Origin of the sequence: Pelagimonas sp. KU-00592-HH, assembly GCF_040369695.1 — a bacterium.
Classification (GTDB): domain Bacteria; phylum Pseudomonadota; class Alphaproteobacteria; order Rhodobacterales; family Rhodobacteraceae; genus Shimia.
In genome coordinates this window covers 340,761-453,645 of sequence record NZ_BAABWM010000003.1, presented here as the reverse complement: position 1 = coordinate 453,645, position 112,885 = coordinate 340,761, and the positions used below count along the sequence as shown (strand labels likewise).

The following is a 112,885-nucleotide window of genomic DNA, read 5'->3' as shown; positions in this document are numbered from 1 at the left end:
TATCAAGGTCTTGGGAGGCAAGGGTAAATCCGGCTCCAAGCGTATCCAGAGAGCCCAGAACCCGCAGCCGCTTTTCGGCCGCCGGCGTCAGCTTCATACGCGGCTTGGTGGTCAGATAGGCATAGGCGCGGGTCTTCGAGCGGCCGACACGCCCCCGGATCTGATAGAGTTGCGATAGGCCGAACATGTCGGCACGGTGTACGACCATGGTGTTGGCCGTCGGAATATCCAGACCGGATTCCACAATCGTCGTCGCCAGCAGAACGTCGTATTTACCATCGTAAAAGGCATTCATGCGATCATCCAGTTCACCAGCCGCCATCTGGCCGTGCGCCGTGATAAAGCTGATTTCCGGCACCTGTTCACGTAGGAAGGCTTCGATGTCGGGCAAATCGCTGATACGTGGCACCACATAGAAGCTCTGACCGCCGCGGTAATGTTCCCTTAACAGGGCCTCGCGTATGGTCACCGCATCGAATTCGCTGACATAGGTGCGAATGGCAAGGCGATCCACCGGCGGTGTGCCAATGATCGAAAGATCACGCACGCCCGACAGGCTTAGTTGCAGTGTACGCGGAATCGGCGTCGCCGTCAGGGTCAGCACATGCACGTCTGACCGCATCTGCTTGAGGCGCTCCTTGTGCGCCACGCCAAAATGTTGCTCTTCGTCGATGATCAACAGGCCAAGGTTCTTGAAACTCACGCCTTTTGCCAAAAGCGCGTGGGTGCCGATCACGATGTCCACCGTCCCTCGCGACAGGCCCTCGCGGGTTTTCTCGGCTTCCTTGTTGCTGACAAACCGCGACAGGCCGCGCACCTCAAGCGGGAACCCACGGAACCGGTCGGCAAAGCTCTTGTAGTGCTGCCGCGCCAAAAGCGTGGTCGGCGCAATCACCGCAACCTGCATCCCCGACATGGCCGCCACGAAGGCCGCTCGCATCGCCACCTCGGTCTTACCGAACCCCACGTCACCACAGACAAGGCGATCCATCGGCAACCCGGCCCCCAGATCGCCCACCACGTCGCCAATCGCGCGCAGTTGGTCCTCCGTCTCCTGATAGGGGAAGCGCGCGGAAAACTCTTCCCAGGCATGGTGCTGCGCCTCAAGAACCGGCGCCTTGCGCAACGCACGCTCGGCCGCCACGCGGATCAGCTTGTCCGCCATCTCGCGGATACGTTCCTTTAGCTTGGCTTTCTTGGCCTGCCACGCGCCACCACCAAGGCGATCCAGAAGCCCTTCGTCGTGGCCGTATTTCGACAGCAGTTCAATGTTCTCAACCGGCAGGTAAAGCTTTGAACTCTCGGCATATTCGAGGCTCAGACACTCATGCGCTGCACCGGCCGCCGTGATCACTTCCAACCCGTGATAACGCCCGATCCCGTGATCGACGTGCACCACCAGATCGCCCGGCGAAAGCGATTGGGTCTCCGTCAAAAAGTTCTCGGCCCGCCGCTTCTTGCGCGGTGCACGGATCAGGCGATCCCCCAGAACATCCTGTTCCGAAATCACGGTCATTCCCGGCGCTTCGAACCCGTGTTCCAGGGCCCATACGGCAAGATACAACCCCGTCTTGCTGATCCGCGTTGCATCCGTGACCGGAATCGCCTCGGCCAGCCCCTCGTCCTCGATCAACCCGCTCAAGCGCTCTCGCGCGCCCTCGGAATACGAGGCCACAAGCACAGGGCCATCTTGCATCTTGGCTTTGATATGATCGGCCAAGGCCCCGAAAAGGCTTAGGTTTTCCTGCTGACGTTCGGGAGAAAAATTGCGTCCAATCCGGCCACCCGCATCAATCGCCCCCGGTCCCGATGCCTGTTGCAACGGCTTGAACTTGAGAACACGACGCGCCCCAACAGCCGCGTCCCACGCGGCATCATCCATATAGAGCAGCGCCGGAGGCACCGGCTTGTAAACCGTGTCGATCCGGCTTTTCTGTTGCAGCGCGTGATGGCGGGTTTCGTATTGGTCCTGAACCGTGTCCCAACGTGCAAGACGCACCGCATCCACTTGATCATCAAGGGAAATCGTCGCATCCGGAAGGTAATCGAACAGGGTTTCAAGGCGCTCGTGAAAGAACGGCAGCCAGTGTTCGACACCCTGGTGTTTTTTGCCCGCACTGATCGCCTCGTAAAGCGGATCATCGGTTCCGGCTGCACCAAATTCGATACGATAGTTCTGCCGGAACCGCGTGATCGCCGCCTCGTCGAGAATGACCTCTGAGACCGGGGCCAGTTCGACCATGTCGAGCTTTTCCGTCGTCCGCTGGCTCACCGGATCAAACCGCCGCGCACCGTCAAGAACATCACCAAACAGGTCAAGCCGCACAGGGCCGCTGTCACCCGGCGGGAAGATGTCGATGATGCCCCCCCGGATGGCATAGTCGCCCGGCTCCATCACCGTCGGCGCCTGAGTAAAGCCCATGCGCACAAGGAAGGCACGCAACGCGCCCTCGTCGATCTGATAGTTCACCTGCGCCTTGAAAGCCGCCTCTCGCAGCACCTCACGCGCCGGCACCCGCTGCGTCGCTGCATTGAGCGTGGTCAGCAGGACGAACTGCTTGGGCATGCCATGCACAAGCCCCGCCAGCGTCGCCATCCGGGTCGCGGAAATGTCGGCATTGGGCGAGACCCTATCATAGGGCAGGCAATCCCAACCCGGAAAGGTGATCACCGGCATGTCAGGTTGAAAGAACGCCAGCGCCGATTGCAGCGCCGCAAGCCGTTTGTCATCCCGTGCAACGTGGCAGACAGGACCGCCGGTCTTGGCCACTTCCTTGAGGATCAACTGTGCATCAAAGCCTTCGGGCGCACCGCCTACGGTGATGTGGTTCTTTCCAGCCATCTTGCAATCCTCAACCCAGCGGAGACGAGGAGAAGTTCTGGTACATCCCCCAGATAGACGTGATGAAAATCGAAATCATACCAATGACTTGCACAAAGATCCTATGGCGGTTGAGACGTTTGTACAAAAGCGCGCCACTGGCCTCTTCGTCCTGGATCTTGGTCGCCGTCGACAGGCTCATCAGCCCCACGAGAGACATCGGGAACATCAACAGGAACACGGCCTGCGCGAACTCGATCCCGAACCCGAAACCGACCACCGCAAGGATCGCGAGGACGAAACAGCCAAAGCTCAGAAGCCAGAGCCCGGACACCCGGCCGATATAGAGAATTCGGTTGGTATTGATGCGCACGAGATCTTCGAGATCCACTTCCGACTGGCCGCCAACGCGCTTGGCCCGCAGCACCATGTCATAGGGCACGCCAAGCACCCAGTGGCTCGCCGAGGACCACATGACAGCCAACGCAATCCAGAACCAGAGGTTCGAGAAACTGCGCATATCGATGAGTTCAAAGACGGTTTGGTGCCAGTTCAATTCTGCTGCCCTCGTGTTGATCCCCCACATAACCCGCTGCCGCGGCAATTCCTAGCCTTGAGATAGACGAAAAACCGTGGCACTCGGGTAGGAAGACAAATGAGGACACCATGAGCCACTCGCCAGCCGCCTTTCCGACCGCCCGCCTGCGCCGCACTCGTCAATCCGCCGCGATCCGGGGCCTTGTCCGCGAACACACCCTGACGGTTGATGATCTGATCTGGCCGGTCTTCGTGCGTGACGGCGAAGGCGTGGAAGAGCCCATCCCCTCGATGCCAGGCGTCGTGCGCCGTTCGGTCGACAAGATCGTCGAAGCCGCGCGAGAAGCGGCCGACCTTGGCATTCCCGCGATCTGCCTGTTTCCCTATACGGACCCCTCGCTCAAAACCGAGGACTGCGCCGAGGCGTGGAACCCCGACAACCTGTCGAACCGTGCCATCCGCGCGGTCAAGGAAGCGGTGCCCGAGATCGCGATCATGACAGACGTGGCTTTGGACCCCTACAACATCAACGGCCACGACGGCTATGTGCGCGACGGTGAGATCATCAACGACGAAACCGTTGAGGCGCTTGTGAAAATGGCCCTGGCGCAGGCCGAAGCGGGGGCCGACATCATTGGTCCCTCCGACATGATGGATGGCCGCATTGGTGCCATCCGCACCGCGCTTGAGGCGCACGGCCATTCGCGCGTGATGATCCTGTCGTATGCCGCGAAATACGCCAGCGCATTCTATGGCCCGTTCCGCGATGCGGTTGGCGCATCCGGTGCCCTGAAAGGCGACAAGAAGACCTACCAGATGGACCCGGGCAACACCGACGAGGCCCTGCGCCTTGTCTGCCGCGATCTTGATGAGGGTGCGGATATGGTCATGGTCAAACCGGGCATGCCCTATCTCGATATCTGCCGCCGCGTGAAGGACGAATTCGGCGTGCCGACCTTTGCCTATCAGGTGTCGGGCGAATACGCGATGATCATGGGCGCGGCCCAGAACGGCTGGATCGATGGCGACAAGGCGATGGTCGAAAGTCTGCTGGGCTTCAAGCGGGCGGGTTGCGATGGCATCCTGACCTATTTTGCCCCGGCCGTCGCGCGGAAACTCGCCGGAAAATAACCTGTGCAGTAACTTGCCGATCACGGGACAGTGCTAGTGACAGATTTGCGCATTGTCCCTATAATAACGCGCAAATGACTGCCACAACGGCGGCAAAACACAGCAGTATACAGGCGGACCCATGACATTGATCACCCGACGCAGCTTTACCTTGGCCGGATTGGCCGGAATGGGCCTAACGGCCGCATGCGGTAACGGCATTGGCGGCAACGGAGCGCAGGAAATCGACGCCCGCGTCGACAACACGCTCAACTATCTCTATTCGAACTACCCCAACGCAGTGGACCTGGCCGAGAAATCGACCGGTGTACTGGTGATGCCAGTTGTCACCGAGGCTGGCCTCGGGTTTGGCGGCGGCTACGGCCGCGGCGCATTGCGGGTCGACGACATCACTGTTGACTACTACTCGGCAACCAAGGGCAGCTTCGGCCTGCAGATCGGGGCGCAGCAATATGCCCACGTCCTGTTCTTCATGACACAAGGCGCATTGGCCGAATTCCGCCGCTCGAACGGATGGGCCGCGGGCGCGGACCTCAAGTATGCCGCCGTCGATGAAGGCGGCACCCTCAAGGCCGATACAACGACCACGCTTGCACCCGTGATCGCTGTGGTCTTCGGCCACGCAGGCCTGCACATCGGCGCAACCCTTGAAGGCGTCAAATACACGCGTATCATTCCCTGATTTCAGCGTGCACGTTGAACACAACATCGTGTTTACCGAGCGCCAGTCAGCCCGATTGGCGCTCGATCTTTATCTGCCGCACCACGAAACCAAAGCACTTGTTGTCTATGCCTATGGCGGTGGGTTCACGCGAGGCACGCGTCGCTCTGATTTCATCTCTCAGCTTGCAAAGCGAATAACCGGCGAAGGCTATACGCTCGCGGCCATCGACTATCGCCTTAACACCTCCCCTGAGAGCATTGAAAAAGAACAGCAAAAGATCATCTCCCAAAACATGGAACGCGGCCTTGGTGCCGGTGTGTCTTTGGCCAGACGTTTGATGGGTTTTCGTTGCGAGGCCGCTCGGCAGGACATCGGAGAGGCCTTGGCGTTCCTGAAACGCAACAGGCTCCAATGGGGCATTCACAATGAGCGGATCGGGCTGATCGGCACCTCTGCCGGAGGTATTGCCGGGATGGCTCTGGCATACGCCCCGCGCCACCTCCCCAATCTTCCATCCCCCGACGCGGTTTTCGTTCTCGGGGGCACTTTGATCCATCCGTGGCGATTGCGGTCAGATGGCCCCCATTGCGTGTTCCTTCATAGCACGTTTGATCGGATCATCGCACCGAAGACCCTGCACCTCGTGAAAAAGCGCGCCGAACAGACCGGCGCGCCCATAGAAGTGCTGTTTTGCAGTCGCAAAGGTCACAATGCCCCAAACCAGGCGCTCTTCGAAGACTCTGACGAGACTGGAGCAAGCTATTGGGGTCACATGATCGCGCTGTTTGAGACAGAGCTTAATCCATCGCTCGCAAACGTTTGAAAAGGCTGGACGTATCCCAGCGGCCGCCCCCCATTTTCTGAACGTCCTTGTAGAACTGGTCCACCAGCGCCGTCAGTGGCAGGCTGGCGTCGGTCCGGTTCGCAGTGTTCAGACAAATGCCAAGATCCTTGCGCATCCAGTCAACAGCGAAACCATAGTCGAAATGATCGTCCAGCATGGTTTCGTGGCGGTTCACCATTTGCCAACTGCCAGCCGCACCCTGGCTGATCACTTCCACCACGGCGCGCCCGTCTAGGCCCGCTTTCTCGGCAAAATGCAACGCCTCGGCCAGGCCCTGAACAACGCCGGCGATGGCGATCTGGTTGCTCATCTTGGTCAATTGGCCGGCACCGCTTTCACCGATACGGCGGCAGATCTTGGAATAGACATCCATAACCGGCTCAGCAGCGTCATAGGCTGCCTGATCGCCACCACACATGATCGACAGAACCGCGTTTTCGGCCCCTGCCTGCCCACCGGATATCGGCGCATCAACAAAGGCAATTCCCGCTTCTTTTCCAAAAGCATAGAGCTCTTTTGTAACGTCATCCGAAACCGTCGTATGGTCCACAAAGACTGCACCTTCGGCCATACCTGCGAAGGCGCCATCATCACCAAGGCAAACGCTGCGCAGGTCATCATCGTTGCCCACGCAGGCCATGACAAAGGCAGCACCCTCAGCGGCTTCTCTCGGCGTGAGACCCATTGCGCCACCATGTTCGGCCACCCAGGCCTCTGCCTTTGCCGCGGTCCGGTTGTAAACAGTCACCTCGTGACCGGCTTTCTGAAGATGTCCGGCCATCGGGTATCCCATCACCCCAAGGCCTAGAAACGCCACTTTCGCCATGTGCTTTTCCCTCGCTCTCATTCGTCGTAGTGTTTGTCCTGTCCCCAGAGGCAGATGGCAAGACTTAATCCGGGATTCGGTATGGGCGTTTTCTTTCAGTGGCTGCTGCGCATTGCAGGCGGCTTGGTATTTTTGGCGGCAGCCGTGGTCATGCTGGCCTATTTCCTCGCGTCCCGGTCTTTGCCGGAATACGATAAAACACTGGAGATTGGCGGAATTTCCGCGCCGGTGGAAATCGTGCGCGATAATGCCAATGTTCCGCACATCTTCTCGGAAACCGACCGCGACGCCTTTTTTGCGCTTGGCTATGCCCATGCCCAGGATCGCCTCTGGCAGATGATGATCCTGCGTCGCACGGCGCAGGGGCGGCTGTCTGAACTGTTCGGACGTGCCACCCTGAACACAGATACGCTGATCCGCCGGCTCGATATTTACCCCCTATCGGTACAATCGGTATCCGCCCAGGACGCGCGCACCCTTGCTGTGCTGCGGGCCTATTCTGCTGGCGTGAACGCGCGGATTGACGAGATAAACCGCGACTCTCTTGGCCGTGGCGCGCCCGAGATGTTCCTTTTCCCAAGCGCGATTGCCCCCTGGCAACCTGCTGATTCCATTGCCATTCAAAAGGTCATGGCCCTGCAACTGGCCGGGCACCTGCGGGACGAGGTGTTGCGCGCACGCACGTCATTGTTGCTGCCTGAAGAAGAACGACTGCGCGACATTCTGCCGGATGCACCGGGAACCGGTGTTGCCGCCCTGCCCGATTTTGCAAGTCTCGTTCCCGGCGCGCCGCGCTATGCAGCCTCGACCGAACAGCCGATGCACCCGCTGTCGCCGTTCAAACCACGGGGCCTGGCAGGGGCATCCAACGCATGGGCCGCCGCGCCGAACCGATCCGCGACCGGCGGCACCCTCATGGCCAATGACCCGCACCTTGGCCTGACTGCACCGGCCATCTGGTATCTCGCGCGATTGGAACTGCAATCTGGCGGCGTGATCGGCGGCACCATTCCCGGCCTGCCAACCATCCTTTCCGGTCGCTCCGAAGGTCTAGGTTGGGGGCTGACCTCGGCCTACATGGACGATCAGGACGTTTTCATCGAGGAACTGAACCCCGAGAACCCCGAGGAATACAGAACGCCAGACGGGTTCAAACCCTTCGTGACCCGCAAGTCCATCATCACGATTGCCGATGAAGCCCCTGTGACACTTACATTGCGCTGGACGGACAACGGGCCTGTCCTGCCCGGAAGCTTCTATGATCTTGGCACCATCACGCCATCGGGCCATGTCGCCGCGCTGGGCTGGACCGCGCTATCTGCGCAGGACACGTCACTGAGCGCCGCCGTCGGGATCATGTATGCAAAGTCGGTCCGCGAAGCTATTGATGCAACCGAGCCCTATATCTCGCCGGCTCAGAACCTGACCCTCGCGGATCGGGAAACCATCGCGATGAAAACCATCGGCGCCATGCCCCGTCGACATGCAAACCACCAAAGCAAAGGGCGCATGCCCTCGCTTGGCTGGATTGCGCAGAACCGCTGGCAGGGACGCCTGCCCTATAGCTCCAACCCTGAGTTCTATGCTCCGGTTGGCGGGATCGTTGGCAATACCAACAACAAGACAGTCGAGCGCCCGTTTCCCCTGCATGTGTCGTATGAATGGGGCGACAGCCAGCGCATCCAACGCTGGCAGCGCCTGATGCAGGGCCGCCAAGTGCACACCCGTGACAGTTTCGTGGAAACGCAGCTGGATACCGTCAGCTTTTCTGCCCGATCCCTGTTGCCGCTTGTTGGCGCGAACCTGTGGTTTACCGGCGACGCGGCCCCCGACGGCACACCGGAACGCCAACGGCAGCGCGCTCTGGCGCTTCTGGCCGAGTGGAACGGCGAAATGAACGAACACCTGCCGGAACCCCTTATCTATGCGGCATGGATGCGTGCCCTTCAAACCCGGTTGATCCAGGATGATCTGGGGCCCCTCGCCGAGGAATTCACCCATGTGGAACCCCTGTTCATCGAACGGGTCTTCCGCAATGTCGAAAACGCCTCGGTCTGGTGCGACGTGATCCAGAGTGCTCCGGTTGAAACCTGCACCGACATGGCGCGTCTGGCGCTGGACGATGCGCTTCTGTGGATCGCAGAGCGCTATGGCGACCAACTGGAAAGCCTACGCTGGGGAGATGCCCACCAGGCAACCCATGATCACCCCGTTCTTGGTGAAATCCCGGTTCTGCGCCATTTTGTGAACATCCGTCAATCCACCAGCGGTGGTGACAACACATTGCAACGAGGCCGCACCAGTGGCTCTGGCGACGATCCGTTCCAGAATGTCCACGCCGCGGCCTATCGGGGTGTCTATGACTTTGCCGACCCCGACAGTTCACTGTTCATCATCTCGACAGGCCAGTCCGGACACTTCCTGTCGCGCTACTATGATGACATGGCGCAACTCTGGCGGCGGGGTGAATACGTTCCGATGTCTTTGGATGCCGACCTTGCACGCGCGGCGGCCGTTGGAGTCACGACTCTGGTTCCCAAACCCTAGTTAGTGCACCTGCGGTAAATGCGCCCTAGCCTGCGTTTCATCAGGTTTTTCACCCTGTTTGCTGGATTCATAGGTGCGCAACGCGTAAATAGAACATGCAAACGGCTGGGGCATCTTGCCACCGTCGAATGTCTTGCAACCAAAATCACTTTGGTATACGACGGCATACAGAAATCCAAAGCCCGGTTCGTCACCCCATTTACGTCCCGGTGCTCTAGCCAAACCCAACTTAAAACTTCGGGATCGTCATGAGCTTGTACACAGATTACCTCAATGAAATCGACGCTCGTAAAGAGCAAGGCCTGAACCCCAAGCCCATCGATGATGGCGCGCTTGTGGGTGAACTGATTGAACAGATCAAGGACACCGGCAACGAGCATCGCGAAGCTTCGCTGAACTTCTTCATCTACAACACCCTTCCTGGCACCACGAGCGCCGCAGGTGTCAAGGCCGAGTTCCTGAAAGAAGTCGCACTGGGCCAAGTCTCGGTTGACGAGATCTCGGTAGATTTTGCCTTCGAACTGCTGTCGCACATGAAAGGTGGCCCCTCGGTCAAGGTTCTTCTCGACCTGGCGCTGGGAGATGACGCGGCCATTGCTGCGCAGGCTGCCGACGTGCTGAAAACGCAGGTCTTCCTGTACGAAGCAGACACCGCGCGCCTTGAAGAGGCGTTCAAAGCCGGCAACGCCGTCGCCAAGGACCTTCTGGAAAGCTACGCGAAGGCAGAGTTCTTCACCAAACTTCCCGAAGTTGAAGAAGAAATCAAAGTCGTCACCTATATCGCAGGCATTGGCGATATCTCGACCGACCTCCTTTCGCCCGGCGCAGAGGCCCACTCGCGTGCGGACCGTGAACTTCACGGCAAATGCATGATCAGCCCGGAAGCACAGGTAGAAATCCAGGAACTGCAAAAGCAACACCCGGATGCACGCGTCATGCTCATCGCGGAAAAGGGCACCATGGGTGTCGGCTCGTCGCGGATGTCCGGCGTAAACAACGTGGCACTTTGGACCGGTAAGAAGGCATCGCCCTATGTGCCCTTCATCAACATCGCACCGGTTGTGGCCGGCACCAACGGCATCTCGCCGATCTTCCTGACCACCGTTGGCGTGACCGGCGGCATCGGCATCGACCTGGACAACTGGGTCAAGAAGACCGACGCCGACGGCAATGTGGTTCTGGACGAAGATGGCGAAGCGGTTCTGGAAGAGGCCTATTCGGTTGCCACCGGCACCGTGCTGACCATCAACAGCAAAACCAAAACCCTGCATGACGCCGACGGCAACGTGCTGAAAGACGTCTCTGCCGCCTTCACCCCGCAAAAGGTGGAGTTCATGAAGGCCGGTGGCTCTTACGCCGTGGTCTTCGGCAAGAAGCTGCAGACATTTGCAGCAGCCGCGCTGGGCCAGGAGCTGAAATCGGCCTATGCCCCCTCCAAAGAGGTTTCGGTCGAAGGCCAGGGCCTGACCGCGGTCGAAAAGATCTTCAACCGCAACGCGCTGGGCACCACCCCGGGCGTAACCCTGCACGCCGGTTCGGATGTCCGCGTCAAGGTCAACGTGGTTGGCTCGCAGGACACTACCGGCCCGATGACCGCGCAGGAACTCGAGGCGATGGCCGCCACCGTGATCTCGCCGTCGGTTGACGTGGGCTATCAGTCGGGCTGTCACACCGCATCTGTTTGGGACAAAAAGGCTCAGGCCAACATCCCGAAACTGATGCAGTTCATGAACGACTTCGGCCTGATCACCGCGCGTGACCCGAAGGGCGTCTATCACTCGATGACCGACGTGATCCACAAGGTGCTGAACGACATCACCGTGGATGACTGGGACATCATCGTTGGCGGCGACAGCCACACCCGTATGTCCAAGGGCGTTGCCTTCGGCGCGGACTCGGGCACCGTTGCCCTGGCGCTGGCAACCGGTGAAGCGGCTATGCCGATCCCGGAATCGGTCAAGGTAACCTTCAAAGGCCAGATGGCCGATCACATGGACTTCCGCGACGTGGTGCACGCCACCCAGGCACAGATGCTGGAACAGCACGGCGACAACGTCTTCCAGGGCCGCGTGATCGAAGTCCACATCGGCACCCTGCTGGCGGACCAGGCGTTCACCTTCACTGACTGGACCGCCGAAATGAAGGCCAAGGCGTCGGTCTGTATCTCGAACGACGAGACCCTGATCGGTTCGCTGGAACTGGCCAAGTCGCGCATCCAGGTGATGATCGACAAGGGCATGGAAAACGCGGCTGGCACCCTGCAAGGACTGCTGGACAAAGCCGACAAGCGTATTGCCGAGATCAAGTCGGGTGAAAAACCCGCCCTGACCCCGGATGACAACGCCAAGTACTTTGCCGAGGTGGTTGTGGATCTGGATCAGATCGTCGAGCCGATGATCGCTGACCCGGACGTCAACAACGAAGACGTGTCCAAGCGCTATACCCACGACACAATCCGCCCCGTGTCCTACTACAACGCGGACAAGAAGGTGGATCTCGGCTTTGTCGGGTCGTGCATGGTGCACAAAGGCGACATGAAGATCGTGGCCCAGATGCTCAAGAACCTCGAAAAGTCGATGGGCAAGGTCGAGTTCAAGGCACCGCTCGTGGTGGCCGCGCCGACCTACAACATCATTGATGAGCTGAAGGAAGAAGGCGATTGGGAAATCCTCGAGAAATACTCGGGCTTCACTTTCGACGACATGTTCCCGAAGACCCAGGCGCGCACCGAGTACGAGAACATTCTCTACCTCGAGCGTCCCGGCTGTAACCTCTGCATGGGTAACCAGGAAAAAGCCGCCAAGGGCGACACCGTTCTGGCCACCTCGACCCGCCTGTTCCAAGGCCGCGTCGTGGGCGACCTTCCCGAGAAGAAGGGTGAATCGCTTCTGGCCTCGACCCCGGTTGTGGTTCTGTCGGCCATCCTTGGCCGCACCCCGACCCTGGAAGAGTATAAAGCCGCGGTTGAAGGCATCGACCTGACCAAGTTTGCCCCGCCGCTGGCAATCCCGGCGACGACCAAGTCGGCACACTTCTAAGAACAGGAAACGGGGCGATTGGGATCGCCCCGTTTTTCTTTCCGAATGTGAAAAGGGCCTCATCAATCGTGATGAGGCCCTTTTGATTTAGATCGGTGTCTGGAAGCTCAGAGTGTTTCGAACTTGCGGGCTTGCCGCGCTGTCCATTTCACTCGCAGATGAAACCCGTTTGCATCTTGGGTTTCTTCCTCGACCACCCCTTCCTTGAACAGCCAAGCCCTTTGCTTACCTTGGGAAAAGTCGAGATCAACGGTTTCCTCGCTGCGCTCTGCATCCAGCGATGCGGCGATTGCCGTGAAAAGATCGTCGAGACCTTCGCCGGTGATTGCAGAGACCGCAAAGATGGTGTCATCCCGCCCGGCGCGCGTGCGCATGGCGTCCTGACGGTCTTCATCCAGAAGGTCGACCTTGTTCCAGACTTCGATCATCGGGGTTCCAGAGCCGACACCCAGTGAGTTCAGAATGTCATGCACGTCTTCCGCCTGAATATCAGTCTCGGGATGCGCAATGTCTCGGACGTGAAGGATCAGGTCCGCCGCTAGAACCTCTTCCAAGGTCGCGCGGAACGCGGCAACAAGTTCGGTTGGCAAATCCGAGATGAACCCCACCGTATCCGATAGAATGACCTCCGGCCCGCTCGGCAGCTCCACGGCCCTCATCGTAGGGTCAAGCGTTGCAAACAGCATGTCCTTGGCCATCACGTCGGCCCCGGTGACACGGTTGAACAACGTCGATTTCCCGGCGTTGGTATAGCCAACCAAAGCTACAATCGGGAACGGAACCTTGGCCCGCGCCTTGCGGTGCAGTTCGCGAGTTTTGACAACCTTGCTCAACTGCCGACGCAGGCGCACCAGTTGATCGTCGATCGCACGGCGGTCGGCCTCGATCTGGGTCTCCCCCGGACCGCCAACAAAGCCAAGACCACCCCTTTGGCGCTCAAGGTGGGTCCAGGCCCGCACAAGGCGCGTCCGCTGATAGCTCAGCGCGGCCATCTCGACCTGAAGCACACCTTCGCGAGTGCGGGCCCGGTCCGAGAAGATTTCAAGGATCAGACCTGTCCGATCTAGAAGCTTGACTTTCCAGGCTTTTTCAAGATTTCGCTGCTGAACCGGCGACACAGGGCCATCGATCAGGACAAGCTCAACCTCGTTGTCGTGGAACAGTTGCTTCAGCTCTTCGATCTTGCCCGAGCCGAACAACATACCCGGATGCGGCCGTGCAAGCCGCACGGTATTCGAGCCGACAACATCAAGTTCAGGAAGGGCCGCCGCAAGCGAAACGGCCTCTTCCAAAGCGAAAGAGGCCTCGCGCCGTTGATCGGCACCAGTGATATCGGGATGCAGGACCCATGCTCGGGTTACCCGCGCGTCATGCTCCATCAAGAGGCGTCTTCACCCTCGTAGAGGCTGATCGGCTGAGCCGGCATAATGGTCGAGATCGCATGTTTGTAGACAAGCTGGCTCTGGCCGTCGCGGCGCAGAAGCACACAGAAGTTATCAAACCACGTGATAACGCCCTGAAGCTTGACCCCGTTGATCAGGAAGATTGTTACCGGAACCTTGGTTTTCCGGACGTGGTTCAGAAATGCGTCTTGGAGGTTTTGTCGATCCGAAGCCATCGCGCGTTTGCCTTTGTTCTTGTTGGGTGCCACGGGTGCAGTTGATTGAAGGGAGTATGGAGTGGGCTTTGGAGACTTTCCACCCCCAAATACACATTTTGGAAGAATCGTCGCGGGTTAGCGCATCATTTGTGCCACAATTCCGGCGAGAGAAGCGCGATAATCACGAGGGTTTCCAGCCGCCCAAGTATCATTGCCCCGGCAAGGATCAGTTTGACCCCACTGCCAAAGGCGGCAATCTGCACAGGGGTTTCCGACGCCACCGTGGCCAAGGGCCCGGTTGTTGTCAGCGTCGCAATGGCCAAAGTCAGCGCATCTTCAAAGCCAACACCGGCCGCGGCCAGCGAAATGGTGATCAATGCCAGCGACATGGCAAACAGCATGAAGAAAACCCAGGCAATCTGCGCGCCCTTGCGGCGAATCCTGCGAGAATCCGAACGCCGCCCCACAATCATCGAGGGATGGACCAGCCGCTGCATCTCGCCAAGGCCCTGACGATACAGCACATAAACCCGCAACAACTTGACCCCGCCAGCGGTGGTTGCAACACCGCCGCCGACAATCGCCAGTCCCATCAAAATCATGCCCGGGGTCGACAGGCCCGACCAATTCCGCGCGGTTTCCCACTCCGCGCTTTCAAATCCGGTTGTGGTCAGGAAGCTCAGCACGGTGAAAACACTGCCCCAGGCTGCCCGAAGCGCCACATCTAGGTTTTGCAGATCATCGAACTCGAAGGCACCCAACCAGTGACGCAGGAAAAGAAAGCCGGGAACCGCGAGTATGATCAGCAATCCGATGCGAAATTCGTGATCCTGAAACAAGGAGTCGCGCCGCACGGCACCGGTGTCTGCGGAAAAGGTGACACGCGACAGGGCAAACAGCATGAACAGCAAGAGCACCAGTTCGCCGCCAATCCCCGATTTCGCCGCCGTCACGCCGCCAACCGACGAGATACCGCTGGTCGACAGCACGGCCATCGCGTGCATCAACCCGGTCAATGTCTCCTCGCCCATCACGATGAGCATCACCCAAAGCGCCAGCGTCAAACCCGCGTAGACAGGGATCAGCGCCATCGCGCCGCGTTGCCATCTCCGCATCGAGTCGACGACCGCCGATTGCCCCTGCTGGCTCTCGTCATAGCCGGGATCGGGGCGCGCAGTGACTTCAAAGCCGCCAAGGCTCAGCGGGGAAAACACGGCGGCAGCGGCGATCCACATCATCGCCCCACCCAGCCAGGCCACCATGCCGCGCCAGAGATGGAGCGATCCGGAAAGTCGCCCCGGATTGTCATAAAGCGTTGCGCCCGTTGTCGTGAAGCAGGACACCATTTCAAAGTAGGCATTCAGGAAGCTGGTCGTTGCCAGCCCCTCCCAGAACGGCACCGCAAGGATCACCGGGAGACAGGTAAAAGCCAGAAACAGCGCCACCAGATGGTCCACCGCTCGCGGCGGACGCCCTGTGTCCGAAATCGCAAGCGCGATTAAGCCGAATACGAAGATCGTGAGCGTACCGCTGTAGAAGAAGCTGCGTGCCTCGTGCAGATCATGCAGCCGCGCTGCATAGATCGCGGGAACATACATCGCCACGCCAGACATCCCCACGAAAAGCAGGAACAGCGGAAGTCTGGAGAGGCGAGACAGCATGAGATCAGAAGAAATCGATGGAAACTTGCATCAGGCGTTCGACTTCGGGAACATCCGCCGCCATTGAGAACAGCGCGATCACGTCCCCCTCATCAATTCGTGTCCCACCCTTGGGTTTGATGATTTCATCGCCCTTCTGCACCGCCCCCACGAGCACGCCTTCCGGAAACTCGATGTCGCGGATCTGCTTGCCGGCGATGGGGGACGTCGACAGGACTTCGGCCTCGATGATCTCGGCCTCGGCATCGCCAATCGAATAGACATCCCGCACGCGGCCATGGCGAATGTGCCGCAAGATCGAACTCACGGTCGTGGCCCGCGGGTTGATGTAGGCATCAATGCCAAGCGGCCCCATCAACGGGACCAGCGTCGGGTCATTGATCAGGGCAATCGCCATCTGGCACCCCCGTGACTTGGCCCGCACCGCCGTCAGCAGATTGACCTTGTCGTCATCCGTCACCGCCAGAACGGCGTCAGCGCGATCAACGCCCGCTTCGGACAAAAGACCGGCGTCCAGACCGTCCCCGTGGAGAACAATTGTCCGCTCCAAAGCCTCGGCGGCCACTTCCGCAACTTTCCGGCTGCGTTCAATCACCTTGGCGCGGATGCGGTCTGTGCTGGCCTCAAGTTTCTGCGCAACGGTCAAACCGACGTTGCCACCACCGACAAGCAAAACACGCTCTTGTTTTTTCTGTGTTTTACCAAAGACTTCCAGGGTTCTCACAACGTCTTCGGCAAAGGTAAAGACATAGATCTCATCGCCCACGAACAGCTGGTCCGCCGGTTCGGGCGCGAACAATGTGCCTTCCCGTCTAACCCCGACAACCACCGCACGCAGGGTCGAAAACAGATCGGTCAGCTGGCGCAGCGGGGTGTTCACCACTGGGCAATCCTCGTCCAGCGTCACCCCGAACATCTGCACACGTCCATCAAGGAAGGTTTCGGTATCAAAGGCCGCGGGCGCGGAAAGGCGTTTCAAAGCCGCCTCGGCCACCTCCATTTCCGGACTGATCACAACATCGATCGGCATGTGATCGCGCCGATAGAGATCAGAATAGATCGCATCCAGATAGGATTGGCTGCGCAGGCGCGCGATCTTGCGGGGAATGGCAAAGACCGAATGGGCCACCTGGCAGGTCACCATGTTGACCTCGTCCGAGTAGGTCGCGGCAATGATCATGTCCGCGTCGCGCGCTCCCGCCTTGTCGAGGACGTCCGGATAGCTTGCGAACCCGGCAATGCCCTGAACATCAAGCGTATCCGTGGCACGGCGCACAAGATCGGGATTGTTATCGACGACGGTGACGTCGTTTTTCTCGGAAGACAAATGCCGGGCGATTTGCCAACCAACCTGCCCAGCCCCGCAGATAATGACCTTCATTGGATACCTCTTTGGGTTTCAGAGTTCTGGATGCCAGATGCCGGGCCGGAGGTCAAATACTACCATTGACGCTGCCCTGCCCCTTGCGGTTTCATGAACCCAGGAGGGGTGATAATGAAACCCTATGTTCTTGGCATTTCAATTCTTGTTGCAGTGGCCGGATGCACCAGTTTCGGCACCTATTACAAACCCGGCACGACGCTGGAAAAGATCGACAGGGCCACGCTGTCCTGCCGCTCCCGGGCCGAGAGAGAGGTGCCGCCCCGGATCATCATTGATCGCTATCCCGTCTACGGCCCGCCCCGCACGCCCGGAGGTCCGCGTGTCATCCTCTATTGGGAAACCAACTATATTGAATTGAACGAAGGTCTGCGTGATCGCGTCCGTGCGCAATGCATGAGCGACGCGGGCTATGAACGCGTTACAATCCCCTACTGCACGGAAGAACAACTCGCGGGTAAGACCTTCAAACCATTGGCGAAAACGCCAAAGCTCGACGAGTCCATTTGCGCTGTCCGTCGCGACGGCAAGCGCATCCTGATCGATCTCGACAAGCCGCTTTAAGGTCAGCTCGCCTCGTCTTCCTGAACCCGCGCAACCCGCGCACCGGTTTTGGCCGAGGTCACAACACCCAGTGACTTGAGCTTGCGGTGCAGCGCGCTGCGTTCCATGCCGACAAAATTCGCGGTCCGGCTGATGTTGCCGCCAAACCGATTGATCTGTGTCAGCAGGTACTCTCGCTCAAATGCCTCGCGGGCCTCGCGCAGCGGCAAGGTCGCAAGCGCACCGGAGAGGACGACGCGGCCTTCTTCCTCGTCCGCCGGGCCGTCTCCGGGCAGTTCCTTGGCCTCGATCGGGCCGTTACCGTCTCCGAGGATAAGCACGCGCTCGATCAGGTTCTTGAGCTGACGTACGTTTCCGGGCCAGGACATGGTCTGCATCAGAGCGACGGCCTCTTCCGAAATCTCCCGCAGCGGCAGGCCCTGCGAGGCGTTCAGCTCGCGAATAAAGTGCTCGGCAAGGAGTGGAATATCTTCACGACGGTCCTCAAGCGACGGCACCGCAATCGGCACGACGTTCAGACGGTGGTAGAGTTCCTGACGGAAGTTTCCTGCCTCGATTTCTGCATCCAGATCGCGATTGGTCGAGGAAATCACTCGCAAGTCAACACGGATTTTCTCATGCCCGCCAACACGTTGAAACTGTTGTTCAACCAGGACCCGCAGGATCTTGGACTGGGTGGCTTCGGGCATGTCGGCAACTTCGTCAAAGTAGACGACCCCGCCATTCGCCTGCTCAAGAAGACCGGTTTCCACACCACGTTCCGCGCTTTCGCTCCCGAACAGCATTTCATCGATGCGATCCGGATCCATCCCATCGCAGCTGATCACGACAAATGGCGCGTTGGCGCGGTTTGAGTTGGCGTGGATATAGCGTGCGGCGACTTCCTTGCCGACGCCGGCCGGACCGGACAGCATCACCCGCCCGTTCGATTTGGTGACCTTGTCCAGCTGACCGATCAGCATCCGGAACGCGGCGCTGTCTCCCAGAACCTCGCTGGGCTTTGCGTCCTGCTTCTTCAGTTCCTGGTTCTCACGACGCAGCCGCGAGGTCTCCATCGCGCGTCGAATAACAACTAGCAACTGATCGATATTAAAGGGTTTTTCGATAAAGTCGTAGGCACCCTGTTTGATCGCGGCAACGGCGATTTCGATGTTGCCGTGGCCAGAGATGATCACGACCGGAACGTCGGGGTGGTCGCGTTTGACGACCTTGAGGATGTCGATCCCGTCCATGTGGCTGTCTTTCAGCCAGATATCGAGGATCATCAGGGCGGGCTGCTCGGCCTGCACCTCTTTCATTGCGTCGTCGGAATTGCCTGCGAGACGGGTCGTGAAGCCCTCGTCCTCGAGAATATCCGAAATCAACTCGCGAATGTCGCGCTCGTCGTCGACAATAAGAATGTCACCCATTTACTCACCCACCTCTTCTTGCATCTCCCCGGCCGCCCTCTGCGGGGCGGACAAAGGCAATCGGATTACAGCCATCGCGCCGGGGCGGTCGTTGCCGCCGAACACCGGAGCGTCTTCAAGAACAAGGCTACCGCCATGTTCTTCAATGATTTTCTTGACAATCGGCAGGCCCAGCCCGGTGCCCTTGTCACGCGTGGTGACATAAGGTTCGAACAGGCGGGCGCGGTCTTCGGGAAGACCGATGCCATTGTCACAAATGCGGATTTCCACACGTCCGTCCTGCACGTCGCAGGCCACCCGAATTTCCGGCGAAAACCCGTCCGGGGCGCCTTTTTCGATGCGGGTTTCAATCGCCTCACCGGCATTCTTGATCAGGTTGGTCAGGGCCTGTGAAATCATGGTTTCATCAAGATCAGCACAGACCGGGCCTTCTGTGATGTCACGCACAAACTTGACTGTTGGCTGGCCTGCCTCCTGCAAAAGAACACATCGGTCCAGCGTCGGTATTACGTCGGTATTGCGACGGTCCGGTTCCGGCATGCGGGCGAACTTGGAAAACTCGTCGACAATGCGCCTCAGATCATTGGTCTGGCGCACGATGACTTCGGTCATCTGCTCCAGCTTCTCGCTGTCGTCGCCGACACGCGAGGCAAACTTGCGCTTGATACGTTCCGCAGACAGCTGGATCGGCGTGAGCGGGTTCTTGATCTCGTGGGCGATCCTGCGGGCCACATCCCCCCAGGCCGCCATCCGCTGTGCCGTCACCAGATCGGTGACATCGTCGAAGGCCACAACATAGCCCTCAAGGCCGCCATCTTCGTTGCGGCGGGTCGACATGCGCACCAGCAGGTTCTCAAGCCGTCCGGAGCGTACAACGCGCACCTCATCCTGCGCCACTTCGGCAGGGCCTTCGGACAATGTTGCGAACATCGGCCCGAACTCGGGAACCGCGACGGCGATTGCCATGCTCTGATGATCGCCCGACCAGTCCAGCAGACGTTCGGCGGAGCGGTTCACGAAAGCCACCTTGCCCTCGGCATCAAGGCCAACCACGCCAGAGGTCACCGAGCTCAAAACCGAGTCGAACATCCGACGGCGCTGTTCAATCTGCCGCGTGTTTTCAAGCAGCGTGTCGCGTTGGCCTTTCAACTGACGGGTCATCTGGTTGAAGTAGCGCCCCAACATGGCGATCTCGTCGTCGCCGTCTTCCTCGACCACCTGAACGTTAAGATCCCCTGCCCCGACGCGCTGAGCCGCGCCCGTCAGGCGCCCGACCGGGCGTGCTAGACGTTCTGCAAACCATAGCCCCATCCAGATCGCGGCAGCAATCAGGATCACGGCAAAGCCAAGGTAGACCAGCGAAAACTCGAACAGGACGCGGCCGCGTTCGCTTTCCAGCTGGTTATAGAGTTTTGCGGTTTCCCGGGTTTCATCGAGCAGCGAGAAGATAGAGCCATCCACCTCGCGACTGATATATAGCAAACGGTCCACGAAGGCGTCCAACCGCACCAGCGCCCGAAGTTCGTTGGTTTCCCAGTCGCGGATGATCACGCTGCCCTGTTGCGTGGCCTCGCCGATCTGTTCCGGCGTTGGCCGTTCGAAATCAAAAAGGTACGAGCTTTCGCCCCGCGCCCGGATCTCACCGGTGCCATCAATCACATAGGCCTCTTTCACGCCGCGCTGAATCTGGTTCTGCCCACTGGACAAAAGCACCCGAATGTCGCCGGTTGAGAGGAAAAAGGTCGAACGTCTCTGTCCGTTCAGGAACCGCGCCAGGGCCATCGCGTCGAATTCGAGGTCACGCACGTGTTCCTCTTCATAGGCTTGTGCGGCGGCTACCGAGTTTCCGACAACGCTGCTGACACGGTCCGAGAACCAGCCTTCAAGACCGATGTTCACTGTCAAACCCGCGAACACCGCGACTGATACAGTCGGGACAAGCGCAAGCAGGGCAAAGGCTCCCGTCAGACGCATGTGCAGGCGCGAGCCGGCCGATTGCGCCCGTCGGGAGGCATAGATGCGAGCTATTCGTTGGGCAACCAACGCCGCCACTGCAATCACGTAGACAAGGTCAAGCAGGAGAACCAGCCGCAATGCCCCGGAGGTTGAGCGCTGGTTCATTGGCCCGAGGATCAGGAAGGTCGCAAGGGCGAGGCATGGGCCAAGAAAGACCAATGCCCAGGTGGCAAAATTCCGCACACGCCGCTGCCTTCGCAAGCGGTTCAGTTTCGCCCAGTGACCATTTTTTGCCAGGGTATCCACCCGACAACCTCAATCGATTCTTCGCCGGCGCACCGGCATACCGCCATGATTTTTGGGCCAAGCCGCAGAAAACTGCGGCAGAAAGGCCACGCTATTGTGGCAGTTTTACATCAACTTGCGGCGCCGTGTCACCTGAATATCCAGATCGGTGATCTTTTTGCGCAGCGTATTTCGGTTGATGCCAAGCAGATCGGCGCATTTGGCCTGATTGCCGCCGGTGGCGTCCAATGCAATTTCAATCAGAGGCAGTTCGATCTCGCGCAGGATGCGGGCATAAAGACCGGCGGGCGGCAGCATATTGCCATGCAGATCAAAGTAGCGACGCAGGTGACGGCCCACGGACGCCGACAGTTTTTCTGTGTCTTCCCCGCCAAGGTTCGGGCCCACCTGCGGCTGCGCCCCGAGAACGCCTTCTGCTTCGGCCAAGGTGATTTCATCGGTCCGCGCGGTCAGGACTAGACGTTTCACCGCGTTTTCAAGCTGACGCACGTTGCCCGGCCAACTGTAGGCGCGCAGCATTTCCATCGCGTCCTTGGAGAACAGGCGCATGGGCGCGCCATCGCGTTCCGAGCGGTTCAGGAAGTGTTCGACCAACAAGGGAATATCGTCGACACGCTCACGCAGCGACGGCACGTGGATGGTGGCCCCGTTCAGACGGTAGTACAGGTCCTGGCGCACCTTGCCCTTTTCCATCGCGTCTTCCAGATTGATCTGCGACGTCGCCATGAACCGCGGGGAATGTTCACCAGGGTTGTCGATCATGCGCACGATGCGGGCCTGAATTTCGTCGTCGAAATCACCGATTTCGTCAAAAACAACCGTGCCACCCTTGGCCTTGGCAAGAACTTTGCTTGGCCCTTCCAGATCGTTCAGGTCAGCGGCAGTCACCGCGACAAAAGGCAATGTGCGACGGTCCGAGAAATCGTGAATTTCGCGCGCGATCAACGACTTGCCAGTGCCACTTTCACCAGAAATCAGAACCGGAAGATCGGTATTCATCACCCGCGCCACGAGGCGGTAAAGCGCCTGCATCGCCGGGGTGCGCCCCACCAGGGGCAGTTCGTCGGGGCGTTCGTCGTCGGCTTGCGGCACGCTGGGGGCGCGGCGTTTCTGCTCAAGCGCCTTACCGGTGCGTTTCATCAGGTCCGGCAGATCGAAGGGCTTCGGCAGGTAGTCATAGGCCTCGGCCTCTGCGGCCTGGATTGCCGTCATGATGGTGTTCTGCGCCGAGATCACGATGACGGGCAGACCGGGACGATCCTCCGAGATCTTGGGCAGCATCTCGAGACCATTGCCATCGGGCATCATCACGTCCGTGATCACCACGTCGCCCTTGCCTTCGGCGACCCAGCGCATCAGCGTGGTCAGCGAGGAGGTGGCATGCACCTTACAGCCAGCGCGGGTCAGCGCCTGTGTCAATACGGTGCGGATTGTGCGGTCGTCATCAGCGACAAGTACGGTGCCATCCATCAGGTGGTCTCCTTACGTTTCTTGTTCGTGTCGCGGGGCATGCGCGGCAGGGAAATGCGGAACACCGTGCGCCCGGGCACGCTGTCTACGGTGATCAGGCCGTCGTGGTCCGAGATGATCTTGCTCACGAGGGCAAGGCCAAGCCCGGTCCCGTTCTCACGGCCGGACACGAAGGGATCGAACACGTCGCCCTTGATGTCCTGTGGCAGGCCCGGGCCGTCGTCGATCACTTCGATCTGTAGCGGCAGGGCCTGGCCTGTGCCATCGGAGCGGCGCAGGCGGAAGGAGTGTTCATAGTAGGTGCGCAGGCGGATCGTGCCGGCATCACCAGCGGCCTCCGACGCGTTCTTCAACAGGTTCAATACGACTTGCAGAAGCTGGTCCGCATCCCCTTGCGCCAGGGGCAGCGATGGATCGTAGTCTTCGATCACTGTCATATGCGCCCCGAAACCAACCACGGCAGAGCGACGCGCCTTGTCGAGGACATCGTGAATGTTAACCGGTTCCCGCTGCGGTGGCGAGAGATTGCCGAACTGCTCGACCTGTTCCAGCAGTTTCACGATGCGGCGGCTTTCCTCGACGATAAGATCGGTCAACTCGAGATCATCGGGGCTCAGGTTCATCGACAGAAGTTGCGCGGCACCGGTGATTCCGGCGAGCGGGTTCTTGATCTCGTGCGCCAGCATCTCGGCCATGCCGATGGCCGACTTGGCCGAGGATTTCACGCCGTTGGATCGTGTCATGCGCCCCGCAAGTTCGCGCGACGAGATCAGGAAGATCATCTTTTCGCTGGCGTTCGAGACCGGAGCGATCTTGAGATTGCACTGCATCGGCGGACCATCGCCAGTGCCGATGTCGACATCGTTCACGAACAGCGGTGTGCTGAATCTGCGGGCGCGCTCAAACGCCTCTTCCAAGGGCGCATCCACCATCAACTTGTCCCAGATCGGCACACCACGGATGGATTTGACGGACGTGTTGAGAAAGTTCTCAGCCGCCGGGTTGATATCTTCCACCCGATCGCTTCCATCCACGAGGATCGCCGGAATTGGCAGGGAGTTCCAAATCGCGAGATCATTCATCACGCCACATCCTTCTTGTCCCCAGCGCCAAGCGCGTCAGGCAATAGTGCGAGAACCTGTTTCGGATCGCGGGCCGTCTGCACCAGTCGGCGCAAGTCTTTCGGAGTGGCCGCATCGTCCATGTACCAACCAAGGTGTTTGCGAGCGACGCGCAGCCCAAGGTCTTCGCCATAGAAGGACAGCATGGTTTCGTAGTGATCCGAGACCATGTCAACGAGCGCCCAGCCCTGCGGGATGTCCGGTGCCTCGCCGCCAAACAGGTCAGCGGCCATCTGCGCAAGCACCCAGGGCCGTCCCTGTGCGCCGCGACCCACCATGATGCCATCGGCTCCGGACTGGCGCAGAGCCTCGCGGGCAGAGGTCGTGTCGACGATGTCACCATTGGCAATCACCGGTACGTTCACAGCCTCCTTGATCGCGGCAATCGCGGCCCAGTTTGCCGATCCCTTGTAGAACTGGCAGCGGGTGCGGCCGTGGATCGTGACCATCTGAATGCCGGCATCTTCGGCACGACGCGCCAGTTCGGCGGCATTCAGCATGTTGTCATCCCACCCCAGCCGGGTTTTGAGCGTCACCGGGATGTTCACGGCCTCTACAACCGCCTCGATCAGGCCAAGCGCGTGATCGAGATCTTTCATGAGGGCAGAGCCGGAGGCCCCTGCCCCGCTGGTGCTTGTGACCTTCTTGGCCGGACATCCCATGTTGATATCGATCAGCGCCGCGCCATTGGCTTCGACCTGCCGCGCGGCCTCGGCCATCCAATAGGCCTCACGGCCTGCGATCTGAACCGAGGTGTTAGCCTTGCCGAACCCGAGTTCGGCCTTTTCCCTTACACCGGGCTTGGATTGCACCATCTCCTGACTTGCCACCATTTCAGACACGACAAGCCCCGCCCCAAAGGACGACACCAGATCGCGGTATGGCAAATCGGTAATTCCGGCGAGTGGCGCCAGAAAAACAGGAGGGTTCAGAGTGAGGTGTGCGACTTGAACGGTCACATGCTTAATCCTTGTGCATTAAATTCGAGCTAGCCGACTCAGGGCGCTAACACAATGATCGACTGGTGAAATATGTAGCGCAAAAATTCAAATGATTAAAATATAGGCACACCCACAGGGCCGATTGCCTCTCTCTCGCGCAAGTTCTAGACAAAGGACATGACGCATTCTCATGGAAAAACAGCCGCCGTGATCGTGGCCGCAGGGCGTGGAACCCGTGCTGGCGCGGGCGCTCCAAAGCAGTGGCGCCCCCTGTCCGGACGCCGTGTTGCCGACTGGACCATCGCCGCATTCACGCAGCATCCCGACATCGATCTCGTGATCGCGGTCACCCATCCGGATGACGATCACGAAGCCGAAACACTGGGCGTCGACTTTGTGCATGGCGGCGCTACCCGCGATGCCTCGGTCCGTGCGGGGCTTGAAGCGCTGGAAGGCCGCGGTGTGACCCGCGTTCTGATCCATGACGTGGCACGCGCGGGGATCACGGGCCAGACCATCAGCGACGTGATTCATGCGCTGGACACGGCGCAGGGCGCCGCCCCTGCCCTTGCCGTAACGGATGCCCTTTGGCGCGGTGCTGACGGCATTGTCGCGGGCACCCAGGATCGCACGGGCCTGTTTCGCGCCCAGACACCGCAGGGCTTTCACTTCGACGCCATCCTAGCCGCGCATCGCGCGCATCCGGGTGGCGCGGCCGATGATGTCGAGGTCGCCAGACAGGCAGGTCTGGACGTGGCCATCGTTCCGGGCGATGAAGCAAACCTGAAGATCACCACCCCGGGCGATTTCGCCCGCATGGAAGAGGTATTGAGGGACAACATGGATATCAGGCTGGGCAATGGGTTCGACGTACATGCCTTTGGTGAAGGCAGTTTTGTCACCCTCTGCGGCGTGGAAATTCCGCATGAACGGGGCCTCAAGGGCCATTCCGATGCCGACGTCGGCATGCACGCGGTGACGGATGCCATCTATGGCGCACTGGCCGAGGGCGATATCGGGCGTCACTTTCCGCCCAGCGATATGCAGTGGAAAGGTGCGGACAGCGCGATCTTCCTTGATCACGCTGTCAAACTGGCCGCCGACAAGGGGTTCACGATTTCCAACATCGACTGCACCCTGATCTGTGAACGCCCCAAGATCGGCCCGCACGCCGCAGCAATGATGCAGTGTATGGGCGAGATCATGGGGCTGGATGCGGACCGCGTGAGCATCAAGGCGACAACAAGCGAACGTCTCGGCTTTACCGGGCGCGAAGAAGGGATCGCGGCGCTTGCCACCGCGACACTGGTGAAGACATGAGCCAATTGATTGCAACCGTCTTTGGTGTGGGCCACCTGCGCCCCGCTCCGGGCACATGGGGCTCTTTCGTAGCCGTCCTGATGGCGCTTGGCCTGCATTACATCGGCGGCTTTCCCCTGTTGGCGGTGGCCTCGGTGCTGGTCTTTTTCATCGGCTGGTGGGCGACAGCAGAAGCCACGCGCGGCAAGGACGACCATGACCCGAGCGAGATTGTCATCGACGAGGTCGCGGGCCAGTGGATCGGCCTTCTCGTGGTCAGCTTCGGGGCCTGGCATGCGGGTCTTGATCCGCTTCTGCTCTATCCGGGATGGATCGCGGGCTTTGTTCTGTTCCGCCTGTTCGACATCACCAAGCCCGGCCCCATCGGATGGGCCGACCGCCGCGGAGACGCGCTGGGTGTGATGCTGGATGACGTGATTGCTGGTGTGTTCGCCGCCATCGGCACCGGCATCCTCGCGTGGCTCAGCCACGGGGTTCTGGGACTATGACGCCCTCGGATCTTCTGGACCTGTGCAAGGCCAAGGGCCTGCGCATCGCCACCGCCGAAAGCTGTACCGGCGGCATGGTCGCGGTGGCGCTGACCGATGTTGCGGGGTCGTCCGCCGTGTTCGAACGTGGCTTTGTCACCTATACCAACACCGCGAAGACCGAAATGCTGGGCGTGCGCGAGGCGACGCTGGCGGCGGTGGGCGCTGTGTCAGAAGAGGTCGCCCGCGAGATGGCGCTGGGGGCGCTGGTCAACAGCGACGCAGACATCGCGGTCTCGATCACCGGCATCGCCGGGCCGGGCGGATCAGAGTTCAAACCCGAAGGCCGCGTCTGCTTTGGCATCGCCGACAAGACCGGCTGCACGACCGAAACCATCGAGTTCGGCGCACTTGGGCGCACCGAGGTCCGTATGGCGGCACGGAATCATGCACTGCAATTGTTGTGGAGAAAAGCGGGTGGTCCAAAGGATTGAGGAAGAACTGCTCCTGCTTGCCCGAAAACGGCAAGCCAGCCAATGGCCGGGGTATCGCAATATTCACGAGTTCCACAACGGGGCTTATGAGGCGGACTACATTTCACCTTGGTCAAAATCTGCCCACAACCTCGAAAGCGGCATTGTCATTCTCGGACAGGACTGGGCATCCGAAGATTTCCTGCAAGGTCCATTCAACGAAGCCGTTGCCCGCTTTGGGTATGACCCCAAGCTTCCGACCAACATCAACCTGTCGAGGCTATTGAACGACCACCTTCAGCTACGGTTTTCGGATACTTGGGCAACCAACCTTTTTCCGTTTGTCAAATCTGGAGGTATGTCCGCACAAATTCCGGCGGCGGACTATCGGAGAGCCGCAGTCGAGTTCCTGATGCCAGCTCTAAAAATCGCGAAACCGAAGCACGTCATTTGCTTGGGGGCTGGCGTAAGGCGGCATTTTGGAAGTGTGGCCGGCTTGGGTAAGATGCCGCCAATGGACATCGCTATTTCGAAACCGCTCGAACTTGACGGAGTGCTCGTCCATACGGTTGCACATACCGGCGCTTTGGGAACGAACAATCGCGGCAAACAGCGCGTGGAAGAAGATTGGAAACATCTCGCAGACAGAGTTCTTTAGGGAACTGTTGCGGAATCGCCTCCCCCTCCCCCTGAAAAGCCGCTTCCGCAAGATGACGCCAAAATAACCGACGCCCGCCGATTTCTGCGCATTTTTTGTGCAGATTGCAAAATGCCCACGATAAAGGCATCTTTTCGCATCCCCCTCGTTTCTTTCCGCCCGTTTCTTCCGCTTTGTGACGCCCAAACAAGCAACAAACGGAAAGGAAGGGACAATGAACGGAGCGGATACCGCCTGGATCATCGTGGCAACTGCCCTGGTCCTGTTCATGACATTGCCCGGTCTGGCGCTGTTCTACGGTGGCCTTGTACGCGCGCGCAACGTCCTCAGCGTCTTCATGCAAACCTACGCCATCGCCTGTCTGATGAGCGTCCTGTGGCTGGCCGTCGGCTATTCCATCGCCTTCGGATCTGGCGAGGGTGGTCTCTGGGGCGGTCTGGGCAAGGCCTTCCTTGCGGGCGTTGACGCGGACAGCCTGTCCGGCACCCTGCCCGAGGTTCTGTTCTTTGCCTTCCAGATGACCTTTGCGATCATCACCCCTGCCCTGATCGTCGGTGCCTATGTCGAACGTATCGGCTTTGGCTTTGTCTTGCTGTTCTCGGGTCTGTGGATGCTCTTGTGCTATGCGCCGGTGGTTCACTGGATCTGGGGTGGCGGCATGCTGGCCGATGGCGGTCTGTTTGGCGAAGTTGGCGTCAAGGACTTTGCCGGTGGTATCGTGGTGCACGAAACCGCAGGTATCGCGGCCCTCGTTATCGCTGTCTTCCTTGGCCCGCGCAAGAACCGCACCACCCCGCCGCACGCGCCGTGGATGGTGATGATCGGTGCCGCGATGCTCTGGGTTGGCTGGTTCGGCTTCAACGGCGGCTCGCAGCTTGCCGCTGACGGTGGCGCCGCCATGGCCCTGACCGTGACCCACATCTCTGCGGCCACAGCCTCGCTGACCTGGGCGCTTTGGGAAAAGATCAAATACGGCAAGGCCTCGCTGGTTGGCCTGGTGACCGGTACCATCGCGGGCCTCGCCTCAATCACCCCGGCCTCTGGTTTTGTCGGCCCGATCGAAGCCCTGATCATCGGTGCGGTTGCCGGTGTCCTGTGTCAGGAAGCCGTGAATGTCGTGCGCAACATGCTCAAGATCGACGACACGCTGGACGTTTTCGCTGTTCACGGTGTTGGCGGCATCTTCGGCACCATCATGATCGCCGTCTTCGGTGCAGGTTCCTGGGCGGCACAGCTGGGCGGCCTGGCCGTCGTCGGCATCTTCACGCTGGTGGTTTCGGTTGTCCTCGTGAAGGTCGTGGGCCTGATCACACCGCTGCGCGTCGACGCTGAAACCGAGGTCAACGGCCTTGACCTGAGCGTCCATGGTGAACGCGCCTACGACATGAATTCATAAGTTCCAAAATCCACTCAGGAACGTGAAAGGGCGGCCTTGAATGGGCCGCCCTTTTTGCTTTGCCTCAGCCAGCGATGAAGCTGCCTATCTCTCTAGGATTGGCCCCGACTTCGATGATATCCCAAAGCGCCTGTGCCTTCCCGGGGCCGATCAGAGCCGCCGCCTTACCTTTCAACCGCGCTTCGCGATCTGACATGGCCATGGGCGCATTCAGGTCGTGCTCTGCGGTGAGAACGGTTCCATCCTTCAGGGTGAGGCGCAACTGTGCTTCGGTTTCCGAAACGCTCTCGTCCGGCGTGACCTCAACCCGCTGGCGCAGGGCCACCAGCGCGGGATCGGCGCAAAGGGTATCGGAATAGCTGTCGAGGGCTGCCGTGGAATGGCCAGTCAGCGACATCGCCGCAACCATCCGGTACGAGAACTTGGCCCCAAGGCCGGTGATCGGGTCCGGCTGATTGCAGACGTTCATCCAGCGCGGGTGCGTGGTGATCGCAACCCTTTCAACATCCTCTGGCGCCGGCCGGTTCATGCCCGCCAGAGCTTCGAGGGTGGCGTGCAGACCGTGGCAGCAGGCATGGAACTTGTGGCTGATGCTGTCGAACAGCCAGTCCTCGCCCAACCCGTCCAGCGCGCCTTCAAGAGCCTGTCCGGCGTGGGTTGGCCCAAACCCCTGCGCGGCTTCCAGCGCCATTGGATTGGGCTCGAACCCCTTGGCGACCAACAAGGCCGCCTCAACCCCGTTCGCCGCCGCAAGGCCAGCGTTATAGGGTTTGCCCATCGTCCCGAACTGCGACTTCAGACCAGAGGCCCGCGTCGCCGCCAGGCCTAGCGTGGCGGCCACCTTGGCGGCATCGAACCCCAGCAGATGCGCCGCCGCCGCTGCCGCGCCAAAGGCCCCTGCGGTTCCGGTCTGGTGAAACCCTGTCTGATAGTGGTCACGCCCAAGCCAGACCCCGACGCGGATCGAGGTTTCGACACCGATCAGGGCGGATCGCAGAAAATCCTCTCCTGATGCCCCCAGCTTTTCCGCCAAGGCCAGCGCCGCCGGAAGCACGGCAACTGACGGGTGACCGATATGGGCAAAATGTGTGTCGTCATAATCAAGCGCGTGGGATGTCGCGCCATTCACTAGCGCCGCCGCCCGTGCCGGCACCTTGCCGGATGCGCCGAACATATGGCCCTGCGCCGCGCCGCCTTCCTCAGACACCATGTCCCTTGTGATCCGAGAAACAGGTTCACCGGCTCCGGCCATGCCACAGGCAACCCAGTCAAGAAGCGACAAGGCCATCATGTGCCGCGTGGCATGGGGTGCCGCGGGCGGGTTGGCGATGAAATCGGCAAGGGATTGGGTGATCATGGATGGCCTCCGGTCGGTCAGAGGCCACCTTAGCGTGTCAGGCAGGACCGTAAAGGGCCGCCGCGCGTTGTTCGAAGGCCCGCACGATCCGGTGCATGGCCTCGTTGAAGACAACCCCGATCACGCCCTGAAGGATCGCGCTCTTGAATTCGAAATCAACGTAGAAAGACACGTCACAGCCGCCTTCGACATCTTTGAAATCCCATGTCGACTTGAGGTATTTGAACGGCCCGTCGAGGTATTCGGTAATGATGCTCTTTTCGGTGTCCTTGAGGGTGACGCGGCTTCCGAAACGCTCGCGGAAGACTTTGAAAGAGATCACCAGATCGGCCAGCATCACCTTGGCGTCGCCTTCATCCGTGACACTGCGGATGCGCGACGCGGCGCACCACGGCAGGAATTTCGGATAGGAGGCCACATCCCCCACCAGATCATACATCTGCTGGGCGGTATAAGGCAGCGTGCGGGTTTCAGAGTGGGTCGGCATGTCGCCCCATTTTCACGTGACAGTGGCGGCTCATTTCGTATGCTCGGGCCGGAAAATCAAGGGGGTCTTATGTCAGAGCGTCCATATGTCATCGACCAGATGATCTCGGCCAAGTCGATTGCAGCGCGGATTGAAGAGCTGTGCGGGGAAATTGCCCAGGAATACAAGGAGACCGACAAACTTGTGGTTGTTGGGCTTTTGCGCGGGTCATTCGTGTTCATCGCCGATCTGGTGCGCGAGCTGGACCTGCCGGTCGAGGTGGATTTCCTCGAGGCCTCGTCTTACGGCAACGCAATGGAATCAAGCCGCGAGGTGCGAATCCTCAAGGACCTGCGCGGCGAGATCGAAGGCCGCGATGTGCTGGTGGTGGAAGACATCGTCGATACCGGTCACACGCTGACCCATGTGCTGCACCTGCTGAAGTCGCGCAATCCTGCCAAGTTGCGCACCATTGCGCTTTTGGATAAACCGTCGCGGCGCGAGGCGGACATCAAGGCCGACTGGATCGGGTTCTCGATCCCGGATGAATTTGTGGTCGGCTATGGGATCGATTTTGCCCAACGCAACCGGAACCTGCCCTTTATCGGCAAAGTGCGCTTTACCGAATGAACCTGCGCCACCTCATGCGCATGGCCCGATGGGCACGCAACCCACCTTCGGAAAAGCGGGTTATCCTCGTGTTCGTGGTGATTGCGCTGTGTCTGGCGCTGGTGGCGGTCGAGAAATGGATCGGCTGGCCCGCCTGGGCCACCGTCAACAAGATGGGGCGCTAAACGCGCCCCTGCCGGTTCAGGCCTGACCCAACTTTTCGTTGCGCGCCTCGCGCAGTTTCGCGAAATCGTCGCCCGCGTGGTAGGACGAGCGCGTCAGCGGCGTGGAAGAGACCATCAAGAACCCCTTGCCAAAAGCTGCGGTTTCATAGGCCTTGAATTCCTCGGGCGTCACAAAGCGATCAACCCGGTGGTGTTTTGGGGTCGGCTGAAGGTACTGGCCGATGGTCAGGAAATCGATGTCGGCGGCGCGCATGTCGTCCATGACCTGCCCAACCGATTGCTTGTCCTCGCCCAGGCCAACCATGATACCCGACTTGGTAAAGATCGACGGGTCCATTTCCTTGACGCGCTGCAAGAGGCGAAGGGAATGGAAATAACGCGCACCGGGGCGCACGGTGGGATAGAGGCCCGGAACCGTTTCAAGGTTGTGGTTGAACACGTCCGGTTTGGCCTCGACCACGATTTCGAGAACCGAAGGATCACACTTGAGGAAATCCGGCGTCAGGATTTCGATGGTGGTCTTGGGGCTACGGTGGCGAATGGCGCGGATGGTCTGGGCAAAGTGATCTGCACCCCCATCCTTGAGGTCATCGCGGTCCACCGAGGTGATCACCACGTGGTTGAGATCAAGTTTTTGAACCGCATGGGCCACGCGGCCCGGCTCGAACTGGTCCAGCTCGTCCGGCTTTCCGGTTGCGATATTGCAGAAGGTGCAGCCGCGGGTACAAATCTCGCCCATGATCATCATGGTGGCGTGACCCTGGCTCCAACATTCGCCGGCGTTTGGACAGGCCGCCTCTTCACAGACAGTGGCCAGCTTGTTGTCCCGCATGATCCGGCGCGTTGCGTTATACCCTTCGCCGGTTGGTGCCTTGACCCGAATCCACTTGGGTTTCTTGGGCTGGGCGTTATCCGGACGATGCGCTTTTTCAGGATGGCGCTGTTCGGGGATTTTCAGATCACGCACGGGCTTTCCCTTCGGTCAACATTGCTTCCGTTTCCTTTAGCATAGCCTGACCGTACAGGAAGGGCCAGAGACGCATAGCCGCTATGACCGCGCCTCTGGCAGGGTGTCAGAGAATGAAGTCGCTGGCCCCAAGCAACGAGAAATCCAGCCCCTTGATAATGATCGACCCATCCCCTCCGAGCATCGAAAGGTCGATCAGGGTGAAGTCGGATTTGAGATCGGTGGCTGCGGCAAGCAGATCGGCAGGAAAGCTGGAAATTTCGATGCCGAAGTTGCTGAGGTCGATCCGGTCCTGACCGTTGGTGAAGTCGGCGATGAGATCATTGCCTGCGTTGCGGTTGAACACGAAGATGTCGGCGCCAGCCCCACCGCTCAGCACGTCATCGCCGCGTCCGCCGGCAAGCAGGTCGGCACCGCCTCCGCCATAGAGCGTGTCATCTCCCATGCCGCCGTAGATGTCGTCGGCCTGCCCTCCTCCCAGCAAACGATCCTGTCCTTTACCGCCATTGAGCAGGTCGGTGCCGATACCACCGTTCAGAGTATCCTCGCCGCCTTTGCCAAAAAGACTATCGCTTCCCTCTGCCCCCATCAGATCATCATTGGACTTGCCGCCATACAGGGTATCGTTGCCCTTGCCGCCATCGACTTTTCCATCCACCGAACCAAGGCCGCCACGGTAGATGTCGTTGCCCGACACCAGAAACACGTTCCCCGAAATGTTCCCGGCATTGCGAATGAGATCGGCACCGTCCCCGGTGCGCACGTCCCCGATCATGTCACCAAGGTTTCGCAGGACAATATCTTCGCTCGAAATCCCGTAAAACGCCCAGTCGTTACCAATGACCGTGCCGGTGTTTTTCACCTCCAGCCCAAGTCCCGATACATGGTTTATCGCCGTTGTCCCGGCCTCGATCGTACCGGAGTTGGCGAGGTAATTGTCGTCACCCGACAGTTGAACGCCACTGCTTTCCCCAAGGATTTTCCCGGCATTGACCAATTCGAACCCACTGGCATCGCTCTGAACGCCGGTCACACCTGCCAGAATGTCCCCTGTGTTGAGGACACTGACATTCTTTCCGTAATTACTGATCCCCTTGGATGCCGAAGAAATTGTGCCTTCGTTTGCAATGTTGGAGTTGTCCGAAGACCCGCCCAGTCCGAGACCGGCATTCGAACCTGTCACAAACCCGCGGTTCATCACGTCGGCGGTCTGGGAAATTCTGACCCCCTCGTACCCCTCGATCGTGCCGGTGTTCGTCAGGCGAGACCCATCGCCACCCAGACTGACACCATAGAAGCTAGTGGAATAGACGCTGCCTTGCACGCTGATATCGGAATCTTCCGCATAAACCGAGATGCCCGTGAGCTCTGATGTCACGCTGCCGTCTTGGGTGACAATGACAGTGTTATCCACGGCAAGGCTTGGGTCGGTGATGTCGCCCAATTCGATCCCATAGTATCGTGAAGACACGATAAGACCCTCAACGATGATAATGCGGCCATCATTGCCTGATGCGGCATTGATCGCAGGGAGCCCTGTCGTCGACACGATGACGTTCGCCGTGCGCGCAACCACAAGCGTGTCATACGAGATATGGTAGTTGATTGAAAATGTATTGCTGGAAGACGAAACGATTGTAGGCATAAGAATTCCTTAAGAAAACGTGGTTTACAAAAAGTTAATTTGAACCGGCTCTTGGTGAGCGGCCTGCGTAAATATGCATCTTCTTAACTGTTTAATGAGCCCGCTGTCCACCGCTCGCACAACGACCATGCGGAAAGTCGTCACCTCGGCCGCAAGGCGGATTGCACCGAAATTAGAATCGTTTTAAACACCCCGCGATTGCAATCTTCTCATGAGGAATCCCCCGATGCATACAGGCGTAAAAGTCCCCGCAGTGACCTTCAAAACCCGTGTTCGCGACGAAGCCGTTGGCGGCCCCAACCCCTTCCGTTGGCAGGACATGACCTCGGACGATTACTTTGCTGGCAAGCGCGTTATCCTGTTCTCGCTGCCGGGCGCCTTCACCCCCACCTGCTCGACCTACCAGCTGCCGGGTTTTGAAAAAATGGCCGGCGAATTCGCTGAGCTGGGCATCGACGAAATCTACTGCATGTCGGTCAACGACAGCTTCGTGATGAACAAATGGGCCGAGTCGCAGGACCTCGAAAACGTCAAGGTCATCCCGGACGGTTCGGGCGAATTCACCCGCAAGATCGGCATGCTGGTCGCCAAGGACAACCTGGGCTTTGGTGCACGTTCGTGGCGCTATGCCGCCATCGTCAACAACGGCGTTGTTGAAGCATGGTTCGAAGAGCCGGGTCTGGAAGACAACCACGGTGAAGACCCCTATGGTGTCTCCTCGCCGGAAAACCTGATGGACCACCTGAAAGCGGCCAAGGTCGACGTCGCATAAGTCTTGCGACATCCGGAAAGTTTGAACGGTCCGTGCCTCATGCACGGACCGTTTCTTTTTGCAGCAACGCAAAGCGGAGAATGTGTTGGGCGGCGCAACAGATGTGCGCCGCCCCTTCGCTCGCTGTTGGCTCAAAACTTCAAGCGATAAACCCAAGGAGGGTCCTACCCGATCATATGCCCTGCCTGCCCTGCTTGTGAACGATAATATTCACTCAACCGCGTAAGCGCGATGCGCAGAACGATCTTGCCGGAGCGCGCAGACCAGCCCAAACGCTTCTCGGTGCTTTCCAGACCCTCAAGAAAACAGCAGCATCTGAGTGTCACATCCGCAAGCCCTGTCCCCAGCTCTTGCAGCGCCCCGACAACACGCTGACTTGCCTGCCCCGGTATGGTTGCGGTGCGTGTAGGCTCTGCCTGTTTCAGGGTCTCGTGATCGGTCAGGATCTGGTACCAGTCCAGCGCGGTTTCGGCATCGAGTTGCGCCAGTTCGAAATCCTCGCGCAGGCGCTCACCTGCCGCCACCTGTGCGTCATTCAGGAAGGGAGAGCCATCCCGATCCCGCCGTCTTGCAAGGGCGGCCAGCGGCGAGTCCGCGGCGGAGAAACGCTGCGCGATCACCTCCCCCATCGCAAGGTCCGGTGCACCATCAAAGACGGCCTGCGCCTCGGCGAACCCAACGGCCTTGCTTTCGGCATCCGCCATCATCCGGTTCAAGGCAGATCGCCCGCAAGCGGTTATGATATAACGGGAAATTCGCCCCGGAGACGGGCATGTGATCCATTCTTTCAGGGCCAGCGCCTCGACAATGTCGCGCGCGACAACGGCCGTTCGTGTCTGGGCCTCGCCGGTTTCACGAACCACCACCGCTTTGTCCATGTCGGCCGCCACGGCCAACACGGCCCCCGTTTCGCAAAGACGGCGCAACACGCGCTGGGCCTCGGCATCGAAGGTCGTGGAATTCGGAAGGAAAGTGTCTTTATCGGCATGGTGCATGGTCTGGATCTCCTCGCGGGCTGAACTCTCAACGCGGAAGTGCAAACCGTTTGCCAGACGCACCAGCATGGCATCCACCAAGGGATCGTCCCGGCGGCATTCCAGACGCCTGATCTGCCTTGAAATCGTAGAGGGATGCGCGGCCGAGCGGCGCGCCAGGGACCGGATGGAGACACCCGTTTCAGTATGCTCCAGATACCGGAGAACATCCTGCGGTATCCACTGAGGCAGCCGATCCAATGTCCTTCTAGACTGCATGTATGACAGCCTCGAAAAGGTCAGAATGACACCCACAGTTACCCAAGAGTTATCCCCATACCTATCCACAAAATTAAAAACGATTCCTTACCTGGAAGTTAACGGTTGTCCGCTAAGACCAGCATTGTTTCGATTTTATGAACAGTGTCGAAATCTTGAGTTCGCGGGAATCAAATTCACGCAACACCCGCTTAAGTTGTGTTTTCGTGATTGCCTTCGTCAGAAAAAACTCGTTGTTGGAGGCACACAATCATGAAAGATATCCTTGGTCATCTCAACACGCTGAAACGCCCCCGTCTGCTTATCCGGGCCGCTCGCGCCGGCGTAGACGGCTACAGCCGCACCGAGCATCTGCAACGCCATTTCGGCTATGGCAAGCTGCCGCGCAATGCAGTCGCCCTTATGTCATTGATGGAGAAAGAAGCGCAACTGAATGACCAACGCCGCAAGGGGGATGCGGGGTATTCGCTTGTGTCACATGTGGACACACTCATTGCGATGATGGGAGAGGCACAATTGATGCGCGCCTCTCGCCAAAGAGTATAGGGCAGAAGCGCCTCAGGTCATCGAATCCGGCATGGACGCCTTTTTCTTGGCCACGTATTCGTTCAGGGCCTCTTCGATACCAGCGTCCATTTCCGGCTTCTGGTAGTCTGCGAGAAGTTTCTCGACACGGCTGGTCGCCAGTTGGCGGGTGTCGCGCGCGCCTTCTTCTTCCCAGGTCTCGAACGGTTTGTAGTCCAGCAGGTCCGACTTCCAGAACGCGGTCTTGAAGTTGGCCTGGGTGTGGTCACAACCGAGATAGTGGCCACCTGGACCAACTTCGCGGATCGCGCCCATGGCCTGCGCGTCCTCGTCATAGGGAACACCCTTGGCCAGACCGTGCAGCGCGCCCAGTTGGTCGGCGTCCATGACAAACTTCTCAAAGTCAGCCACAAGACCACCTTCCAGCCAGCCGCAAGAGTGCAGCATGAAGTTCACACCCGACATCAGACCCATGTTGAGCGAGTTGGCGGTTTCATAAGCCGCCTGCGCGTCGGGCAGTTTCGAGCCACAGAACGAACCGGCCGAACGGAACGGCAGGTTCAGACGACGGGCCAACTGACCGGCACCATAGGTGACGAGCGAGGCTTCGGGGGTGCCGAAGGTCGGCGCACCAGAGCCCATGTCGATCGACGAAACGAAGGCGCCAAAGATCGCGGGCGCACCGGGGCGCACCACCTGGCTATAGGCCACACCGGCCAGAACTTCGGCCAGAACCTGCGTCAGGGTACCAGCAACCGAAACCGGTGCCATCGCGCCGCCCACGATGAAGGGCGAAATGATGCACGCCTGGTTGTTCTGGGCATAGACTTCGAGCGAGCCCATCATCACGTCGTCGAAGGTCATCGGCGAGTTGATGTTGGTCAGCGAGGTCATCACGGTGTTGTTCTGAACAAAGTCTTCGCCGAACAGGATGCCCGCCATGTCGACCGAATCCTGCGCACGGCTTGGTTCGGTGACCGAGCCCATGAACGGCTTGTCGCTCAGGGTCATGTGCGCCATCAGCATGTCGAGGTGACGCTTGTTCACCGGGATATCGGTCGGTTCACACACCGTACCGCCCGAGTGGTGCAGCCATTTCGACATGTAAGCCAGCTTCACGAACTTGTTGAAGTCGTCCATGGTCGCGTAACGACGGCCACCGGCGGCATCGCGCACGAAGGGCGGGCCATAGACCGGCGCCAGAACCAGGTTACGGCCACCGATTTCCACCGATTTGGCGGGGTTGCGGGCGTGCTGGGTGAATTGCGACGGGGCGGTCTTGATCAGCTCGCGGGCAAGGCCGCGCGGGATGTGGACGCGTTCGCCCTTGACGTCGGCACCGGCGTTTTTCCAGCGTTCAAGCGCCGCCGGATTGTCAACAAAGTTGACACCGATTTCTTCGAGTACGGTTTCAGCGTTGTACTCGATGGTCTCGATCGCTTCTTCGTTCAGAACCTCGAAGTTCGGAATATTGCGTTCGATGTATTTTGCGGTCTCAAAGGAGACAGCGCCGCGTTCGGCGCGGCGGGCTGCGCCTCCACCACCACGGCTCCGACGACGTGCTCGCGCTTCAGTCATGTGCTTTCCTCACCAAAAAGCGTTTCTTTCCCCTACCGTGATACAAGTGACGGCCCCAAAGCCAGAGAAAGATAACGGCCATTGAAGTTGAAAAGCGACATTCAGGGGGTATTCGAGCGACCTTGGCGCGGTTTCCCCCTGCCCCGGCTACTCTTCGACCGATGATTCCCACGCAATCGCCACAACGCCGGGGGCCAGCATCAGGGGCGCAATCAGGCTGTTCATTTCGTCTTCGTTCTTCTCGACGACGGAAATGCTAACCGAGAGCCTTTCGGTGCCGCTGCGCACGCTGTCACATTTCTCGAAGCCGGTGATCTGAACGCCCTGCCCTGACAAAAGCTGCAGCGCCTGCGCCCTCAGATCGCTTTCCTTCTCGGCCTCGCAATCCATGATCACGCGGTATTCCAGAAGCAAGGGAATGCCCGCCCGCGTCTTGCGTTTCAGCCATTTCACCAGCGGACGCAGGCCGAGGTTCACAAACACCACCAGCCCCGTCGCCAGAACAGCAAAAGCCGGATAGCCCGCCCCGGCAATCAGCCCAACCGCTGCCGAACACCACAGGGTTGCGGCCGTATTGAGGCCATGCACCGTAAAGCCATGCCGGAAAATGATGCCCGCGCCAAGGAAACCGATGCCAGAGACCACCTGCGCGGCAACCCGTGTCGGGCTCACCTCGTCGGGAAACAACTGCGAGAAGACAACGTAAGTGGCGGCACCCAGCGCAACCAGGGCATTTGTCCGCAATCCGGCCATGCGCTGACGCACCTGCCGTTCCGATCCGATCAACGCTCCGCAAAACAGTGCAAGCGCCAGATTGAGCGCCGCGCCTTCGATCCCGATAACCAATTCCTGCTCTCCCTGCCATGATCCGTGGCTGATAAATCCGCGACGCTAATGGCGCGGAACAAGTCTTGGCAACAAAAACATGTCTCTCCGCCTCTGTGACGCTCTTCATCTCTTGCGAAAATCACCGCACTGGCCTATGCGGCACTCATGTCAGACAAATCCCATGCCCGCCTCCTGATCATCGACTTCGGCAGCCAGGTCACGCAGCTGATTGCGCGCCGCCTGCGCGAGCTGAACGTCTATTGCGAAATCCACCCCTATCAGAACGTCACCATGGACGTTGTCCGCGAGATGGCGCCCAAGGCGATCATCTTCTCGGGTGGTCCCGACAGCGTGACCCGCGAAGGCAGCCCGCGCGCGCCGCAGGAAATCTTCGACTACGGTGTTCCGATCCTTGGCATCTGCTACGGCCAGCAGGTCATGATGCACCAACTCGGCGGCAAGGTCGAAAGCGGCCACGGCACCGCGGAATTCGGGCGTGCCTATGTGACCCCGAAAAACGAGCTCGACATTCTCAAGGGCTGGTTCGAAGACGGCGACGAACAGGTCTGGATGAGCCACGGCGACCACGTCAGCGAAATCGCCCCGGGCTTTGAGGTCTATGGCACCTCGCCCAACGCACCTTACGCGATCACCGCCGATACCAAGCGCCATTTCTATGCGGTTCAGTTCCACCCCGAGGTGCACCACACCCCGAACGGTGCGAAACTCTACGAGAACTTCATCAAGCTTGCGGGCTTTACCGGCGACTGGACCATGGGCGCCTACCGCGAGGAAGCCATCAAGACGATCCGCGAACAAGTGGGCGACTCCCACGTGATCTGCGGTCTGTCGGGCGGCGTAGACTCGTCGGTCACCGCGATCCTGCTGCACGAAGCGATCGGCGACCAGTTGACCTGCGTCTTCGTGGACCACGGCCTTTTGCGCAAGGGCGAGGCCGAAGAAGTGGTCTCGATGTTCCGCGACAACTATAACATCAAGCTGATCCACGCCGATGAGACCGAATTGTTCCTTGGCGAGTTGGAAGGCCAGTCCGATCCGGAAACCAAGCGCAAGACCATCGGCAAGCTGTTCATCGACGTGTTCCAGAAACACGCCAACACCATCGACGGCGCCGAATTCCTTGCCCAGGGCACGCTGTATCCTGACGTGATTGAATCGGTCTCCTTCTCCGGCGGCCCTTCGGTGACGATCAAATCGCACCACAACGTCGGCGGCCTTCCCGAGAAAATGGGTCTGAAGCTGGTCGAACCGCTGCGCGAGCTGTTCAAGGACGAAGTTCGCGCCTTGGGTCGCGAGCTGGGCCTGCCGCAGTCGTTCATCGGCCGCCACCCCTTCCCCGGACCGGGCCTTGCCATTCGCTGCCCCGGCGAGATCACCCGCGAAAAGCTGGACATCCTGCGCGAAGCCGATGCGGTCTATATCGACCAGATCCGCAAGCACGGTCTTTACGACGAGATCTGGCAGGCCTTCGTGGCAATCCTGCCGGTGCGCACCGTTGGCGTCATGGGCGATGGCCGCACATACGACTATGCCTGCGCTCTGCGCGCCGTGACCTCGGTCGACGGCATGACCGCGGATTACTATCCTTTCACCCACGAGTTCCTTGGCGAAACCGCCACGCGGATCATCAACGAGGTCAAGGGCATCAACCGCTGCACCTATGACATCACCTCGAAGCCTCCGGGCACCATCGAGTGGGAATAACGATTGAAAGCGCCTCCTGAACAGAGGCGCTTTTCTTTTTTTTCGGAACCCTGAAATTCTTCTCGAAGAATTTCAGACTGAAGAATTTTCTAGAAAATTCTGCAGCCTTGCCCCAAGAATGCAGCAGTCGTCAGGGAGCGGGTGATGTTCAGGAAAGTGGTATTGGGCGCAACCCTCGCCGCAGGGGCTGCAGGGGCGGACGTTCCCCTGACCTGCGAGGGCGTGGGACCGGATTGGGATCTCACGCTCGCCGAAGACAGCGCAAGCTTCACCTTCCAGCGCAGCGATCGTTTCGATGTGCCACAATCCAGCGTCGCCGAAGGGCATGACTGGCCACGCGCCTATACGCTGATTGCCGAATTCGACACGGCGATCCTGCTTGTCGACAAGGCAACATGCACCCTTGGCGCTGATACATGGCCCTTCACCGCCCATGTCCTGACGCAGCGCGGGCAAACCCCGATCCTGCTGACCGGGTGCTGCGTGGTGGCGGAATGAGCAATACGCTGAAAGCCGCGCTGTGGATGATCGGCGCGATCCTGTCCTTTTCGTCGATGGCGATTGCCGGGCGGGCGGTTGCCTTCGAACTCGATACCTTCGAGATCATGATGTACCGCAGTTTTGTCGGTGTCATCGTGGTGATTACCGTGACCTTCCTTGCAGGAACGCAAAACCAGATCACCCGCAGATCGCTGGGGCTGCACCTCACCCGCAACGCGGCGCATTTTGCAGGCCAGAACCTGTGGTTCTATGCGCTGACACTTATCCCGCTGGCGCAGGTCTTCGCGCTCGAATTCACCTCGCCGCTCTGGGTGATCGTCCTGTCGCCGCTGGTGCTGGGTGAGCGTCTAACGCGCATGCGCCTACTGGCCGCCCTGATCGGTTTCATCGGCATCCTGATCGTTGCCCGCCCCGGGGCAACACCGATCAACGCGGGCCTTGTCACCGCGGCTCTTTCGGCCATCGGCTTTGCCTTTTCCATCATGCTGACCAAGCGGCTGACCCGCACCGAAACCATCACCTGCATCCTGTTCTACCTCACAACCATGCAGGCCGTTTTCGGTATCGTCTTTGCTGGCTGGGACATGGACATCGCCCTGCCTTCGGCCCACAGCGTGCCCTGGCTCATCCTCATCGGCTTTGCCGGCCTGATCGCGCATTTCTGCCTGACATCAGCCCTCACCCTCGCCCCGGCAACCGTTGTTGTCCCCATCGATTTTGCCCGCCTGCCCGCCATCGCCGTGGTTGGAATGCTGTTTTACGCAGAACCGCTGGACATCTACGTTCTGATTGGGGCCGTGCTGATTTTTGGCGGCAACTACATAAACATCCTTAGTGAACTTCCGTCGCCAAACCGCAAAAGTTAACAAAACTGTTGCACGTTCGCTACAGATCGACCGCTGCTCGCTACCCCGAGTGAGCTTTACGCAAGGTGACAAATTGACGGAAACGTCAGCGTCTTGTTTTCCTTTTCCGAAATGGGAGGACTCTATGAAAAAAATAAACCTGGGACAGGTCGCAACCACAACCTGCGCACTCGCGCTTCTGGCTGGGCAGGGCTTTGCGGGCGGCCTTGATCGCTCCGGACAACCGATTGGGTTGATTTTTGAAGAAGGCAATTATGTAGAGTTGTCTTTCGGTCACAGCAACCCTTCAGTCATGGGCAATGATCTGGCTATCTTTAACCCGGCGCAAACGCCGTCGGGAAACGTTGCTCAAAGCTTCAATCAAATAGCTGGTGGTCTTAAGATCCAAATTACAGACCAACTTTCTGCAGCCATTATTTACGATCAGCCTTGGGGTTCAGACGTGGTTTACGCCGCACCAGATGCGAACCCTCTAACTCCAGGTTCCGTGCTGCTTGGAGGCACACAGGCAATCGCAGAGACGCAATCTCTGACCGGTATCCTCAGATACAAATTTAATGACAGTTTCAGCCTTCATGGTGGGTTGCGATACCAACAAGCTGAAGGGAACATAACCCTTTCTGGCCTCGCCTATGGCCCTTTGAACGGCTACAACGTGTCTCTTGCTCAGGACTCTGGCGTCGGCTGGCTTGTTGGTGCAGCCTTTGAAAGGCCGGACATTGCCCTGCGCTTGGCAGTAACTTATCAATCTGAAATCGACCACAGTTTCAGCACTGTTGAGAGCCTTGCGCCGTTGGCTACTACAACGACAAACACAACCACACCACAATCCTTGAACATCGATTTCCAAACGGGGGTCGCTCAGAACACGTTGTTGATGGCCGGTATTCGGTGGGTAGACCACAGCGTCGTTAGCATCATGCCGACTATCTCAAATACTGAGTTGGTTGATATTGAAGACTCGACGACTTTTTCGCTAGGTCTAGGGCGTCGTTTTACGGAAAACCTCTCAGGCTCGGTCATGCTCTCATATGAAGCGGCTAGTAGCGATAATCTCGTTTCACCTCTTGCTCCCACAAACGGGATGAAAGCTTTGACCCTCGGCCTTCAATACAAAAAAGACAAAATGAAAATCTCTGGCGGCGTGCGTTACACCAAACTAGGTGACGCATTTGCTGAAACCGGTACACCTGACGTGGCACGCGCCGCGTTTGGCGGAAGCGACGCGATCTCCTTCGGACTGCGTGTCGGCTTCTACTTCTAATCTCATCTGGACGAAAATTCAAAGCCCCGCCAATCGGTGGGGCTTTTTCTTTGCGCAAGAAACGGAGTGATGGGTCTGCCAAACCCGTCTACACCGCCCGCATGACTGATGTTACCCAAACCTCGCTTTCCCAGCGCGCCTGGATCGAACTGCTTTTGCTTGGCCTGATCTGGGGTGGCGTATTCCTTGCCGCCCGTCTGGCCTTGAACGAAGTCGGGGTTCTGACCGCCGTGGCACATAGGACATTCTGGGCCGCGCTGGTGCTCTGGGCGGCTGTCAGGATGCTGCGGTTGCCGGTACCGCGGGACCTGCGGACGTGGACCGCCTTCATGGTCATGGGCTTGTTGAACAACCTCATTCCCTTCTCTCTCCTGAACTGGAGCCAGCTTCACATCGAAAGCGGCCTTGCCTCGATCTTCAACGCGGCCACGGCCCCCTTCGGGGTGCTGGCGGCGGCGCTGTTCTTTGCGGATGAACGGCTCAGCCGCCGCAAACTCGCCGGTGTGCTGATTGGTTTCGCGGGCGTTGCAACCGCCATCGGCCTTGACGCCATCCGCCATTTCGATCCGCGCAGCCTTGCCCAGCTTGCGGCACTTGGCGCGCCGCTGTCCTATGCTCTGGCGGCCGTCTGGGCCCGCAAACACCTTGCCGGTCTTGCCCCGCATGTCTCGGCGGCGGGTATGCTGACCTGTTCGGCACTGATCGCCGTGCCGCTGGCCTGGGCCGTGGATGGCCCCTTCGAGACGCAGCTTTCGGCCACGACCTATGCCGCACTGGCCTATTACGCGTTGATCGCCACGGCAGGCGCCTACCTGCTCTACTACCGTGTGCTCGACATGGCCGGCAGCGGCAACCTGTCCCTCGTGACACTGCTCATACCGCCCTTTGCCATCGTGCTAGGGGCCCTCGTCCTTGACGAGGCCCTCGAGATGCGCGCCTTCGCAGGCTTTGGCATCCTTGCACTTGGCCTTCTCGTGCTTGATGGTCGCATTCCCCTGCCCGGACACAAGAAGAGCTAGGCCCAAACGCGACGATCCCACACACGCGGATGTCGGATTCCCATTTGACCCTTCCGAAGAGGCCCGCTACCAAAATGCGGAAATCTCTGAGGACCGGGCAATGATCTACACTTCCGCGCAGGACTGGCAGGCGGCCGACCGCAAAAAGGTGCTTTTGTTTGGCATGTCGGGCCTTGGCAAGACCCATGTCTCGAACATGCTGCGCGACAGTGGCGAATGGTTCCACTACTCGATCGACTACCGTATCGGCACCCGCTACATGGGCGAGTTTATCGCCGACAACGCCAAGCGCGAAGCCATGAAAAACCCGTTCCTGCGCGAGTTGCTGATGTCGGATTCGATCTATATCGGCTCGAATATCACCTTCGACAACCTCGCGCCGCTGTCGACCTACCTTGGCAAGCCGGGCAATCCCGATCTTGGCGGAGTCCCGTTTGACGAATACATGCGCCGTCAGGAACAGCACCACGCAGCGGAAGTGTCGGCGCTCTTGGATACCGTGCATTTCATCAACCGCGCACAGGACCTTTATGGTTATGACCATTTCGTCTGCGACACCGGCGGGTCCATCTGCGAAGTGGTCGACGCGGATGACCCGAACGATCCGGTCATGACCGCACTGTCGCAAAACACCCTGATGGTCTGGATCAAAGGCTCGGACGCCCACGCCGATGAACTGGCACGCCGCTTTGACAAGGCGCCCAAGCCGATGTTCTACAAACCCGAGTTCCTCAAGGCCCGCTGGAGCGAATACCTTGCCGAAAATGATATCGGCGAAGACGAAGTCGACCCCAACGCCTTCGTGCGCTGGACCTACTCCAAGGCCCTCGCCCACCGCCAGCCGCGCTATGACGCCATGTCCAAATGGGGCATCACCGTCACCGCCGAAGAGGTGGCCGAGGTGAGGACGACCGAGGATTTCAACACCCTGATCGCCCGGGCGCTCGACAGGCGTTGAGCCAGCAAGGCAAGCGCTACAGGAAGACTCGAAGATCGCCGACAAGCTTGCTGAGAAACTCCGCGGCTTTCTTAAAGTCTTCAAGACCCGCGTTGATCGCCTTGATGTCCTTCAGGAACTTGTAGGCCTTGTCCGCAGCCTCCCGCAATTTCTTGCGTGTTTGCATCAATTGCTCCGGTGTGATGAGCTTTTCCGCGATCAAATCGAGCGCCTCATCATATTCGCGCCGCATCTCGGCACGCACTGCCTTCAGCGCATCGAAGCCCTCTCTATCGCGGGCTCGGCGCAACCGAATGAGCTCACGTTCGGACTTGCTGTAGATCTTGGAAAAGTGGCCTCGAAGGATCTCCACGAGATGCAGTAGTTTGTCGAATTCGTTTTCGGGAATAACGCTCTGGTTCATGAAATTTCTCCTAAATTACAATTTGTTCACGGCCTCTAGCAGGGCCACGATACGCGATTGCGCTTCTTGAAAATCTTCAAGCGAGCCTCCGTTGGTGAGGCTCTTCAAAATAGCCGCGTGTGTGCGGCCAATGTCGGAATAAATCCGGTACCTGGCTTTCTCGTCGGCTTCGACTATATCTTTGTGGGCCTTTTCAATTGCCGCCAGTCCGGCCTCGGTTCCGGCGTCGAAATCCTCCAACGCAGTTGTCAAAAGTGCCGCTGTTGTCTCGAGACCTTCCTTTTCGCTTTCGTAAGCGATCAAAGCCAGTTGCACAGAAGCCCTGCGAACAAAGGGATCCGCGCTTTTTACCACGCTGCGAATTTTCCGATACTTGGCAGCTTCGGCAAGTTCCTTGGCCACCAGCCCCACGACTTCGGAAACAGCAGACAGCTTCTTGGCACTTCCCCCCTCACCGGTAAACTTTTCGGAGGCACGAACCGCGTCCACCAATCCGCCAGCGGCACCAATCGCCTCGGCAGCGGACGTTTGCAAGTCTGCTGCATTGTTACTCTCAGCCATAGCTTTGAGCGCCTTTGCATAGGCATCGAGATCGTTCCGGATCCCATTTGCATGGAAAGCTTGCGCCGTTTTCTTATCGGTAGCGGGCGCAATGTAAGCCGCAGTTTCCTGCACCTTTGCCGTGTCGTACACCGTTGCAACCTTCCGCCCTTTGGCATCTTTGGCGATCATTCTACAGACTTTGGCGAAGTCCTTCTGAACCACCCGGAGCGCGGGTTGTTTATGCAAACAAGCCTCGGCATCAGAACTGTGGTACGCCGCCCCGACTGCCACGAGATCAAGTCGCCGTGCCTTGGCGACTTTCTTTCCGAAAGTAACTTCGTCGAAGTTCTTGTTCTCGGCGACAATGGCCGCGGCCACAGCATCGCTGAACTTTTCGATGTCGGGAGTAACGCTTGCAGCGCTACAGGCAGCGACGGTTGCCCCCACCGTGGCGAGCATAGAATATCTCATGATATCACCTGTTCAAAAATAAATTGGTTCAAAACGTGACAACCACTCTACCATAAAGTTCGAACAACCCAAAGGCGATTTAGATCCGGACAATTCAAATTCCCTTGTTCGCACTGGAATCAAATACAAAAACCGCTTATGTCACAGCGGACTTTACGGCCTAGGAATACTGTTATGCCCATCAAACTGCCCTCGCACCTTCCCGCCTTCGACGTGCTTTCGCGCGAAGGTGTGATGGTCATGTCCGAGCGGCAGGCGGCGCGGCAGGATATTCGGCCCTTGCGGATCGGGTTGCTGAACCTGATGCCCAAGAAAATCCAGACCGAGAACCAGTTCGCGCGCCTGATCGGGGCCACTGCCTTGCAGATCGAACTCTCGCTGATCCGCATGAGCGAGCACAAGACCCGCAACACGGCTGCCGAGCATATGGCGGAATTCTATCGCCCCTTCGACGAGGTCAAGGCCTCGGGTGAGAAGTTTGATGGTCTGATCATCACCGGCGCGCCGATCGAGCACATGCCCTTTGACGATGTGACCTACTGGGACGAGTTGCGGGAGATCTTTGACTGGACCCAGACCCACGTGCATTCCACCTTCGGCGTGTGCTGGGGTGGCATGGCGATGATTAACTACTTCCATGGCGTCAAGAAACACATTCTCGATGCCAAGGCCTTTGGTTGTTTCCGCCATAAGAACCTTGATTCCGCCTCGCACTACCTGCGCGGTTTCTCGGATGACTGCGTGATCCCGGTCAGCCGCTGGACCGAGATGAAACAGGACGAAATCGACAGTGTTCCGGCCCTGAAGACCCTCTTGGCCAGCGACGAAGTCGGCCCCTGCCTTGTGGAAGATCCCGAGCATCGGGCGCTCTATATCTTCAACCACTTCGAATACGACAGCGACACGCTCAAGCAAGAGTATGATCGCGACGTGGCCGAAGGGACGCCGATCAACGTGCCGATGAACTATTATCCCGACGATGATCCAAGCCAGCCGCCGATGAACCGCTGGCGCAGCCATGCGCATCTTCTTTATGGCAACTGGATCACCGAGATCTACGAAACCACGCCTTACGACATGAACGAGATTGGCCGGTAACGTCCTGATATTCATCGCCCTTCTTGCTCTGGGCTTCGTCGGCGTTGTCCTGTGGCGGGCGCGCCGCCACGAGGCACGTTCCGAGGCCAGCCACCCGCCTGAAGGCGAGTTTCTCGAGGTTGACGGCCACCGCGTGCATGTCGTGATCCGCGGCAGCGGGCCCGATCTGGTGCTGATCCACGGTGCCAGCGGCAGCACCCGCGACATGACCTTTGAACTGGTGCGCCATCTCGAAGATCGTTACCGCGTTCTGGTCTTTGACCGTCCTGGCCTTGGTTATACCGACCGGCTGCATGGCAAGGGGGCCACGCTCATCGAACAGGCCGATCTCCTATCCAAGGCCTGCGCCCAGCTTGGCGCGCCCCGCCCCATCGTCTGCGGCCAAAGCTATGGCGGTGCCGTGGCATTGGCCTGGGCGGTGCATTTCCCTAACCGCCTCTCGGCGCTTGTGCCCGTCGCAGCCGTGGCAAGCATCTGGGAAACGCCCCTTGATGGCTACTACCGGACCGTCTCGCACCGCTGGATCGGGCCGCTGGCGATCCCGCTGATCACGGCTTTTGTCACCGACAGCTATGTCGACAGGGTCATGGCCAGCATCTTTACCCCACAAACTGAACCAAAGGGCTTTGGCGCCTACTTTGGCACCGGCCTCACGATCCGCCGCGCCGCCTTGCGGGCCAACGCGCTTCAGCGTGCCAACCTGCTGGCGGAAATCCACGCCCTTTATCCGCGGTACGGAGAGATTTCTGTGCCGACGGAAATCATCCACGGCGATGAAGACACGATCGTCCCGCATTGGAACCATGCCGAACGCCTCGTGACGCGAATTTCCGGCGCACAGCTCACCATCCTGCCCGGTGTCGGCCACATGCCGCAGCACGTCGCCGCCAGGGATGTCGCGGCGGCAATCGACCGGGCCGCGCACCGCGCTGCATTGCACTAGCCCGCTGCGAAGGCCATATTAAGAAAAAACGGAGAGGTTTCATGGAGCTGCCCTTTGATGGCGCCATCAGCGCATTCTACGAGAACGACGCCCCCGAGGCCGTCCGCAAAGCCATTAAAGACGCCGACAAGGACGATATCCTTGATGCCAGCTTTCCTCATTCCGAGCGCATGAGCCGCAAGGCCTATGAGAAAGAGATCGAGGCGCTTCAGGTTGAGCTCGTGAAACTGCAACGCTGGGCCAAGGACAGCGGCCAGCGCGTGGCCATTGTGTTCGAAGGGCGCGACGCAGCCGGCAAGGGCGGCACCATCAAACGCTTTCGCGAGAACCTCAATCCGCGCGGTGCCCGCGTGGTGGCGCTTTCCAAACCCACCGAGGCCGAGCAGTCGCAATGGTACTTCCAGCGCTACATCGACCACCTGCCTTCGGGCGGGGAAATCGTGTTCTATGACCGCTCGTGGTACAATCGCGGCGTGGTCGAAAAGGTCTTTGGCTTCTGCACCGACACTCAACGCGAGCACTTCTTCCGGCAGGTACCAGACTTTGAGAAAATGTTGGTCGACGAAGGCATTCACCTGTTCAAGTTCTGGCTCAACGTCGGGCGGGCGGAACAGCTGCGCCGCTTCATGGCCCGCGAGCGTGATCCCCTGAAACAGTGGAAACTCAGCTGGATCGACGTAGAGGGCCTCAAGAAGTGGGATGATTACAGCGCCGCGATCTCGGAAACGCTGGAACGCTCTCACACGCCCGAAGCACCCTGGACAATCGTGCGCTCCGACGACAAGCGCCGCGCACGTCTGGCGGCGATCCGCACCGTTCTGGGCAGGCTTGACTATGACCGCAAGGATGCCAAGGCCATCGGTGACATCGATACGAAAACCTGCGGCGGACCGGACATCTGGAATGCCTAAACGCGGCTATCATCACGGCAATCTGCGCCAGGCCCTTGTCGAAGCGGCTCTGAAACTCATCGAGGCCAAGGGGCCCACCGGCTTTACCCTGTCCGAGGCCGCGAAACAGGCGGGTGTGACGCCGGCGGCGGTCTACCGCCATTTCGAAGGCCGCGAGGACCTGATCGCCGAGGCCGCGCGCCAGGGCTATGTGATCTTCGCCGACCTGATGCAATACGCCTATGACAAGGGCCAACCCTCTGCGCTTGCCTCGTTCGAGGCCACCGGGCGTGCCTATCTCGCCTTTGCCCGCAAGTACCCCGGCCACTATATCGCAATGTTTGAAAGCGGCATCTCGGTGAACCGGACACCCGAGCTGGCCGATGTCGCGGCGCGCGCGCGAGGTGTCATGGAGCGGGCTGCCGAGGATCTGAGCCGCCATATCCCGCCCGAGAAACGCCCGCCCGCCAGCATGTTCAGCGCCCATATCTGGGCCATGAGCCACGGGGTCGTGGAACTTTTTGCGCGGAACTCGCCCGGAACCCAAAGCCCGTTTCCGCCCGAAGACCTGCTGGAAAGCGGTATTGGCGTCTACTTGCGCGGGCTTGGCCTGATCGACTCGGACAGCTGAGGATAGACGTGATGGAAAACCTCTTCGAAGGCTCCTTTACCTACCCGCAGGGGTTTGCCGATCTCGTCAAGCAGACGCCAGCCTATCGTGCGGAATACCGCGGCATGAACGAGACCCTGCACGACATCGCGCAATTCGGGCTTGATCCCCTGCGCGAGCAGAAGGTGATTGCCCCGACAGACGCCGAACTTGAGACGCTCGAGGACCCCGACAAGATCGCCGCCGAGAAATACACCACCCTGTGCAAGGAATTCGAAGGCCAGCCCGAATTTCTGGCGCTACATGCCCTGACCATCGCCGCCGCCCGCCGCAGCAATCCGCCCCCCATCGCGCGGGCGATCTTCCTTGCCATGTGGCAGGATCACGGTGATTTCCTCATGGATCGGCTGGACGTGCGCTGGCAATTGTCGGCGCTCCAGACCTTTCGCGACTACGGCGAAAACGAAGTCCAGCGCCGTTGCGCCTCGGAACTAACCGTGTTTTTCGGCCTCATCAAACTCTACGAGACCGAAAGGCGCTATAGCGGTTTCAAGGCCAAACAGCCCTTCGACCTCGACACGCGCACCCGCAGCAACCTACCGCTGGGAATGACCCCTTATTCGATCAAGAACGGTGATCTCGACCGCAACCTGCTTGGCATGATCTGGATCACCGCTGAAACCGATCCGGTTCTGCGCCCCCTTGCCTGCCATCTCCTGACCAGCATCAACCGCGAACGCGGTTCGATCTTTCGCCGCTTTAGGCTGATGCGACGCGAATTGAAGAAACGGCGCGCGCAGAAGTAATTCAGGAATTTTGCCGGGCGGCCCCGCCGCACTGCGCCTGCCTGCCCCCCGGCAGGCGCATTCGCGCCCGCCCAGGCAGTCGCTGCCCTTCTCGAATGCCCTCTGACCGCAAAACCAAAACGAAAAAGGGCCGCCCGAAGGCGACCCTTTGTAATCTCTTGTCCAGTAAAGCTTAACGCTTCGAGAACTGGAACGAACGACGTGCTTTGCGCTTACCGTATTTCTTACGTTCAACAACGCGCGAGTCACGGGTCAGGAAGCCTGCGGCTTTCAGAGCGCCACGCAGCGACGGTTCGTAAAGTTGCAGAGCTTTCGAGATACCGTGCTTGACCGCACCGGCCTGACCGGTCAGACCGCCGCCTTTAACGGTGGCGAATACGTCGAATTCACCTTCAACGCCGGCAACCTGGAAGGGCTGGCGCAGGATCAGCTGAAGAACCGGACGTGCAAAGTATTTGTCCATGTCTTTGCCGTTCACGACAACTTTGCCCGAACCCGGCTTGACCCATACACGGGCAACAGCGTCTTTACGCTTGCCGGTGGCATAGGAACGGCCCAGTTCGTCACGAACCGGCTCGCGGGGGGCTTCTACTTCGACAACAGCTTCTGCACCAGCAACGGCGTTCAGCTCTTCAAGCGAGTTGATTTGATCAGCCATTGATTAGCTCCGGGTGTTTTTCGAGTTCATGGATTTCACATCCAGCACTTCCGGGGCTTGCGCCTCGTGCGGATGCTCTGCGCCAGCGTAAACGCGCAGGTTGGTCATCTGCTTGCGCGACAGCTTGCCGCCGGGCAGCATGCGCTGAACAGCTTTCATGACCACACGCTCCGGGTACTCGCCTTCCAGGATCTGTTCGGCGGTGCGGTGCTTGATGCCGCCCGGGTGGCCAGTGTGCCAGTAGTATTTCTTGTCCGAACGCTTGCGACCGGTCAGCTGGACCTTGTCGGCGTTTACGACGATGACGTTGTCACCCATGTCCATGTGGGGGGTGAACGATGCCTTGTGCTTGCCGCGCAGGCGCATGGCGACGATCGATGCGAGACGGCCCAGCACCACGCCCTCGGCGTCGATGATGATCCATTTCTTTTCGATGTCTGCCGGAGTAGCAGAAAAGGTTTTCATGTCAGTCTACCTGATGTTTGGTTGACGAATGCGCCCAAGACGGACGCACCGAAATTCGATGGGCGGGTTATAAAGGTGTCACAAACACAGTCAAGCGCACTTTTTCCGAATTAAACTCTATAAAACAACATGTTACAAATTAGGTATTATTTTACCCCATCAAAAATCCGCATCCAGGGGCGGTTTTGACAGGATATCGGACAGTTTTCGCATCGCGACCTCGAACTCGCGGTCGGCAATATCAGGATTAAGGCCGATCCGCACGGCATTTGGCACCGGTCCATCCGGCAATGCAAACTCGTCGGCGGGCTTGATTCCGATGCCCTCGTTGCCACAGGCCAGCATGAAGGTGGAACAGCGCCAGCCACGCGGCAGCCTGATCCAGATGAAGGGAACATCCGGCCGCCACTGCACGTCCCAATGGCCCAGAATATTCAACGCCAGCTGCACCCTTTTGCGCACACGGTCTTCGACGGTTTGACGGATAGTTTCGGCCTGGCCGCTGTTGATAAGTTCGGCGCAGATATCCAGCATCGGCAGGGGCAGCCCGTAAAAGGACGATTGAGACACCTGCTGCGCGGCCCCCTCCTGCCCCTTGGCGCAGACCACAAAGCCAAAGCGCATCGCCGCAGAGACGGATTTCGTGAGCGACGACACGTACCACGCCCGTTCGGGACAGATTGCCCGGTAGGCTGGCAGCTCGGGCCGCGTCACCGTGTGGCAATCATCCTCGATGATCTGCAACTGGTAGCGGCGGGCCACCTCTGCAATCTCGCGACGGCGCTCAAGCGTGGTGCGCAGGGTCGTCGGGCTGTGGGTTTCCGCAGCGGTCAACAAGACCTGCCCCCCGTGCTGGCGCAGAATCTCTTCCAGCTTGTCCGGTCTCAGCCCCTCGGCATCCATCGGCACGCCGATGACCTGCGCCCGCAAAAGACGGGCCGCGTGGCGCACGCCGGGAAAGGCCAGTTCCTCGGTCAGGATGATCGGGTTCGCCCCGTGCAGACAGGCTTGCAAGGTCAGGATCACGGTGTGTTGCGCCCCAAGCCCCAGCACCACCTCGTCTTCGTTGAAGCGGCCCACGCGATCCTGACCGATCCAGCGCACAACCGCCTGACGCGCCGCCACATCCTTGAGCGGCGTCGGACAGTCGATATAGCCCATGCCGCCCTCTGCCCCCAGCTTACGCATGATCCCCTGAATAATGCTGTCCTGCCCGACGTCGGGCACCCGAATGCCGCGCAGGTTCAAATCGTCGCTCGCCATGTGGGCCACGAGCGACACCTCTTCCGGCACCTCCTCGCGCTTGCCGGACGACACAAAGGTGCCGCGCCCGACCGTTGTCTCAAGCAACCCTTCCTCGACCGCGAGCTTATAGGCACGCGCAACGGTTCCAGGGGTGATGCCAAGCTTCCAGGCCAGTTCCCGCACCGGCGGGAGCTTTTCACCGGGGGCCATTTCGCCAGACCGCACCGCCGCGCGGAGGGATTGTACCAATACAATATACTTAGATTCGGACGATTTTTCGAAATCTGGCGGCCAAATTGTATCAGTCACAATGTTTTCCTGTCTTTCCGATCGGCACAATTGTATCAAATACCTACTCTAAGTCGCAAATTGTATCAATACAAAAGGAGTTCCCAATGGTACAGACGGCAAACAACAGCATTCAGCTGATCTCATTCGTGCAGGACCACCCTCTTCCGGTCATCGCTCGCTGGGCTCTGGCCTTTGCTGTGCTCGTCACCAAGTGGGACCGACGCGCACGCACTCGCAGGGCCTTGGCCCGCCTCGAGGCGGCGCGTCTCCAGGATATCGGCATCAGCCTGGAAGAGGCGAAAGCCGAAGCCGCCAAGAGATTCTGGCGCGCCTGACCCCGTTGGACGCCAGCACTCAGGCCGGGACACGTCCCGGCCTTTTTTGTTGGTCGCGTTGGTGAACGACTTATTCCGGCACGCAGATTTCGTTGCGCAGGATGGCCAGACAGGTCCGATAGACCAGCCCGGCCATGATCGCGATCAGAACCAGGAGGATCACAAGGCCAATCATCTCATGCGCCGCCGATCCGGTCATGCGCGCGAATGAGAACGACGCAATGCTAAGCGCCGCCACGGGGAAGCTCAGCGCCCACCACGGCAGGGCAAAGGGCAACTTGGCCAGTTTGGGCACCTGCACAAGGATCAGGATCGCAAACAGATAGCCCGCATTCAGAAGGATACGGGCAAAGGGATCGACCTGCCCCGTCAGGTTCACGTAAGCCGAAAACGCCACGGCGGGCGGCGCGATCAGGATCACCAGCGTCGGATAGAGCTTGCCGGGGATCGGATTGTGAAAGATCAGGCGGTTGAACACCAGTGTCAGCAGGATCACCCAGAAAATCACCCCGGTCGAAAAGAACAGCCAGGAAATCTCGATATAGCCAAGGCGTGCCCCGGCGATGGGAGCCACGACATTGCCCACCGCAGGAATGAACCACGCCGGCGTCAGCTGCCCGACTTCAAAGCTGCGGTGACTGATCCAGCCCGAGATCACGGCAACGGTCAGAACACCCTGCAACGCCGCGCCGATCAGCCACAGACCACGCGCCGCCTCGGGCGCATGGGCCAGAAGTGCGGTGGCCATCAACAGCATGGAAATCGAAATCGCAGGGAAAAAGGCCAACCGCACGGGATGGTTCCACTCTGCCTGCACCGCTGCCGGATATTTGAAGAACTTGGCGATATAGAAAACCGCGATCACCGTGAAGATCACGATCCCGGCCCACATGATCACCTGCGATGCGCCTGCCAGAACGGGATAAGCCTCGGCCCCTGCATGCAGCGCAAGAGTCAGCCCCATGATCCCCATCACCACGGCGAAAAACGGCACGGGAAAATGCTTGAGCTTTGGTTCGGCGCTATTGGGGTCAATCGTTTCGGTCACGGGCCTTTGATCCTTCTGTTTTCTCTTCACACCTGCCCGAAGACAGGAAGAGTCGCGCTGACATATATCAATTACAGAATATCAACGCCATGCCCATCAAAGCGCCCCCTTGCCCGCGGGCGGAATAGAATAGGTCATGGTGGAGCGCGCAACCGGCTGGTCCATGCCTTCCGAGTAGATGAGGATATCCGTCACCGACAGGGTCTTGCCCAGTTTCAGAAGAGATGCACGGGCGATCAGGTCAACACCCGCCGCCGGTTTGCGCATGAAATCCATCGAACACCCGGTTGTCACCGCGAGCGCCTCTTTGCCCACCATGCCCATGGTTGCCACATAGGCTGCAACATCCGCCAGACCGAACATCGACGGCCCCGAAACCGTGCCACCAGGGCGCAAATGCCGATCCTGTACCATCAGGCGCATGACACAGCCCGTCTCGGTCAGTTCCTCCACCCGGAAATCATCCTGAACCTGCGGGAACACCTCTGCCAGGTAGCTGTTCATCTCCTCGACCGTGAATTTCACGCCCATGCTTTTCTCCTGTGATTTTGATCGCTAGGGTTGCCGCAAAGTCATGGGAGGACAAGATGGCAATTCTCGAACGTCGCGACGTAAACGCCGTGGCACATCTGCATATGAACGCGCCCGAGCGCCTGAACGCGCTTTCCGACGAAATGCTGGCCGCGCTTCAGTCCGAGTTCGACGCTCTGAAAGACGACCGCAGCGTGCGCGCCATCGTACTGTCCGGTGCTGGCAAAGCCTTCTGCGCCGGCCACGACCTCAAGCAGATGACCGCCGGTCGCCAGTCCGAAGACGGCGGCAAGGCCTATTTCAAGGATCTGTTCGACCGCTGCGCCCGCATGATGCTGACGGTTCAGTCCCTGCCGCAACCGGTGATCGCCAAGGTCCACGGCATCGCCACTGCCGCCGGCTGCCAATTGGTCGCGACCTGTGACATGGCCGTCGCCGCCGAAGGCACGCGGTTTGGCGTGAATGGCGTAAATATCGGCCTGTTCTGCTCGACCCCGATGGTGGCCCTGTCGCGCAACATCCACCGCAAGAAAGCCTTTGAAATGCTGACCACCGGTCAGTTTCTGGATGCAAGCGAAGCCGAGGCCCAGGGCCTTGTGAACAGGGTTGTGCCGTATGACCAGCTCGATCAGGCAGCCACAGAGCTTGCCGAAGCCGTTGCCGGAAAACTGGGCGCGGCCGTGCGGGTTGGCAAACAGGCCTTTTACCAGCAGGCCACAATGTCCACCGCAGAGGCCTATGCCTATACCGGTGATGTCATGGTCGAGAACATGCTTTACCGCGATACCGAGGAAGGAATCAGCGCCTTCCTTGAAAAACGCCCCCCGAACTGGCAGCAGGACTGATCCGTTTCCGTCTGGAAAACGGTGTTTTTCCAGAAGGTTGTTTGGGGATTTCGATGTTCTGCGCCACACTATCCCTGCGCGAGCTTCTCGTGCCTTCGGGTGTGCGCCCTTCCTTCTGCCCGGAATCACGCGGCCGCACCCGGCGACGGGTGGCCGTCCCGATACCACCCAAGGGCCACCCGCTTCGCCTTACCAAGGCGCGCGCCTTCCCGTGCGCGCTGCGGGAGGTGCGGATCTGCCACGAAACCAACTGACCTACCTCGTCTCGTCCAGACCGCGCCTTCGCGCGCTTCCCCCTTTCCAAATCCGCCCTCCTGCCCTATGTCCCGCTGCATGGCACAGACATTGCATATCATCGGCGGCGGAATGGCCGGATCGGAAGCGGCGTGGCAAGCGGCGCATATGGGCGTAGACGTGGTTATTCACGAGATGCGTCCCCAAGTGGAAACCTTTGCGCACCGCACCGGCAACCTTGCCGAGATGGTCTGCTCCAACTCCTTCCGCTCGGACGACGACGAACAGAACGCCGTTGGCCTGTTGCATTGGGAAATGCGCGCCGCCAACGGGCTGATCATGGGCATGGCCGACAAGCACCGCCTGCCCGCAGGTGGCGCCCTCGCGGTTGATCGCGATCCCTTCTCCGAAAGCGTCACCAAGGCGCTGACCGACCTACCCAACGTGCGTGTCGAATACGGCGAGATTTCCGAACTGCCGGAAGATGGCCACTGGATCATCGCCACCGGACCGCTGACCTCGGCCGGTCTGGGGGCCGCGATCCAGAAGGAAACCGGCGCCGACCACCTCGCGTTCTTCGATGCCATCGCCCCCATCGTCTATGCCGAAAGCATCGACATGGACGTCGCATGGCTACAATCGCGCTATGACAAGGGCGACACCGAGGAAGAGCAAAAGGCCTATCTCAACTGCCCGATGACCAAGGACCAGTACGAGGCCTTCATTGATGCTCTGCTGGCCGCCGACAAGACCGAATTCCACGAAGGCGAAACCGCCGGCTACTTTGACGGCTGCCTTCCGATCGAGGTGATGGCCGAACGCGGCCGCGAGACCCTGCGCCACGGGCCAATGAAACCGGTCGGCCTGACCAACGCCCACAAACCCGACGAAAAAGCCTATGCAGTGGTTCAACTTCGCCGGGATAACGCACTGGGAACGCTCTATAATATCGTCGGCTTCCAGACCAAGATGAAATACGGCGCGCAGACCGAGGTATTCAAGATGATCCCCGGTCTCGAGAACGCCTCTTTCGCGCGTCTCGGCGGTATTCACCGCAACACCTTTATCAATTCACCAACGCTTCTGGACGATCAGATGCGTCTCAAGTCGCGCCCGAACATCCGTTTCGCGGGCCAGATCACCGGCGTCGAAGGCTATGTCGAAAGCGCCGCGATGGGCCTTCTGGCGGGCCGCCTCGCCGCCGCCGAAATCCTCGGCAAACCGCTTGAGACCGCGCCGCTCAACACCGCGATGGGGGCTCTGGTACACCACATCACCGGCGGGGCCGAGGCCAAGACCTTCCAGCCCATGAACGTCAACTTCGGCCTGTTCCAGCCGGTTGATGGCCTCAAGGGCGGCCGTCGTGGCCGCAAGGACCGCTACAAGGCCTATACCGACCGCGCCAAGACCGATTGGCAGGCATGGCTCGACGCCCAAGCCTAAACACGGCAGACAAAACGCTGGACGCCTTTTCCCCCATGCGGTTAGCTTGATCGCATGGGAGATACCTTCATCGACAAGATCTACCGCGGCGACGCCCCCGAGGACGTTGCCGCCCTCTACGCCGCCTGGGCCGCCACCTACGAGGCTGAAATTCGGGACAACGGCTATGCCACGCCAGACCGCTGCGCCAGGGCCCTTCTGCGCTACAAGGCTGACACCACAGCGCCGGTGCTGGACTACGGATGCGGCACGGGCCTCTCGGGCCTCGCCCTGCGCATGGCCGGTTTTGAGACGCTCGACGGCGTCGACATCTCGCCGGAAATGCTCGCCCGGGCCGAGGCCAAAGACATCTATCGCAGCCTAACCCAAATCTCACCGGACACTGGTTTCGACCGGATCGCAGAGTATGAAACCGTGGCCGCCATCGGCCTGCTCGGCCCCGGCGGTGCCCCCGCCGGGGTTCTCGACACCCTGATCTCCGGCCTTGCGCGTGGTGCGAAGCTCGTGTTCTCGCTGAACGACCATGCCATTGCCGAGAAAACCTACGAGGGCCGCCTAAGCGAGCATATGGACTATGGGGGCATCCGTCTGCTAATGCGGGACTACGGGCCACACCTGCCCGCTCAGAACCTAAAGTCCTACATTTATGTCATTGAAAAGGCATGACATTCACAAGCCGCTTCGCCCCATCCCCAACCGGCCCCCTGCACCTCGGACACGCCTATTCCGCGATTGTCGCGCATGACATGGCGCGCGCATCAGGTGGCCGGTTCCTCTTGCGCATCGACGATCTCGACCAGTCCCGCGCCCGGCCCCATTGGGAACAGCAGATCTACGACGATCTAACTTGGCTTGGCCTCACATGGGACGGCCCCGTGCGCCGCCAGTCAGACCATTTCGCTGAGTACGAAGCGACGATCGCACAGCTCGCCGCACAGGGTCTCACCTTCACCTGTCAGTGCAGCCGCCGCGACATCGAGGCCGCGGCAAACGCCCCGCAGGAAGGCGTGCCGGAATTCGGCCCCGACGGGCGCATCTACCCCGGAACCTGCCGGCACCGCGCCCTGCCCGCCTCAGACGCAACCTGCACGCGTCTCGACATGACCAGGGCCTGCATCAGGGGCCTGCCCGCTGCCTTCACGGAAACCGGCCCCGCGCACCGCGGCCAACACGCGCTGTCGCAACAGGATCTGGAAACCACCATCGGCGATGTTGTTCTGGCGCGCCGCAACATGGCGGCCTCCTACCATCTTGCCGTGGTGCTGGACGACGCGGCCACCGGTGTCACCCACGCGGTGCGCGGCGAAGACCTGTTCGACGCCACCCGCATCCACGTTCTCCTGCAAAACCTTCTCGGCCTGCCCACGCCCACCTATCACCACCACGCCCTTGTGCGCGACGACAGCGGCAAACGCCTTGCCAAACGCGATGACGCACGCGCCATTGCCAAATATCGTGAAGAGGGCGCGACGCCTGCCGACGTGCGCGCCCTTGTCGGGCTCTAGGCCCCTTTTCTTCTTGGATCAAATACCCGCGCCGCAGGCATGGCCCGCAAGGGCCATTCACCCCATCGGCTTCATCAGTTCAACTTCTTCGCCATCCCGAACGGCGGTATAGAAACAGGTGCGGCGGTTGGTGTGACAGGCCGCGCCGGTCTGGCTCACCATCACGAGGATACAGTCCTGATCACAGTCGAACCGGAAATCCACAAGCTCCTGCACGTGACCCGAGGTCTCGCCCTTGATCCAGAACGACTGGCGCGAGCGAGACCAATAGGTCACCTTGCCAGTCTCTAGCGTCTTGGCCACGGCCTCAGCGTTCATCCAGGCCATCATCAGGATTTCGCCGCTGGTGGCATCCTGGGCAATGGCCGGGATCAGGCCCGCTTCGTTGTATGTGAGGGATTTGGGATCGAATGCCATGTCGAATTCCTTTGCATCTGTGCTTAACGCCTCTATCTAGGAAAGACACGGCAAAGGGAACAGCCATGTCTGGTGAAAACGACCTCATCAAACTCTACTCCGGGCGCATTCTGGCGCTGGCGGCAGAAATGCCGCATACCAAACGCCTCGACGCACCGGATGCCACGGTCAAAAAGCGGTCCCCCCTGTGCGGCTCGACCGTCACGGTGGATGTGGTTCTTGAAGACGGTCGCATCGCCGACTTCGCACAGGACGTCAAAGCCTGCGCCCTTGGACAGGCGGCGGCTTCGGTTGTGGGCAGCAACGTGATTGGCCGCTCGCTTGCGGACATCCACGCGGCGCGCGACGCGCTCAAGGTCATGCTCAAAGAGGACGGCCCGACACCCCCGGCGCCATTTGACGAGCTTGAAGTGCTGCGCCCTGCGCGGGACTACAAGAACCGGCACGCGTCGATCATGCTGGCGCTTGATGCCACGGCCGAGGCCATGGAACAGGCCGCTCAGGCAAGCTGCGCCTGAAAACTACGCCTGACCACGCCCCCGAGACCTGACCAAAAAAAACGCCGCACTTCCGGGACAGGAAGGCGGCGCAGGAAAAGTGCGTTCCCGTGAGGGACCCGGTTGGCAAGAAGGGGGAAAGAGGCATTCCCTTCAGTGACTTGGGACAGGCAGTGTCAGTCTCAGCGCATCAAAAAGTGGGACAGGATGCGAGGTTGAACCGGCACAGGAACGCGGCAGAAAACTCAGGCAATGCCGGGCACGTGCAAAGCCACCAGCATCATGACAATCAAGGCAACGCCCCCGATCGCATCCTGGATCAGGGTGCTACGGGAATTGCGGATCACGGTCTTGATCTGGGTCATCATCTTGGCGGCTCCTGCTCAGCTTTATCAGCATTTGTTGCTTATTTGTTCTCATATGATTCAGATTCTGTAAAGAACTTTTTGAGAACATTTGCGAACAAAGTGGAACGTTTCGCCTAACCCACTGTAATCAAACGGATCGCCTGATCCTGTTCCATCAGCCACAAAAGAACACGCGCCGCCTGCCCGCGCGGCGACTCGAGCGTAGGGTCATCCGACAACAGTTTGCGCGCATCGCTTTGCGCCACCGCCATCAGGGCCGCCTGCCCCTCGAGATCGGCAATCCGGAACCGCGGCACTCCCGATTGCGCCGTACCGATCAGATCACCTGCGCCGCGCATTTCCAGATCGGTTTGCGCGATCTGGAACCCGTCTTCGCTCTCACGCAGCGTGGTCAGGCGCTTTTCACCGTTCTCGCTCAGCGGGGCCTGATACATCAGCAAACATGTCGACGCCTGCGAGCCCCGCCCCACGCGCCCGCGCAGTTGGTGCAGCTGCGCGAGACCAAAGATTTCCGCCCGTTCGATCACCATGATCGTCGCGTTGGGCACATCCACGCCCACCTCGATGACCGTGGTGGCGACCAGAACGCTTGTGTCACCCTTCTGAAACGCCGCCATTGCCGCGTCTTTCTCGGCCGGGGGCATCTGACCGTGCACAAGCCCCACAACACCTTCACCCAAGGCCGCCCGCAGGTGTTTGAATCGCTCCTCTGCCGCCGCCAGATCGACGCTTTCGCTTTCATCCACGAGGGGGCACACCCAATAGGCCTGTTTGCCCTCGGACACCGCCTTGCGCAGGTGGCCCACCACCTCGCCCATCCGCGAGGTCGACACCAGCGCCGTCTTGATCGGCTGGCGTCCCGGGGGCTTTTCATCAAGGATCGACACATCCATATCGCCGTATTGCGCCAGCGCCAGCGACCGCGGGATCGGCGTCGCGGTCATCACCAGAACATCCGCCCCCTCGCCTTTCTTGCCCAGTTCCAGCCGTTGCCGCACGCCGAACCGGTGCTGTTCGTCGATGATCGCAAGGCGCAGATCGGCAAACTGCACGTCCTGCTGGAACACCGCATGGGTGCCGACAAGGATATGAATATCGCCACGCGCCAGCGCCTCGAGCTTGAGCCGCCGCTCCTTGCCCTTGTCGCGGCCGGTTAGGATCTCGATCACCACCCCGGCGCTTTCGGCCAGCGGCTTAAGCCCTTCCATATGCTGGCGCGCCAGAATCTCGGTCGGGGCCATCATAACCGCCTGCCCCCCCGCTTCGACAGCAACCAGCATCGCCATCAGCGCCACCAGCGTCTTGCCTGCCCCCACATCGCCCTGCAACAGGCGGTTCATGCGCAAAGGCGTGGCCATATCGGCGGTGATTTCCTCAATCGCCCGATGCTGTGCCCCCGTCGGGCGATAGGGCAGCGCCTTCAGCACCCTGCCCTGTAGCCGCCCATTGGCCTCGCTGATGATCCCCTTGGCCCTTTGCAGACGCGACCGCGCCAGGGCCAGCGTCACCTGATGGGCGAAAAACTCGTCATAGGCCAGCCGCTCCCGCGCGGGCGACGTCGCCGCCAGATCCTTGAGCCCTTCCGGCGCATGGGCTGCCGTGATGGCCTCGTGCCAATCGGGCCATTTGGCCTGCGCCTTCTGGCCCGGATCAATCCATTCCTCCAACTCCGGCACCCGCGCCAAAACCGACTGCGCCGCCTTTGTCATCGTGCGCAGGGTCACCCCAGAGGTGAGCGCATAAACCGGCTCATAGGCCGGGATCTCGGCGGCCTCCTCTGGCGGCAGGATATGTTCGGGATGCACCATCTGCGGCACCCCATCGAACAGCTCAACACGCCCCGAAACCAACCGCCGGCTGCCCTCTGGCAACACCCGTTTGAGGTAGTCGCCCTTGGCATGGAAGAACACCAGCTGGAACGCCGTGCGCCCATCCTCGACGGTGATCCTGTAGGCACCGCCACGGTTGCGGGCGGGCCGATGGCTGCCCACAAGCACCTCAACGGTGACAACATCCGGCAGGGTGACATCCAGCACGCTTTCGCGCCGCTGACGATCCACACCGGAATAAGGCAGCGAAAACAACAGGTCACGCGGCTTTTCTATCGCGATCTGCGCCATGTGCTGCGCGGTCTTGGGGCCAACCCCGTCCAGCGTGGTCAGCTCCGCAAAAAGCGGAAACAGGATTTCCGGACGTCCGCTCATAGCCCTTCGATCAGCGCCAGCCAGGCATCTTCGTCGATTGTCTCGACACCAAGATCAGCCGCCTTCTTGGCCTTCGATCCCGCGCCCGGCCCCGCCACCAGAAGATCGGTCTTGCCCGACACCGAGCCCGAAACCTTGGCCCCAAGGGATTCCGCCCGCGCCTTCGCCTCGTCGCGCGTCATTTTCTCAAGCTTGCCGGTGAAGACCACGGTTTTCCCGGCCACCGGGCTTTCCTTGGTTGGTGCCGCCGGAGCTTCGATCTCAAGCTCGGCAACCAGCGCATCAATCGCCGCCCGCTCGTGTTCGTTCGCCATCGCATCCGACAGCGACATGCCCACGGTCGCCCCGATCCCGTCGATCCCCGTCAGGTCGTCCCAGGCCGCGGCGGCACCTGACGGTACCTCCTGAGAGGCAATCGCCCTGTCGCGGGTTTCCTTGATCCGCGCCCGCCGGCCCTCGGCGGCTGCCGCGATGCGCTCGCGATCCTCGGCTTCATCCGCCGCGCGATGGGCAAGCGCCGCGGGACGCGCTGCATCCACCGCCTCCGCAAGGGCGGGCCAGCCCCCGAAATGCAACGCCAGATCCTTGGCCGCCACTTCGCCAACATGGCGGATCCCAAGGGCAAAGATCATGCGCCCCATCGCGATCCGGCGCTTCTCGGTGATCGCCGCGAACAGGTTCGTTGCACTTTGATCACCCCAGCCATGGCGGTTCTTGAGCTTGGTCAGATTGCCGCCATCCCGCGTCTCAAGCCGGAAAATATCAACCGGCGTGCGGATCGGCAGGTCTTCGTCGTCATAGAACATCTCGATTTGCTTGGCGCCAAGCCCTTCAATGTCAAAGGCCTTTCGAGAGACGAAATGTTTTATCTTTTCAACGGCCTGCGCGGGACATATCAAGCCGCCCGTACAGCGGCGCACCGCATCACCTTCTTCGCGCACCGCCTTTGATCCGCATTCCGGGCATTCCGTGGGAAAGGCATAAGGCACAGAATCCTCGGGGCGTTTGCCAAGGTCCACATCTGCAACTTTCGGGATCACATCGCCTGCGCGATACACCTGCACCCAGTCACCGATGCGAATATCCTTGCCGCCGCGAATTTCCGCGCCCTTGCTGTCGCGGCCCTGGATGTAATCCTCATTATGCAGGGTGGCATTCGACACCACGACCCCGCCCACCGTGACCGGCGTCAGGCGGGCCACGGGGCTCAACGCACCGGTGCGTCCGACCTGGATGTCGATGGCTTCCAGCCGGGTCCAGGCAAGTTCCGCCGGGAACTTGTGCGCCACGGCCCAACGCGGTGTGGTGGCGCGGAAGCCAAGGCGCGATTGCAGATCAAGGCGGTTCACCTTGTAGACCACGCCATCAATGTCATACCCCAGCGTCGCGCGCTGTTCCTCGATCTTTCGATAGTGCGCGATCAGGGCCTGCGGCCCATCACATACGGCCGTCAAATCATTGATAACAAAACCAAAGTCACGCAACCTCTCGATCGCGCCCATCTGCGTTTCGGCCAGTGGCGCAGACAACTCGCCCCAGGCATAGGCAAAAAACCGCAGCGGACGCGCGCGGGTGATTTTGGAATCCAGCTGCCGCAAACTGCCGGCAGCGGCGTTGCGCGGGTTGGCAAAGGGTTTCTCGCCCGCTTCGGCCTGCCGGGCATTCAAGGCCTCGAAATCGGCGTGGCTCATATAGACTTCGCCACGCACCTCAAGAACGTCCGGTGCGCCGGCAATCTGTTGCGGGATGTCGGCAATGGTGCGGGCGTTCTCGGTCACGTTTTCACCGGTCTCGCCGTCACCACGGGTCGCCGCATGTTGCAACACGCCCCCCTCATAGCGCAGCGACAGGCTCAACCCGTCGATCTTGGGCTCTGCGGTGAAGTCGAGCGCACCGCTCTCCATCCCGAGGTAACGCCGGATGCGATCGGCAAAATCGCTGACGTCCGAATCCTCAAAGGCATTGCCAAGCGAGAGCATCGGCACCGCGTGGGTGATCTTGCCAAAGCCTTCGGCCGGGGCCGCGCCCACCCTGTCGCTGGGGCTGTCGGCGCGTTTGAGATCGGGAAAACCCGCCTCGATATCGGCATTGCGCCGCTTGAGACGGTCATACTCGGCATCCGACATCTCCGGCGCGTCTTCGCCGTGATAGGCGGTGTTCGCACGACCAAGCAGCGCGGCCAGCCGTTCAAGCTCGGCCCGCGCCTCTTCCGGCGTCATTTTGGAAATCTCGATCTCGGCGCTCACCTGCGGTCTCCCCTGTCACTTTCTCCAAGTGATATGCGGGAGACCGCGAGAGGTCCAGAACCGATGATGCGTCAGGCGCGCAGGGCGACGCGCTGTTCGCGTGTGTTTTCAACCGGGGCCGGATCACGCAGCACATAGCCACGGCCCCAGACGGTTTCGATATAGGTTTCACCGCCCGTCGCCTCACTCAGCTTTTTGCGGAGTTTGCAGATGAAGACGTCGATGATCTTCAGTTCCGGCTCGTCCATGCCGCCGTAAAGGTGGTTTAGGAACATCTCCTTGGTCAGCGTCGTGCCCTTGCGCAGGCTCAGCAGTTCGAGCATCTGGTATTCCTTGCCGGTCAGATGCACCTGTTCGCCCTCAACCTCGACTGTCTTGGCATCAAGGTTCACCGCCACCTTGCCAGTGCGGATGATCGACTGGGAATGGCCTTTGGAGCGGCGGATAATGGCATGGATGCGCGCCACCAGCTCCTCGCGATGGAACGGCTTGGTCAGATAATCATCCGCGCCGAACCCGAATCCCTTGAGCTTGCTTTCGGTGTCATCCGCCCCCGACAGGATCAGGATCGGCGTCTCGATCCGCGCAAGGCGCAGCTGGCGCAACACCTCGTGGCCGTTCATGTCGGGCAGCCCGAGATCCAGCAAGATCAGATCATAGTCATAGAGCTTTGCAAGATCGACGCCCTCTTCTCCAAGGTCCGTCGCGTAGACATTTAGGTTTGCATGGGTCAGCATCATCTCGATGCTTTTCGAAGTGGCCGGATCATCCTCTACCAGCAGGACACGCATGGCAAACTCCTCGCATAAATCATTTCGATGCGCACCAACCTGAACAAGAATGGTTAATCGCGCGTTACTAATGTGGAATCTTTATCAACTCTCCTTAAAGTTGTCTATATTTTTGCAGCAACGTGGCCTTGAGCGCCTCCACCCCATGCTCGCGCACCGCCCCGACCCATTGCTCAAACTCTTCCTCGCTCAACCCATAGCGGGCCAGCGCTTCGGCCTTGGTAATCAGGCCATAAGCCACACCGCGCACCACGGCCGCCTTGCGCGACGCAACCCACCTGCGCGTGTCAGGCGGCGGCAAATCCGCCTGCGACATGATCCGCCCGTCCGCCAAAGTCACGGTGCGCGGCCCCTCGATCTTGCGTAAGTACATCCCAAACCCTCACTTTCGCTCCATGCTGGCGAAACGGGCTTAACGGGAAATGAAACTGCCTCTTGAGAGTAGGTAAGATTTTCCTATATTCTCGACGACTTCTGAACGGAGAGTCGCCATGGCGCTTGATCAAGACCCACAACTGAACTCGCTCGGCTTTGCCAAGCCCCCATCCGAAACCCGCGTGGTTGTTGCCATGTCGGGCGGTGTGGATTCTTCGGTCGTGGCGGCCAAGTTGGCCGACGAAGGCTATGACGTGGTGGGCGTGACCCTCCAGCTTTACGATCACGGCGCGGCGCTGGCCAAGAAAGGCGCCTGCTGTGCCGGCATCGACATTCACGACGCCCGCCGCGTGGCCGAGGAAAAGGGATTTCCGCATTATGTCCTCGACTACGAGAACATCTTTCAGGACGCGGTGATCGACGAATTCGCCGACAGCTACCTGGCCGGTGCAACCCCGGTGCCCTGCATCCGCTGCAATGAACGGGTGAAGTTCAAGGATCTCCTGGAAACCGCCAAGGACCTTGATGCCGATTGCATGGCCACCGGCCACTATATCCAGCGCAAGATGGGTGCAAACGGCGCGGAACTGCACTCGGCCGCAGATGCGCGCCGCGACCAGTCGTATTTCCTGTTCTCCACCACGCCGGAACAGCTTGATTACCTGCGCTTCCCGCTGGGGCACCTGCCCAACAAGGATGCGACCCGCGCCCTTGCGGCGGAATACGGCCTTGCCGTCGCCGACAAGCCCGACAGCCAGGACATCTGTTTCGTGCCCAACGGCGACTATGCCAGCGTGATCGAGAAACTGCGCCCCGGCGCGGCGGAACCGGGCGAGATCGTTGATCACACCGGCAAGGTTCTGGGCACCCACGAAGGCGTCATCCACTACACCATCGGCCAGCGGCGCGGCCTTGGCATCGGCGGCCTGTCCGAACCGCTCTACGTGGTGAAACTGGATGTTGATACCAAACAGGTTGTGGTCGGCCCGAAAGAAATGCTCGCGACGCGCATCGTTCCGGTGCGGGAAATCAATTGGCTGGGCGACGAACCCTTCGAGAGCCGCGAGGCATGGCATCTGTCGGTCAAGGTACGCTCGACCCGCCCCCCGCGCGAAGCGATCATCCGCCCCACCGGGCCGGACACCGCCGAGGTGGAACTCCTGACGCCCGAGGAAGGCATCTCTCCCGGTCAGGCCTGCGTCTTCTATGACACCGAGAGCAGTCGCATTTTCGGTGGTGGCTGGATCTGGAAAGGCTGAAAATCTTCTCGAAGATTTTCCATCGGTAAATCCTTCAAGAAGGATTTACCCGCGGTCCCGTACACCATCCAGAACCGCCCGTGCCGCCCGCAATCCGGGGCGTTCCGCGCCACGTCCGATACGTTGCATCGTGACATCCATCGGCCCTGCCTGCGCCGAAGGGTCTTTCAGAACCTGCAATACCGCGGGCGCAATGTCCTCTGGCTTGAAGGCAGGGCCAAGAAACTCGGGAATATCGCGCGTTTCGGATACGAGGTTCACAAGCGTCACCGTATCAATCAGCGCCGCGCGGCTCATGATCTGCCAACTCAGCCAGCTCATGTCATAGGCAATCACCATGGGCGTCGCATTGGCGGCCAGTTCAAGCGAGACTGTCCCGGACGCGGCCAATGCGACGTCCGCCGCCCTAAAGGCCGCGCGCTTGGCTGTCAGCGCCGCATCGGTGGGCATACCATTAGAATCAAGGATGATCGGCGCCACGGCCCAATCCGCCGCTTTTTCCCTGACAAGCCCCGCAACAGGGGCCGCCGCAGGCAGAACAACGCGCAGATCAGGTGTCTCTGCCACAAGCCGCGCAACCACCTCGCCAAAACCGGGCATCAACCTGCCGACCTCGCCACGCCTTGAACCGGGCAGCACCAGCAGCAAGGGCGCATCACCAATGCCGTGCTCCGCGCGAAAGGCGGCCACCTCATCGTCACTTGCGACAGGCTCGGCCACCACCGGATGCCCCACGAAATCACAGCGCATGCCTTCGGCTTCCATGTAGGGTGGCTCGAACGGCAAGAGCGCCAGAACCTGATCGATCACCCGCGCCATCTTGGCCGCCCGCTTCGGCCGCCACGCCCAGACCGAAGGCGCAACATAATGCACCGTTCGGATATCGCTTGCGGCTTTCACTTCCTTGGCGACACGCAGACAGAAATCGGGGCTGTCGATGGTGATCAACACATCGGGCTTGGCCGCCAGCACCGCCTCGGCGGTCTGGTGCATCCTGCGTTTCAGGTGGCGATACTTGGGCAGCACCTCGGCAATACCCATGACGCTCAACTCGTCCATCGGGAACAGGCTTTGCAACCCCTGCGCCTGCATCAGGGGGCCGCCGACGCCTTCAAAAGTGACACCCGGCACCAGTTCCCTCAAGCCCTCCATCAGGGCCCCGCCCAGCCTGTCGCCAGACAATTCCCCGGCGATCAGGAAGAACTTCATCACAGCACCTGCGCAAAAAGGAACAGGCCGGTCTCCTCAAGGGCCGCGCGGGTGTCCTCGGGCTGCAGCACCAGCACCTTGCCCGCCGAGACAACAATCCCGTCAAGGCCCGCCGCCGCCGCGTTGCGCACGGTCTGCGGACCCACGGCCGGCATATCGACCCGCAGGTCCTGCCCGCGCTTTGGGGCCTTGACCAGCACACCGCCGATGCCACGCCGCAAATGCGCCGGTGTTTCCCCGACAAAGCGCAACAGGGCATCGGTGCCCTGCAAGGTCTCGATCCCCAGACAGAGTCCACCGGCAACAACCGCCCCCTGCCCGACATCCAGCGGCGACAGGGCCAGAAGGATGTCCGTGGCCTTGGCCGCATCCGCAAGCTGCGCCTCGCCCGGCTGAGGCCCGCCATAAAGCCCCTCCGGCACTGCCAACTCGGCCAGTACCTCATGCGCGCCAACCACCTTCATGCCGCGTTCCTCGAACAGCGAGACATAGAAGCGCAACACCGCATCGTCGCCGCTTTGAAACGCGCCTTGCAGCTTGGGCAGCAAGGACAGGGTCAGCGGGTCAAAGTCGGCCGGGTTGAACTGCGGACGCGCCATTGCGCCGGCGAAAATCACCTGATCCACACCTTCGCCAAGAAGGTCATCGAACAACACGCCCAGCTTGGCGACATTGTGGGTGCGCAGCGGCGCGGCCATGTCATGCGCCACGCCTTCAAAGACAACGCGCAGCGCATCCGGCCGCGCGTTGGACAGCATGACAGGCAATGCGCCCGCCCCTGCAATAATCGCCAGTTTGCCCATGAGCTATCCTGTCTTAACCCGGTGTCAGGAACGAACGGTCGGTGTCGCCAAGGACGAAGTCGACAATCTCCTGCACATAGTCGCTGTCAAACTCGTCTCCCATGCGCTTGGCGCGCTCCTGGAAGGCACCTTCGCCCTGCGCCATCATCTGGAACGCCGCCCGCAGCGCAGTGATGTCCGCACGGCTTACACCGCGGCGCTTGAGCCCCACGAGGTTCAAACCGTCCAGCTTGCCGCGTGGCCCCTGGACGAGGCCATAGGGGATCACGTCATTGGTCACCATCGACACCGCACCAATGATCGCGCCCTTGCCGATGCGCACCCACTGGTGGATGCCCGACAGGCCGCCGATGATCACGTCGTCCTCGATCACGCAGTGCCCGGCCACGGCCGAGGAGTTCACCACGATCACACGGTCACCGATAATGGCGTCATGGGCAATGTGACAGCCCGCCATGAACAGCCCGTCATCGCCGATCTTGGTCACCCCGCCACCGCCTTCGGTGCCCGAGTTCATCGTTACGTGCTCGCGAATGCGGTTGCGCTCGCCAATCTCAAGGCGCGATGCCTCGCCCTTGAACTTGAGGTCCTGCGGGATCTCACCAATGACAGCAAAGGGGAACACCACCGTGTCCTTGCCAATCTCGGTGTGTCCGGTCACGACCACATGCGATTTGAGCACCACACCCTCGTGCAACACAACATCGGCACCCACCACGCAGAACGGGCCAACTTCGCTGCCCGCCGCGATCACGGCACCCTCTTCGATCACGGCAGAGGGGTGAACCCTGGCCTCTTCGGAAATCGCCATCTGGGATTACTCCTTGGGCAGGTCCATCATCGCGGTGAATTCGGTCTCGCAGGCCATCTCGCCGTCAACCGTGGCCACACCCTGGAACTTCCAGACCTTGCCACCTGGCTTGCCACGCACGGTGGTCAGCTTCATTTCGAGACGATCCCCCGGCACCACCATGCGGCGGAATTTGCATTTGTCGATCGACATGAAATAAACCAGCAGTTCCTTGTCAGCCATGTCCAGCGCCACGCCCACCATCACGGCGGCGGTCTGGGCCATCGCCTCGGCGATGGTCACACCTGGCATGATCGGCTTGCCCGGGAAGTGCCCCTGGAAGTGGGGTTCGTTCATGGTGACGTTCTTGATGCCGGTGGCCGAGCTGTAGCCGTCAATGTCCACGACCTTGTCGACCAGCAGGAAAGGATAACGATGTGGAATGATCCGCTGGATCAGGTCAATATCGGCGGTCTGCAGGGTCTCGGACATCTGTCCCTCCTTTAAGAGAGTATCTTGTTGTTCTGGTTGGCTTAGCCCTAACAATCCACGCCGGTTTCGGCAAGCAGATCACGGATTTTCAAGAAGATCCCGACCATCTCCAAGCGCCGCATCCAGTCGCTCGATGGCACGATCCGTAATGTCGATGGCATTGCTCGAGATGAGAACCGTCCGACGCTCAATCAGGATTTCCGCCCGCATCTCCCGCATCAGCTCGGTCAAAACCGGCTGGGCGGCCTGGAAAAAGAGGGCGCGCTGGTCGTCACGGGTTTCCGCAATCGCCCGAGCCTTGCCGTCCTGCTGAACCCGAATGCCCTGAACACGTTCGTCGAAGGCATCCGCAACCGCCCGAAACTCACCCGGCTCCATATCGGCTCGCAACTCGGTCAGGCGCTTCTCTTCCGCTTCCAGTTCGGCTTCGATCTTGCGATTTTCCGCAAGAAGCACCGACTGCTCGGCCTCGATGTCCTGCGTCACGCGCATGCCAAAGGCCGACTCCACAAACATGCGATCCGAGTCCACGGTCAGGATCGGCGTCGCCCGCGGCGTTCCGAACGACTGGGCAGAAACGGAAACGGCGGCACTCACGAACATGAGCGCCACCGCCAAGGTCTTTGCAAATCGCAGCATCAAATCGACCGATCAGAATTGAGCATTGATCGAGAAGTTGAAACTCTGATCCTGGTCAAAGGCCTCTTTTTGCAGTGCCTTTGTGAAGTCGAACCGAAGCGGGCCAATCTGAGTATCCCACAGCAGCGAGAAACCGATGACATGCCTCAGAGTAAAGTCATCGTACAGCACAGATCCAACTGCGGAGGTCTGACCAGATCCCCAGACCGAACCGACATCATAGAACAGGCCTCCGCGGATGCCATATTCTTCCGGAAGCCCCAAAGGAAATTCCGTTTCGAACCGCGCCACGGCAAAGTAACGGCCACCAATGGCATCATCCAGAGTTCCGCCATCGTTTTCACGAGGTCCGATACCGAAAGGTTCGAAACCGCGCATTTGGGTCGGCCCAAGGAAGAAACGGTCCGTCACGCGGCTATCGTCATCGGGCGTGTGAAGCATACCGGCATCAAAGCTGACACGAACACCAACTTCTTCGCGCAGGATTTTTGCTTCGGCCACGGCACGCAAGGTTGTGGAGATGAATTTAAAGTCCCCGCCAACGCCGCCGAAATCCTGGCTCAAGTTCAGATACACGCCGCGATTGACGTCCAAACCTTTGTTCCGTGTATCGTATACATACGAATACCCGAACGAGCTTTTGACCTTGTCTCCCTGCGAGGCTTCATTGTTGACAATCGAACCCGGATTGACCGTCGCGTCACCAACCTCCAGCCCTACCTTCTGAGCCGTGTAGTTCAAACGCAGTCGGCCGAATTCGCTCACTGGGAATTCCAGAACCGGCTTGAAGGTCGAAACATCACTTGACCAACGATTTTGATCAGCTTCGTTTTCACGGATAGACAAGTCAAATCCGAACCCAAGGTCCCGGCCAAGGAAACGCGGCTCATAGAAACGGAACGCATAGTCACGGATGTCGGACGTCGTCGAAAACGAAACGTCTACGCGCTGACCGCGACCAAGAAAGTTCTGTTCAGAAAACTGAACGGCAAGACCGACGCCGCTGTTTGTCGAATAAGAACCACCTACGCCCAAAGACCCAGTGGGCTGTTCCACAACGTCCACGTCAACGACGACCTGATCAGGTGTCGAGCCTTCGCGCGCGTTGACCTCGGCTGTTTCGAAATAACCCAAGGCACGAATACGTTCAGCACTCTCGCGAATTTCACGTGCGTTGAAAGGATCACCTTCCGCAATTCTAAATCGGCTTCGAATGACGCGGTCGAGCGTTGTGGTGTTGCCTTCAATGTCGATCCGCTCAACAAAAATGCGAGGACCGCGTTCGATCACAAATTCGACGTCCAGGGATAGATCGCGCTCATTGCGGGTGATCCTGGGGTCGACGCGCAGGAAATCGCGCCCATTGCGAATGGCCAGACGCTCCATGCGCGCGATCGAATTTTCCACCAACAAAGGCGTGTAGATGACCCCCGGCTTGATCTTCAACGACTTCAGATACTCGTCGGCATCCACCCCATCAACATCACTCGTCGCGGTAATTTCCCCAAAGGTGAATTGCTGACCTTCCTGTACGTTGAAGGTCAGGAAATAGGCATCCCGATCGCGCGCCAGTTCCGCATTAACGCCCGTGATGCGAAAATCGACAAAGCCGCGCGAAAGATAGAAGTCACGCAAAACCTGCTTGTCGAATTCGATGCGATCTTCAACGAATGTATCGCTTCGGATCAACGCACGAAGAATTCCTGCCTGCTTGGACGACAGAACCCGGCGAAGACGCCGATCCGAATATGCCTTGTTACCCACAAAACCAATTCGGGCAACTTCGGTCACTCCGCCTTCAAAAATCTCGAACACAAGGTCCGCACGATTGTCACGCAGACGAATGATACGTGGCGTGACACGTGCAGCGACACGCCCCGATTGATTGTAGGCATCAGCAATACGCGCGGCATCACGCTCCGCGATTTCAGGGTTCAACACATGGCGCGGCTTGGACTCAAGAAGCGAAGTCAGCGCGTCATCCTTGAGACGTTGGTTGCCTTCGATGCTCACGCGGTTGATGGTCGGGTATTCGACAACGCGGATACGCAGAAGATTGCCGCGCGGCTCCAGTTCGACGCTTTCGAACAGGCCGCTGGCAAGAATGCGTTGGTAGCCTTCGTTCAGAGCGCCGGGACTAATCGATTTGCCCCGTTCGATTCCCGCGTAGTTCAGGATCGCGGCAGATTCGATACGTTCGTTGCCGGTCACATCGATCCGCGTAAACCGATATTCCTGAGCGTTTGCCACCAGTGGCAAAGCCAAGAAAATCGCTGAAACAAAAAGAAAAACAGCAAGATGAAACTTACGAAGCCACGTGGTTTCAACCGCGATGGCCCGAGCGGCAGCTCGATTATGATTTGTCATACCCCAAATCCTGCAGACATATCCCAGTTGAGAAGTGACTAACGGGTCTGGGGCGCGATGTCAAAATGGCATTGCGCGCCAAGGTCGGAACTTGTTGCGGCGTCAAAAGGATAAGGTCCGCAAGGCGGGGAAACCTGCGGACCTCAAGGGGACGGAAAATAAGGGACGTAAGCCCTGATCAGAGAAGACCAAGCGAGCCGAGATAGGCTGCGACCATGAGACCCGCCAAAATCGCAAACGGGAACAGCATACGGTCCCAGTTGATGTCGATCAGCAATCCCAGTGCGCGGTAGCCTTGTGCAATCGTTTGCATGGTTCTTGTCCAGTACAGGTAACTTCAGGAACGAAGCTAAGAACCAAATGGGGCAAGAATGGGGCAGATTGATGGAACCTCCATGACCCGCCCCGTCATGGTGACCATTGTTAGGGGCAGCCGATCGTGTCGTTGAACAGACCGAACAGCATCATGGACAGAACGATGAAAAGACCCATCGTCATCAGCACCTGAACGATTCTGTCACTGGGCGGACGTCCGGCAACCGCCTCGTAGGCATAGAAAACCAGGTGCCCGCCATCCAGCATCGGGATCGGGAACAGGTTCAACATTCCGATCGCCGCAGACAGCACGCCGATAAAGAAGATAAAGTCGACCAGCCCCTGGCTTGCCATCGCCCCCGATGTTTCCGCGATACCAACGGGTCCGGACAGGTTACAGGTCGAAATCTGGCCGGTGATCATGTGGTAAAGCCCTGATACCGAACCGGAAATGATCTCTCCGGTCTTGGCCACGCCGCCCCAGACCGCCATGCCGAAAGGCAGGGCTTCGGTTGCAGGCATAAAGGCCTCGCCACCGCCAATGCCGATCCGCCAATAGGTCTTGAACCCGCCGCCCTGTTGCGGCTCATCCACCCGACGCGGCACCAGCGTGAACTCCAGCGCCTCGCCTTCGCGCCACACATCCAGCAACAACGGCTTGCCTTCACCGCTTTCCACGGCGTCTTTCAACTGCGAAAACCCGACGATCTTCTCACCGTCAATCGCGGTGATCACGTCGCCGGCTTCCAGGCCCGAGTCAAACGCCGCCGAACGCGGCACAACCCGCCCGACGATGGCCGGATAGAAATACGGACCCTCGACTTCGATCTCGCGCCCGTCACGGTTCACGCCATAAAGAATCGGGCTTTCCAGCGGCAGGTCTTCCCAGAGGGAATTCAACGCCGCCCCGTCATCATCACCCTGCGGCAGGCGAATACCGCCCACCGAAAGGATTTCGTCACCCACCTGCAATTCGCCCGCAGGCGGCGGCAGATCGCGCAGCTCGCCGACGATCAGGCGGTCGCCCACCTGCCCCTGGCTCAGGAACACGGCTGCAAAGATCACGGTCGACAGGATGAAATTGAACACCGGACCGGCCGCGACAGTGGCCGTGCGCGCCCACAGGGGCGCCCCGTGCATCGTGTGGCGGCGCTCTTCGTCAGACAGGCCCTGCATCGCGCTCGCATCCTTGCCCGACGCGGCATTCGCATCGCCCTTGAACTTGACGTAGCCACCAAGCGGAATCGCGGCGATCTGCCAGCGCGTGCCGTGCTTGTCGTGACGCGACCACAGAACCGGACCAAAGCCGATGGAAAACACGTCCGCGCCGATCCCCGACCAGCGGCCAACGATGTAATGGCCGTATTCGTGGATCGCCACGATCACCGAAAGCGCGATCACAAAGGCGATCAGCACCCAGAAGATGTTTCCAAAACCGGCAATCAGTCCAAAGATATCCACGTTTCGCTCTGCCCTATTTGTTCTGCCATTCGCGCATGACGTCATCCGCCACCTGCCGCGCGAGATGGTCTGTTTCCGAGACGGTATCAAGGGTCATTTCGGCATTATTATGGCGTGGATCGGATGACATTCGCGCGAGAACCTCCTCGACAACCTCTGCCATTTGCAGGAATCCGATGCGTCCCTCGAGGAACCCGTCCAGCGCCCGTTCCTTGGCTGCATTGAACACCGCACCGTTCAGACCGCCCGCCTCAAGCACCTCGTGCGCAAGCCGCAGGGCCGGATAGCGCACCGGATCGGGCGCGCGGAAGGTGAACTGTCCGATGCGGGCCAGATCAAGCCGCTCCACCGGCAGGGTCTGCCGTTCGGGCCAATGCAGGGCATAGCCGATGGCATGGCGCATATCGGGCGGGCCAACATGGGCCATCAAGGCCCCGTCGTTGAAACCGACAAGCGCATGGATCATCGATTCCGGATGCACGAGCACCTCGATCATCTCGTGCGAGCAACCAAAGAACTCCTTGGTTTCAATGACTTCCAACGCTTTGTTGAACATGCTGGCGCTGTCGATGGTGATCCGCTGCCCCATGTTCCAGTTCGGGTGGCTCGAGGCCTGCGCCGGCGTGGCACGCGCCATGTCTTCAAGGCTCCAATCGCGGAACGCCCCGCCACTGGCGGTGATGATGATCCGTTCGACCGCGTCGAAATCTTCGCCCACCAGCCCCTGGAACACCGCCGAATGTTCACTGTCCACCGGCAGGATACGGGCGTCATGCGTCTTGGCCGTGCCCATGATCAGCGGCCCCGCCGTCACCAACGATTCCTTGTTGGCAAGCGCCAGCGTCGCCCCCTGCTCGAGCGCCCGCAGACCCGGCCTCAACCCTGCCGCGCCGACGATGGCCGACATCACCCAGTCGGCGGGCCGGTCCGCGGCCTCGGCAATCGCTTCGCCGCCTGCGGCCGCTTCGACACCACTGCCCTCCAGCGCCGCACGCAGGTCCGGCAACAGCGCGTCATGCGCCGTTACCGCCACATCCGCCTCAAGGCGACGGGCGTCCTCGGCCAGCTGCGCAATGTTGCGCCCGCCGGTCAGGGCGACCACGTCATAGCTTTCGGGATCGCGCGCGATCAGGTCGATGGTGTTCTGCCCGATCGAGCCCGTCGCCCCGAAAATCGAAACTTTCCGCATTACGGCAATCCTACCAATGCCCCGATCACGACCACCAGAAGCGCCGCCCCCATCATCCCGTCAAACCGGTCCAGCAGACCGCCGTGGCCGGGAATGAGGTTGGAACTGTCCTTGACCCCTGTCCGGCGCTTGATCGCGCTCTCGGCGGCATCGCCCATCTGTGAACAGAAAGACGCCGCAAGGCTCAAGGCAATCACCGCAGGTCCGCCGAAAAAGGCGCCAACGATGCCCGCAGCCACCCAGCCACCAGCCGTGCCCGACCATGTTTTCTTGGGCGACACCTTGGGCCAGAACTTCGGGCCACCAACGACCCGCCCCACGAAATAGCCCGCAACATCCGTGGCGACCACCACGAGGATCAGCCAGACAACCCAGTCGATGCCGAACTTGTTGCGCAAAAGGGTGATACCAAAGCAGGCCAGCATCAGCCCCGCCGCATAGGCCCCGTAAATCCAGCGATCCTTGGCTATCTGCGAGGCCCCGACAATGGCAGGCGCAACCAGAACCGGCAGAACCGCCTCACCCGGCAGAAACCCGGCCAGCACGATGGCCGCCGCCGTCAGCGCCCCCATCGACACCCGCAACGCGGTCTGCTCGGGGGCAATCATCCGCCCCAGTTCCCAGATCATGCCGCCACCAACAGCCGCCACAACCAGCGTGAACCAGATACCGCCAAGCCAAAGGCCAACGGCCCCGACGGCCAGCATCACGATCGCCGAAACGATCCGCGCGCGCAGGTCTCCCCACTTGCCGTCACTCATGCCTTGACCCCGCCATAGCGCCGTTCGCGGCTGCCATAAGAGGACACCAGCTTGTGGAACACGTCCTTGGTAAAATCGGGCCACAGCGTGTCGATGAACTCGTATTCGGCATAGGCCGACTGCCACAATAGAAAGTTCGAGATTCGCGCTTCGCCGCTGGTCCGGATCACAAGGTCCGGATCGGGCAGCACGCAGGTATCAAGGTACTTCGGCAGCGTCTCTTCATCGACATCTTCCGGCTTCAACCGGCCATCGGCCACATCCTGTGCCAGACGCTGGGTGGCGCGGGCCACCTCGTCGCGGCCGCCATAGTTCAGCGCGATGGTCAGGTTCGTGCCCGTGCAATGCGAGGTCAGCTCTTCGGCCTCATCCATCAAGGAACGCAGTTTTTCATCCAGCCGGACACGGTCGCCAATAAAGCGCACACGCACATTCTGGCGCACGAAATCCTGCATTTCCTTCATGATGTAACGACGGAACAGGCTCATCAGACCGGCCACTTCGGTCTGGGTCCGTTTCCAGTTCTCCGTCGAAAAAGCGAATATCGTCAGATACTTGACGCCATTCTCGGGGCAGGCCTCAACGATCTCGCGCACCCGGCGCGCACCGGCATGGTGCCCGAAAAGCCGTGGCCGCCCGCGCGACTGCGCCCAGCGACCATTGCCATCCATGATGATTGCAACGTGACGGGGACCCGCCGCGCCAATGTCTTTGGCTCCCACGTCTCGGTTCCTTCCTGAAAGGCTCAAACCTGCATGATTTCGGCTTGCTTGGTTTCAAGCGCACCATCGACGTTCTTGATGTATTTGTCGGTCAGCTCCTGAACCTCGGCTTCCCAGAGCTTCATGTCGTCTTCCGACATGTTGTCCTTGCCCTTCTTGATCTGATCCATGCCGTCACGACGGATGTTACGGATCGAAACGCGGGCGCTTTCGGCATACTGGGCGGCAACGCGGGCCAGTTCGGCGCGGCGCTCTTCGTTCAGTTCCGGGATCGGCAGCATCACGATGGTGCCGTTGGTCTGCGGGTTGATGCCCAGACCCGAATTCATGATCGCCTTCTCAACCGCGCTGACCAGCGACTTGTCCCAGACATTGATTGTCACCATGCGCGGCTCGGGCACGTTGACGGTGCCCACCTGGTTGATCGGCGTGCGCTGGCCATAGGCTTCCACGGTGACCGGCTCCAGGATCGACGCAGAAGCGCGGCCCGTCCGCAACGAGGCGAATTCGGTTTTCAGGGCGCTCATCGCACCTTCCATGCGGCGGTTCAGATCGTCGGTATCAAGTTCAAATTCTTCAGACATCGTATTGCTCTTGTCGTTGTGCGGCGCAAAGGCCGGTTTCATCACGTAGTCTAACGGCTTCAGCCGACCTTTGTATAGGTGCCCTTGCCCGCCAGAATTCCCCGGAAACCACCCGGCTCATCCAGCGAGAACACGATCAGAGGCAGATTGTTGTCACGCGCCAGCGCAATGGCGCTCGCATCCATGACCTTCAGGCGCTTGGCCAGTACGTCATCATAGCTCACGCTGTCATAACGCACTGCGTCGGCATGTTCCTTGGGGTCTTTGTCGTAAACGCCGTCCACGCCGTTCTTGCCCATGAAGATCGCCTCGCAGGCCATCTCGTTGGCGCGCAGGGTCGCGGCGGTGTCGGTGGTGAAATAGGGGTTCCCGGTGCCAGCGGCAAAGATACAGACACGCTTTTTCTCAAGGTGGCGCACGGCGCGGCGGCGGATGTAGGGTTCACAGACCTCATCCATGCGAATGGCCGAGATCACGCGGGTAAAGACGCCAACGCCCTCCAGCGCCGACTGCATCGCCAGCGCGTTCATCACCGTTGCCAGCATTCCCATATAGTCTGCCGTGGTGCGCTCCATGCCCTGAGCCGAGCCGCTGAGACCGCGGAAGATGTTGCCGCCGCCGATCACCATGCAGATTTCCACGCCAAGTTCGTGAACGCGTTTGACCTCTTCGGCGATCCGCTGGACCGTCGGCGGATGCAGGCCAAAGCCTTGGTCCCCCATCAACGCCTCCCCCGAAATCTTAAGCATCACACGATTGAACTTGGTTTCGGATTCGGGCGCCGCGTCGGTCATATTGCACTCCATCTGCGCAAAGATTTAGGATTGCGCGCAAAATGTCGGAAAACACCGTCGGGTTCAATGCGCGATATGCACTCGCGCGGGCTCTGGCACAGAAAATCTTGAGGCGTCGATGCGCAACCTGCCCCACATCTCCCCGGACCAGCCGGTGCTGATCGCCGGTCCAACTGCAAGCGGCAAAAGCGCGCTGGCGCTGGAAATCGCGGAAACGCAGGGCGGTGTCATCGTCAATGCCGATGCCATTCAGGTCTATGAAAACTGGCGCATCCTGACCGCGCGGCCCTCGGAAGAAGACGAATCGCGCGCGCCTCACGCGCTTTATGGACACATCGCACATGATGCCGAGTATTCCGTGGGCCACTGGCTGCGCGAAGTCGCCCCGCTTCTCACTGGCGACCAGCGTCCGATCATCACCGGCGGCACCGGCCTTTATTTCACGGCCCTTACACAGGGTCTGGCCGACATCCCGGCAACCCCGCCCGAAATCCGCGCCGAGGCCGACGCGCGCGTCGCCGAGGACGGTTTCGAATCCCTGCTCGCCGAACTCGATTCCGAAACGGCCGCGCGAATCGACCAATTGAACCCGATGCGTGTTCAACGTGCCTGGGAGGTGCTGCACACCACCGGACAACCGCTTGCCGCATGGCAAGACAACACCCCTGCCCCTCTGCTGCCCGAGGCCGCCTGTGTGCCCATCCTGTTTGACGTCGACAAAGACTGGCTGAACGACCGCATCGCCCGGCGGTTTGATCTCATGATCGAATTGGGTGCCCTTGAAGAAGCCCGCGCGAATTTCCCTATCTGGAACCCCAAACACCTGTCTGCCAAGGCTATTGGCGCCCCCGAGCTGATGGCCCACCTCAACGGTGAACTGGATTTGGACACAGCCTGCGAAGGCGCCACCATTGCCACCCGACAGTTCGCCAAGAGACAACGCACGTGGTTCCGCTCAAAAATGAAGACTTGGGCAAGATATCGCCCGGATCAGGCCACGTGACGTGAATTAACGCTTGCCGGAATCGAACCTGCCTGTCATTCCTTGCCTTCGATGACGGACAGAAGTTTACATATTCCATCATTCATGACACGCACGGCACATGGGGATAGGCCGCGCGCTGTTATCCGGGAAACCCTTGATGTTGCGGCCAATTCGCAACCCGCTCCGGTGCAGCCGCACGCCACATCCGGCATCCAGGTCATGACCCTCGCACAGCTCACGCTGGGCGGCCCCTGGCAGCTGGAACAGCTGCATGTCCGCGATCATCACCTGTTTCTCTGGATCACTCGTGGACAGGGCAGAATCCTGCTGCATGGCCTGCGCCGCGGCTATGGTGCGCATAACGCGATCTTCGTGCCTGCGGGCAAGCTTTTGTCGATGGAAGCCGGTCGCCATGTTCAGGGTCAGGCACTGGTCATTCCTGCCGACGGGCGCGTCAACCTGCCCGACCGCACCCACCAGCTGCGCATTCAGGACGGCCTCGCACAGGCCGAACTAACCGGTCTGTTCGACGACCTGCGCCGCGAAATCCACGAAAACCGCCCCCTGCTGACCGAGGCCCTGACCGCGGTGGCCTCGCTCGTGTCGATCTGGCTGCGCCGTCAGATGCAGATTGCAGGGCCAGCAGGGCGCGCCACGGCCGCCGAACGCATCGTGCGCCGGTTTTCCGATCTCCTGTCCGAGGATTTCCGCTCGGGCCGCCCGATGGCCGCCTATGCCGAAGACCTCGACATCACCCCGACTCACCTGACGCGGGTCTGCCGCCAATGCGCCGGTCTGACCGCTGCCGACATGCTCAACCAGATGATCCAGCACGAGGCCCGCACCCTCCTGACCCGCTCGGACCTGCCTATGAACGAAATCGCAGACCGTCTCGGCTTTGGCAGCGCCGCCTATTTTTCGCGTTTCAGCCAACAGCACTTCGGCGCAGCCCCAAGCCAGATTCGAAAGACCGCCCAGCACGGCAGCTGATCACTGGTTTGTGAGTGTGGCAGTCAGTTTTCGACACCGCATATGTCGTTTTTTGTCACGTTTATGCCGATAGAGAACATTGACGGCGCGTCCATTCTGGTGCCGAATGGGAGTCCGAAGATCCGATCTGGCCTTATCGGCCCGATGCTAAACAACAATAAACGTTCATTTTCGGATCGGTGAACGCATCCAACGGGGGATACATGACGCCAGCTCTCGCAAGCGCACTTCTTGTCCTGACCTTTTTTGCCGCCGCTGCCGCCTTACCGCGCCGCGAGCTTCAGAGAGTAGCCGTTTCCCAAAAACACTAATGGAACTATGCAACGGGCCAGCATCTCCTCGCAGGGCCGTCGATTTCGCTTCGGACCCCTTCGCTCATCAGGGCGCAAGACCAACGACAAGGCATAACGGGTCCGGCCCAACCACAACTAGAACAGACCGACAGGGGATCAAATGGGACTGTTTATTCTAAGGCGGGTTGGCATGATGATTGTCACGGCACTATGCCTGACGTTCATCGTGTTCTTCATGACCAACCTCTATCCCAACCTCGAGAAACTCGCGAAAACGCAGGGCAACTTCCGTATGTCCGACGAAGCGGTTGCGAGCTACCTCGAAGACCGTGGCTATCTTCAGGCCACACCCATCAAATACGCGCAGTGGCTTGGCCTCATGCCCGGCCACCGTACCGTCAAGGAAGACGGTTCGCTTGTCGGCAAGTGTGTCCGCCCCGGCGTCGCGCCGGAAGACACGCCGCGCTACTGCGGTATCCTTCAGGGCGACTGGGGCTTTTCGACGGTGTCCAAGGCACCGGTGTCCGACGTTCTCGGTTCGCGTCTTGCCAGTACCGGCAAGCTGATGTTCTGGGTCATGGTCGTCATGGTGCCCTCCGCCCTCATCATCGGTGTTCTCGCCGGTATGCGTGAAGGCAGCGGCACCGACCGGACCCTCTCGACCTTCTCGATCCTGTCGACCGCGACGCCGGAATACGTCTCCGGTGTTATTTTCATCGCGCTTCTGGCCTCGACCCGCTTCGGTCTCGGCCCGATCCTGCATGAATGGGGTCTGATCGAGGGCAAGGCCCTGTTCAAAGGCACGGCGAAATCCGCGATGGACAACGCCACGCTTCAGAACTTCACCCTGCCCGTTATCACGATTGCGCTCTACGGCATGGGCTACATCGCCCGCATGACCCGTGCCTCGATGGCCGAGGTCATGACCGCACAGTACATCCGGACGGCACGCCTCAAAGGCGTCAGCTTCCGCAACATCGTGATGAAACACGCCCTGCGCAACGCGCTGATCGCACCCTTCACAGTCATCATGCTTCAGTTCCCCTGGCTGCTGAACGGCGTTGTGATCGTGGAAACGCTGTTCTCCTACCCCGGCTTCGGCTTCCAGCTGGTGACCGCGGCAGGCAACAACGACATCGAAATGCTCCTTGCGGTTTCGGTGGTGTCGGTGGCCGTGGTTCTGTTCACACAGCTGATCTCGGATATCGGCTATGTTTACCTCAACCCGCGTATCCGCATTTCCTAAGGAGGCCTGATCATGGAAAAACTGACTTGGACTGGCTCCGTAGGAACCGTACTCGACCCGATCTTCAGCATCATCGCGGTGATCTTCATCGTCGCGGTCGCGCTTCAGATCGTGTCTTCCTTCATCTTCAAACCAGCAGCCGTCATCACCAATGCTGACGGCACCCTGAGCGCCGGGAGCGGCCCGATCGAACTGATCACCAGGGTCTCGAAATACAGCCTCCTTGGCCTGATCGCGCTGGCAGTGCTCTACATCATCGCCGGTATGGTCATGCCTTTCGGCAAGGCCGGCATCATCGGCGCGATGGCAGCCCGGTTCTCGCCGGTCTGGCTGGCCCTCTTCGTGACCTTCATCCTGTCGATCGTCTACAAGCGCAAACTGGGCCTCTACGGCAAGCTGTTTGACTCGACCATCGGCATGATCGGCTTTGGCCTGGTGATGTTCTGGGTCTACACCGCGATCTTCTCGGGCGTCTTCGACATGATTGCGACCCACGACCCGCTGACCCAGGTCTCGGGCATGAAGAACAAGGTCCCCGGCACCCCGATGCGCGGCGCAGACGCGGCTGAATGCGGCACCGCCTGCTGGTATATCCTCGGCGGCGACAACCTCGCCCGCGACGTCTTCTCCCGCATGGTGGAAGGCTCGTGGATCGTGATCCGCATCGCGCCTCTGGCGACGCTCTTTGCCTTCATGGTCGGCATCACGCTGGGCCTTCCGGCAGGCTACTTCGGTGGTCGTCTGGACACCGGCCTGTCGTTCCTCGCAAACCTGATCCTCGCCTTCCCGGTGATCCTGCTGTTCTACCTGCTGGTGACCCCCGAGATCGTTGCAACCGGCATCCCGTCCTTCATGGCGATGGTGCTGTTCGTCTTCCCGATCATCTTCGTCGGCGTCCTGATCAACTCGCGCTACTACACACGTCCGCGTGTCAGAACACCGCTTCTTGCGGGGATCATGGTCGTGATGGTCTGGATCTACCTTTCGCTGATCTCGGCTCCGGGCACGGTCATCAACATCCTGCCGTCCTCGATGGACCTGTTCGATATCCCCGGTGGTATCCTCGTGGTCTTCGTCTCGGTGGTTTTCGTCAACTCGCCCACCGTGTTCCGCATCGTGCGTGGCCTCGCGCTGGACATCCAGACGCGTGACTACGTGGCAGCGGCGCAAACCCGTGGCGAGGGTCCGTGGTACATCATGCTCTGGGAGATCCTGCCCAACGCACGTGGCCCGCTGATCGTCGATTTCTGCCTGCGTATCGGCTACACCACGATCCTTCTGGGGACCTTGGGCTTCTTCGGCCTGGGCCTGCCGCCGGAAAGCCCGGACTGGGGGACCACGATCAATGACGGCCGTAAACTGCTGTCGATCTATCCGCACCCCGCGCTAGTTCCGGCCTTCTCGCTGCTGAGCCTGGTGCTGGGTCTGAACCTCCTGGCCGACGGTCTGCGCGAAGAGTCCCTGCGCGACTGATGAACCCCGTGAGGGACCGGCCCCGCGCCGGTCCCCGGACAACGAACAATCATCGGGGTCAACACCCCACCGCTCCAACAGGGAGACTGGAACATGAGTAAAATGGCAGATTACGACGGCCCGATCCTCGAGATCGATCGCCTGTCTATCTCCTTCTTCACACGCCTGCGTGAAATCCCGGCCGTGATGGACTTCTCGGTCCGCGTGATGCCCGGCGAAGCCGTTGGCCTCGTTGGTGAATCCGGCTGCGGCAAATCCACCGTGGCCCTTGGCGTCATGCAGGACCTTGGCAAGAACGGCCGCATCGTCGGCGGCAACATCAAGTTCAAGGGCCGCGACCTCGCCGACTTCACCCCAGAGGAACTGCGCGATGTGCGCGGCAACGAGATCGCGATGATCTATCAGGAACCGATGGCCTCGCTGAACCCGGCGATGAAAATCGGCAAACAGCTGATGGAAGTGCCGATGATCCACGAAGGCGTCAGCGCCGAAGAGGCCTATGCCCGCGCGCTGGAAGTGGTGACAGACGTGCGCCTGCCCGACCCGGAACGCATGCTGAACTCCTTCCCGCACCAGCTTTCTGGTGGCCAGCAGCAGCGTATCGTCATCGCCATGGCGTTGATGTCGAAACCCTCGCTGCTGATCCTCGACGAACCGACCACCGCGCTCGACGTGACGGTCGAGGCCGCCGTGGTCGAACTGGTCAAGGATCTCGGCAAGAAATACGGCACCTCGATGCTCTTCATCTCGCACAACCTCGGCCTGGTTCTGGAAACCTGCGACCGTCTCTGCGTGATGTATTCGGGCGAAGCCGTGGAACGCGGCTCGATCGAAGATGTCTTCGACAACATGCAGCACCCCTATACGCAGGCGCTGTTCCGCTCGATCCCGCTGCCGGGTGCCGACAAGAACGCCCGCCCGCTGGTGGCGATCCGCGGCAACTTCCCCCTGCCCCACGAGCGGCCACCGGGCTGTAACTTCGGCCCGCGCTGCGACTATTTCGAAGAGGGTCGCTGCGACGCTCAAGACATTCCGATGGAGGCGGTGGAAGGGTTCGAACGCCACACCACGCGCTGTCTGAAGTACAAGGAAATCGACTGGAACGCACCGATCCAGGTGGGCGAACAGAAGGAAAAGGCCGAGGTCGGCAAGGTCGTCCTCAAGATGGACAACCTCAAAAAGTACTACGAGGTGGCGGCCAACGCGATCTTCGGCGGCGGCGCCAAGAAAGTGGTCAAGGCCAACGAGACCCTCTCGTTCGAGGCCCGCGAATCCGAAACCCTTGCCATCGTGGGGGAATCCGGTTGCGGCAAGTCGACCTTCGCCAAGGTGCTCATGGGTCTTGAAACCGCGACCGACGGTCAGATCCTGCTAGACAACAACAACATCGAACAGACACCGATCGAAGCCCGCGACACCAAGACCGTCGCCGATGTCCAGATGGTCTTCCAGAACCCGTTTGACACGCTGAACCCCTCGATGACGGTGGGTCGCCAGATCATGCGCGCGCTGGAAATCTTCGGCATCGGCAACAGCGAAGCCGAACGCCGCGCCCGTATGCTGGAACTGCTCGACCTCGTGAAACTGCCGCGCGCCTTTGCCGACCGCATGCCGCGCCAGCTTTCGGGGGGTCAGAAACAGCGTGTCGGCATCGCCCGCGCCTTTGCCGGCGGCGCCCGCATCGTTGTGGCCGATGAACCGGTCTCGGCGCTCGACGTGTCGGTTCAGGCCGCTGTCACCGACCTCCTGATGGAGATCCAGCGCGAAGAGAAGACAACCCTTCTCTTCATCAGCCACGACCTTTCAATCGTGCGCTACCTCTCGGATCGCGTCATGGTGATGTACCTTGGCCACGTGGTGGAACTCGGCACGACCGATCAGGTCTTCGCGCCGCCCTACCACCCCTATACCGAGGCGCTCCTGTCGGCGGTGCCCATCGCGGACACCTCGATCGAGAAACAGCACATCGTTCTCGAAGGCGACATCCCCTCGGCCATGTCACCGCCCCCGGGCTGCCCCTTCCAGACGCGCTGCCGCTGGAAAAGCGAAGTCCCCGGCGGCCTCTGCGAGAAAGAAGTGCCCCCGGTTCAGACCCTGGCCGACGGCCACCAGGTCAAGTGCCACCTCGCCGAAGACGTGCTCGAACGCATGGAACCGGTCATCAAGATCGCGGCTGAATAAATCACCGAAAAAACACGAAGGGCCGGGAAACCGGCCCTTTCGCTTTCCGCATCGCATTGGCATAGTTTCGCAAAATCAAAGCGATACGTCGGAGCGCGAAAGCCATGCCCCTCTCCCGAGCAGAAGCAATTGTCCACGTCGGCCTTCCCAAGACAGGCTCGACCACGATCCAATCGTTTCTGGCTCTGAATGCCGAAGCCCTGTCACGGCAGGGCGTCCATTGGGTCCCGCCACACATTGCGAAGTCCAGCCAGTTGGAGTACGCGCTCGCCGCCTGTAGCCAGGCAGGCCAACTGGTGGACGACGCGATGTTTTTAAACAACTTCGCACTGCGAACCCTGGAAGATCAAAACCGCTTGATCCAAGATTTTCTGGAGGGTCTGGATCAGCAAATCGCATCCTTAGAGGGCAAATTCATCATTTCCAGCGAACACATCGGCGTCTGGATGCACGCGCCCCACCTCAGAGCAACGCTCGACAACTTTCTCACGCAACGCTTTGCCTCTGTGCGCTACATAATGTTTGTGCGTCCCCAAACCGATTTCATCCTGTCGAGCTACTCTGAATCGGTAAAACGCGGGTCCGCCCGGACGCTGGAAGCCTTCGTGCGGGACTATGATGAAATCAACATCCATGACGCGATGACCCGGTGGCAGGCCGAACTGGGCAACCGGGTTCGCTTCGCAATGCTGAACCGCGGCAACGCCGGATCAGACGACCTGATATCGGTCTTCTGCAAGGCGGCCGAATTTTCCGAACAAGGGCTCACGCGCCCCGCCCCGAGCAATGAATCCCTGCCGGCCACGGCCTTGGAAATCCTGCGACGCGCGAACGCCGTCATTGGCAAGGATATCGAACGCAACATCCTACAGCGTCTGATCTTCTCTGTCGTGCGGCGCCTGGTGACACACACCTTCACCCGCGGCGCTCGCCTTGCCTTGTCGCCCGAGCAAGCTGCCGACATCAATCGTCGCTACCCACACCCCGTCGAAGCTCTGGTCAACTCTTTCTGACCAACTACGGCATAACCTCACTATTGCGTTCAGACCCTTTCGGATTACTCTCTCCCCATGTCACGCTTTGCCCCCCTGCCCGATCCACCCTATTACGCCGTCATCTTCACCGCCCAACGCACCGAGGGCGATCTCGGCTACGGCGCGATGGCGGATGAAATGGTGAAACTGGCCAAGGCACAACCCGGCTACATCGGCGTGGAAACCACCCGCGACGAAACCGGTCTCGGCATCACCGTGAGCTACTGGCAGGACGAAGCCAGCCTCTTGGGCTGGAAAGACGTCGCCCAGCACCTCCTGGCCCAGAAGCTCGGCAAGACCCGCTGGTACGATCACTACACCCTGCGCGTCGCCAAGGTCGAACGCGCCTATGACGGGCCAGAAGGGCGTTAAATCTTACGGACGAAACCGGGGGCGCCGCACGCCCCCGTTGCCTTACGAACACCCGATGCGAAGCAGGTCGGCATCCACGGTCACGGACTCGAACTTGTCTGTCGGATCACATTTCCCCCGCACATAGGGTACGGTCCCGCGCGCCAGCCCAAAGACATCGCCTGTCCGCTCCGCGGCCTTCGTATACTCAAGGAAATTCTTGGGAATGCAGGAGGGCTGCCCACCGCGCTTGCCGGTCGCGCGGTTCCGGGTCTTCGAGGAATAGGTAAAGCACACTTGACTTTCGGTGAACTTCACCTCGGCCCGCAAGCTGATGGCGTTTCCGGGATACCAAAGCCAGCTCGTGTGCTGATCCTGAAAATACGTAATCTGGTAGCCATGGACCGGCATAAACGTCAGATGTGTCTGCCCTATGAACTCCGGCGCTGGGTTTGGCGCGGCCGCGGGAAATTGCCTGTCGGGTTCGACAGCCAGACAACCGCACAAAGCCAGAACTAGACCTAGAAGACCTACACGCATTTAAGACGTACGAAAACTTTAGGAACACTAAGCGAGTATCTGAAGTCGACGACGGGAACACGTATTTTCTTGAGCTTCAGGCCTTTTGTGTTCGCACCAAGAACCTGGCCGTTATTTGCAGCAATAATCTTCTGTATGCTCTCCGGGTCGGAAACACGCATTTCGCCTCGATCTGAAGACACTGCGCGTTTACCGAAGCAAATTGTTTGCTCCGCCAGCTGTTTTGCGAATTTCAGGTAGAAACTTCTGTAAGCTTCATTTGTCTTTTGCGAGGCGGCAGTAGCTTTCGTTTCATGAGAGAAGCGAGCCATGATCTCTTCGGGGATTTCTTCCTCGCGGTCTATTCTGAATGAATACCCCCGAACGGAAAACTCAACATCGGCATAGAGTGAGTCTAGTGACGTGTAATTCCTTTTGACAAGGATGTGCAGATGCGTGTTTCCGCTGATGTGTGTAATCGATTGTTTGTAATAGCCGTTCAATTCTTCCTTCGTCGGCGCGCGATCGAACAGGGCAAGCTGTTGTTCTTTCGATATGTCATCCGACGAACAGGCCGACAAACTGGCAATTGCCGCGAACACCGCAGCAGTTCTGACAAGGAATTTCATCTTCAACCTCAAATTGTTTTCGGCAAATTGCATCGCCGCGGGCGAAGTGTCCATAGCCAGCGCCCATCGATACCCCCGATACCGTCCAATTTTCCGATTTTCGCTAGGTCACTTCCAAGACATTGATCTGAAATATTTTTAAGCACCGGCACTGTCGCCGCCCGTCACTCCTCCAGCAGATGTTCGTATCGCGCGTCGGTCAGGGTTCTCATGAAGGCCACCAGCGCATCAATGCGTCTGTCATCCAGCGCCGGCCCCTCGGTCAGCTCCGCCGTCGACAGCGTATAGGCCACCTCTGGCCAGCGGAACGGCTTGCCGGTTTCGGGGTTGATCTGCCGTTGCGGATCCTTGCTGTTGTATTTGTTGTAGAACAGAACCACCGTGCGCAGGTCCTCGAACACGCCGTTGTGCATGTAAGGCCCGGTCACGGCCACGTTGCGCAGGGTCGGAACCTTGAACTTGCCCACCATGATCGACTCGTCCACCGCCGGATTGGCCAGCAACCCCTTGTCGAGCGCCTTCTCCGGCGAGCCATTCACCGCCCGCACCCGTTCGTTCACCGGCACGCCGATATTGTGGTACTCGTAGTTTGAAAAGGTCTCGCGCGGGTCCACCGCACTGCGGCGCAGTTGGTGGCACAAATTGCAGTTCGTGAATTGCGGCGAGAAGAACAGCACGCGGCCCATGTGCTCCTCGCGTGTCAGGTCCACCTCCCCGCGCAGGAACCGGTCATACTTGGAATCGAAGGGCGCAAAGATATCGGTCCGCTCAAACGCTGCAATCGCGCGGGTCATCCCGTCATAGGCCGCCTCCACGTCGCCCAGCACCCCCTCACCGAACAGCGCGTTGAAGCTCACGACATAGTCGCCGTTCTCCATCAGCCGCGCAACAACCGAGGCCTTGTCGGGCATCCCCATCTCGATCGGGTTCAGCGGCGGCCCGCCAGCCTGCCCCTCAAGCCCGGGCTCGCGCCCGTCCCAGAACATGCCGCCGACATACTGGCCATCCTTGTTGATGTGGAACTCCGGCGTGAAGGCCGCATAGGCCGCGGTCGGCGCCGTGCGATCCCCAAGAGATACCCCGTCATCGCCAAGGCTCACCGCCCTGCCAGCCTCGGTCTCGCGCGGATCGACAAATCCGTAATCGGGGTCATGACAGGTGGCACAGGCCTGCGTGCGGTTCTTCGACAGGTTCTCGTCAAAGAACAGCGCCTCACCCAGCGTCTCCAGACTGTCATAGACCGGCTCTGCCATCCCGGCCCCGGCGCTCAGCGCCCCGATCATCAGACCTTTGAATACACGTGACATGGCTTCGCTCCATTCATCCAACTGCCAGATGTCTTTGCACGAGTTCGACGGGACCACAATTGATCCAGAACAAATTTCCGATATTTTTTGTCGGAAATAACTGCCAGCAGCCGAAACCGTCAGCTGCCAAAGATGATCCGCACATAGTTGCGGGTCTCTTCATAGGGCGGCACCCCCCCATGTTTGCGCACCGCCTGCGGGCCAGCGTTATAGGCCGCCAGCGCCAGCCGCCACGAACCAAACGCCTTGTATTGCTTGGCCAGATAGCGCGCCCCGCCATCAAGGTTCTGGTAGGGGTCCAGCGGGTCCACGTTCAGAGACCGCGCCGTCTCAGGCATCAGCTGCGCAAGCCCAAGTGCACCCTTGTGCGATTTCGCATTGGCGTTCCAGCCCGACTCCTGCTGCACCAGCTTGAGGAACAGATCGACAGGAATACCGTGCCGCAGCGCCGCTTCCCGTGCCATGCCAAGATAAGGGCCATTGTACTTGCCCTTGAAACTGCCATCGCCCCATTTGCTGGGCGTATAGATCGGCTTGGGCTGAAGCCGCACCGAGTTGCGGTACTGCTGCTTGGCGCGGTTATCCAGAACCTTGGTCTGAGAGCGGAACAGGTTCTTCTTGCTCTTTGTCGACAGAATATCCGCCGAGGCCGGCACACCCGCGCCGAGCCCGACAATCAAAGCACTCAAAAGAATGACGCGTTTCATGCCTGCGCACTGCCCCGTTCCATTTCTCGTGCGCCTATATACGTGATTTTAAGAAATTTTCCAGCATTCCTGAAAAGGCCGCAGCGTCCTTGGCGGTTTCGTGCTGAAAACCTATCGGCGCAGGCGGTGAAAAAAATGGAAATTGGCCTTCCAATGCAGGGCGTGGAATGGTCTATGCTGGCGCAAACCAAAACAAGAGATTCTGAGGGGAACAACACATGGCCGGATCCGTCAACAAAGTCATTATCGTGGGCAATCTGGGCCGCGACCCCGAAGTGCGCCAGTTCCAGAACGGCGGCAAGGTCTGCAACCTGCGCATCGCCACCTCCGAGACCTGGAAAGACCGCAACACCGGCGAGCGCCGCGAACGCACCGAATGGCACTCGGTTGCCGTGTTCTCCGAAGGGCTGGTGCGGGTCTGCGAACAATACCTGCGCAAGGGCTCCAAGGTTTACATCGAAGGCAAACTGCAAACCCGCAAATGGCAGGACCAGTCCGGCCAGGACCGCTACTCGACCGAGGTTGTGCTTCAGGGCTTTGACGCCACCCTCGTGATGCTTGACGGCCGCAGCGGTGGCGGCGGCGACTATGGCGGCGGCCAGGGTGGCGGCGGCAACTACGGTGGCGGCTACGGCGGTGGCGATCAGGGCGGCTACGGCGGCGGTTACGGCAACGATCAGGGCGGCAGCTTTGGCGGCGGTCAGGGCGGCGGCGCCCCCTCGCGGGACCTCGACGACGAAATCCCGTTCTAAGCGGCTGGCGGCACAGCCCCGCTTCACGAAAACACCCAAAGGGTCGGCACCGCGCCGGCCCTTTTTCTTTGCCCCTTTCTTTGCCCTTGAACTCCGCCCCGCTTCGCGCTCATTCTGCCGCCAACCCCAAGGATTGGACACCCGACATGAGCAGCTACCCCGCCTTCGACCGCGCCCTGGAATCTCGCCTCGTGGCCTATTGCGCCATCGACAGCCAGAGCGATGAAACCTCTCCCAGCCAGCCCAGCACCGAGATCCAGCTCGACATGCAGCGCCATCTGGTTGCCGAACTCGAACGCATCGGCGCGGCAGAGATCGAACTCACACCCTATGGCGCGGTTCTGGCCACGGTCCCCGCCACCGATGCCGCCGCCCCGTCCATCGGCTTCTGCGCCCACGTCGACACCGCCCCGCAGTTCAACGCCACAGGCGTCAAACCGCGTGTCCACACCGCATGGGACGGCACCCCGATCACTTATCCCGACAATCCCGACCTCCTGCTTGATCCGGCCAAGCTGCCCTATCTCGCCGCCAAGACGGGTGATGACATCATCACCGCCTCTGGCCTCACCCTGCTGGGGGCCGACGACAAATCCGGCGTCGCCATCATCATGACGATGGCCGAACACCTGCTCACCACCCCCGGCCTGAAACATGGCCGCGTGCGTCTTGCCTTTACCCCCGACGAAGAAATCGGCCGTGGGGTCGACGACCGCCTGCCCGCCGATTTCAACGTGGATTTTGCCTTCACCCTCGACGGCAGCCGCGCCGGCAGCATCGAATTCGAAAGTTTCTCGGCAGATGGTGCCGTGGTCGACGTCAAAGGCATCTCCGCACACCCCGGCTGGGCCAAGAACACGCTGGTCAACGCGCTGCATGTCGCCGCGAGCATTGTCACCGATCTCGACGTTGAGGGCGAAACACCGGAAACCACAGAGGGCCGCGAGGGGTTCATCCACTGCTACGGCATGGAAGGCGGCTCGTCCGATGCCACGCTCAAGTTCATCCTGCGCGATTTCGAACTGGACGGGCTTGAGGCCCGCCGCACCCGCCTGCAAGAGGCCTGCGCCAAGGCCGAGGCCGATTTTCCGGGGGCCAGTGTCACCTGCACCATCACCAAGCAATACCGCAACATGCGCTACTGGCTAGAAAAGGACATGACCCCGGTTGACCTCGCCCGCGATGCCTATCGCGACGAAGGCTTCGAACCTCTCTCGATCCCGATCCGTGGCGGCACCGACGGCTCGCGCCTTACCGAACTTGGCGTCCCCTGCCCCAACCTCTTTACCGGGATGCAACAAATCCACGGCCCGCTCGAGTGGATCAGCGTACAGGACATGGCCGCCGCCACCCGCATCTGTCTCAACCTCGTGCAACGCGCCGCAGGCTGACGACGCGGCCCTCGACGCCGCTGGGGCCATCTGATGTAATGAAGGGGACGGTCAGCCGTCCCCTTTTCACTTGGCAGGAGATGTCATGAGCTGGTCCATTTCCCTCGGTCGCCTTCTTGGCAGCGAAGTCCGCATCCACCTGACGTTCTTCCTGCTGCTGGCCTGGATCGGCTGGGCTGCCTACGTCCAGTCCGGCCCCGAGGCCGCCCTGCGCAATGTCTCACTGGTGATCGCCCTCTTTGCCTGCGTCCTCGCCCACGAATACGGCCATGCCCTCGTGGCGCGCCGCTTTGGCATCCGCACCCCCGACATCACCCTCCTGCCCATCGGCGGCATGGCACGCCTTGAAAAGATGCCCGAAAAACCGCGCGAGGAAATCCTGATGGCCATCGCCGGCCCCGCCGTGAACGTGGTGATCTGGTTCGTACTTGCCGTGCTCTTCGGGGCGCGGCCCGATTTCTCGACCATGCCCAATCTCGAAGACCCCGAGATCGGCTTTTTCGCCCAACTGGCCATGATCAACCTGTTTCTTGCCGTCTTCAACATGATCCCGGCCTTCCCAATGGATGGCGGACGCGTCTTCCGCGCCGCCCTCAGCCTCTACATGTCCCGCGTTCAGGCCACCCGCATCGCTGCCGCCGCCGGGCAACTTGTGGCGCTTCTGCTGGCCTTTCTCGGCCTCAACACCGGCAACCCGATCCTGATCCTCGTGGCCTTCTTCGTCTTCATCGCCGCCAATGCCGAGAACCAGGACGTCGCCATCCGCGCCGTCACCCGCCGCCTGACCGCCCGCGACGCGATGATCACCACCTACGAAACCCTTTCCCCCACCGATACCGCCAGCGCCGCAGCCGCCGCCCTGATCCGCACCACGCAGCACGAATTCCCGGTGGAAGACACCAGCGGTGCCCTGCTTGGTTTTGTCACCCGCAACGCCATCTTCCACGCCATGATGGGGGATGACCACAAGATGCAGCCGGTTGCCGAGATCATGACCACCGACATCCCGCGCCTGCCCCTGACTGCCGGCCTCGAAGCGGTTCTGGACGCCCTGCACAAAGGCGCCCCCGCTGTCGCCCTGATCTCTGCCAGCAGCGGCCAGATGGTCGGCTATGTCACCAAGGACAACGTCGGCGAACTGATGGTGCTGAAAGGGCGGTAGGCGGCCAAGCAGGTCTCGGAATACGACAGCGTCGGGCGATCTTGCGGTACGCGCAATGACGGACGAAACCACCCTCTGGTTCCAGCCGGCAACGGCGAACTCTCCCTGATCTGATCCCGAAAACAAAAACGCCCCCGACCATTGCGGGGGCGTTTTCAATTGGATGTCACACCGTCTTATTCGACGCCAAACCCATAGGTCTCGGTGACATAATCGATGTCCTTGTCGCCCCGTCCCGACAGGTTGATTAGGATCGACTTGCCTGGGTTGTTCGCTGCCTCGCGCATGGCAAAGGCCACTGCATGGGCGCTTTCAAGCGCGGGGATGATGCCTTCGTGCTTGGAGAGCTTATAGAAGGCATCCAGCGCCTCCTTGTCGTTCGCGGCCGTATAGTTGGCGCGGCCCGAACGATAAAGATAGGCGTGCTCTGGGCCGACACCCGGATAATCCAGACCCGAAGCCACGGTATGCACCGGTGCAGGCTCGCCGTTTTCATCCTTCAGAACCATGGTGCGGAAGCCGTGAATGTCGCCATCCTCGCCATAGGTGATGGTCGCCGCGTGATCGCCAAGCTTGGACGAGGTGCCCATCGGCTCGACCCCGTACAGCGCCACGTCCGCGTCGTCGATGAAGCCTGCAAACAGGCCCATCGCGTTCGAACCACCGCCTACGCAGGCCGCAACCATATCGGGCAGCTGGCCGGTCATTTCCATGAACTGCTCGCGCGCCTCGATGCCCACCACGTGCTGGAAGTCGCGCACCATCATCGGGAACGGGTGCGGCCCCACAACCGAACCAATCGCAAACAGCGCGGTATCGGCCTGCGGCACATAGGATTGGAACGCCGAATCCACCGCCTCTTTCAGCGACCGCCCGCCAAAGCCCACGGGCACAACCTCGGCCCCCAAAAGCTTCATGCGCGTGACGTTCGGCGCTTCCTTGGCGATGTCGATCTCGCCCATGTGGATTTCGCACTCCATGCCGAAATAAGCCGCCGCCGTGGCCAGCGCCACACCATGCTGGCCCGCGCCAGTTTCCGCCATCAGTTTGGTCTTGCCCATGTGCTTGGCCAAAAGCGCCTCGGCCATACAGTGGTTCAGCTTGTGCGCACCGGTATGGTTCAGGTCTTCGCGCTTGGCATAGATTTGCGCCCCGCCGCACATGTCGCTCAGGTTCTTCAGGTGCGAGACCGGCGTCGGACGCCCCTGGAAATGCTTGCGCACATAGCGCAGGTCACGAATGAACTCGGCCGACTTGGAAATCTTGTCATAGGCCTCCCCGATCGCCTTGAAATGCGGCTCCAGAACCGGCGGCAACTCGGCCCCGCCATACTCACCAAAGAAACCATCACGGGTCGGGTGCGACTTGAGATAGGACGACATGGGTTCACTTCCTTCAAAACAGTATTGAAGGCGACACTTGCCTAAATGTTACGCGGATTTGATAGGGCGTTTTGACGCGGTAACGCCAGTGGACAATAAAGCGAGTTGCGCTAAGCGCGGTGCAACCGCCCCACCGGCACCGGCATGGCCGTGATCCCCGCCCTCTGCGCCATATCCCAGGCCAGCACCTGGTTCGACGACAGCACCGGTTTTCCGATAAACGCCTCGATCTCTTCGATCACAGAAAGCGATGGCAGGTTGGTGCAGGACATGAACACCGCCTCAACCTCTCTCTGCCCCAGATCGACAGCCGCCTCGATGATCGAAGCCGGGGAAATCCGCGCGACCGCCTCTTCGCGGCCCTCGTTGAACGATCCGAACACCGGTGTCTCAAGCCCCCGCGCCGCCATGGCCTGCCGAAGCCGGTCCGAAACCTCTTCGACATAGGGCGACAACAGCGCCAGCCGCGAAACGCCAAGCGCGGCACAGGCCCGCTGCAACGCATCCAGGGGCGAGGTCACCTGCGCCACCCTGGCACCCGCACGCACCAGTTCCGCCACGCGGTCAGACCCGATCACCGCCGTTCCCGAGGTACAGCCATAGCCGATCACGTCAAACGTCGCCGAAGGCGGCAAGGCCCGCGCCGCAGGCGTCAGCGTCTCTGCCATCGCCGCCAGCGTATCGCCGGTGATTTCGTCCGAATTCTCGACACGCGATGTGTGCATCACCACCGCCGAGGCAGGCAACAACACCCGCATGTCCTGTTCCAGAACCTCATCCGAAGACAAGACCAGCAGCCCCATCACAGGGCGCCCTCCGGCCATATCGTCTACAAACTCAGCCCTGTAGGCCATGCGCTCACCGCCGTTTCAATTCGTCCTCAAGCAGACCCTTCACCACATCACGCGGCACGTCCGATGTCACGAAAGCCTTGCCGATCCCCTTGGCGAGGATAAATCGCAACTGCCCGTCCACAACCTTCTTGTCCTGCCCCATCAGGTCCAGCAGGCCATCGGCATCCGGCAGATCACCGTCAATGTCCCTAAGGTCCACCTTCATGCCCATCTCGGCAAGGTGGGCGCGCACGCGGCTCGGCTCTTCCTGCGAACACAGGCCAAGACGGTGGCTCAGTTCAAAGGCCAGCGCACAGCCAATCGCCACCCCCTCGCCGTGCAACAGGCGATCCCCGTAACCGGTGGCCGCTTCCAGCGCGTGACAGAAGGTATGGCCAAGGTTCAGAAGCGCGCGGTCCCCCTGCTCGGTCTCGTCTCGGGCCACGATCTCGGCCTTCATCTCGCAGGAGCGTTTCACCGCCGCGATCCGTGCCGTCATATCGCCCGAGGCAAGCGCAGGCCCCTGCGCCTCAAGCCACTCGAAAAACGCCGCATCACCCAACAGGCCGTATTTCACCACCTCGCCATACCCGGCAAGGAAATCCCGCGCCGTCAGCGTGCCCAGAACCTCGGTATCCGCCAGAACAAGCGAAGGCTGATGGAACGCCCCGATCAGGTTCTTGCCCTGCGCCGAGTTGATGCCCGTCTTGCCGCCCACCGAACTGTCGACCTGCGCCAGAAGCGAGGTCGGGATTTGCACGAACCCAACACCCCGACGCAGCACCGCCGCGGCAAAGCCCGTCAGGTCGCCGATCACGCCACCGCCAAAGGCCACGACAAGATCACGCCGCTCGACCTTCTCTTCCAGAAGCCATTCCACCGTGCGTTCGAAATGCGGCCAGCTCTTGGTGCTTTCCCCCGCGGGCAGCACCAGCGCCTCCATCTCGATCCCCGCCGCGGCCAGTCCGGCACGCAGGCCATCAAGGTGAATCGCGGCCACGTTCTCGTCAGTCACGACCCGCACCTGCGGGCGTTTCAGCATCGGCTTGATCAGCTCTCCCGCACGGGCCAGAAGGCCGGGGCCGATATGAATGTCATAGGCGCGATCGCCCAGCCCCACGTGAACGGTTTCCATCATGCCAGTGTCTCCAGTACGTCGGGCCGCGTCAGCAGCGCATCCACCACCCGCTCGGCCATCTCTTCAATCGAATAGGACGGGTCCGCCTTCACCGACAGTTCCGCCAGCGAATAAACAGGCACTCGTGCCTCGAAAATCTCGGTCAGCGTCGCCTTGGGATCGGCGGTGCGCAGCAGGGGCCGCGTGTCCTTGTGCTTGACCCGGTTCCACAGCAGCTCAAGATCCGCGTCCAGCCAGACCGCAACGCCCTTTTCACCAATCACCGTGCGGTTGCCATCGGCAAGATAGGCCCCGCCCCCCGTCGACAGGATGCCGCGCTCTTCGTCCAGCAGGCGTTCGATCACCTGCGCTTCCTTGCGGCGGAAGAACGGCTCGCCGTCGCGGGCAAAAATCTCGGCGATGCTCATGTTGGCCGCCTTTTCGATTTCCGCATCCGAATCCAGGAAAGGCACTTCGAGACGCGCCGCTAAAGCCCGTCCCACAGCCGTTTTCCCGGCCCCCATCATGCCCACGAGAACCACTGTCTTTTTAAGCTTCAAACGCATCAGTCACGCCCCAGATAGGCCAAGCTTCGCCCAAATTTCATCTTTCGGCACTGAATGACGTGATATTGCCGAAAAGGCCAGTTATAAGTTCCAAAAAAACAGGCAGAGTCATACGGGGTTACAATGGGCAAGCTGATCCTCTTCCTTTTCCTGCTGGTCGCATTGGCTGCGATCGGCCTTGTCGGCTACGCCTATGTTGGGCCGATCCTCGGGGCTGACTTCAGCGCACCTCAACAGGAAATCCGGGTTCCCGTGACCCTGACACCGACAAATGGCAACTAGGGCGCCCCTCGCGGCGCTGCTGCTGGCCGTGCCGACATCGCTTTGGGCGCAAGAGCCCGCACCGCTCTCGGCCATCGACTGGCTGAACCAGACTCCCACCGTCACGCTTCAGCTCGAAGAGCCGCCTGTCTCTGCCGGTGTCGAGACGCCCACCATCTCTGTCGACACGCTGGACGATCCCGGCCGCAACGCGGTGGGCCTCTTGCCGCCGCATATGACCGGCCTGCCCCAGACCCTCTGGCAGAACAGCCAGTCCGACCGCCTTGGCGCCCTGATCGCCGGGGCGCGCCCCGAACTCGTGCCCGCAACACAGGCGCTACTCTATACCCTGCTTCTGGCCGAGGCCAACCCGACCACCGATCCCGCCGGTCCCGACGCCATGCTGCTCACCCGCATCGACAAGCTGATGGAAATGGGTGCATTGGATCAGGCCGAGGCGCTGATCGACCGCGCAGGCCCCGACACCCCCGCCCTGTTCGAACGCTGGCTCGACATCACGCTCCTCTTGGGGCGCGAAGACCGCGCCTGCGCCCGCCTTGCCAAATCCCCACACCTCGCGCCGAACTATGCCACCCGCGTATTCTGTACCGCCCGCGCTGGCGAATGGTCAGCCGCTGTCCTGACCCTTGGCACCGCCAATGCGCTGGGCCTTCTCACCGCCGAGGAAGACGCGCTTCTGGCCCGTTTCCTCGATCCCGATCTCTTTGAAGGCGACCCGCTCGACGTGGCCACCGGCACGATCACGCCGCTGACCTTCCGCCTCTACGAAGCCATCGGCGAAGCTCGCCCCACCACCGGCCTGCCGCGCCCCTTTGCCCATGCGGACCTGCGTGAAACCGCCGGCTGGAAGGCCCGTCTCGATGCGGCAGAACGCCTGGCACGCACCGGCGCTTTGCCGGCCAACCGGTTGCTCGGCATCTACTCCGAAGGCAAACCCTCGGCCTCCGGCATGATCTGGGATCGTGTCGCCGCCGTGCAGGCCTTCGACCGCGCCATCGAGGCACAGGACGCCAACGCCGTGGCCGATACCCTCCCCTCCGCTTGGTCCGCCATGCAGTCGGTGCATCTCGAGGTGCCCTTCGCCCGCCTCTACGGCGAACGCCTCCTACGCCTGAAACTCACCGGTGTGAGCGCCCGCCTTGCCCGCGATGTCGCCCTCCTGTCGCCCGCCTATGAACTGGCGGCCAAGTCAGGCCCGCGCGATTTCCTTGCCGGTCTCGCCATGGGCTCGCCGCCCCGCACCCCGACCAACCCGCTGCACCGCGCCATCGCCGATGCCTTCCACGACGCGGGCGTGCCGCAGGACATCTCGACCATGCTTGTGCGCGGCCAACTGGGCGAGGTCATCCTGCGCGCCATGGACCAGATGGAGGCCGGCGCCTCCGGCGATCTTGCCGCCCTGACCAATGCGCTGGCGATCTTCCGCGCGGTTGGTCTCGAAGACACCGCCCGCCGCGCCTCCCTGCAGGCTGCCCTACTGGACTTCAGGGGGTAAAACATGAGCGTTTACAATTGGCTGGAGCTTTTTCTTGAAGCACAATCCGCCGAGCTCGGCGCCTCGGAAAACACCCTGATCAGCTACCGCCGCGACCTTGAGAACTTTGCCGCATGGGCCAATGACACCAAGGTCTCCGTCGCGGAAGCAACCCGCTCCGATATCGAAACCTACCTGATCCATTGCGAGGCCCAGGGCCTGGCCAAGTCCACCCGCGCCCGCCGCCTCTCCGCGATCAAACAGCTTTACCGTTTCGCCTTTGAAGAAGGCTGGCGCGACAGCAATCCGGCGATCCAGATCAAGGGTCCGGGCCGCGACAAACGCCTGCCAAAAACACTCGACGAAGCCGAGGTCGACCGCCTGCTTGAAGCCGCCCGCGCCTCTGGCCGCACCCCGTCAGACCGCCTGCGCAACACCTGTCTTCTGGAACTGCTCTACGCCACCGGAATGCGGGTCACGGAGCTGGTCTCCCTTCCAGTCTCTGCCGCCCGCGGTGATCCCAACATGCTGTTGATCATGGGCAAGGGCAGCAAGGAACGCATGGTGCCCCTGTCGCCACCGGCCCGCGCGGCCCTTGCCGACTGGCTCAAATCCCGCGACGAGGCCGAGGAAGCCGCCCGCGAAAAAGGCCACCCGAAATCCCGCTTCCTTTTCCCATCGCGGGGCAAATCCGGCCACCTCACACGGCACCGTTTCTACATGCTTATCAAGGAGTTGGCAGTCAATGGTGGTGTGTCACCTGAAAAGGTCACACCGCACACCCTACGCCACGCCTTTGCCACCCACCTGCTGGCCAACGGTGCCGACCTGCGGGTGATCCAGACCCTGCTTGGCCACGCCGACATTTCCACCACGGAAATCTACACCCACGTTCTTGATGAACGCCTGCGCGAGCTGGTGATGACCCATCACCCGCTGGCGGGCAAAACCTGATCGGCCCGCCGCAGCGCAGGCGGAAGAACATCCTCAGACGGCCAGATCCCCGAGGTCAGCGCCACGTGATACCCCTGCCGCAGGCCCACCGCTTCCATCGCCTCCCGCGCCGCCGTTGCATCATAGGCCAGCGTACAGAATTCAACCGTGCCGCCCTCCAGCACCGCATATCGCGTCGCCGTCCCGCCATCATGCGGCGGCATTCCGATCACCCCGGCATTCACCCAGTTCACACCGGCCACGTCCCGCTGAAACGGAATGCCACAATGCCCGGCAAGAACACCATCCAAACCACCCACAGCACGACGCACCACTTCGATTTCTTCCAAAAAATCAGCATCCTGCGAGGCACTCCAGAGAAACCGGCTGATGTCGCTCACCCCGCCATGCAGCACGGCCCAGCGTTTGCCTTCATGCGTAAACACCGCCAGATCCGGCAGCCCCGCCATCCACGCACGATCATCCGCCCCGATCTCGCGATCCGCATGGGCGTACCACCCTGCCGACAACAGGTCACAGGCGGTGCCCTCTTCAAATCCACAGCCACAGTCCATGGCATTGGCCGCAAGCTGCTTTTCGCAGTTCCCCGCCACCACGACACACCCGCTCCCGCGCACCCGCGCCACCGTTTCCGCAGGTGCCGCGCAATAGGCCACCACATCCCCCGTGCAGATCATTCGCGCGGGCGCAATGCCGCGACGCGCCCCTTCGGACAAAAGCGCCTCGGTGGCCTGCAAATTGGAATATGGCCCGCCAAATACCAGCACAGGCCCCTCAAGCACGCCCAGATCGACAATTCTCATCCGCTGATCCCTTGATTGCGCGCCCCGCGCGCCCCATAACCCAAGTGACCTAAGAGGATAGACACCGAAAATGGAAGTCACGACATCGTCATTGGATGCAGGGTTCTGGATCACCGCAGGCGCCATTCTGGGGCTGCTGGTGCTGTCCGGGTTCTTCTCCGGCTCGGAAACCGCGCTGACCGCCGCGTCGCGCGGCAAGCTGCGCACGCAGGCCGACAAGGGAAACCGCGGCGCCGCCCGCGCCCTGCGCATCACCGAAGACAATGAACGTCTGATCGGCTCGGTGCTGCTGGGCAACAACCTCGTCAACATCCTCGCGGCCTCGCTCGCCACCGCGATCTTCACCCGCGCCTTTGGCGAATCCGGCGTGGCGCTGGCCACCCTCGTCATGACCCTCCTGGTCCTGATCTTCGCCGAGGTTCTGCCCAAGACCTACGCGATCTCGAACCCCGAAGGCGCGGCCGCCCGCGTCGCCGCCCCCATCGGCGTGCTGGTCACCCTCTTTGCCCCCATCGTCAGCGCCGTGCGCCTTCTTGTGCGCGGCGTCCTGCGCGTGGTGGGCGTCAAGATCGACCCCGACAGCCACATCCTCGCCGTGCGCGAGGAAATCGCCGGCGCGATCCAGCTCGGCCACTCCGAAGGCATCGTCGAGAAAGAAGACCGCGACCGCATCCTCGGCGCGCTGGACCTTGCCGACCGCGCCGTCGAGGAAATCATGCTGCACCGTTCGGGCATCGAGATGATCGACGCCGACAACGATGCCACCGCGATCCTGAACCAATGTCTTGAAAGCAACCACACCCGCCTGCCGGTGTTCAAGGACGACCCCGAGAACATCATCGGCGTGGTCCACGCCAAAGACCTGTTCCGCGCGCTCTACCAGCGGATTTCCAACGCCGAGGGCGCCTTCGAAAGCCTCACCGACTTCGCCATCGCAGAGGTCGCTAAAGAGCCCTACTTCGTCCCCGAGACCACCTCGCTCGACGACCAGATGCGTGAATTCCTGCGCCGCCATTCGCACTTTGCGCTGGTGGTCGACGAATACGGCTCGCTTCAGGGCCTTATCACGCTCGAGGACATCCTTGAAGAAATCGTCGGCGAGATCACCGACGAATTCGACATCGACGACGAGCCGGAAATCGCCCGCTCGGATGACGGCCAGTTCCTGATCGACGGCGCGATGACGATCCGCGACCTGAACCGCGCAACCGACTGGGCGCTGCCGGATGACGAGGCCAACACGATTGCCGGTCTGGTGATCCACGAAGCCCAGATGATCCCCACCGTCGGACAGGTCTTCTCGTTCCACGGTTTCCGCTTCGAGGTCATGGACCGCGAGGCCAACCGCATCACAAGCCTCAAGATCCGCCCGCTCTGAGACCATAAGCACGGCGCATGTACTGCGCCCTGCCATCACGCCCCGTGATACGTGGCCTCACAAAATCCCATGGCGCAATGTCGCAAATACGCTTGCGCCATGCCCGGATTTGTCGCTTCTGGTCGTTAACACGCGAACTCTTTTGCAGGCCATTTCATGAACAACGTCCAGGGCATCCTTCTCATCGTCCTCGCCATGGCGGGCTTTACCCTTGAAGACATGTTCATCAAGGCCCTGTCGTCGTCGCTGGCCACCGGCCAGATCCTGATCGGCCTCGGCATCGGCTCATCGCTGATCTTCGCCATCACCGCCACTCTCAAGGGCCAGAACCTCTTTGCCCGCACCGCCTGGCGTGCCCCCCTCCTGTGGCGTGCCGCCAGCGAAGGCTTTGCCGCGATGTTCTTTGCCTCCGCCCTCGCGCTGGTCGACATCTCCACCGTCGCCGCCGTGTTTCAGGCCCTGCCGCTGGTCCTCACCATGGGCGCGGCCCTCTTCCTCGGCGAACAGGTCGGCTGGCGGCGCTGGAGCGCGATCGGCATCGGCTTTATCGGCGTCCTGATGATCATCCGCCCCGGCTTCGAAGGCTTCCAGCCCGCAACCCTCCTTGTCCTCGTCGCCGTGGTTGCCGTGGTGGCCCGCGATCTCATCACCCGCCGTATTGACGCCGCCGTCTCCTCCTACGTGGTCTCCTTCCAGGGCTTTGCCTCGCTGATCATCGCGGGCGGGCTGATGCTGGCCTTCACCGGCACGCCCCTTGCCGCCATCGACAGCGCACAATCCGGCATGTTCGCAGGCGCCATCGTCTTCGGCGCCCTCGGCTATCTCGGCATCGTCATCGCCATGCGCGTGGGCGAAGCCTCGGTTGTCGCGCCCTTCCGCTACACCCGGCTGGTCTTCTCCATGCTGGTCGGCGTCTTCGTCTTCTCCGAACGCCCCGACCTGCCCACCCTGCTCGGCTCCGGCCTGATCATCGCCACCGGCCTCTACACCTTCCTGCGCGAACGCCGCCTCTCGCGCCCGGTGGCCGAACCACAGGCCGAGTTCCCGCAGGACTGATCCGCTTCAATGCACCTCTAAATACTTCGGGGTGAATGGGGCCGGCCCTGCCGGACCCAGAGGGGCAGCGCCCCTTCGCCTCATTCCGGGGCCAACATGTCGCTGTTCGCGCTAACCTGCCGCATCCCTGCGCTCAGGCCGTTTACATTCGCCACGCCCCTGCTATGAAACGCGCAAACGACCATATTCCCAAGGAAGTAGAGTCCCGATGAGCACCATTATCGACATCCACGCCCGCGAAATCCTCGACAGCCGTGGCAACCCCACCGTCGAAGTCGACGTGATCCTCGAAGACGGCACCATGGGCCGCGCCGCCGTGCCTTCGGGCGCCTCGACCGGGGCCCACGAAGCCGTGGAAAAGCGCGATGGCGACAAGGACCGCTATCTCGGCAAAGGCGTTCTCGAGGCGGTGGCCGCCGTCAACGGCGAAATCGCCGAGGCGCTGGTCGGCTTTGACGTGACCGAACAGGTTGCCATCGACGAAGCCATGATCGAACTCGACGGCACCCCGAACAAGGGCCGCCTCGGCGCAAACGCCATCCTCGGCGTCTCGCTGGCCGTCGCCAAGGCCGCTGCCGATTTCACCGCCCAGCCCCTGTTCCGCTACGTTGGCGGCACCTCGGCGCGCATCCTGCCGGTGCCGATGATGAACATCATCAACGGCGGCGAACACGCCGACAACCCGATCGACATCCAGGAATTCATGATCATGCCTGTGTCGGCGGCCAACATCAAAGAAGCCGTGCGCATGGGTGCCGAAGTCTTCCACACCCTGAAAAAAGAACTCTCCGCCGCAGGCCTGTCGACCGGCATCGGCGACGAAGGCGGCTTTGCCCCCAACATCGCCTCGACCCGCGACGCCCTCGACTTCATCAAGACCTCGGTCGAAAAAGCCGGCTACAAGCTGGGTGAAGACATCTACCTCGCCCTCGATTGCGCCTCCTCGGAATACTACAAGGACGGCAAATACGAGCTGAAAGGCGAAGGCAAATCGCTGACCTCGGCCGAAAACGCCCAGTACCTCGCCGATCTCTGCAACGACTACCCGATCATCTCGATCGAAGACGGCATGGACGAAGACGACTGGGAAGGCTGGAAAATCCTGACCGACATGATCGGCGACAAGGTCCAGCTGGTCGGTGACGATCTCTTCGTGACCAATCCCGCCCGCCTCGCCGACGGCATCGCCCAGGGCGTCGCCAACTCGATGCTGGTCAAGGTGAACCAGATCGGCTCGCTGACCGAGACCCTCAAGGCCGTCGACATGGCACACCGCGCCCGCTACACCAACGTGATGTCGCACCGCTCGGGTGAAACCGAAGACGCCACCATCGCCGACCTCGCGGTTGCCACCAACTGCGGCCAGATCAAAACCGGCTCGCTGGCGCGTTCGGACCGGCTCGCGAAATACAACCAGCTGATCCGCATCGAAGAACTGCTCGGCGAAACCGCCGAATACGCAGGCCGCTCGATCCTCAAGGCATGACCGCGGATGAGTTTGCAAAACTTGTGGGCGACTATGTCGTCCACAAGACCGCAAGCTCAAATCTGGACTGCATCAACAAACATGGTTTGATGTGTGCCGAAACCCTTGCGCAAAAAGCGGGAATTCCTTCCAATTATCTCGTTCTTAGAAAGGAACGACTGCAAGGAACTCTTGACGGTTTCCCCGTCATTTTAAACGACCAAAAGCCTCTCCGTGCTGGTCAGAATAAGCTAGAATTCCTTGAAGGGCATTCAATGGAAAGCTGGTCAAAACAACTGGATCAGAGAGTGTTCTTTTGGCCGCAACGTCGCGGGGCGGCATTCAACAAACGCCTGTCAGACGAAACCGGAGGACTTCACGAATTCCTCCTCGACAGCCGAAAACTCCACCGCCAATTCAAAGACAACCTCTATCTTTCCCCGATCAATTCGGGCAACGCGACGCGGAGCCCAAGCAAACGCGGCGACTGGCTCTATGTTTGCGTCGCAACCAAATCGCCTGAACAATTCAAGCGAAACCGCCAAATGGAACGCGCGGATCGGGTGGCGGAGATCTCTTTGACCGCTGATATACCCCCGGTCCTGCTTCAGGAGTTGGGATGGAAAACCTGACTGCCATAGCCTCGAACCTGCAAACCATGCACGCCCCCTCCCACCAGAACGCCTACCAACCTGCCCACGCCACCCTCCTGGCCACCACCTTCGCGCGCCTTCTGGGCCGGCCTCTGCATGACCCCGACACCGCCAAAGCCCTCTACCACGCGCCCTTCCCGATCCTGTCGCACAACACAGCAACCGATCCGGTCCTGACCTATGGCAACCTCGCGGCCCAGCACCTGTGGGAGATGGACTGGCAGACGCTCACCTCCATGCCCTCGCGCCGCACTGCCGAACCGGCTGAGCGCGGCCAGCGCGACGCCATGTTCGCCGAGATGCGTCAGAAAGGCTTTATCGAGAACTACGCCGGCATCCGCGTCTCCGCCACCGGCAGGCGGTTCGAAATTCGCAACGCCATCATCTGGCCCCTGACCGACGCCACGGGCACCAAACTGGGCGAAGCCGCCACCTTCAGGGATGTGCGCCCCCTCTGACGCCCCTCACGCAACGTCAGGGTTTGCCCCCCGCGCGTCCCGGCCTAATTTCGCGCGGATGACCTATTCGATTTCCCACACCCCCATCGGCAGCCACACCGCCAGCGCCCTGCATTTTCCGGGCGACGGGCCTGCCCTGCATTTCTACCACGCCAACGGCTTTGGCCCGGCCTGCTACCAGCCCTTTTTGCAAAGCCTCGCCACGCAGTATGATGTCCACGCGCTCGAGATGCGGCCCTTCTGGCCCTCCAAACCACACCCGCTGCGCCACCGTGGCTGGGATCAATACGCCGATGACCTGATCGCCTGGCTTGATGCCAATGCCATGGGCCCGATCCTTGCCGTCGCGCATTCCATGGGCTCTGCCGCCACCGCCATGGCCGCCGTCAAACGCCCCGACCTGTTTCGCGGCCTCGTCCTGATCGAACCCTCGGGCGCCACCCGCCGCATCGCCACCATGATGCGCCTCCTGCCCTACGGCCTGCGCAGCCGCCTCGGCCCGGCGCCTGCCACTTTCCACCGCCGCGCCCACTGGCCCGACCGCACCGCCGCCTTTGCCGAACTGCGCGCCATCCCCGCCTACAAGCGGTTTGACGACGACGCCCTCGCCACCCTCGTCGACAACATCACCGAGGAAGACACCCGCGGCATCACCCTGCGGTTTTCGCCGCGCTGGGAAGGCCACAACTTCGTCACGCCACCGCACACGCTGCCAACCCTAAAGGCTCTCACCGTGCCAACCCGCATCCTCGCGGCCAAACCCTCGCTCTTCGTGCCCCCAGAAAGCCTTGCCGCATTGGCAAAGGCGCGGCCCGACATCCCCCTCACCCACCTGCCCGACCGCGGCCACCTCTTCCCGCTCGAAGTGCCGGAGGTCGCGGCCACTCTGGCGCACGAGGCGCTTTCGCACTTGCAAGCCCCGTCCCCTTCGGCAAATGTCGCGGCATGACTGCTGATGAGATCATTGCCCGCCTGAACCTCGCCCCGCACCCCGAAGGCGGCCACTATCGCCAGACATGGATTGCCGAGGCCAAAGACGGCCAGCGCCCCGCTGGCACGGCGATCTATTTCCTGCTCAAATCCGGCGAACGCAGCCATTGGCACCGCGTCGATGCCACCGAGATCTGGCACCACTACGCCGGCGCACCGCTGAACCTGGACCTCGCCACCACCGAGGCAGGCCCAAAACAGGTGCACCGCTTAGGCCCCGACCTCGCCGCAGGTCAGCTCCCACAGGTCATCGTGCCCGAAAACCACTGGCAATCGGCCGAAACCACAGGCGACTGGACATTGGTGGGATGCACCGTATCCCCCGCCTTCCAGTTCGAAGGCTTCACCTTGGCCGCACCGGGGTTCGATATTCCCTGAATTTCTTCTTGGCCCAAATACCCCGGGGTGAATTGCCCCGCACGGGGCAAGAGGGGCAGCGCCCCTTATTGACCTTCCTTTACTCCGGATCGCTCACCACGCCGCCACCGACAAGCGCGCTCACCCCCGTGGTCGCCGGACAGGAGGTCGGCAGCCCCCGCGCCACCCGCACAGCGAGATAGGCAAAGGCCTGCGCCTCCAGCATATCGCCATCCAGCCCGACCTCCTCGACCGGCACCACCGGACAGTCAAGCGACACCCGCAGCATTTCCATTAGCACCGGGTTCTTGCGCCCGCCCCCGGTCACAAGCACCTTTTCCGGCGGCTTCGGACAATGCGCCATGCCCGCCGCAACGCCGGCGGCACACATCGCCGTCAGGGTGGCCGCCGCATCCGCATCCGACAATTCGCGCACCAGGCCGACCATCTCGGCAAAGTCATTGCGGTCAAGCGACTTGGGCGGCATCCGCGTGAAATACGGCTCGGCAAGGAACAACTCGAGCGCCCCGGTCTCCACCTCGCCCTCCATCGCCACCGCCCCGTCGCGGTCACAGTCCAGACCCAGCCGCTCGCGCATCAGGTCGTTGACCGGCGCATTGGCAGGCCCCGTGTCAAACGCCAAAAGCGCGCCCTCGTCTTCCGGCGCCGCCTTGCGCGGATCAACCCAGGTGATATTGCCAACCCCGCCGAGGTTCAGGAAACACAAGGGTCGCTCGCCCCCGATCCACTTGGCACAGGCGAAATGGAAAAACGGCGCCAGCGGCGCGCCTTCGCCTCCCAGCTGCACATCGGACGAGCGGAAATCCCAGACCACCGGACGCCCCAGCGCCTCGGCCAGCGCCTGACCATCGCCCACCTGGCAGGTCCCGCGCCCGCGCGGCTCATGCGCAAGGGTCTGACCGTGAAACCCGATCAGGTCCACATCTTCGAACCCTCTCAATACCTCGATATGCGCCGCTTCGACAATCCGAGCCGCCTTGTCTGCCGCTCCGCCGCCCCACGTCCCCAAGGCCGCGGTCAGCACGTCCCGTTCTTCCTGACTGTAGGCGCGGTAGTCCTGTGCCCCGAACCCCACAATGCGCAGACCATCGGTCTCGACCACCGCCGCATCGACCCCGTCAAGCGAGGTGCCCGACATTGCGCCAAGCGCGCGCATGATCCCGAAATTCGCCTTTTTGCCTGATCCGACCGTCTTCATGGCCCTGCCCTTTTGCATGACATTCTGCACATCCGTTCCGGCGGATGCTCCGGGTCCAGTGATACTGCAAGCCCCGTGCTCGGTCCATCGCCCGTGCAACGATTCCCAATGCGGTATTTCTTGCCGGCCTTGCAGCGCAAATATTCACGATGAACGATTTGTCACACCTCGGTAGAATTGGGTATTAGGCCGCAATCCCCCGTTTTCAAGGGTCAGTAAACGCCTTTTCAAAACACCGTTGACTCTCAATCGCTTGCTTTTGCAGGGGTTTTTACAAATTCTGGCAAATTATTTACAACTTCGACAGGGCGTCTGGAAAAGTCTTCACAAAAACTTCCTTAGCTTTCGGCTACTTATTTCATAATTTTCAGTCTTGGGTATGATCCCAAGCAACGCCGGATAAAGGAGGATCATCCTGCGTTCCGGCAGGTTAAAGCCATTTGTCAACACCAGAGGGAGGAGCCTCGATGTCGTCTGAAGCCACCGCAAACCCCACCTATCCGCCATCCGCCGAAATGATCGCGCGTGCCCATGCGGATGAAGCGAAATACAATGAAATGTACGCGGCCTCGATGGCAGATCCCGAAGCGTTCTGGGCCGAGCACGGCAAGCGCGTCGACTGGATCAAGCCCTTCACCAAGGTCAAGAACACGTCCTTTGCCCCCGGCAACATCGACATCAAGTGGTTCGAAGACGGCACCCTGAACGTCGCCGCCAACTGTATCGACCGCCACCTCGAAACCCGCGGCGACCAGACCGCCATCATCTTCGAACCGGATGATCCGAACGAAGAAGCCCAGCACATCACCTACAAACAGCTGCACGTGTCGGTCTGCAAGATGGCCAACATCCTGGAAGACATGGGCGTGCGCAAAGGCGACCGCGTTATCATCTACCTCCCGATGATCCCGGAAGCCGCCTATGCAATGCTGGCCTGTGCCCGTATCGGCGCGATCCACTCGATCGTATTCGCGGGCTTCTCGCCCGACGCTCTCGCTGCCCGTGTCAACGGCTGTGACGCCAAGGTGGTCATCACCGCAGACACCGCACCGCGCGGTGGCCGCAAGACCGCTCTCAAGTCGAACGCAGACGCAGCCCTCCTGCACTGCAAGGACACCGTGAAATGCCTCGTGGTCAAGCGCACCGGCGACCAGACCACCTGGATCGACGGCCGTGACTTCGACTACAACGAAATGGCGCTGGAAGCAGACGACTATTGCAAGCCCGCCGAGATGAACGCCGAAGACCCGCTGTTCATCCTCTACACCTCGGGTTCGACCGGTCAGCCCAAGGGCGTTGTTCACTGCTCGGGCGGCTATCTCGTCTTCGCATCGATGACCCACCAGTATACCTTCGACTACCACGAAGGCGACATCTTCTGGTGTACCGCTGACGTGGGCTGGGTCACCGGCCACAGCTACATCGTCTACGGCCCGCTGGCCAACGGCGCGACCACCGTCATGTTCGAAGGCGTTCCGACCTACCCCGATGCCTCGCGCTTCTGGCAGGTCTGCGAAAAGCATAAAGTCAACCAGTTCTACACCGCCCCCACCGCGATCCGCGCCTTGATGGGCCAGGGCAACGAGTACGTCGAGAAATGCGACCTCTCCGACCTGCGCGTCCTCGGCACCGTGGGTGAGCCGATCAACCCGGAAGCCTGGAACTGGTACAACGACGTAGTCGGCAAGGGCAAATGCCCGATCGTTGACACCTGGTGGCAGACCGAAACCGGTGGCCACATGATGACCCCGCTGCCGGGCGCACACGCGACCAAGCCGGGTTCGGCCATGAAGCCCTTCTTCGGCATCAAGCCGGTTGTTCTCGACCCGCACTCGGGCGAAGAAATCACCGGCAACGGCGTCGAAGGCGTTCTGTGCATCGGCGACAGCTGGCCGTCGCAAATGCGTACCGTCTGGGGCGACCACGAGCGTTTCGAGAAAACCTACTTCTCGGACTACAAGAACTACTACTTCGCGGGTGACGGCTGCCGCCGTGACGAAGGCGGTGACTACTGGATCACCGGCCGCGTCGACGACGTGATCAACGTTTCGGGCCACCGCATGGGCACCGCCGAAGTGGAAAGCGCACTTGTTGCACACGCCGCCGTGGCCGAGGCCGCCGTTGTGGGCTACCCGCACGACATCAAGGGTCAGGGCATCTACTGCTACGTCACCCTGATGAACGACCAGGAACCGTCGGAAGAGCTGCGCAAGGAACTGCGCACCTGGGTCCGCACCGAGATCGGCCCGATCGCATCGCCCGACCTCATCCAGTGGGCCCCCGGCCTGCCGAAAACCCGTTCGGGCAAGATCATGCGCCGCATCCTGCGCAAGATCGCCGAAAACGACTACGGCTCGCTGGGCGACACCTCGACCCTTGCAGATCCGTCGGTCGTGGACGACCTGATCGAAAACCGCATGAACAAGGGTTAATTCGATGGACGGAGCAACCACCGCATCGACCGCCCCGGTTCTGATCCTTCTCGGCCCTCCGGGGGCCGGGAAAGGCACCCAGGCCCGTATGCTCGAAGAGAAATTCGGGCTGGTTCAGCTCTCCACCGGCGATCTTCTGCGCGCAGCCGT

General features: G+C 60.5%; 110 protein-coding genes (2 of these 110 only partly in view). 55 read left to right on the top strand and 55 right to left on the bottom strand.

The window, feature by feature from the left end:
• Together mfd and ABWV42_RS14565 are read right to left on the bottom strand one after the other, a co-directional pair.
• Positions 1–2,842 carry the 5' portion of a transcription-repair coupling factor gene (mfd, locus tag ABWV42_RS14570; protein WP_353340808.1) on the bottom strand. Its footprint begins 626 nt before the window's first position, so only the first 2,842 of its 3,468 coding nucleotides appear in the window; its start codon is at positions 2,840–2,842; its stop codon lies beyond the left edge, outside the window.
• 10 nt (positions 2,843–2,852) lie between these two features.
• A complete protein-coding gene (locus tag ABWV42_RS14565) occupies positions 2,853–3,377 on the bottom strand; it encodes a component of SufBCD complex (RefSeq protein ID WP_353340807.1) in 525 nt (174 codons plus the stop codon).
• 110 nt (positions 3,378–3,487) lie between these two features.
• Between ABWV42_RS14565 and hemB the strand changes: the two genes are divergently transcribed.
• The 3 genes from hemB (at position 3,488) to ABWV42_RS14550 (ending at position 5,976) form a co-directional block, all read left to right on the top strand.
• Positions 3,488–4,489 (top strand): porphobilinogen synthase, encoded by a 1,002-nt coding sequence (gene hemB, locus ABWV42_RS14560; protein ID WP_353340805.1) that lies wholly within the window; start codon positions 3,488–3,490, stop codon positions 4,487–4,489.
• 121 nt (positions 4,490–4,610) lie between these two features.
• Positions 4,611–5,171 (top strand): lipid-binding SYLF domain-containing protein, encoded by a 561-nt coding sequence (locus tag ABWV42_RS14555; protein WP_255106523.1) that lies wholly within the window; start codon positions 4,611–4,613, stop codon positions 5,169–5,171.
• Positions 5,137–5,976, top strand: coding sequence for an alpha/beta hydrolase (locus ABWV42_RS14550; protein ID WP_353340803.1), 840 nt, complete (start codon positions 5,137–5,139; stop codon positions 5,974–5,976). The genes ABWV42_RS14555 and ABWV42_RS14550 overlap by 35 nt, the downstream gene beginning before the upstream one ends.
• Here the strand turns inward: ABWV42_RS14550 and ABWV42_RS14545 are convergent.
• A complete protein-coding gene (locus ABWV42_RS14545; protein ID WP_353340802.1) occupies positions 5,951–6,823 on the bottom strand; it encodes an NAD(P)-dependent oxidoreductase in 873 nt (290 codons plus the stop codon). The two genes, ABWV42_RS14550 and ABWV42_RS14545, sit on opposite strands and share 26 nt — an antisense overlap.
• An 81-nt stretch (positions 6,824–6,904) precedes the next feature.
• Here ABWV42_RS14545 and ABWV42_RS14540 point away from each other — a divergent pair, with 81 nt between their 5' ends.
• Positions 6,905–9,370, top strand: coding sequence for a penicillin acylase family protein (locus tag ABWV42_RS14540; RefSeq protein WP_353340801.1), 2,466 nt, complete (start codon positions 6,905–6,907; stop codon positions 9,368–9,370).
• Between the two features lie 248 nt (positions 9,371–9,618).
• A complete protein-coding gene (locus tag ABWV42_RS14535; protein WP_353340799.1) occupies positions 9,619–12,408 on the top strand; it encodes a bifunctional aconitate hydratase 2/2-methylisocitrate dehydratase in 2,790 nt (929 codons plus the stop codon).
• A 107-nt stretch (positions 12,409–12,515) separates the two neighbouring features.
• On the opposite strand, the gene hflX is transcribed toward ABWV42_RS14535, so the two are convergent.
• The 4 genes from hflX to trkA form a co-directional block, all read right to left on the bottom strand.
• The gene (gene hflX / locus ABWV42_RS14530; protein WP_353340797.1) at positions 12,516–13,787 is read right to left on the bottom strand and encodes a GTPase HflX; all 1,272 of its coding nucleotides are present in this window, start codon (positions 13,785–13,787) and stop codon (positions 12,516–12,518) included.
• Positions 13,787–14,026, bottom strand: coding sequence for an RNA chaperone Hfq (gene hfq, locus ABWV42_RS14525; protein WP_008204623.1), 240 nt, complete (start codon positions 14,024–14,026; stop codon positions 13,787–13,789). Before hfq ends, hflX begins: the two co-directional genes overlap by 1 nt.
• A gap of 125 nt (positions 14,027–14,151) precedes the next feature.
• A complete protein-coding gene (locus ABWV42_RS14520) occupies positions 14,152–15,669 on the bottom strand; it encodes a potassium transporter TrkG (protein WP_353340796.1) in 1,518 nt (505 codons plus the stop codon).
• A 4-nt stretch (positions 15,670–15,673) separates the two neighbouring features.
• The gene (gene trkA, locus ABWV42_RS14515; protein WP_255106510.1) at positions 15,674–17,050 is read right to left on the bottom strand and encodes a Trk system potassium transporter TrkA; all 1,377 of its coding nucleotides are present in this window, start codon (positions 17,048–17,050) and stop codon (positions 15,674–15,676) included.
• A 114-nt stretch (positions 17,051–17,164) separates the two neighbouring features.
• Here trkA and ABWV42_RS14510 point away from each other — a divergent pair, with 114 nt between their 5' ends.
• Positions 17,165–17,614 (top strand): hypothetical protein, encoded by a 450-nt coding sequence (locus ABWV42_RS14510; RefSeq protein WP_353340795.1) that lies wholly within the window; start codon positions 17,165–17,167, stop codon positions 17,612–17,614.
• 2 nt (positions 17,615–17,616) lie between these two features.
• Here the strand turns inward: ABWV42_RS14510 and ntrX are convergent, their stop codons facing one another.
• The 5 genes from ntrX to dusB all read right to left on the bottom strand — a co-directional run bounded on the left by ntrX (position 17,617) and on the right by dusB (position 24,835).
• Positions 17,617–19,023 (bottom strand): nitrogen assimilation response regulator NtrX, encoded by a 1,407-nt coding sequence (ntrX, locus tag ABWV42_RS14505; RefSeq protein ID WP_353340794.1) that lies wholly within the window; start codon positions 19,021–19,023, stop codon positions 17,617–17,619.
• Entirely contained in the window at positions 19,024–21,144 is a 2,121-nt protein-coding gene (locus ABWV42_RS14500) for a sensor histidine kinase NtrY-like (RefSeq protein WP_353340793.1), read from the bottom strand. It abuts the gene before it with no gap.
• Between the two features lie 246 nt (positions 21,145–21,390).
• A complete protein-coding gene (locus tag ABWV42_RS14495) occupies positions 21,391–22,755 on the bottom strand; it encodes a response regulator (protein ID WP_255106505.1) in 1,365 nt (454 codons plus the stop codon).
• Positions 22,755–23,837, bottom strand: coding sequence for a two-component system sensor histidine kinase NtrB (locus ABWV42_RS14490; RefSeq protein WP_502930966.1), 1,083 nt, complete (start codon positions 23,835–23,837; stop codon positions 22,755–22,757). Before ABWV42_RS14490 ends, ABWV42_RS14495 begins: the two co-directional genes overlap by 1 nt.
• Complete coding sequence (gene dusB / locus ABWV42_RS14485; RefSeq protein WP_353340791.1) at positions 23,837–24,835, bottom strand: tRNA dihydrouridine synthase DusB; 999 nt, start codon at positions 24,833–24,835, stop codon at positions 23,837–23,839. Before dusB ends, ABWV42_RS14490 begins: the two co-directional genes overlap by 1 nt.
• A gap of 159 nt (positions 24,836–24,994) precedes the next feature.
• Here dusB and ABWV42_RS14480 point away from each other — a divergent pair, with 159 nt between their 5' ends.
• The 5 genes from ABWV42_RS14480 to ABWV42_RS14460 all read left to right on the top strand — a co-directional run bounded on the left by ABWV42_RS14480 (position 24,995) and on the right by ABWV42_RS14460 (position 29,131).
• Positions 24,995–26,137, top strand: coding sequence for a bifunctional 2-C-methyl-D-erythritol 4-phosphate cytidylyltransferase/2-C-methyl-D-erythritol 2,4-cyclodiphosphate synthase (locus ABWV42_RS14480; RefSeq protein WP_353340790.1), 1,143 nt, complete (start codon positions 24,995–24,997; stop codon positions 26,135–26,137).
• A complete protein-coding gene (locus tag ABWV42_RS14475) occupies positions 26,134–26,625 on the top strand; it encodes a phosphatidylglycerophosphatase A family protein (RefSeq protein WP_353340789.1) in 492 nt (163 codons plus the stop codon). The genes ABWV42_RS14480 and ABWV42_RS14475 overlap by 4 nt, the downstream gene beginning before the upstream one ends.
• Positions 26,622–27,098 carry a CinA family protein gene (locus tag ABWV42_RS14470; RefSeq protein ID WP_353340788.1) on the top strand — a complete coding sequence of 159 codons (477 nt, stop codon included), beginning with the start codon at positions 26,622–26,624 and terminating at the stop codon, positions 27,096–27,098. The genes ABWV42_RS14475 and ABWV42_RS14470 overlap by 4 nt, the downstream gene beginning before the upstream one ends.
• Positions 27,082–27,735, top strand: a complete 654-nt coding sequence (locus tag ABWV42_RS14465) for a uracil-DNA glycosylase family protein (RefSeq protein ID WP_353340787.1) — start codon at positions 27,082–27,084, stop codon at positions 27,733–27,735. Before ABWV42_RS14470 ends, ABWV42_RS14465 begins: the two co-directional genes overlap by 17 nt.
• A gap of 214 nt (positions 27,736–27,949) precedes the next feature.
• Positions 27,950–29,131 (top strand): ammonium transporter, encoded by a 1,182-nt coding sequence (locus ABWV42_RS14460; RefSeq protein WP_353340786.1) that lies wholly within the window; start codon positions 27,950–27,952, stop codon positions 29,129–29,131.
• A 64-nt stretch (positions 29,132–29,195) separates the two neighbouring features.
• Here ABWV42_RS14460 and ABWV42_RS14455 read toward each other — a convergent pair whose 3' ends face one another.
• The gene (locus ABWV42_RS14455) at positions 29,196–30,488 is read right to left on the bottom strand and encodes an MmgE/PrpD family protein (protein ID WP_353340785.1); all 1,293 of its coding nucleotides are present in this window, start codon (positions 30,486–30,488) and stop codon (positions 29,196–29,198) included.
• A gap of 37 nt (positions 30,489–30,525) precedes the next feature.
• Complete coding sequence (locus tag ABWV42_RS14450; RefSeq protein WP_353340784.1) at positions 30,526–30,975, bottom strand: type II toxin-antitoxin system RatA family toxin; 450 nt, start codon at positions 30,973–30,975, stop codon at positions 30,526–30,528.
• Positions 30,976–31,044: 69 nt separating this feature from the next.
• Between ABWV42_RS14450 and hpt the strand changes: the two genes are divergently transcribed.
• A complete protein-coding gene (gene hpt / locus ABWV42_RS14445; RefSeq protein WP_255106477.1) occupies positions 31,045–31,584 on the top strand; it encodes a hypoxanthine phosphoribosyltransferase in 540 nt (179 codons plus the stop codon).
• Between the two features lie 20 nt (positions 31,585–31,604).
• On the top strand, positions 31,605–31,748 hold the full coding sequence (locus tag ABWV42_RS14440) for a hypothetical protein (protein WP_353340783.1): 144 nt from the start codon (positions 31,605–31,607) through the stop codon (positions 31,746–31,748).
• A gap of 16 nt (positions 31,749–31,764) precedes the next feature.
• On the opposite strand, the gene lipA is transcribed toward ABWV42_RS14440, so the two are convergent.
• Together lipA and ABWV42_RS14430 are read right to left on the bottom strand one after the other, a co-directional pair.
• Positions 31,765–32,715, bottom strand: a complete 951-nt coding sequence (gene lipA, locus ABWV42_RS14435) for a lipoyl synthase (RefSeq protein ID WP_255106473.1) — start codon at positions 32,713–32,715, stop codon at positions 31,765–31,767.
• Positions 32,716–32,821: 106 nt separating this feature from the next.
• Positions 32,822–34,360 (bottom strand): calcium-binding protein, encoded by a 1,539-nt coding sequence (locus ABWV42_RS14430; protein ID WP_353340781.1) that lies wholly within the window; start codon positions 34,358–34,360, stop codon positions 32,822–32,824.
• A 226-nt stretch (positions 34,361–34,586) separates the two neighbouring features.
• Between ABWV42_RS14430 and ABWV42_RS14425 the strand changes: the two genes are divergently transcribed.
• Positions 34,587–35,132: a peroxiredoxin gene (locus ABWV42_RS14425; RefSeq protein ID WP_353340780.1), complete on the top strand. Its 546-nt coding sequence runs from the start codon at positions 34,587–34,589 to the stop codon at positions 35,130–35,132.
• A gap of 164 nt (positions 35,133–35,296) precedes the next feature.
• On the opposite strand, the gene ABWV42_RS14420 is transcribed toward ABWV42_RS14425, so the two are convergent.
• Positions 35,297–36,196 (bottom strand): DUF6456 domain-containing protein, encoded by a 900-nt coding sequence (locus tag ABWV42_RS14420; RefSeq protein ID WP_353340779.1) that lies wholly within the window; start codon positions 36,194–36,196, stop codon positions 35,297–35,299.
• A gap of 441 nt (positions 36,197–36,637) precedes the next feature.
• Between ABWV42_RS14420 and ABWV42_RS14415 the strand changes: the two genes are divergently transcribed.
• Positions 36,638–36,931 carry a DUF6477 family protein gene (locus ABWV42_RS14415; protein WP_255106463.1) on the top strand — a complete coding sequence of 98 codons (294 nt, stop codon included), beginning with the start codon at positions 36,638–36,640 and terminating at the stop codon, positions 36,929–36,931.
• Between the two features lie 12 nt (positions 36,932–36,943).
• Here ABWV42_RS14415 and ABWV42_RS14410 read toward each other — a convergent pair whose 3' ends face one another.
• Together ABWV42_RS14410 and ABWV42_RS14405 are read right to left on the bottom strand one after the other, a co-directional pair.
• Positions 36,944–38,488 carry a trimethylamine methyltransferase family protein gene (locus tag ABWV42_RS14410; protein WP_353340778.1) on the bottom strand — a complete coding sequence of 515 codons (1,545 nt, stop codon included), beginning with the start codon at positions 38,486–38,488 and terminating at the stop codon, positions 36,944–36,946.
• Between the two features lie 147 nt (positions 38,489–38,635).
• Complete coding sequence (locus ABWV42_RS14405; RefSeq protein ID WP_353340777.1) at positions 38,636–39,334, bottom strand: MgtC/SapB family protein; 699 nt, start codon at positions 39,332–39,334, stop codon at positions 38,636–38,638.
• Between the two features lie 147 nt (positions 39,335–39,481).
• Between ABWV42_RS14405 and guaA the strand changes: the two genes are divergently transcribed.
• The 6 genes from guaA (at position 39,482) to ABWV42_RS14375 (ending at position 45,649) form a co-directional block, all read left to right on the top strand.
• Entirely contained in the window at positions 39,482–41,041 is a 1,560-nt protein-coding gene (gene guaA / locus ABWV42_RS14400; RefSeq protein ID WP_255106457.1) for a glutamine-hydrolyzing GMP synthase, read from the top strand.
• 144 nt (positions 41,042–41,185) lie between these two features.
• Entirely contained in the window at positions 41,186–41,539 is a 354-nt protein-coding gene (locus tag ABWV42_RS14395) for a hypothetical protein (protein WP_353340776.1), read from the top strand.
• On the top strand, positions 41,536–42,408 hold the full coding sequence (locus ABWV42_RS14390; RefSeq protein ID WP_353340775.1) for a DMT family transporter: 873 nt from the start codon (positions 41,536–41,538) through the stop codon (positions 42,406–42,408). The genes ABWV42_RS14395 and ABWV42_RS14390 overlap by 4 nt, the downstream gene beginning before the upstream one ends.
• A 124-nt stretch (positions 42,409–42,532) precedes the next feature.
• A complete protein-coding gene (locus ABWV42_RS14385; RefSeq protein WP_353340774.1) occupies positions 42,533–43,672 on the top strand; it encodes an OmpP1/FadL family transporter in 1,140 nt (379 codons plus the stop codon).
• A 101-nt stretch (positions 43,673–43,773) separates the two neighbouring features.
• The gene (locus ABWV42_RS14380; protein ID WP_353340773.1) at positions 43,774–44,691 is read left to right on the top strand and encodes a DMT family transporter; all 918 of its coding nucleotides are present in this window, start codon (positions 43,774–43,776) and stop codon (positions 44,689–44,691) included.
• Positions 44,692–44,791: 100 nt separating this feature from the next.
• Positions 44,792–45,649 carry an ATPase gene (locus tag ABWV42_RS14375; RefSeq protein ID WP_353340772.1) on the top strand — a complete coding sequence of 286 codons (858 nt, stop codon included), beginning with the start codon at positions 44,792–44,794 and terminating at the stop codon, positions 45,647–45,649.
• A gap of 16 nt (positions 45,650–45,665) precedes the next feature.
• Here the strand turns inward: ABWV42_RS14375 and ABWV42_RS14370 are convergent, their stop codons facing one another.
• Positions 45,666–46,052: a hypothetical protein gene (locus ABWV42_RS14370; RefSeq protein WP_353340771.1), complete on the bottom strand. Its 387-nt coding sequence runs from the start codon at positions 46,050–46,052 to the stop codon at positions 45,666–45,668.
• 15 nt (positions 46,053–46,067) lie between these two features.
• Complete coding sequence (locus ABWV42_RS14365; protein ID WP_353340770.1) at positions 46,068–47,054, bottom strand: hypothetical protein; 987 nt, start codon at positions 47,052–47,054, stop codon at positions 46,068–46,070.
• 186 nt (positions 47,055–47,240) lie between these two features.
• Here ABWV42_RS14365 and metA point away from each other — a divergent pair, with 186 nt between their 5' ends.
• From metA to ABWV42_RS14340, 5 genes are read left to right on the top strand one after another with little or no spacing between them, the layout of a single operon-like run.
• Positions 47,241–48,164 (top strand): homoserine O-acetyltransferase MetA, encoded by a 924-nt coding sequence (gene metA / locus ABWV42_RS14360; protein ID WP_353340768.1) that lies wholly within the window; start codon positions 47,241–47,243, stop codon positions 48,162–48,164.
• Positions 48,154–49,107, top strand: a complete 954-nt coding sequence (locus ABWV42_RS14355) for an alpha/beta fold hydrolase (protein ID WP_353340767.1) — start codon at positions 48,154–48,156, stop codon at positions 49,105–49,107. The genes metA and ABWV42_RS14355 overlap by 11 nt, the downstream gene beginning before the upstream one ends.
• Before the next feature lie 41 nt (positions 49,108–49,148).
• Positions 49,149–50,018, top strand: a complete 870-nt coding sequence (gene ppk2, locus ABWV42_RS14350) for a polyphosphate kinase 2 (RefSeq protein WP_353340766.1) — start codon at positions 49,149–49,151, stop codon at positions 50,016–50,018.
• Positions 50,011–50,628 (top strand): TetR/AcrR family transcriptional regulator, encoded by a 618-nt coding sequence (locus ABWV42_RS14345; RefSeq protein WP_255106435.1) that lies wholly within the window; start codon positions 50,011–50,013, stop codon positions 50,626–50,628. Before ppk2 ends, ABWV42_RS14345 begins: the two co-directional genes overlap by 8 nt.
• A gap of 11 nt (positions 50,629–50,639) precedes the next feature.
• Positions 50,640–51,413, top strand: a complete 774-nt coding sequence (locus ABWV42_RS14340) for a hypothetical protein (protein ID WP_353340765.1) — start codon at positions 50,640–50,642, stop codon at positions 51,411–51,413.
• A gap of 172 nt (positions 51,414–51,585) precedes the next feature.
• Here ABWV42_RS14340 and rpsI read toward each other — a convergent pair whose 3' ends face one another.
• The 3 genes from rpsI to ABWV42_RS14325 all read right to left on the bottom strand — a co-directional run bounded on the left by rpsI (position 51,586) and on the right by ABWV42_RS14325 (position 54,030).
• Positions 51,586–52,071 carry a 30S ribosomal protein S9 gene (gene rpsI, locus ABWV42_RS14335; RefSeq protein ID WP_255106431.1) on the bottom strand — a complete coding sequence of 162 codons (486 nt, stop codon included), beginning with the start codon at positions 52,069–52,071 and terminating at the stop codon, positions 51,586–51,588.
• Positions 52,072–52,074: 3 nt separating this feature from the next.
• On the bottom strand, positions 52,075–52,536 hold the full coding sequence (gene rplM, locus ABWV42_RS14330) for a 50S ribosomal protein L13 (protein WP_255106428.1): 462 nt from the start codon (positions 52,534–52,536) through the stop codon (positions 52,075–52,077).
• Positions 52,537–52,695: 159 nt separating this feature from the next.
• A complete protein-coding gene (locus ABWV42_RS14325) occupies positions 52,696–54,030 on the bottom strand; it encodes an aminotransferase-like domain-containing protein (protein ID WP_353340764.1) in 1,335 nt (444 codons plus the stop codon).
• Positions 54,031–54,176: 146 nt separating this feature from the next.
• On the opposite strand from ABWV42_RS14325, the gene ABWV42_RS14320 reads away from it, so the two are divergent.
• Positions 54,177–54,407, top strand: a complete 231-nt coding sequence (locus ABWV42_RS14320) for a YjiS-like domain-containing protein (RefSeq protein WP_255106423.1) — start codon at positions 54,177–54,179, stop codon at positions 54,405–54,407.
• 70 nt (positions 54,408–54,477) lie between these two features.
• Here ABWV42_RS14320 and ABWV42_RS14315 read toward each other — a convergent pair whose 3' ends face one another.
• Both ABWV42_RS14315 and ABWV42_RS14310 read right to left on the bottom strand, forming a co-directional pair.
• Entirely contained in the window at positions 54,478–55,455 is a 978-nt protein-coding gene (locus tag ABWV42_RS14315; protein ID WP_353340763.1) for an SLAC1 anion channel family protein, read from the bottom strand.
• A gap of 96 nt (positions 55,456–55,551) precedes the next feature.
• Positions 55,552–55,986, bottom strand: coding sequence for a PaaI family thioesterase (locus tag ABWV42_RS14310; protein ID WP_255106418.1), 435 nt, complete (start codon positions 55,984–55,986; stop codon positions 55,552–55,554).
• Positions 55,987–56,042: 56 nt separating this feature from the next.
• On the opposite strand from ABWV42_RS14310, the gene ABWV42_RS14305 reads away from it, so the two are divergent.
• The 4 genes from ABWV42_RS14305 to gluQRS all read left to right on the top strand — a co-directional run bounded on the left by ABWV42_RS14305 (position 56,043) and on the right by gluQRS (position 60,013).
• Positions 56,043–56,831, top strand: a complete 789-nt coding sequence (locus ABWV42_RS14305) for an enoyl-CoA hydratase (RefSeq protein WP_353340762.1) — start codon at positions 56,043–56,045, stop codon at positions 56,829–56,831.
• Between the two features lie 333 nt (positions 56,832–57,164).
• Positions 57,165–58,508 carry a methylenetetrahydrofolate--tRNA-(uracil(54)-C(5))-methyltransferase (FADH(2)-oxidizing) TrmFO gene (gene trmFO, locus ABWV42_RS14300; protein ID WP_353340761.1) on the top strand — a complete coding sequence of 448 codons (1,344 nt, stop codon included), beginning with the start codon at positions 57,165–57,167 and terminating at the stop codon, positions 58,506–58,508.
• 54 nt (positions 58,509–58,562) lie between these two features.
• Positions 58,563–59,174: a class I SAM-dependent DNA methyltransferase gene (locus ABWV42_RS14295; protein WP_353340759.1), complete on the top strand. Its 612-nt coding sequence runs from the start codon at positions 58,563–58,565 to the stop codon at positions 59,172–59,174.
• Positions 59,171–60,013 carry a tRNA glutamyl-Q(34) synthetase GluQRS gene (gene gluQRS / locus ABWV42_RS14290; protein WP_353340758.1) on the top strand — a complete coding sequence of 281 codons (843 nt, stop codon included), beginning with the start codon at positions 59,171–59,173 and terminating at the stop codon, positions 60,011–60,013. The genes ABWV42_RS14295 and gluQRS overlap by 4 nt, the downstream gene beginning before the upstream one ends.
• Positions 60,014–60,070: 57 nt before the next feature.
• On the opposite strand, the gene hisI is transcribed toward gluQRS, so the two are convergent.
• Positions 60,071–60,430 carry a phosphoribosyl-AMP cyclohydrolase gene (gene hisI / locus ABWV42_RS14285; RefSeq protein ID WP_353340756.1) on the bottom strand — a complete coding sequence of 120 codons (360 nt, stop codon included), beginning with the start codon at positions 60,428–60,430 and terminating at the stop codon, positions 60,071–60,073.
• Positions 60,431–60,495: 65 nt separating this feature from the next.
• Here hisI and ABWV42_RS14280 point away from each other — a divergent pair, with 65 nt between their 5' ends.
• A complete protein-coding gene (locus ABWV42_RS14280; RefSeq protein WP_353340754.1) occupies positions 60,496–60,948 on the top strand; it encodes an iron-sulfur cluster assembly scaffold protein in 453 nt (150 codons plus the stop codon).
• Between the two features lie 224 nt (positions 60,949–61,172).
• On the opposite strand, the gene ABWV42_RS14275 is transcribed toward ABWV42_RS14280, so the two are convergent.
• From ABWV42_RS14275 to sciP, 5 genes are all read right to left on the bottom strand, one after another.
• Entirely contained in the window at positions 61,173–61,295 is a 123-nt protein-coding gene (locus tag ABWV42_RS14275; RefSeq protein WP_255106403.1) for a hypothetical protein, read from the bottom strand.
• Positions 61,296–61,408: 113 nt separating this feature from the next.
• Entirely contained in the window at positions 61,409–63,499 is a 2,091-nt protein-coding gene (gene recG / locus ABWV42_RS14270; RefSeq protein ID WP_353340752.1) for an ATP-dependent DNA helicase RecG, read from the bottom strand.
• Positions 63,496–65,718 (bottom strand): NAD-dependent DNA ligase LigA, encoded by a 2,223-nt coding sequence (gene ligA, locus ABWV42_RS14265; RefSeq protein WP_353340942.1) that lies wholly within the window; start codon positions 65,716–65,718, stop codon positions 63,496–63,498. The genes recG and ligA overlap by 4 nt, the downstream gene beginning before the upstream one ends.
• A gap of 98 nt (positions 65,719–65,816) precedes the next feature.
• Entirely contained in the window at positions 65,817–66,536 is a 720-nt protein-coding gene (ctrA, locus tag ABWV42_RS14260) for a response regulator transcription factor CtrA (RefSeq protein WP_353340750.1), read from the bottom strand.
• Between the two features lie 94 nt (positions 66,537–66,630).
• Positions 66,631–66,909 carry a CtrA inhibitor SciP gene (sciP, locus tag ABWV42_RS14255; protein ID WP_353340748.1) on the bottom strand — a complete coding sequence of 93 codons (279 nt, stop codon included), beginning with the start codon at positions 66,907–66,909 and terminating at the stop codon, positions 66,631–66,633.
• A gap of 118 nt (positions 66,910–67,027) precedes the next feature.
• Between sciP and mnmA the strand changes: the two genes are divergently transcribed.
• Positions 67,028–68,170, top strand: a complete 1,143-nt coding sequence (mnmA, locus tag ABWV42_RS14250; protein ID WP_353340746.1) for a tRNA 2-thiouridine(34) synthase MnmA — start codon at positions 67,028–67,030, stop codon at positions 68,168–68,170.
• Between the two features lie 45 nt (positions 68,171–68,215).
• Here the strand turns inward: mnmA and lpxB are convergent, their stop codons facing one another.
• The 13 genes from lpxB to pyrH form a co-directional block, all read right to left on the bottom strand.
• Complete coding sequence (gene lpxB / locus ABWV42_RS14245; protein WP_353340745.1) at positions 68,216–69,379, bottom strand: lipid-A-disaccharide synthase; 1,164 nt, start codon at positions 69,377–69,379, stop codon at positions 68,216–68,218.
• Entirely contained in the window at positions 69,379–70,182 is an 804-nt protein-coding gene (locus ABWV42_RS14240; RefSeq protein ID WP_353340744.1) for an LpxI family protein, read from the bottom strand. The genes lpxB and ABWV42_RS14240 overlap by 1 nt, the downstream gene beginning before the upstream one ends.
• A 13-nt stretch (positions 70,183–70,195) precedes the next feature.
• On the bottom strand, positions 70,196–70,993 hold the full coding sequence (gene lpxA / locus ABWV42_RS14235) for an acyl-ACP--UDP-N-acetylglucosamine O-acyltransferase (RefSeq protein ID WP_353340743.1): 798 nt from the start codon (positions 70,991–70,993) through the stop codon (positions 70,196–70,198).
• A 6-nt stretch (positions 70,994–70,999) separates the two neighbouring features.
• Positions 71,000–71,464, bottom strand: coding sequence for a 3-hydroxyacyl-ACP dehydratase FabZ (gene fabZ / locus ABWV42_RS14230; protein WP_255106381.1), 465 nt, complete (start codon positions 71,462–71,464; stop codon positions 71,000–71,002).
• A 78-nt stretch (positions 71,465–71,542) separates the two neighbouring features.
• Positions 71,543–72,103: an OmpH/Skp family outer membrane protein gene (locus ABWV42_RS14225; RefSeq protein ID WP_353340742.1), complete on the bottom strand. Its 561-nt coding sequence runs from the start codon at positions 72,101–72,103 to the stop codon at positions 71,543–71,545.
• A 12-nt stretch (positions 72,104–72,115) separates the two neighbouring features.
• Entirely contained in the window at positions 72,116–74,470 is a 2,355-nt protein-coding gene (bamA, locus tag ABWV42_RS14220) for an outer membrane protein assembly factor BamA (protein ID WP_353340741.1), read from the bottom strand.
• Positions 74,471–74,648: 178 nt separating this feature from the next.
• Positions 74,649–74,783 carry a hypothetical protein gene (locus ABWV42_RS14215; RefSeq protein ID WP_255106373.1) on the bottom strand — a complete coding sequence of 45 codons (135 nt, stop codon included), beginning with the start codon at positions 74,781–74,783 and terminating at the stop codon, positions 74,649–74,651.
• Positions 74,784–74,893: 110 nt separating this feature from the next.
• On the bottom strand, positions 74,894–76,246 hold the full coding sequence (rseP, locus tag ABWV42_RS14210) for an RIP metalloprotease RseP (RefSeq protein ID WP_353340740.1): 1,353 nt from the start codon (positions 76,244–76,246) through the stop codon (positions 74,894–74,896).
• Between the two features lie 13 nt (positions 76,247–76,259).
• Positions 76,260–77,435, bottom strand: coding sequence for a 1-deoxy-D-xylulose-5-phosphate reductoisomerase (gene dxr / locus ABWV42_RS14205; protein WP_353340739.1), 1,176 nt, complete (start codon positions 77,433–77,435; stop codon positions 76,260–76,262).
• The gene (locus ABWV42_RS14200; protein WP_353340738.1) at positions 77,435–78,196 is read right to left on the bottom strand and encodes a phosphatidate cytidylyltransferase; all 762 of its coding nucleotides are present in this window, start codon (positions 78,194–78,196) and stop codon (positions 77,435–77,437) included. Before ABWV42_RS14200 ends, dxr begins: the two co-directional genes overlap by 1 nt.
• The gene (gene uppS / locus ABWV42_RS14195) at positions 78,193–78,918 is read right to left on the bottom strand and encodes an undecaprenyl pyrophosphate synthase (RefSeq protein ID WP_353340737.1); all 726 of its coding nucleotides are present in this window, start codon (positions 78,916–78,918) and stop codon (positions 78,193–78,195) included. The genes ABWV42_RS14200 and uppS overlap by 4 nt, the downstream gene beginning before the upstream one ends.
• A 23-nt stretch (positions 78,919–78,941) precedes the next feature.
• Positions 78,942–79,502, bottom strand: a complete 561-nt coding sequence (gene frr / locus ABWV42_RS14190; protein ID WP_255106358.1) for a ribosome recycling factor — start codon at positions 79,500–79,502, stop codon at positions 78,942–78,944.
• A gap of 59 nt (positions 79,503–79,561) precedes the next feature.
• Complete coding sequence (gene pyrH, locus ABWV42_RS14185; protein WP_255106357.1) at positions 79,562–80,296, bottom strand: UMP kinase; 735 nt, start codon at positions 80,294–80,296, stop codon at positions 79,562–79,564.
• Positions 80,297–80,414: 118 nt separating this feature from the next.
• On the opposite strand from pyrH, the gene miaA reads away from it, so the two are divergent.
• The 7 genes from miaA (at position 80,415) to ABWV42_RS14150 (ending at position 88,870) form a co-directional block, all read left to right on the top strand.
• Positions 80,415–81,299: a tRNA (adenosine(37)-N6)-dimethylallyltransferase MiaA gene (gene miaA, locus ABWV42_RS14180; RefSeq protein ID WP_353340736.1), complete on the top strand. Its 885-nt coding sequence runs from the start codon at positions 80,415–80,417 to the stop codon at positions 81,297–81,299.
• An 84-nt stretch (positions 81,300–81,383) separates the two neighbouring features.
• Complete coding sequence (locus ABWV42_RS14175; RefSeq protein ID WP_353340735.1) at positions 81,384–82,271, top strand: AraC family transcriptional regulator; 888 nt, start codon at positions 81,384–81,386, stop codon at positions 82,269–82,271.
• A gap of 453 nt (positions 82,272–82,724) precedes the next feature.
• On the top strand, positions 82,725–83,810 hold the full coding sequence (locus ABWV42_RS14170; RefSeq protein WP_255106354.1) for an ABC transporter permease: 1,086 nt from the start codon (positions 82,725–82,727) through the stop codon (positions 83,808–83,810).
• Positions 83,811–83,822: 12 nt separating this feature from the next.
• Positions 83,823–85,283: an ABC transporter permease gene (locus tag ABWV42_RS14165; protein WP_255106353.1), complete on the top strand. Its 1,461-nt coding sequence runs from the start codon at positions 83,823–83,825 to the stop codon at positions 85,281–85,283.
• 93 nt (positions 85,284–85,376) lie between these two features.
• A complete protein-coding gene (locus ABWV42_RS14160) occupies positions 85,377–87,464 on the top strand; it encodes a dipeptide ABC transporter ATP-binding protein (protein WP_255106352.1) in 2,088 nt (695 codons plus the stop codon).
• 104 nt (positions 87,465–87,568) lie between these two features.
• On the top strand, positions 87,569–88,477 hold the full coding sequence (locus ABWV42_RS14155; protein ID WP_353340733.1) for a hypothetical protein: 909 nt from the start codon (positions 87,569–87,571) through the stop codon (positions 88,475–88,477).
• Positions 88,478–88,534: 57 nt separating this feature from the next.
• A complete protein-coding gene (locus ABWV42_RS14150; protein ID WP_353340731.1) occupies positions 88,535–88,870 on the top strand; it encodes an antibiotic biosynthesis monooxygenase family protein in 336 nt (111 codons plus the stop codon).
• Between the two features lie 42 nt (positions 88,871–88,912).
• Here ABWV42_RS14150 and ABWV42_RS14145 read toward each other — a convergent pair whose 3' ends face one another.
• The 4 genes from ABWV42_RS14145 to ABWV42_RS14130 all read right to left on the bottom strand — a co-directional run bounded on the left by ABWV42_RS14145 (position 88,913) and on the right by ABWV42_RS14130 (position 92,011).
• Positions 88,913–89,260, bottom strand: a complete 348-nt coding sequence (locus ABWV42_RS14145) for a hypothetical protein (RefSeq protein ID WP_353340730.1) — start codon at positions 89,258–89,260, stop codon at positions 88,913–88,915.
• Positions 89,261–89,379: 119 nt separating this feature from the next.
• Positions 89,380–89,997: a hypothetical protein gene (locus ABWV42_RS14140; protein ID WP_353340729.1), complete on the bottom strand. Its 618-nt coding sequence runs from the start codon at positions 89,995–89,997 to the stop codon at positions 89,380–89,382.
• A gap of 164 nt (positions 89,998–90,161) precedes the next feature.
• Positions 90,162–91,304 carry a cytochrome-c peroxidase gene (locus ABWV42_RS14135; protein ID WP_353340727.1) on the bottom strand — a complete coding sequence of 381 codons (1,143 nt, stop codon included), beginning with the start codon at positions 91,302–91,304 and terminating at the stop codon, positions 90,162–90,164.
• Positions 91,305–91,423: 119 nt separating this feature from the next.
• Positions 91,424–92,011, bottom strand: a complete 588-nt coding sequence (locus ABWV42_RS14130; RefSeq protein WP_255106347.1) for a lytic transglycosylase domain-containing protein — start codon at positions 92,009–92,011, stop codon at positions 91,424–91,426.
• Between the two features lie 218 nt (positions 92,012–92,229).
• Here ABWV42_RS14130 and ssb point away from each other — a divergent pair, with 218 nt between their 5' ends.
• From ssb to ABWV42_RS14115, 3 genes are all read left to right on the top strand, one after another.
• Positions 92,230–92,763, top strand: a complete 534-nt coding sequence (gene ssb, locus ABWV42_RS14125) for a single-stranded DNA-binding protein (protein ID WP_255106346.1) — start codon at positions 92,230–92,232, stop codon at positions 92,761–92,763.
• 146 nt (positions 92,764–92,909) lie between these two features.
• Positions 92,910–94,154 carry a peptidase T gene (pepT, locus tag ABWV42_RS14120; protein WP_353340726.1) on the top strand — a complete coding sequence of 415 codons (1,245 nt, stop codon included), beginning with the start codon at positions 92,910–92,912 and terminating at the stop codon, positions 94,152–94,154.
• A gap of 85 nt (positions 94,155–94,239) precedes the next feature.
• Positions 94,240–95,316, top strand: a complete 1,077-nt coding sequence (locus tag ABWV42_RS14115) for a site-2 protease family protein (RefSeq protein WP_353340724.1) — start codon at positions 94,240–94,242, stop codon at positions 95,314–95,316.
• Between the two features lie 176 nt (positions 95,317–95,492).
• On the opposite strand, the gene trpB is transcribed toward ABWV42_RS14115, so the two are convergent.
• The 4 genes from trpB to ABWV42_RS14095 all read right to left on the bottom strand — a co-directional run bounded on the left by trpB (position 95,493) and on the right by ABWV42_RS14095 (position 99,214).
• Positions 95,493–96,698 (bottom strand): tryptophan synthase subunit beta, encoded by a 1,206-nt coding sequence (trpB, locus tag ABWV42_RS14110; RefSeq protein ID WP_255106342.1) that lies wholly within the window; start codon positions 96,696–96,698, stop codon positions 95,493–95,495.
• Between the two features lie 110 nt (positions 96,699–96,808).
• Positions 96,809–97,552, bottom strand: a complete 744-nt coding sequence (locus tag ABWV42_RS14105; RefSeq protein WP_353340723.1) for a maleate cis-trans isomerase family protein — start codon at positions 97,550–97,552, stop codon at positions 96,809–96,811.
• Between the two features lie 4 nt (positions 97,553–97,556).
• On the bottom strand, positions 97,557–98,669 hold the full coding sequence (gene aroB / locus ABWV42_RS14100; protein WP_255106338.1) for a 3-dehydroquinate synthase: 1,113 nt from the start codon (positions 98,667–98,669) through the stop codon (positions 97,557–97,559).
• The gene (locus ABWV42_RS14095) at positions 98,666–99,214 is read right to left on the bottom strand and encodes a shikimate kinase (protein ID WP_353340722.1); all 549 of its coding nucleotides are present in this window, start codon (positions 99,212–99,214) and stop codon (positions 98,666–98,668) included. Before ABWV42_RS14095 ends, aroB begins: the two co-directional genes overlap by 4 nt.
• 123 nt (positions 99,215–99,337) lie before the next feature.
• Between ABWV42_RS14095 and ABWV42_RS14090 the strand changes: the two genes are divergently transcribed.
• The 3 genes from ABWV42_RS14090 to ABWV42_RS14080 are packed head-to-tail and all read left to right on the top strand — an operon-like array spanning position 99,338 to position 101,924.
• Entirely contained in the window at positions 99,338–99,496 is a 159-nt protein-coding gene (locus ABWV42_RS14090) for a hypothetical protein (protein ID WP_255106334.1), read from the top strand.
• Positions 99,486–100,991, top strand: coding sequence for a hypothetical protein (locus ABWV42_RS14085; protein WP_353340721.1), 1,506 nt, complete (start codon positions 99,486–99,488; stop codon positions 100,989–100,991). The genes ABWV42_RS14090 and ABWV42_RS14085 overlap by 11 nt, the downstream gene beginning before the upstream one ends.
• Before the next feature lie 3 nt (positions 100,992–100,994).
• The gene (locus tag ABWV42_RS14080) at positions 100,995–101,924 is read left to right on the top strand and encodes a site-specific tyrosine recombinase XerD (RefSeq protein WP_255106330.1); all 930 of its coding nucleotides are present in this window, start codon (positions 100,995–100,997) and stop codon (positions 101,922–101,924) included.
• Here the strand turns inward: ABWV42_RS14080 and ABWV42_RS14075 are convergent.
• Positions 101,900–102,727: a metallophosphoesterase family protein gene (locus ABWV42_RS14075; protein ID WP_353340720.1), complete on the bottom strand. Its 828-nt coding sequence runs from the start codon at positions 102,725–102,727 to the stop codon at positions 101,900–101,902. The genes ABWV42_RS14080 and ABWV42_RS14075 overlap by 25 nt on opposite strands.
• Positions 102,728–102,797: 70 nt before the next feature.
• Between ABWV42_RS14075 and ABWV42_RS14070 the strand changes: the two genes are divergently transcribed.
• From ABWV42_RS14070 to ABWV42_RS14040, 7 genes are all read left to right on the top strand, one after another.
• Positions 102,798–104,105: an HlyC/CorC family transporter gene (locus ABWV42_RS14070; RefSeq protein WP_255106326.1), complete on the top strand. Its 1,308-nt coding sequence runs from the start codon at positions 102,798–102,800 to the stop codon at positions 104,103–104,105.
• A gap of 156 nt (positions 104,106–104,261) precedes the next feature.
• Complete coding sequence (locus tag ABWV42_RS14065; RefSeq protein WP_353340719.1) at positions 104,262–105,161, top strand: DMT family transporter; 900 nt, start codon at positions 104,262–104,264, stop codon at positions 105,159–105,161.
• 208 nt (positions 105,162–105,369) lie between these two features.
• Positions 105,370–106,647 carry a phosphopyruvate hydratase gene (gene eno / locus ABWV42_RS14060; protein WP_353340718.1) on the top strand — a complete coding sequence of 426 codons (1,278 nt, stop codon included), beginning with the start codon at positions 105,370–105,372 and terminating at the stop codon, positions 106,645–106,647.
• A complete protein-coding gene (locus ABWV42_RS14055) occupies positions 106,644–107,258 on the top strand; it encodes a DUF7002 family protein (protein ID WP_353340717.1) in 615 nt (204 codons plus the stop codon). Before eno ends, ABWV42_RS14055 begins: the two co-directional genes overlap by 4 nt.
• Positions 107,246–107,737 carry an MEKHLA domain-containing protein gene (locus ABWV42_RS14050; RefSeq protein WP_353340716.1) on the top strand — a complete coding sequence of 164 codons (492 nt, stop codon included), beginning with the start codon at positions 107,246–107,248 and terminating at the stop codon, positions 107,735–107,737. The genes ABWV42_RS14055 and ABWV42_RS14050 overlap by 13 nt, the downstream gene beginning before the upstream one ends.
• 58 nt (positions 107,738–107,795) lie before the next feature.
• Positions 107,796–108,686: an alpha/beta fold hydrolase gene (locus ABWV42_RS14045; RefSeq protein WP_353340715.1), complete on the top strand. Its 891-nt coding sequence runs from the start codon at positions 107,796–107,798 to the stop codon at positions 108,684–108,686.
• Positions 108,683–109,105 (top strand): cupin domain-containing protein, encoded by a 423-nt coding sequence (locus ABWV42_RS14040; protein ID WP_353340714.1) that lies wholly within the window; start codon positions 108,683–108,685, stop codon positions 109,103–109,105. The genes ABWV42_RS14045 and ABWV42_RS14040 overlap by 4 nt, the downstream gene beginning before the upstream one ends.
• A 79-nt stretch (positions 109,106–109,184) precedes the next feature.
• Here ABWV42_RS14040 and ABWV42_RS14035 read toward each other — a convergent pair whose 3' ends face one another.
• Complete coding sequence (locus ABWV42_RS14035; RefSeq protein WP_353340713.1) at positions 109,185–110,303, bottom strand: anhydro-N-acetylmuramic acid kinase; 1,119 nt, start codon at positions 110,301–110,303, stop codon at positions 109,185–109,187.
• Positions 110,304–110,770: 467 nt separating this feature from the next.
• Between ABWV42_RS14035 and acs the strand changes: the two genes are divergently transcribed.
• Together acs and ABWV42_RS14025 are read left to right on the top strand one after the other, a co-directional pair.
• Entirely contained in the window at positions 110,771–112,735 is a 1,965-nt protein-coding gene (acs, locus tag ABWV42_RS14030; protein WP_255106305.1) for an acetate--CoA ligase, read from the top strand.
• Between the two features lie 4 nt (positions 112,736–112,739).
• A protein-coding gene (locus ABWV42_RS14025; RefSeq protein ID WP_353340712.1) for an adenylate kinase crosses the window boundary here: on the top strand, positions 112,740–112,885 show its beginning. The gene runs 541 nt beyond the window's last position; only the first 146 of its 687 coding nucleotides appear in the window; it begins with the start codon at positions 112,740–112,742; the stop codon falls past the right edge of the window.

What these genes read in the sequence shown, in the direction of transcription:
- hemB (WP_353340805.1), top strand. Translation starts at nt 3,488, where the DNA reads ATGAGCCACTCGCCAGCCGCCTTTCCGACCGCCCGCCTGCGCCGCACT.
- ABWV42_RS14555 (WP_255106523.1), top strand. Translation starts at nt 4,611, where the DNA reads ATGACATTGATCACCCGACGCAGCTTTACCTTGGCCGGATTGGCCGGA.
- ABWV42_RS14545 (WP_353340802.1), bottom strand. Translation starts at nt 6,823, where the DNA reads ATGGCGAAAGTGGCGTTTCTAGGCCTTGGGGTGATGGGATACCCGATG.
- ABWV42_RS14540 (WP_353340801.1), top strand. Translation starts at nt 6,905, where the DNA reads ATGGGCGTTTTCTTTCAGTGGCTGCTGCGCATTGCAGGCGGCTTGGTA.
- ABWV42_RS14535 (WP_353340799.1), top strand. Translation starts at nt 9,619, where the DNA reads ATGAGCTTGTACACAGATTACCTCAATGAAATCGACGCTCGTAAAGAG.
- hflX (WP_353340797.1), bottom strand. Translation starts at nt 13,787, where the DNA reads ATGGAGCATGACGCGCGGGTAACCCGAGCATGGGTCCTGCATCCCGAT.
- hfq (WP_008204623.1), bottom strand. Translation starts at nt 14,026, where the DNA reads ATGGCTTCGGATCGACAAAACCTCCAAGACGCATTTCTGAACCACGTC.
- ABWV42_RS14520 (WP_353340796.1), bottom strand. Translation starts at nt 15,669, where the DNA reads ATGCTGTCTCGCCTCTCCAGACTTCCGCTGTTCCTGCTTTTCGTGGGG.
- trkA (WP_255106510.1), bottom strand. Translation starts at nt 17,050, where the DNA reads ATGAAGGTCATTATCTGCGGGGCTGGGCAGGTTGGTTGGCAAATCGCC.
- ABWV42_RS14510 (WP_353340795.1), top strand. Translation starts at nt 17,165, where the DNA reads ATGAAACCCTATGTTCTTGGCATTTCAATTCTTGTTGCAGTGGCCGGA.
- ntrX (WP_353340794.1), bottom strand. Translation starts at nt 19,023, where the DNA reads ATGGGTGACATTCTTATTGTCGACGACGAGCGCGACATTCGCGAGTTG.
- ABWV42_RS14500 (WP_353340793.1), bottom strand. Translation starts at nt 21,144, where the DNA reads ATGAACCAGCGCTCAACCTCCGGGGCATTGCGGCTGGTTCTCCTGCTT.
- ABWV42_RS14495 (WP_255106505.1), bottom strand. Translation starts at nt 22,755, where the DNA reads ATGGATGGCACCGTACTTGTCGCTGATGACGACCGCACAATCCGCACC.
- ABWV42_RS14490 (WP_502930966.1), bottom strand. Translation starts at nt 23,837, where the DNA reads ATGAATGATCTCGCGATTTGGAACTCCCTGCCAATTCCGGCGATCCTC.
- ABWV42_RS14480 (WP_353340790.1), top strand. Translation starts at nt 24,995, where the DNA reads ATGACGCATTCTCATGGAAAAACAGCCGCCGTGATCGTGGCCGCAGGG.
- ABWV42_RS14475 (WP_353340789.1), top strand. Translation starts at nt 26,134, where the DNA reads ATGAGCCAATTGATTGCAACCGTCTTTGGTGTGGGCCACCTGCGCCCC.
- ABWV42_RS14470 (WP_353340788.1), top strand. Translation starts at nt 26,622, where the DNA reads ATGACGCCCTCGGATCTTCTGGACCTGTGCAAGGCCAAGGGCCTGCGC.
- ABWV42_RS14460 (WP_353340786.1), top strand. Translation starts at nt 27,950, where the DNA reads ATGAACGGAGCGGATACCGCCTGGATCATCGTGGCAACTGCCCTGGTC.
- ABWV42_RS14455 (WP_353340785.1), bottom strand. Translation starts at nt 30,488, where the DNA reads ATGATCACCCAATCCCTTGCCGATTTCATCGCCAACCCGCCCGCGGCA.
- ABWV42_RS14450 (WP_353340784.1), bottom strand. Translation starts at nt 30,975, where the DNA reads ATGCCGACCCACTCTGAAACCCGCACGCTGCCTTATACCGCCCAGCAG.
- hpt (WP_255106477.1), top strand. Translation starts at nt 31,045, where the DNA reads ATGTCAGAGCGTCCATATGTCATCGACCAGATGATCTCGGCCAAGTCG.
- ABWV42_RS14440 (WP_353340783.1), top strand. Translation starts at nt 31,605, where the DNA reads ATGGCCCGATGGGCACGCAACCCACCTTCGGAAAAGCGGGTTATCCTC.
- ABWV42_RS14430 (WP_353340781.1), bottom strand. Translation starts at nt 34,360, where the DNA reads ATGCCTACAATCGTTTCGTCTTCCAGCAATACATTTTCAATCAACTAC.
- ABWV42_RS14425 (WP_353340780.1), top strand. Translation starts at nt 34,587, where the DNA reads ATGCATACAGGCGTAAAAGTCCCCGCAGTGACCTTCAAAACCCGTGTT.
- ABWV42_RS14420 (WP_353340779.1), bottom strand. Translation starts at nt 36,196, where the DNA reads ATGCTGGTGCGTCTGGCAAACGGTTTGCACTTCCGCGTTGAGAGTTCA.
- ABWV42_RS14415 (WP_255106463.1), top strand. Translation starts at nt 36,638, where the DNA reads ATGAAAGATATCCTTGGTCATCTCAACACGCTGAAACGCCCCCGTCTG.
- ABWV42_RS14410 (WP_353340778.1), bottom strand. Translation starts at nt 38,488, where the DNA reads ATGACTGAAGCGCGAGCACGTCGTCGGAGCCGTGGTGGTGGAGGCGCA.
- guaA (WP_255106457.1), top strand. Translation starts at nt 39,482, where the DNA reads ATGTCAGACAAATCCCATGCCCGCCTCCTGATCATCGACTTCGGCAGC.
- ABWV42_RS14395 (WP_353340776.1), top strand. Translation starts at nt 41,186, where the DNA reads ATGTTCAGGAAAGTGGTATTGGGCGCAACCCTCGCCGCAGGGGCTGCA.
- ABWV42_RS14390 (WP_353340775.1), top strand. Translation starts at nt 41,536, where the DNA reads ATGAGCAATACGCTGAAAGCCGCGCTGTGGATGATCGGCGCGATCCTG.
- ABWV42_RS14385 (WP_353340774.1), top strand. Translation starts at nt 42,533, where the DNA reads ATGAAAAAAATAAACCTGGGACAGGTCGCAACCACAACCTGCGCACTC.
- ABWV42_RS14380 (WP_353340773.1), top strand. Translation starts at nt 43,774, where the DNA reads ATGACTGATGTTACCCAAACCTCGCTTTCCCAGCGCGCCTGGATCGAA.
- ABWV42_RS14375 (WP_353340772.1), top strand. Translation starts at nt 44,792, where the DNA reads ATGATCTACACTTCCGCGCAGGACTGGCAGGCGGCCGACCGCAAAAAG.
- ABWV42_RS14370 (WP_353340771.1), bottom strand. Translation starts at nt 46,052, where the DNA reads ATGAACCAGAGCGTTATTCCCGAAAACGAATTCGACAAACTACTGCAT.
- ABWV42_RS14365 (WP_353340770.1), bottom strand. Translation starts at nt 47,054, where the DNA reads ATGCTCGCCACGGTGGGGGCAACCGTCGCTGCCTGTAGCGCTGCAAGC.
- metA (WP_353340768.1), top strand. Translation starts at nt 47,241, where the DNA reads ATGCCCATCAAACTGCCCTCGCACCTTCCCGCCTTCGACGTGCTTTCG.
- ppk2 (WP_353340766.1), top strand. Translation starts at nt 49,149, where the DNA reads ATGGAGCTGCCCTTTGATGGCGCCATCAGCGCATTCTACGAGAACGAC.
- ABWV42_RS14345 (WP_255106435.1), top strand. Translation starts at nt 50,011, where the DNA reads ATGCCTAAACGCGGCTATCATCACGGCAATCTGCGCCAGGCCCTTGTC.
- ABWV42_RS14340 (WP_353340765.1), top strand. Translation starts at nt 50,640, where the DNA reads ATGGAAAACCTCTTCGAAGGCTCCTTTACCTACCCGCAGGGGTTTGCC.
- rpsI (WP_255106431.1), bottom strand. Translation starts at nt 52,071, where the DNA reads ATGGCTGATCAAATCAACTCGCTTGAAGAGCTGAACGCCGTTGCTGGT.
- rplM (WP_255106428.1), bottom strand. Translation starts at nt 52,536, where the DNA reads ATGAAAACCTTTTCTGCTACTCCGGCAGACATCGAAAAGAAATGGATC.
- ABWV42_RS14320 (WP_255106423.1), top strand. Translation starts at nt 54,177, where the DNA reads ATGGTACAGACGGCAAACAACAGCATTCAGCTGATCTCATTCGTGCAG.
- ABWV42_RS14310 (WP_255106418.1), bottom strand. Translation starts at nt 55,986, where the DNA reads ATGGGCGTGAAATTCACGGTCGAGGAGATGAACAGCTACCTGGCAGAG.
- ABWV42_RS14305 (WP_353340762.1), top strand. Translation starts at nt 56,043, where the DNA reads ATGGCAATTCTCGAACGTCGCGACGTAAACGCCGTGGCACATCTGCAT.
- trmFO (WP_353340761.1), top strand. Translation starts at nt 57,165, where the DNA reads ATGGCACAGACATTGCATATCATCGGCGGCGGAATGGCCGGATCGGAA.
- ABWV42_RS14295 (WP_353340759.1), top strand. Translation starts at nt 58,563, where the DNA reads ATGGGAGATACCTTCATCGACAAGATCTACCGCGGCGACGCCCCCGAG.
- gluQRS (WP_353340758.1), top strand. Translation starts at nt 59,171, where the DNA reads ATGACATTCACAAGCCGCTTCGCCCCATCCCCAACCGGCCCCCTGCAC.
- hisI (WP_353340756.1), bottom strand. Translation starts at nt 60,430, where the DNA reads ATGGCATTCGATCCCAAATCCCTCACATACAACGAAGCGGGCCTGATC.
- ABWV42_RS14280 (WP_353340754.1), top strand. Translation starts at nt 60,496, where the DNA reads ATGTCTGGTGAAAACGACCTCATCAAACTCTACTCCGGGCGCATTCTG.
- ABWV42_RS14275 (WP_255106403.1), bottom strand. Translation starts at nt 61,295, where the DNA reads ATGATGACCCAGATCAAGACCGTGATCCGCAATTCCCGTAGCACCCTG.
- recG (WP_353340752.1), bottom strand. Translation starts at nt 63,499, where the DNA reads ATGAGCGGACGTCCGGAAATCCTGTTTCCGCTTTTTGCGGAGCTGACC.
- ligA (WP_353340942.1), bottom strand. Translation starts at nt 65,718, where the DNA reads ATGACGCCGGAAGAGGCGCGGGCCGAGCTTGAACGGCTGGCCGCGCTG.
- ctrA (WP_353340750.1), bottom strand. Translation starts at nt 66,536, where the DNA reads ATGCGTGTCCTGCTGGTAGAGGATGATCCGGCCACTTCGAAAAGCATC.
- sciP (WP_353340748.1), bottom strand. Translation starts at nt 66,909, where the DNA reads ATGTACTTACGCAAGATCGAGGGGCCGCGCACCGTGACTTTGGCGGAC.
- mnmA (WP_353340746.1), top strand. Translation starts at nt 67,028, where the DNA reads ATGGCGCTTGATCAAGACCCACAACTGAACTCGCTCGGCTTTGCCAAG.
- lpxB (WP_353340745.1), bottom strand. Translation starts at nt 69,379, where the DNA reads ATGAAGTTCTTCCTGATCGCCGGGGAATTGTCTGGCGACAGGCTGGGC.
- ABWV42_RS14240 (WP_353340744.1), bottom strand. Translation starts at nt 70,182, where the DNA reads ATGGGCAAACTGGCGATTATTGCAGGGGCGGGCGCATTGCCTGTCATG.
- lpxA (WP_353340743.1), bottom strand. Translation starts at nt 70,993, where the DNA reads ATGGCGATTTCCGAAGAGGCCAGGGTTCACCCCTCTGCCGTGATCGAA.
- fabZ (WP_255106381.1), bottom strand. Translation starts at nt 71,464, where the DNA reads ATGTCCGAGACCCTGCAGACCGCCGATATTGACCTGATCCAGCGGATC.
- ABWV42_RS14225 (WP_353340742.1), bottom strand. Translation starts at nt 72,103, where the DNA reads ATGCTGCGATTTGCAAAGACCTTGGCGGTGGCGCTCATGTTCGTGAGT.
- bamA (WP_353340741.1), bottom strand. Translation starts at nt 74,470, where the DNA reads ATGACAAATCATAATCGAGCTGCCGCTCGGGCCATCGCGGTTGAAACC.
- ABWV42_RS14215 (WP_255106373.1), bottom strand. Translation starts at nt 74,783, where the DNA reads ATGCAAACGATTGCACAAGGCTACCGCGCACTGGGATTGCTGATCGAC.
- dxr (WP_353340739.1), bottom strand. Translation starts at nt 77,435, where the DNA reads ATGCGGAAAGTTTCGATTTTCGGGGCGACGGGCTCGATCGGGCAGAAC.
- ABWV42_RS14200 (WP_353340738.1), bottom strand. Translation starts at nt 78,196, where the DNA reads ATGAGTGACGGCAAGTGGGGAGACCTGCGCGCGCGGATCGTTTCGGCG.
- frr (WP_255106358.1), bottom strand. Translation starts at nt 79,502, where the DNA reads ATGTCTGAAGAATTTGAACTTGATACCGACGATCTGAACCGCCGCATG.
- pyrH (WP_255106357.1), bottom strand. Translation starts at nt 80,296, where the DNA reads ATGACCGACGCGGCGCCCGAATCCGAAACCAAGTTCAATCGTGTGATG.
- miaA (WP_353340736.1), top strand. Translation starts at nt 80,415, where the DNA reads ATGCGCAACCTGCCCCACATCTCCCCGGACCAGCCGGTGCTGATCGCC.
- ABWV42_RS14175 (WP_353340735.1), top strand. Translation starts at nt 81,384, where the DNA reads ATGACACGCACGGCACATGGGGATAGGCCGCGCGCTGTTATCCGGGAA.
- ABWV42_RS14170 (WP_255106354.1), top strand. Translation starts at nt 82,725, where the DNA reads ATGGGACTGTTTATTCTAAGGCGGGTTGGCATGATGATTGTCACGGCA.
- ABWV42_RS14165 (WP_255106353.1), top strand. Translation starts at nt 83,823, where the DNA reads ATGGAAAAACTGACTTGGACTGGCTCCGTAGGAACCGTACTCGACCCG.
- ABWV42_RS14160 (WP_255106352.1), top strand. Translation starts at nt 85,377, where the DNA reads ATGAGTAAAATGGCAGATTACGACGGCCCGATCCTCGAGATCGATCGC.
- ABWV42_RS14155 (WP_353340733.1), top strand. Translation starts at nt 87,569, where the DNA reads ATGCCCCTCTCCCGAGCAGAAGCAATTGTCCACGTCGGCCTTCCCAAG.
- ABWV42_RS14150 (WP_353340731.1), top strand. Translation starts at nt 88,535, where the DNA reads ATGTCACGCTTTGCCCCCCTGCCCGATCCACCCTATTACGCCGTCATC.
- ABWV42_RS14145 (WP_353340730.1), bottom strand. Translation starts at nt 89,260, where the DNA reads ATGCCGGTCCATGGCTACCAGATTACGTATTTTCAGGATCAGCACACG.
- ABWV42_RS14140 (WP_353340729.1), bottom strand. Translation starts at nt 89,997, where the DNA reads ATGAAATTCCTTGTCAGAACTGCTGCGGTGTTCGCGGCAATTGCCAGT.
- ABWV42_RS14135 (WP_353340727.1), bottom strand. Translation starts at nt 91,304, where the DNA reads ATGTCACGTGTATTCAAAGGTCTGATGATCGGGGCGCTGAGCGCCGGG.
- ABWV42_RS14130 (WP_255106347.1), bottom strand. Translation starts at nt 92,011, where the DNA reads ATGAAACGCGTCATTCTTTTGAGTGCTTTGATTGTCGGGCTCGGCGCG.
- ssb (WP_255106346.1), top strand. Translation starts at nt 92,230, where the DNA reads ATGGCCGGATCCGTCAACAAAGTCATTATCGTGGGCAATCTGGGCCGC.
- pepT (WP_353340726.1), top strand. Translation starts at nt 92,910, where the DNA reads ATGAGCAGCTACCCCGCCTTCGACCGCGCCCTGGAATCTCGCCTCGTG.
- ABWV42_RS14115 (WP_353340724.1), top strand. Translation starts at nt 94,240, where the DNA reads ATGAGCTGGTCCATTTCCCTCGGTCGCCTTCTTGGCAGCGAAGTCCGC.
- trpB (WP_255106342.1), bottom strand. Translation starts at nt 96,698, where the DNA reads ATGTCGTCCTATCTCAAGTCGCACCCGACCCGTGATGGTTTCTTTGGT.
- ABWV42_RS14105 (WP_353340723.1), bottom strand. Translation starts at nt 97,552, where the DNA reads ATGGCCTACAGGGCTGAGTTTGTAGACGATATGGCCGGAGGGCGCCCT.
- aroB (WP_255106338.1), bottom strand. Translation starts at nt 98,669, where the DNA reads ATGATGGAAACCGTTCACGTGGGGCTGGGCGATCGCGCCTATGACATT.
- ABWV42_RS14095 (WP_353340722.1), bottom strand. Translation starts at nt 99,214, where the DNA reads ATGCGTTTGAAGCTTAAAAAGACAGTGGTTCTCGTGGGCATGATGGGG.
- ABWV42_RS14090 (WP_255106334.1), top strand. Translation starts at nt 99,338, where the DNA reads ATGGGCAAGCTGATCCTCTTCCTTTTCCTGCTGGTCGCATTGGCTGCG.
- ABWV42_RS14085 (WP_353340721.1), top strand. Translation starts at nt 99,486, where the DNA reads ATGGCAACTAGGGCGCCCCTCGCGGCGCTGCTGCTGGCCGTGCCGACA.
- ABWV42_RS14080 (WP_255106330.1), top strand. Translation starts at nt 100,995, where the DNA reads ATGAGCGTTTACAATTGGCTGGAGCTTTTTCTTGAAGCACAATCCGCC.
- ABWV42_RS14075 (WP_353340720.1), bottom strand. Translation starts at nt 102,727, where the DNA reads ATGAGAATTGTCGATCTGGGCGTGCTTGAGGGGCCTGTGCTGGTATTT.
- ABWV42_RS14070 (WP_255106326.1), top strand. Translation starts at nt 102,798, where the DNA reads ATGGAAGTCACGACATCGTCATTGGATGCAGGGTTCTGGATCACCGCA.
- ABWV42_RS14065 (WP_353340719.1), top strand. Translation starts at nt 104,262, where the DNA reads ATGAACAACGTCCAGGGCATCCTTCTCATCGTCCTCGCCATGGCGGGC.
- eno (WP_353340718.1), top strand. Translation starts at nt 105,370, where the DNA reads ATGAGCACCATTATCGACATCCACGCCCGCGAAATCCTCGACAGCCGT.
- ABWV42_RS14055 (WP_353340717.1), top strand. Translation starts at nt 106,644, where the DNA reads ATGACCGCGGATGAGTTTGCAAAACTTGTGGGCGACTATGTCGTCCAC.
- ABWV42_RS14050 (WP_353340716.1), top strand. Translation starts at nt 107,246, where the DNA reads ATGGAAAACCTGACTGCCATAGCCTCGAACCTGCAAACCATGCACGCC.
- ABWV42_RS14045 (WP_353340715.1), top strand. Translation starts at nt 107,796, where the DNA reads ATGACCTATTCGATTTCCCACACCCCCATCGGCAGCCACACCGCCAGC.
- ABWV42_RS14040 (WP_353340714.1), top strand. Translation starts at nt 108,683, where the DNA reads ATGACTGCTGATGAGATCATTGCCCGCCTGAACCTCGCCCCGCACCCC.
- ABWV42_RS14035 (WP_353340713.1), bottom strand. Translation starts at nt 110,303, where the DNA reads ATGAAGACGGTCGGATCAGGCAAAAAGGCGAATTTCGGGATCATGCGC.
- acs (WP_255106305.1), top strand. Translation starts at nt 110,771, where the DNA reads ATGTCGTCTGAAGCCACCGCAAACCCCACCTATCCGCCATCCGCCGAA.